Origin of the sequence: Streptomyces sp. NBC_01198 (genome assembly GCF_036010485.1) — a bacterium.
Taxonomy (GTDB): domain Bacteria; phylum Actinomycetota; class Actinomycetes; order Streptomycetales; family Streptomycetaceae; genus Actinacidiphila.
Genome location: NZ_CP108568.1, coordinates 1427964 through 1541654, shown reverse-complemented (window position 1 = coordinate 1541654; position 113691 = coordinate 1427964). Strand labels below are relative to the sequence as shown.

95 protein-coding genes and 17 pseudogenes (2 of these 112 running past the window's edge) are annotated in these 113691 nt (G+C 69.7%); 43 read left to right on the top strand and 69 right to left on the bottom strand.

The features are described from left to right. From OG702_RS06955 to OG702_RS06950, 3 genes and pseudogenes are all read right to left on the bottom strand, one after another. A protein-coding gene (locus OG702_RS06955; protein WP_327287980.1) for a LamG-like jellyroll fold domain-containing protein crosses the window boundary here: on the bottom strand, nt 1-2001 show its 5' portion. Its footprint begins 1515 nt before the window's first position; 2001 of the gene's 3516 nt are visible here — the first part of the coding sequence; it begins with the start codon at nt 1999-2001; the stop codon falls past the left edge of the window. After that, nucleotides 1973-2296, bottom strand: a pseudogene (locus OG702_RS35425) (eCIS core domain-containing protein); the annotation flags it as partial. The pseudogene OG702_RS35425 and the gene OG702_RS06955, both read right to left, overlap by 29 nt. 490 nt (nt 2297-2786) lie before the next feature. Further along, nucleotides 2787-2993: pseudogene (locus OG702_RS06950) on the bottom strand (MFS transporter); the annotation flags it as partial. Between the two features lie 235 nt (nt 2994-3228). On the opposite strand from OG702_RS06950, the pseudogene OG702_RS06945 reads away from it, so the two are divergent. Then, nucleotides 3229-3832, top strand: a pseudogene (locus tag OG702_RS06945) (IS5 family transposase); the annotation flags it as partial. 467 nt (nt 3833-4299) lie between these two features. Here OG702_RS06945 and OG702_RS06940 read toward each other — a convergent pair. The 3 genes from OG702_RS06940 to OG702_RS06930 all read right to left on the bottom strand — a co-directional run bounded on the left by OG702_RS06940 (nt 4300) and on the right by OG702_RS06930 (nt 15435). Next, complete coding sequence (locus OG702_RS06940) at nt 4300-4770, bottom strand: hypothetical protein (protein WP_327287979.1); 471 nt, start codon at nt 4768-4770, stop codon at nt 4300-4302. Between the two features lie 194 nt (nt 4771-4964). Further along, the gene (locus OG702_RS06935; RefSeq protein ID WP_327287978.1) at nt 4965-11471 is read right to left on the bottom strand and encodes an RHS repeat-associated core domain-containing protein; all 6507 of its coding nucleotides are present in this window, start codon (nt 11469-11471) and stop codon (nt 4965-4967) included. Nucleotides 11472-11655: 184 nt separating this feature from the next. Further along, nucleotides 11656-15435, bottom strand: coding sequence for a LamG domain-containing protein (locus OG702_RS06930; protein WP_327287977.1), 3780 nt, complete (start codon nt 15433-15435; stop codon nt 11656-11658). Nucleotides 15436-15919: 484 nt separating this feature from the next. Here OG702_RS06930 and OG702_RS06925 point away from each other — a divergent pair. The 4 genes and pseudogenes from OG702_RS06925 to OG702_RS06910 form a co-directional block, all read left to right on the top strand. Further along, nucleotides 15920-16000 (top strand): annotated as a pseudogene (locus OG702_RS06925) (transposase); the annotation flags it as partial. Nucleotides 16001-16242: 242 nt separating this feature from the next. Then, nucleotides 16243-16790 (top strand): annotated as a pseudogene (locus tag OG702_RS06920) (transposase); the annotation flags it as partial. 291 nt (nt 16791-17081) lie between these two features. Next, nucleotides 17082-17396 carry a trypco2 family protein gene (locus tag OG702_RS06915; protein WP_327287976.1) on the top strand — a complete coding sequence of 105 codons (315 nt, stop codon included), beginning with the start codon at nt 17082-17084 and terminating at the stop codon, nt 17394-17396. 7 nt (nt 17397-17403) lie between these two features. Continuing rightward, nucleotides 17404-22353, top strand: a complete 4950-nt coding sequence (locus tag OG702_RS06910) for a serine protease (RefSeq protein ID WP_327287975.1) — start codon at nt 17404-17406, stop codon at nt 22351-22353. Between the two features lie 31 nt (nt 22354-22384). Here the strand turns inward: OG702_RS06910 and OG702_RS06905 are convergent, their stop codons facing one another. Beyond that, nucleotides 22385-22756, bottom strand: coding sequence for a hypothetical protein (locus tag OG702_RS06905; protein ID WP_327287974.1), 372 nt, complete (start codon nt 22754-22756; stop codon nt 22385-22387). 509 nt (nt 22757-23265) lie between these two features. Next, nucleotides 23266-23373, bottom strand: a pseudogene (locus OG702_RS06900) (integrase core domain-containing protein); the annotation flags it as partial. Nucleotides 23374-23530: 157 nt separating this feature from the next. Between OG702_RS06900 and OG702_RS06895 the strand changes: the two are divergent. The 3 genes from OG702_RS06895 (at nt 23531) to OG702_RS06885 (ending at nt 25559) form a co-directional block, all read left to right on the top strand. Then, on the top strand, nt 23531-24178 hold the full coding sequence (locus OG702_RS06895) for a hypothetical protein (protein WP_327287973.1): 648 nt from the start codon (nt 23531-23533) through the stop codon (nt 24176-24178). Nucleotides 24179-24409: 231 nt separating this feature from the next. Then, entirely contained in the window at nt 24410-24820 is a 411-nt protein-coding gene (locus tag OG702_RS06890; protein ID WP_327287972.1) for a hypothetical protein, read from the top strand. Nucleotides 24821-25397: 577 nt separating this feature from the next. Continuing rightward, nucleotides 25398-25559 (top strand): hypothetical protein, encoded by a 162-nt coding sequence (locus OG702_RS06885; protein ID WP_327287971.1) that lies wholly within the window; start codon nt 25398-25400, stop codon nt 25557-25559. Between the two features lie 162 nt (nt 25560-25721). On the opposite strand, the gene OG702_RS06880 is transcribed toward OG702_RS06885, so the two are convergent. Continuing rightward, nucleotides 25722-26252 (bottom strand): MFS transporter, encoded by a 531-nt coding sequence (locus tag OG702_RS06880; RefSeq protein ID WP_327293111.1) that lies wholly within the window; start codon nt 26250-26252, stop codon nt 25722-25724. Then, a complete protein-coding gene (locus OG702_RS06875; protein ID WP_327287970.1) occupies nt 26195-26977 on the bottom strand; it encodes an MFS transporter in 783 nt (260 codons plus the stop codon). The genes OG702_RS06880 and OG702_RS06875 overlap by 58 nt, the downstream gene beginning before the upstream one ends. A gap of 100 nt (nt 26978-27077) precedes the next feature. Between OG702_RS06875 and OG702_RS06870 the strand changes: the two genes are divergently transcribed. From OG702_RS06870 to OG702_RS06855, 4 genes and pseudogenes are all read left to right on the top strand, one after another. Continuing rightward, the gene (locus OG702_RS06870; RefSeq protein WP_327287969.1) at nt 27078-27650 is read left to right on the top strand and encodes a TetR/AcrR family transcriptional regulator; all 573 of its coding nucleotides are present in this window, start codon (nt 27078-27080) and stop codon (nt 27648-27650) included. 245 nt (nt 27651-27895) lie between these two features. Continuing rightward, nucleotides 27896-28036, top strand: a pseudogene (locus OG702_RS06865) (IS5/IS1182 family transposase); the annotation flags it as partial. A gap of 88 nt (nt 28037-28124) precedes the next feature. Further along, entirely contained in the window at nt 28125-29201 is a 1077-nt protein-coding gene (locus OG702_RS06860) for an integrase core domain-containing protein (protein WP_327287968.1), read from the top strand. 98 nt (nt 29202-29299) lie between these two features. Next, nucleotides 29300-29414, top strand: a pseudogene (locus OG702_RS06855) (IS5/IS1182 family transposase); the annotation flags it as partial. Nucleotides 29415-29644: 230 nt separating this feature from the next. On the opposite strand, the gene OG702_RS06850 reads toward OG702_RS06855, so the two are convergent. From OG702_RS06850 to OG702_RS06805, 10 genes are all read right to left on the bottom strand, one after another. Continuing rightward, complete coding sequence (locus OG702_RS06850) at nt 29645-30664, bottom strand: LacI family DNA-binding transcriptional regulator (protein WP_327287967.1); 1020 nt, start codon at nt 30662-30664, stop codon at nt 29645-29647. A gap of 37 nt (nt 30665-30701) precedes the next feature. Continuing rightward, complete coding sequence (gene yicI / locus OG702_RS06845) at nt 30702-32978, bottom strand: alpha-xylosidase (protein ID WP_327287966.1); 2277 nt, start codon at nt 32976-32978, stop codon at nt 30702-30704. A gap of 82 nt (nt 32979-33060) precedes the next feature. Next, nucleotides 33061-33882, bottom strand: coding sequence for a carbohydrate ABC transporter permease (locus OG702_RS06840; protein WP_327287965.1), 822 nt, complete (start codon nt 33880-33882; stop codon nt 33061-33063). After that, nucleotides 33879-34808 (bottom strand): carbohydrate ABC transporter permease, encoded by a 930-nt coding sequence (locus OG702_RS06835; RefSeq protein WP_327287964.1) that lies wholly within the window; start codon nt 34806-34808, stop codon nt 33879-33881. The genes OG702_RS06840 and OG702_RS06835 overlap by 4 nt, the downstream gene beginning before the upstream one ends. Further along, nucleotides 34805-36100, bottom strand: a complete 1296-nt coding sequence (locus tag OG702_RS06830) for an ABC transporter substrate-binding protein (RefSeq protein WP_327287963.1) — start codon at nt 36098-36100, stop codon at nt 34805-34807. Before OG702_RS06830 ends, OG702_RS06835 begins: the two co-directional genes overlap by 4 nt. A gap of 443 nt (nt 36101-36543) precedes the next feature. Next, a complete protein-coding gene (locus tag OG702_RS06825; protein WP_327293110.1) occupies nt 36544-37197 on the bottom strand; it encodes an IS3 family transposase in 654 nt (217 codons plus the stop codon). A gap of 35 nt (nt 37198-37232) precedes the next feature. Further along, nucleotides 37233-38135 carry an IS3 family transposase gene (locus OG702_RS06820; protein WP_327287962.1) on the bottom strand — a complete coding sequence of 301 codons (903 nt, stop codon included), beginning with the start codon at nt 38133-38135 and terminating at the stop codon, nt 37233-37235. Between the two features lie 5 nt (nt 38136-38140). Then, on the bottom strand, nt 38141-38449 hold the full coding sequence (locus OG702_RS06815; RefSeq protein ID WP_327286743.1) for a transposase: 309 nt from the start codon (nt 38447-38449) through the stop codon (nt 38141-38143). Nucleotides 38450-38499: 50 nt separating this feature from the next. Next, nucleotides 38500-38691 (bottom strand): hypothetical protein, encoded by a 192-nt coding sequence (locus OG702_RS06810; RefSeq protein WP_327287961.1) that lies wholly within the window; start codon nt 38689-38691, stop codon nt 38500-38502. Continuing rightward, the gene (locus OG702_RS06805; RefSeq protein WP_327287960.1) at nt 38688-38987 is read right to left on the bottom strand and encodes a transposase; all 300 of its coding nucleotides are present in this window, start codon (nt 38985-38987) and stop codon (nt 38688-38690) included. The genes OG702_RS06810 and OG702_RS06805 overlap by 4 nt, the downstream gene beginning before the upstream one ends. Nucleotides 38988-39162: 175 nt before the next feature. On the opposite strand from OG702_RS06805, the gene OG702_RS06800 reads away from it, so the two are divergent. Further along, complete coding sequence (locus OG702_RS06800) at nt 39163-39687, top strand: ricin-type beta-trefoil lectin domain protein (protein WP_327287959.1); 525 nt, start codon at nt 39163-39165, stop codon at nt 39685-39687. A gap of 156 nt (nt 39688-39843) precedes the next feature. Here OG702_RS06800 and OG702_RS06795 read toward each other — a convergent pair whose 3' ends face one another. Continuing rightward, nucleotides 39844-40410, bottom strand: a complete 567-nt coding sequence (locus tag OG702_RS06795; RefSeq protein ID WP_327287958.1) for a TetR/AcrR family transcriptional regulator — start codon at nt 40408-40410, stop codon at nt 39844-39846. Nucleotides 40411-40488: 78 nt separating this feature from the next. On the opposite strand from OG702_RS06795, the gene OG702_RS06790 reads away from it, so the two are divergent. After that, entirely contained in the window at nt 40489-41142 is a 654-nt protein-coding gene (locus OG702_RS06790) for an NAD(P)-dependent oxidoreductase (RefSeq protein ID WP_327287957.1), read from the top strand. 252 nt (nt 41143-41394) lie between these two features. Here OG702_RS06790 and OG702_RS06785 read toward each other — a convergent pair whose 3' ends face one another. Continuing rightward, nucleotides 41395-42516 carry a S1 family peptidase gene (locus OG702_RS06785; RefSeq protein WP_327287956.1) on the bottom strand — a complete coding sequence of 374 codons (1122 nt, stop codon included), beginning with the start codon at nt 42514-42516 and terminating at the stop codon, nt 41395-41397. Nucleotides 42517-42637: 121 nt separating this feature from the next. On the opposite strand from OG702_RS06785, the pseudogene OG702_RS06780 reads away from it, so the two are divergent. Continuing rightward, nucleotides 42638-42805, top strand: a pseudogene (locus OG702_RS06780) (AraC family transcriptional regulator); the annotation flags it as partial. Nucleotides 42806-43616: 811 nt separating this feature from the next. Here the strand turns inward: OG702_RS06780 and OG702_RS06775 are convergent. Genes OG702_RS06775 through OG702_RS06760 form a run of 4 tightly spaced genes read right to left on the bottom strand, consistent with a single transcriptional unit; the run spans nt 43617 to nt 45188 of the window. Then, nucleotides 43617-43754, bottom strand: coding sequence for a hypothetical protein (locus OG702_RS06775; protein ID WP_327287955.1), 138 nt, complete (start codon nt 43752-43754; stop codon nt 43617-43619). Next, the gene (locus OG702_RS06770; RefSeq protein WP_327287954.1) at nt 43751-44128 is read right to left on the bottom strand and encodes a hypothetical protein; all 378 of its coding nucleotides are present in this window, start codon (nt 44126-44128) and stop codon (nt 43751-43753) included. The genes OG702_RS06775 and OG702_RS06770 overlap by 4 nt, the downstream gene beginning before the upstream one ends. Beyond that, a complete protein-coding gene (locus OG702_RS06765) occupies nt 44125-44586 on the bottom strand; it encodes a hypothetical protein (protein WP_327287953.1) in 462 nt (153 codons plus the stop codon). The genes OG702_RS06770 and OG702_RS06765 overlap by 4 nt, the downstream gene beginning before the upstream one ends. Before the next feature lie 8 nt (nt 44587-44594). Then, nucleotides 44595-45188: an alpha/beta hydrolase gene (locus tag OG702_RS06760; protein WP_327287952.1), complete on the bottom strand. Its 594-nt coding sequence runs from the start codon at nt 45186-45188 to the stop codon at nt 44595-44597. Nucleotides 45189-45236: 48 nt separating this feature from the next. On the opposite strand from OG702_RS06760, the gene OG702_RS06755 reads away from it, so the two are divergent. Continuing rightward, nucleotides 45237-45914: a hypothetical protein gene (locus OG702_RS06755; RefSeq protein ID WP_327287951.1), complete on the top strand. Its 678-nt coding sequence runs from the start codon at nt 45237-45239 to the stop codon at nt 45912-45914. Nucleotides 45915-46655: 741 nt separating this feature from the next. On the opposite strand, the pseudogene OG702_RS06750 reads toward OG702_RS06755, so the two are convergent. Both OG702_RS06750 and OG702_RS06745 read right to left on the bottom strand, forming a co-directional pair. Continuing rightward, nucleotides 46656-47081 (bottom strand): annotated as a pseudogene (locus OG702_RS06750) (transposase); the annotation flags it as partial. Between the two features lie 47 nt (nt 47082-47128). Continuing rightward, on the bottom strand, nt 47129-48043 hold the full coding sequence (locus tag OG702_RS06745) for an alpha/beta hydrolase (RefSeq protein ID WP_327287950.1): 915 nt from the start codon (nt 48041-48043) through the stop codon (nt 47129-47131). A gap of 108 nt (nt 48044-48151) precedes the next feature. Between OG702_RS06745 and OG702_RS06740 the strand changes: the two genes are divergently transcribed. Next, entirely contained in the window at nt 48152-48598 is a 447-nt protein-coding gene (locus tag OG702_RS06740; protein ID WP_327287949.1) for a MarR family winged helix-turn-helix transcriptional regulator, read from the top strand. Nucleotides 48599-49367: 769 nt separating this feature from the next. Here the strand turns inward: OG702_RS06740 and OG702_RS06735 are convergent. Genes OG702_RS06735 through OG702_RS06720 form a run of 4 tightly spaced genes read right to left on the bottom strand, consistent with a single transcriptional unit; the run spans nt 49368 to nt 52286 of the window. Further along, nucleotides 49368-50006 carry an NAD(P)-dependent oxidoreductase gene (locus tag OG702_RS06735; protein WP_327287948.1) on the bottom strand — a complete coding sequence of 213 codons (639 nt, stop codon included), beginning with the start codon at nt 50004-50006 and terminating at the stop codon, nt 49368-49370. Next, nucleotides 50003-50830 (bottom strand): SGNH/GDSL hydrolase family protein, encoded by an 828-nt coding sequence (locus OG702_RS06730; protein ID WP_327287947.1) that lies wholly within the window; start codon nt 50828-50830, stop codon nt 50003-50005. The genes OG702_RS06735 and OG702_RS06730 overlap by 4 nt, the downstream gene beginning before the upstream one ends. Next, on the bottom strand, nt 50827-51531 hold the full coding sequence (locus OG702_RS06725) for a hypothetical protein (RefSeq protein ID WP_327287946.1): 705 nt from the start codon (nt 51529-51531) through the stop codon (nt 50827-50829). The genes OG702_RS06730 and OG702_RS06725 overlap by 4 nt, the downstream gene beginning before the upstream one ends. Then, nucleotides 51528-52286 carry an SDR family NAD(P)-dependent oxidoreductase gene (locus OG702_RS06720; RefSeq protein WP_327287945.1) on the bottom strand — a complete coding sequence of 253 codons (759 nt, stop codon included), beginning with the start codon at nt 52284-52286 and terminating at the stop codon, nt 51528-51530. Before OG702_RS06720 ends, OG702_RS06725 begins: the two co-directional genes overlap by 4 nt. 47 nt (nt 52287-52333) lie before the next feature. Between OG702_RS06720 and OG702_RS06715 the strand changes: the two genes are divergently transcribed. Continuing rightward, the gene (locus tag OG702_RS06715; RefSeq protein ID WP_327287944.1) at nt 52334-52852 is read left to right on the top strand and encodes a MarR family winged helix-turn-helix transcriptional regulator; all 519 of its coding nucleotides are present in this window, start codon (nt 52334-52336) and stop codon (nt 52850-52852) included. Nucleotides 52853-52870: 18 nt separating this feature from the next. On the opposite strand, the gene OG702_RS35420 is transcribed toward OG702_RS06715, so the two are convergent. From OG702_RS35420 to OG702_RS06695, 6 genes and pseudogenes are all read right to left on the bottom strand, one after another. Then, complete coding sequence (locus OG702_RS35420) at nt 52871-53146, bottom strand: DDE-type integrase/transposase/recombinase (RefSeq protein WP_442814695.1); 276 nt, start codon at nt 53144-53146, stop codon at nt 52871-52873. A 109-nt stretch (nt 53147-53255) separates the two neighbouring features. Continuing rightward, nucleotides 53256-53681: an IS3 family transposase gene (locus OG702_RS35415; protein WP_442814694.1), complete on the bottom strand. Its 426-nt coding sequence runs from the start codon at nt 53679-53681 to the stop codon at nt 53256-53258. Nucleotides 53682-54189: 508 nt separating this feature from the next. Next, a pseudogene (locus OG702_RS06710) lies at nt 54190-54831 on the bottom strand (transposase); the annotation flags it as partial. A gap of 29 nt (nt 54832-54860) precedes the next feature. Continuing rightward, a pseudogene (locus OG702_RS06705) lies at nt 54861-55957 on the bottom strand (integrase core domain-containing protein). Between the two features lie 126 nt (nt 55958-56083). Further along, a pseudogene (locus OG702_RS06700) lies at nt 56084-56265 on the bottom strand (integrase core domain-containing protein); the annotation flags it as partial. A 138-nt stretch (nt 56266-56403) separates the two neighbouring features. After that, the gene (locus OG702_RS06695) at nt 56404-57258 is read right to left on the bottom strand and encodes a methyltransferase domain-containing protein (protein WP_327287943.1); all 855 of its coding nucleotides are present in this window, start codon (nt 57256-57258) and stop codon (nt 56404-56406) included. Nucleotides 57259-57298: 40 nt separating this feature from the next. Here OG702_RS06695 and pdxR point away from each other — a divergent pair, with 40 nt between their 5' ends. Beyond that, nucleotides 57299-58789: a MocR-like pyridoxine biosynthesis transcription factor PdxR gene (gene pdxR, locus OG702_RS06690; RefSeq protein ID WP_327287942.1), complete on the top strand. Its 1491-nt coding sequence runs from the start codon at nt 57299-57301 to the stop codon at nt 58787-58789. A 499-nt stretch (nt 58790-59288) separates the two neighbouring features. Here the strand turns inward: pdxR and OG702_RS06685 are convergent, their stop codons facing one another. Further along, nucleotides 59289-60284 (bottom strand): helix-turn-helix transcriptional regulator, encoded by a 996-nt coding sequence (locus OG702_RS06685; protein ID WP_327287941.1) that lies wholly within the window; start codon nt 60282-60284, stop codon nt 59289-59291. A gap of 217 nt (nt 60285-60501) precedes the next feature. Here OG702_RS06685 and OG702_RS06680 point away from each other — a divergent pair, with 217 nt between their 5' ends. Then, nucleotides 60502-61953, top strand: a complete 1452-nt coding sequence (locus tag OG702_RS06680) for an MFS transporter (RefSeq protein ID WP_327287940.1) — start codon at nt 60502-60504, stop codon at nt 61951-61953. A 23-nt stretch (nt 61954-61976) separates the two neighbouring features. On the opposite strand, the gene OG702_RS06675 is transcribed toward OG702_RS06680, so the two are convergent. Together OG702_RS06675 and OG702_RS06670 are read right to left on the bottom strand one after the other, a co-directional pair. Beyond that, nucleotides 61977-62519 carry a hypothetical protein gene (locus tag OG702_RS06675; protein WP_327287938.1) on the bottom strand — a complete coding sequence of 181 codons (543 nt, stop codon included), beginning with the start codon at nt 62517-62519 and terminating at the stop codon, nt 61977-61979. Nucleotides 62520-63050: 531 nt separating this feature from the next. Next, nucleotides 63051-64007, bottom strand: coding sequence for an NADP-dependent oxidoreductase (locus OG702_RS06670; protein WP_327287937.1), 957 nt, complete (start codon nt 64005-64007; stop codon nt 63051-63053). 77 nt (nt 64008-64084) lie between these two features. Between OG702_RS06670 and OG702_RS06665 the strand changes: the two genes are divergently transcribed. Further along, nucleotides 64085-64501 (top strand): winged helix-turn-helix transcriptional regulator, encoded by a 417-nt coding sequence (locus tag OG702_RS06665; protein ID WP_327287936.1) that lies wholly within the window; start codon nt 64085-64087, stop codon nt 64499-64501. 456 nt (nt 64502-64957) lie between these two features. On the opposite strand, the gene OG702_RS06660 is transcribed toward OG702_RS06665, so the two are convergent. Beyond that, complete coding sequence (locus OG702_RS06660) at nt 64958-65350, bottom strand: ATP-binding protein (RefSeq protein ID WP_327287935.1); 393 nt, start codon at nt 65348-65350, stop codon at nt 64958-64960. Between the two features lie 861 nt (nt 65351-66211). Here OG702_RS06660 and OG702_RS06655 point away from each other — a divergent pair. Further along, entirely contained in the window at nt 66212-66544 is a 333-nt protein-coding gene (locus OG702_RS06655) for a helix-turn-helix domain-containing protein (RefSeq protein ID WP_327287934.1), read from the top strand. Nucleotides 66545-66594: 50 nt separating this feature from the next. Here the strand turns inward: OG702_RS06655 and OG702_RS06650 are convergent. The 5 genes and pseudogenes from OG702_RS06650 to OG702_RS06615 form a co-directional block, all read right to left on the bottom strand. Then, nucleotides 66595-67733, bottom strand: a pseudogene (locus OG702_RS06650) (integrase). An 810-nt stretch (nt 67734-68543) separates the two neighbouring features. Next, complete coding sequence (locus tag OG702_RS06640) at nt 68544-68933, bottom strand: hypothetical protein (protein ID WP_327287933.1); 390 nt, start codon at nt 68931-68933, stop codon at nt 68544-68546. 887 nt (nt 68934-69820) lie between these two features. Further along, a pseudogene (locus OG702_RS06625) lies at nt 69821-71047 on the bottom strand (IS3 family transposase). 95 nt (nt 71048-71142) lie between these two features. Next, entirely contained in the window at nt 71143-72033 is an 891-nt protein-coding gene (locus OG702_RS06620; protein ID WP_327287932.1) for an alpha/beta fold hydrolase, read from the bottom strand. Between the two features lie 267 nt (nt 72034-72300). Beyond that, nucleotides 72301-72438 carry a hypothetical protein gene (locus OG702_RS06615; RefSeq protein WP_327287931.1) on the bottom strand — a complete coding sequence of 46 codons (138 nt, stop codon included), beginning with the start codon at nt 72436-72438 and terminating at the stop codon, nt 72301-72303. A gap of 322 nt (nt 72439-72760) precedes the next feature. Between OG702_RS06615 and OG702_RS06610 the strand changes: the two genes are divergently transcribed. Next, nucleotides 72761-73723: a TIGR03557 family F420-dependent LLM class oxidoreductase gene (locus OG702_RS06610; protein ID WP_327287930.1), complete on the top strand. Its 963-nt coding sequence runs from the start codon at nt 72761-72763 to the stop codon at nt 73721-73723. A gap of 351 nt (nt 73724-74074) precedes the next feature. Here the strand turns inward: OG702_RS06610 and OG702_RS06605 are convergent, their stop codons facing one another. From OG702_RS06605 to OG702_RS06590, 4 genes are read right to left on the bottom strand one after another with little or no spacing between them, the layout of a single operon-like run. Further along, nucleotides 74075-74806: a glycosyltransferase gene (locus tag OG702_RS06605; protein ID WP_327287929.1), complete on the bottom strand. Its 732-nt coding sequence runs from the start codon at nt 74804-74806 to the stop codon at nt 74075-74077. After that, nucleotides 74803-75438: a class I SAM-dependent methyltransferase gene (locus OG702_RS06600; RefSeq protein WP_327287928.1), complete on the bottom strand. Its 636-nt coding sequence runs from the start codon at nt 75436-75438 to the stop codon at nt 74803-74805. The genes OG702_RS06605 and OG702_RS06600 overlap by 4 nt, the downstream gene beginning before the upstream one ends. Further along, the gene (locus OG702_RS06595) at nt 75435-76205 is read right to left on the bottom strand and encodes a PIG-L deacetylase family protein (protein ID WP_327287927.1); all 771 of its coding nucleotides are present in this window, start codon (nt 76203-76205) and stop codon (nt 75435-75437) included. Before OG702_RS06595 ends, OG702_RS06600 begins: the two co-directional genes overlap by 4 nt. Next, complete coding sequence (locus OG702_RS06590; protein ID WP_327287926.1) at nt 76202-77266, bottom strand: acyl-CoA dehydrogenase; 1065 nt, start codon at nt 77264-77266, stop codon at nt 76202-76204. Before OG702_RS06590 ends, OG702_RS06595 begins: the two co-directional genes overlap by 4 nt. Before the next feature lie 201 nt (nt 77267-77467). Here OG702_RS06590 and OG702_RS06585 point away from each other — a divergent pair, with 201 nt between their 5' ends. Both OG702_RS06585 and OG702_RS06580 read left to right on the top strand, forming a co-directional pair. Next, the gene (locus tag OG702_RS06585; RefSeq protein ID WP_327287925.1) at nt 77468-77638 is read left to right on the top strand and encodes an alcohol dehydrogenase catalytic domain-containing protein; all 171 of its coding nucleotides are present in this window, start codon (nt 77468-77470) and stop codon (nt 77636-77638) included. Between the two features lie 86 nt (nt 77639-77724). Next, nucleotides 77725-79278 carry a CYTH and CHAD domain-containing protein gene (locus OG702_RS06580; RefSeq protein WP_327287924.1) on the top strand — a complete coding sequence of 518 codons (1554 nt, stop codon included), beginning with the start codon at nt 77725-77727 and terminating at the stop codon, nt 79276-79278. 276 nt (nt 79279-79554) lie between these two features. Here the strand turns inward: OG702_RS06580 and OG702_RS06575 are convergent, their stop codons facing one another. From OG702_RS06575 to OG702_RS06550, 6 genes are all read right to left on the bottom strand, one after another. Beyond that, entirely contained in the window at nt 79555-81372 is a 1818-nt protein-coding gene (locus tag OG702_RS06575) for a thiamine pyrophosphate-requiring protein (protein WP_327287923.1), read from the bottom strand. Nucleotides 81373-81421: 49 nt separating this feature from the next. Beyond that, nucleotides 81422-84511 carry an FAD-binding and (Fe-S)-binding domain-containing protein gene (locus OG702_RS06570; RefSeq protein ID WP_327287922.1) on the bottom strand — a complete coding sequence of 1030 codons (3090 nt, stop codon included), beginning with the start codon at nt 84509-84511 and terminating at the stop codon, nt 81422-81424. Between the two features lie 77 nt (nt 84512-84588). Beyond that, nucleotides 84589-84912, bottom strand: a complete 324-nt coding sequence (locus tag OG702_RS06565; protein WP_327287921.1) for a plasmid stabilization protein — start codon at nt 84910-84912, stop codon at nt 84589-84591. A gap of 217 nt (nt 84913-85129) precedes the next feature. Beyond that, nucleotides 85130-85789: an endonuclease gene (locus OG702_RS06560; protein ID WP_327287920.1), complete on the bottom strand. Its 660-nt coding sequence runs from the start codon at nt 85787-85789 to the stop codon at nt 85130-85132. Between the two features lie 58 nt (nt 85790-85847). After that, on the bottom strand, nt 85848-86378 hold the full coding sequence (locus tag OG702_RS06555) for an SDR family oxidoreductase (protein WP_327287919.1): 531 nt from the start codon (nt 86376-86378) through the stop codon (nt 85848-85850). Nucleotides 86379-86455: 77 nt separating this feature from the next. Continuing rightward, nucleotides 86456-86743 (bottom strand): YciI family protein, encoded by a 288-nt coding sequence (locus tag OG702_RS06550; protein ID WP_327287918.1) that lies wholly within the window; start codon nt 86741-86743, stop codon nt 86456-86458. A 71-nt stretch (nt 86744-86814) separates the two neighbouring features. On the opposite strand from OG702_RS06550, the gene OG702_RS06545 reads away from it, so the two are divergent. Further along, a complete protein-coding gene (locus OG702_RS06545; RefSeq protein WP_327287917.1) occupies nt 86815-87675 on the top strand; it encodes a LysR family transcriptional regulator in 861 nt (286 codons plus the stop codon). A 371-nt stretch (nt 87676-88046) separates the two neighbouring features. Here the strand turns inward: OG702_RS06545 and OG702_RS06540 are convergent, their stop codons facing one another. Then, nucleotides 88047-89312: an alpha/beta fold hydrolase gene (locus tag OG702_RS06540; protein ID WP_327287916.1), complete on the bottom strand. Its 1266-nt coding sequence runs from the start codon at nt 89310-89312 to the stop codon at nt 88047-88049. Between OG702_RS06540 and OG702_RS06535 the strand changes: the two genes are divergently transcribed. The 4 genes and pseudogenes from OG702_RS06535 to OG702_RS06520 form a co-directional block, all read left to right on the top strand. Further along, nucleotides 89305-89505, top strand: a complete 201-nt coding sequence (locus OG702_RS06535; protein ID WP_327287915.1) for a hypothetical protein — start codon at nt 89305-89307, stop codon at nt 89503-89505. The two genes, OG702_RS06540 and OG702_RS06535, sit on opposite strands and share 8 nt — an antisense overlap. A 396-nt stretch (nt 89506-89901) precedes the next feature. Continuing rightward, the gene (locus tag OG702_RS06530; protein WP_327287914.1) at nt 89902-90345 is read left to right on the top strand and encodes an SRPBCC family protein; all 444 of its coding nucleotides are present in this window, start codon (nt 89902-89904) and stop codon (nt 90343-90345) included. A 224-nt stretch (nt 90346-90569) separates the two neighbouring features. Next, the gene (locus OG702_RS06525; RefSeq protein WP_327287913.1) at nt 90570-91994 is read left to right on the top strand and encodes an MFS transporter; all 1425 of its coding nucleotides are present in this window, start codon (nt 90570-90572) and stop codon (nt 91992-91994) included. 109 nt (nt 91995-92103) lie between these two features. Next, nucleotides 92104-92754, top strand: a pseudogene (locus tag OG702_RS06520) (HoxN/HupN/NixA family nickel/cobalt transporter); the annotation flags it as partial. Here OG702_RS06520 and OG702_RS06515 read toward each other — a convergent pair. The 3 genes from OG702_RS06515 to OG702_RS06505 all read right to left on the bottom strand — a co-directional run bounded on the left by OG702_RS06515 (nt 92694) and on the right by OG702_RS06505 (nt 95727). After that, on the bottom strand, nt 92694-95024 hold the full coding sequence (locus OG702_RS06515) for a heavy metal translocating P-type ATPase (protein WP_327287912.1): 2331 nt from the start codon (nt 95022-95024) through the stop codon (nt 92694-92696). The pseudogene OG702_RS06520 and the gene OG702_RS06515 overlap by 61 nt on opposite strands. Next, nucleotides 95021-95218, bottom strand: coding sequence for a hypothetical protein (locus tag OG702_RS06510; RefSeq protein WP_327287911.1), 198 nt, complete (start codon nt 95216-95218; stop codon nt 95021-95023). The genes OG702_RS06515 and OG702_RS06510 overlap by 4 nt, the downstream gene beginning before the upstream one ends. 68 nt (nt 95219-95286) lie before the next feature. After that, on the bottom strand, nt 95287-95727 hold the full coding sequence (locus OG702_RS06505) for a copper chaperone PCu(A)C (RefSeq protein ID WP_327287910.1): 441 nt from the start codon (nt 95725-95727) through the stop codon (nt 95287-95289). Between the two features lie 304 nt (nt 95728-96031). Here OG702_RS06505 and OG702_RS06500 point away from each other — a divergent pair, with 304 nt between their 5' ends. From OG702_RS06500 to OG702_RS06490, 3 genes are read left to right on the top strand one after another with little or no spacing between them, the layout of a single operon-like run. Beyond that, nucleotides 96032-97072, top strand: a complete 1041-nt coding sequence (locus OG702_RS06500; protein WP_327287909.1) for an ABC transporter substrate-binding protein — start codon at nt 96032-96034, stop codon at nt 97070-97072. A 56-nt stretch (nt 97073-97128) separates the two neighbouring features. Further along, nucleotides 97129-98094 carry a FecCD family ABC transporter permease gene (locus OG702_RS06495; RefSeq protein ID WP_327293109.1) on the top strand — a complete coding sequence of 322 codons (966 nt, stop codon included), beginning with the start codon at nt 97129-97131 and terminating at the stop codon, nt 98092-98094. Further along, nucleotides 98091-98894, top strand: coding sequence for an ABC transporter ATP-binding protein (locus tag OG702_RS06490; protein WP_327287908.1), 804 nt, complete (start codon nt 98091-98093; stop codon nt 98892-98894). Before OG702_RS06495 ends, OG702_RS06490 begins: the two co-directional genes overlap by 4 nt. 64 nt (nt 98895-98958) lie before the next feature. Here OG702_RS06490 and OG702_RS06485 read toward each other — a convergent pair whose 3' ends face one another. The 3 genes from OG702_RS06485 to OG702_RS06475 all read right to left on the bottom strand — a co-directional run bounded on the left by OG702_RS06485 (nt 98959) and on the right by OG702_RS06475 (nt 101099). After that, nucleotides 98959-99174 carry a hypothetical protein gene (locus OG702_RS06485; protein ID WP_327287907.1) on the bottom strand — a complete coding sequence of 72 codons (216 nt, stop codon included), beginning with the start codon at nt 99172-99174 and terminating at the stop codon, nt 98959-98961. 317 nt (nt 99175-99491) lie between these two features. Next, nucleotides 99492-100106 carry a sigma-70 family RNA polymerase sigma factor gene (locus OG702_RS06480; protein ID WP_442814318.1) on the bottom strand — a complete coding sequence of 205 codons (615 nt, stop codon included), beginning with the start codon at nt 100104-100106 and terminating at the stop codon, nt 99492-99494. Between the two features lie 216 nt (nt 100107-100322). Further along, nucleotides 100323-101099 carry a hypothetical protein gene (locus tag OG702_RS06475; RefSeq protein ID WP_327287906.1) on the bottom strand — a complete coding sequence of 259 codons (777 nt, stop codon included), beginning with the start codon at nt 101097-101099 and terminating at the stop codon, nt 100323-100325. A gap of 562 nt (nt 101100-101661) precedes the next feature. On the opposite strand from OG702_RS06475, the pseudogene OG702_RS06470 reads away from it, so the two are divergent. Beyond that, nucleotides 101662-101883 (top strand): annotated as a pseudogene (locus OG702_RS06470) (helix-turn-helix domain-containing protein); the annotation flags it as partial. Nucleotides 101884-102019: 136 nt separating this feature from the next. On the opposite strand, the gene OG702_RS06465 reads toward OG702_RS06470, so the two are convergent. Continuing rightward, nucleotides 102020-102265: a hypothetical protein gene (locus OG702_RS06465; RefSeq protein ID WP_327287905.1), complete on the bottom strand. Its 246-nt coding sequence runs from the start codon at nt 102263-102265 to the stop codon at nt 102020-102022. Nucleotides 102266-102660: 395 nt separating this feature from the next. On the opposite strand from OG702_RS06465, the gene OG702_RS06460 reads away from it, so the two are divergent. Next, on the top strand, nt 102661-102924 hold the full coding sequence (locus OG702_RS06460) for a GlsB/YeaQ/YmgE family stress response membrane protein (RefSeq protein ID WP_327293107.1): 264 nt from the start codon (nt 102661-102663) through the stop codon (nt 102922-102924). 942 nt (nt 102925-103866) lie between these two features. Here the strand turns inward: OG702_RS06460 and OG702_RS06455 are convergent. From OG702_RS06455 to OG702_RS06445, 3 genes are read right to left on the bottom strand one after another with little or no spacing between them, the layout of a single operon-like run. After that, complete coding sequence (locus OG702_RS06455; RefSeq protein ID WP_327287904.1) at nt 103867-104082, bottom strand: hypothetical protein; 216 nt, start codon at nt 104080-104082, stop codon at nt 103867-103869. Next, nucleotides 104079-104750, bottom strand: a complete 672-nt coding sequence (locus OG702_RS06450; protein ID WP_327287903.1) for an RNA polymerase sigma factor — start codon at nt 104748-104750, stop codon at nt 104079-104081. The genes OG702_RS06455 and OG702_RS06450 overlap by 4 nt, the downstream gene beginning before the upstream one ends. Nucleotides 104751-104807: 57 nt before the next feature. Beyond that, entirely contained in the window at nt 104808-105293 is a 486-nt protein-coding gene (locus OG702_RS06445; protein ID WP_327287902.1) for a peroxiredoxin family protein, read from the bottom strand. Nucleotides 105294-105555: 262 nt separating this feature from the next. Here OG702_RS06445 and OG702_RS06440 point away from each other — a divergent pair, with 262 nt between their 5' ends. From OG702_RS06440 to OG702_RS06410, 7 genes are all read left to right on the top strand, one after another. Then, the gene (locus OG702_RS06440) at nt 105556-106314 is read left to right on the top strand and encodes an SDR family NAD(P)-dependent oxidoreductase (RefSeq protein WP_327287901.1); all 759 of its coding nucleotides are present in this window, start codon (nt 105556-105558) and stop codon (nt 106312-106314) included. Between the two features lie 143 nt (nt 106315-106457). Then, complete coding sequence (locus tag OG702_RS06435) at nt 106458-107147, top strand: TMEM175 family protein (protein WP_327287900.1); 690 nt, start codon at nt 106458-106460, stop codon at nt 107145-107147. Between the two features lie 194 nt (nt 107148-107341). Next, nucleotides 107342-108445 (top strand): lactonase family protein, encoded by a 1104-nt coding sequence (locus OG702_RS06430; RefSeq protein ID WP_327287899.1) that lies wholly within the window; start codon nt 107342-107344, stop codon nt 108443-108445. 310 nt (nt 108446-108755) lie between these two features. Further along, the gene (locus tag OG702_RS06425) at nt 108756-109925 is read left to right on the top strand and encodes a lactonase family protein (RefSeq protein WP_327287898.1); all 1170 of its coding nucleotides are present in this window, start codon (nt 108756-108758) and stop codon (nt 109923-109925) included. Nucleotides 109926-110436: 511 nt separating this feature from the next. Then, entirely contained in the window at nt 110437-110790 is a 354-nt protein-coding gene (locus tag OG702_RS35410; RefSeq protein ID WP_442814317.1) for a hypothetical protein, read from the top strand. Continuing rightward, on the top strand, nt 110777-111232 hold the full coding sequence (locus OG702_RS06415) for a CBS domain-containing protein (RefSeq protein WP_327287897.1): 456 nt from the start codon (nt 110777-110779) through the stop codon (nt 111230-111232). Before OG702_RS35410 ends, OG702_RS06415 begins: the two co-directional genes overlap by 14 nt. Beyond that, nucleotides 111229-112527, top strand: a complete 1299-nt coding sequence (locus tag OG702_RS06410; protein ID WP_327287896.1) for an ArsB/NhaD family transporter — start codon at nt 111229-111231, stop codon at nt 112525-112527. Before OG702_RS06415 ends, OG702_RS06410 begins: the two co-directional genes overlap by 4 nt. A gap of 85 nt (nt 112528-112612) precedes the next feature. Here OG702_RS06410 and OG702_RS06405 read toward each other — a convergent pair whose 3' ends face one another. Beyond that, nucleotides 112613-113122 (bottom strand): HPP family protein, encoded by a 510-nt coding sequence (locus OG702_RS06405; RefSeq protein ID WP_442814315.1) that lies wholly within the window; start codon nt 113120-113122, stop codon nt 112613-112615. 510 nt (nt 113123-113632) lie between these two features. Here OG702_RS06405 and OG702_RS06400 point away from each other — a divergent pair. Beyond that, nucleotides 113633-113691, top strand: partial view of a hypothetical protein gene (locus tag OG702_RS06400; RefSeq protein WP_327287894.1) — the beginning only. 214 nt of this gene lie beyond the right edge of the window; 59 of the gene's 273 nt are visible here — the first part of the coding sequence; the start codon lies at nt 113633-113635; its stop codon lies off the right edge, out of view.

Below are 113691 nucleotides of genomic sequence, written 5' to 3'. Positions count from 1 at the left end.
GTGGGCCGGGCTGCCGAGCCGGGCGTCGTCCTCGGCGCTCAACGCGGTCCGGTAGAAGCGGAATTCGTCGATGTCTCCGGCGAAGGGCTCGGTGACGGTGGTGCCCGGGCCGCCGCCGATCCTGATCCCGGCCGGCGCGGCCGACACGGGTGCGGACACCGCGCCCACCACGCCGCTGCCGGTGCCGGTGACGGCCTTCGGCGTGCCGGCGCCGACGGTGAGCGTGATCGCGCCGCCGCTGCGGGCGAGCGTGACGTGGTGCCAGTCGCCGTCCCCGAAGGCGACCTCGTCGGAGTGGTCGACAGCGGCCGCGTAGGCGGCCCCGCCGGAGCCCGCGACGGCGGCGTAGAGGTCGTCCTTGCCGGGCCTCGCTCGCAGCCACACCTGCTGCTTGCCGCTGCCGGAGCCGTACGACCAGAACAGCACGCGGAAAGGGTCGGTCGCGGTCGCCTTGTAGCGGAACCACAGGGAGTAGCTGAAGGCGTCAGCGCCCGGATCCAGGGCGGCGGTGTGCGGCAGGTCGGCGGCGCCGCCGGTGCCGGGGGTCAGCGAGTAGTCGAGGCTGCCGGTGCGCTGCCCTGCCCCCAGGGCGGCGGTGCCGGTCAGATAGGCGTCGGCGCCCTGGCCGGACACGTCAGGGGTGCTGCGGCCAGGCGCCGGCGCCTGGAGCGGGTCCAGGTCGGGGCGCGGGGTGATGCCGCAGGGTTTGCCCAGCGTGGACTCGGCGAGATGGGTGAAGCGGATCTCGTCGGCGGAGTAGGTCGCCCCGCCCTCGTAGAGCACACCGATCTCGTTGCTGCCGAGCAGTGCGAGGTCGGAGTAGCCGGCGCTGTGCGAACTGACCGGCGTGCCGGCCGGCTTCCAGGCGGTGCCGCATTTCGACCACAGCGTCATGTCCGTACGCCCGGCGCCCGCGGGCGCGGCCATCACCAGCTGCTCTTGGCCGTCGGCCGCCGTCGTGTGCAGCCGCAGCAACGACCCCTGGACGTCGCCCGTGGAGGGGATCGTATTGCCGCGGAAGGCGGTGACGCGCGGCACGGCGTCGCCGGCCGGGGTGTCCGCCTTGGTCTCCACCCTGGTGGACCCGCCGGAGTTGCGGGCGACGAGAGTGACACCGCCGCCCGCGGTCTCGGCGACGGCGACCTCGGCGGGACTCGACGGGGCGCTGCCCGTCGCGGAGTCGACCGCGGTGGCCGCGTGCCAGGTGCCGGAGCCGTCGGTTGCCGGGTCGAGGTAGAGGTAGCCGGCGTAGTCGGCGCCGGACGAGGTGACCTGGTGGGCGCCGACCACCAGGCGCTTGCGGTGCGCGCCTTCGGTGAGCTGGACGCCGTGGCCGGGTCCTGTGGCGAACCAGTCGGAGCCGATGGCTGCGCCCCGCAAGGTCACGGCGATCTTCTCCGGCGCGCTCCAGGTCAGCCCGTCGTCGGTGCTGAACTGGCTCCACGGGATGCGCGGCGTCGAGGAGTCGGCGGGGTTGGACGTCGACAGCAGGTATATCCGCCCGCTGGCCGCGTCCACCACCGGCGCGGCGTTGCTCCGCGTCACCGGCGATCCCGCGACGACACCGTCGGGCGGCGTCCTGCCGTACGCGCCGGCCGCGGTCGTCCCCGCGGGCACCACTTCAATCGGCCCCCAGGTGCGCCCGTCGTCGGTCGACCGCCGCACCACGATGTCGGTGTCGCCCCGGTCCCCGCACGACACTTCCTTGCGGCCCTCGGCGAAGGCCAGCAGCGACCCGGCCGCGGTACGGACCAGGGCCGGTACGCGGAAGCATCCGTAGCCGCCGGTCCCCGAGGTGAACAGGGACAGCTGTCCCGCCGTCGAGGCGCTGGCCGACGGCGCCACGCCACCTGCCGTCGCGGGGGTGCCGGCCAGTCCCGGCAGCCCGATGAGGAGGGCGGCGACCACCGCACCTGCCCGCCAGCGCCTCCGGAACCACCGCCCGGCCTCGGAGGTCGACTTCGCGCCGGATTCAAGCGGCGGGCGGGCGGGTGCAGGCATACGGATCCCCAGGGGGTATGGGATTCTTTCCGACAATTACTACGGCGGTCATAGTATCCGTGGGCCGCCCCGCGGAGGTGAACGGCTGGTCACGGAATGGCCAACGCCGGATTGCGGACCCGTGATCCCCGTGCGACACCGGCCCATGCCCTGCCCCACAAGGGCCGCCCGCGGACCGCTGGGCGGATCCAGAGTTCCGCATTCCGTGACATGCCTGCGCTGACTCGTGCGCGGTGCCGTCCGTGTGGACCCAGACGCCGCCGAAGTCCTGGCCGAGCCGGGCTTCCATGTCGTCGCGGACCTCGGGCTCCGGCGGCCGGCCGCCGGACCCCCGACCACGTCCTGGACCGGGGACTCGTCCTCCGCGATCGCCGTGGCGGCGCCATTGCCGAGGGCGCGCTGGAGTCTGAGGATGCCGCCGGCGCCCAGCGCGTCGGTGCGGCCGCCTGCAGCGGCCTTCATCAACAGCGCCTCAGGGATGCCGGTTTCCGCCTGCCGCGGTGTCAGTGCGGCGTTCCCTGACTCTGCTCATGCTCGTGCCCGCGCATCGTCTGCCTGCAGCCACCTGGCTCCGCTCCGGCCCGTCCACGTTCCCACCCGATCCCGGCCCCGGCCACCCCTCCCCGGCCACCCCTCCCCACCCTTTCGGGCAGCGCGCTGCGACGCGCTTCTACGCCGCCAGGGTGCCGCTGCGTGGCGGGCCGAGCTCCGGGGTCCGCCCGGGGCTGGAATGGGCGAGTCACGTCGAGGTCCGTGTGCCGCAGGCAAGGGCAGCACCCGATCACGGAGATCAAGGCAAAAACCGTGACGAGCTGGGGGTAGCCGCCGAGGGGGCCTGCGAGGGCGGTACCGGTGACGGGGGCGAGGGCGCCGGCGATGGTGACGGGCGCGGGGAGGAGGCCGGGCAGGCGGCCGTAATGGGTGGTGCCCCAGCGGTCGGTGATGGAGGTGGCCTTCAGGAGGGTGAGGTTGCCGCGGACCGTGCCGGCGAGTGGACAGTGCGGCGAGGCCGAGATTCACTTTGGTGCGCATAGATTTTCTCCTCTAAGCAGGATGCTGGGGCAAGCGTAAGGAAAGATCATTTGCCATGGCCATGACGAACATGGAGGTTCGCAGGGACCCCGGCTGTGGCTTCGGTTCGACACACCACGGCGGCGGGCCGCCGGCAGGCTGATGATCCCGGGGTGATGAGTGGCTCGGCCGAAGCCGTAGGAGGTCGACAACGAGTTGTGGGCGGTGATCGAGCCACTGTTGCCCAAGGTCGAGCGTCGGGCCCGAAACCCGGGGCGGACCTGATCGGCTGGTGTTCCAGGGCATCCTGTTCGTGCTGCATACCGGGATCGCTTGGGAACATCTGCCGCAGGAACGTGGCTTCGGTTCGGGTGTGACCTGCTGGCGGCGCCTGGCCGAGTGGACTGAGGCCGGTGTGTGGCCCCGGCTACACGAGGTCCTCCTCCCCAAGCTCCGCAGTGCGAACGCCCTGGACTTCTCCCGGGCGGCGGTCGACGGCTCTCACATCCAGGCCTTAATGAGGGCCCCAAGACGGGACGAAGCCGTGTTGATCGGGGCAGGGCGGGGCAGCAAGCATCACCCGATCACCGATGCCACGGGCATCCCGCTCGCCGTCACCTTGACCGGCGGCAACCGCAACGACGTCACCCAACTCATCCCGCTCCTCCAGGCCGTGCCGCCGGTGCGAGGCAGGCGGCGCCGGCCGCGCCGCCGCCCCGACGTGGTACTGGGTGATCGCGGCTACGACCACGACAAGTACCGCCGTCTCGTATGGGACCTCGGCGTGAAGCCGCTGATCGCCCGCCGCGGCACCGATCACGACAATCTCCACACCGATCTGACCGGCACCGGGGTACACGCGGGCCTGCTCCAGGTCGCCGGAATGGTCGGCGGGAGCGACTCGGCCAAGGACATCGCCGAGCACTGGGATCCGACAACTCTACCGGAGCCACTCGATCCGGCCGACCTCGCCGACACCTGCTGGGACCTCTACCTCAACCGCGACAGGTTCGAAGCCGTCGTCGCAGGTCCGGACACGTAACCACCACCATCCGCGGAGGTCGGTGCTCAAACGGGGGGCAGAGCAGGTGCATCGGCAAGCTGCCGTTGGGCGGCCAACGACCCTCGACGCCTTCGCCCTGCCGCTCGTGTCGGTGCCGGCAGGGGCTGCGGTGATCGCGGCGGGTGCCGCGGCTTACGTCATCCGCAATGCGGTGGGCCGTTGAGCCGAGGCCTCGACCTCCCGCCGCCCGCACCGGGGGGTTCGGGCGGCCGGAGGTAGGCCGCTCAGAGGTCCACGTTCATGGTCAGCGTCTTCTGCTTGCCGTTCACGGCGACCTTCACGGACAACCGCTCGTCGTGCGGCCAGTGCGGCAGGGGGATGAAGTACGCCTGCCCGCCGCCGACTTGCGGGCCCAACTTTCTGACCCGTTGGGCCGTCACCGGGTTTCCCTCCAGGGTTGAGGAGATCACGGTGCCGTGGCCGAGGCGAAAGATCAGGTACCAGCCGCCGGCCGGGTCGGACGCCGGGCCGAACAGCGGCCGCAGCTCCGGCATGTGGTCACGCTCGGCCGCGCTGGGGCCGCCGCAGGTGACCGCGATGTCGGGGAAGGGGCCGGTCTCGGCGAAGCACATTCTGGCGTCCGCGGTCTCCCAGAAGTAGTAGCCCGCCCGGCCTCCCGGTCCTGTCCTGGCCACCCCTCGGCCGTCGGGGGCGTCGTGCGGGCTGGACAGGTGACGCAGCACCTCCTGTGTCATGTCCTCCGGCGTGCGGGAGGCGGTGGGGGGTGAGCCCCCCCGCGACGGCACGGAGGCCGTCGCGGGGGGGCCCGCCGGTGCGGGGGCGCAGGCCGCCGCGCCGGCGGCGGTGGCCGCGGCGAGAACCGCGGCCACCGTCACTCGTACGGTGACATCGCGAGCGCGAAGGACCGCTCGCGTGACCGGACGTGGGGTCAACTGCACTTCGTCCCCATGCACATGGAGGCGTCGATGTCCACCGTGGTCGGGTCGATGGTGTCCGACACCTTGTTCGCCGCCCACGACGTCACGTCGAACGTCGTCCAGTTCTGGTAGGTCATCCGCCCGTCCTTGTGGTGGTAGGCAGTCCGGTAGCTGGTGAGCTTCCCGAACGGGGACAGTCCGACGATGTCTCCCTTCTTGACCGGGAAGCTGGACTCGCTGGTCCTCGTCTCGGTCTTCGTGGTCATGTCGGTGTGCGTCCAGTCGTAGTGGCCGGCGAAGCCCACCGTGGCCTCCACCTTCGCTTCTGTGATGAGGGGGATACCCACTCCACCGGTGACCTTCACCGAGGTGTTCCAGCTCCAGCCGTTGGCGAACTGCTCCGTCGCCGATTTGGCCGACGACACCGAGTACGTGAACTTCATCGTCTGACCGTCGAAGTTGGCCGGCTGGGCGTCGGCGACGATGGTGATGTCGTTGAGCCAGCCCCATCCGGTCTGCGTCGTGGAGTACCAGTCCACGTCCGGGGGAACGTCGGGGACGCTGACACCCACCGGTAGCGCGACTCCCACCGGGACGCAGCCGTCGCAGATGTGGTTGGCCGCGGGGTCGTACCCGCCGCCTTCGCTACCGCCGCCGCCACCGCCACCGCCACCGCCGCCGTGACCGCCACCGCCGCCGCCGCCACCGTGACCGCCACCGCCGCCGCCGCCGTGACCTCCGCCGCCGCCGCCGCCGGACGGCGGGATGGGGGGCAGGTTTCCGTAGGTGCCGTGGTCCCCGCTGCAATACACCGGGTAGCAGCTCTCCTGACCGCTGGGGTCACTCTTCGTGACGGGGCTGTTGTCGGCGTAGGCATAGCCATTGAGGGATTGCGGGTCTTGGGTGTCGAGGACGGGGTCGACGCTGAGGAAGTGGCCGGTGGCCGCGTCGTATTCGCGTGCCCCGACATGGGTCAGCCCGGTGTCGGGGTCGAGGGTCTTGTTGAGGAATCCCTTGTCGTCGGGCCAGGCGCTCGCGGCGGTGCCGCGCGGCGCGCCGTAAGGGGTGGAGTAGCGCTTGGTCAGGGCCTGGGTGGCGCCGTCGAGCGCGAGGCTCGCGGTGCCGTGGACGTCGCCGGCGAGCCAGCTGAGCTGCGCGACGCCGGGCTTGGTGGTGCGCTCGGCCACGGCCTGTCCGTCGGCGCCCTCGGAGTAGGTGCGCACCGCCCAGGTCGTGGTCTTGCCGCCCGAGGTCTTGGTGTGCAGTTCGGTGCTGCCGAGGTAGACGATGCTCTCCCCGTCACCCGCGGTGGCCCGCTTGATCAGCAGGTTGCCCTCGGCGTCGTAGATGTACGAGGCCGCGTCGCCGCCCTCCGCGGTGGTGGCGAGGTCGCCCTCGCTGCTCCAGGTGAGGGCCTGGCCGGCCGTTCCCGCGACCGGGCGGGCGGTGGTGTTGCCCGTGTTGTCGTAGGTGTAGGTCGGGGTGACTCCGCTGCAGCTCGAGCCGGTGGTGGTGGCGCTGAGCGCGTGCGGCCGCTTCGTGTCGGTGTAGCACGACAGCGTGGTGGCGTCACCGCTCGCCGTGTGCTGCGTCTGGGTGAGCCGCAGACCGGCGGGGTTGAAGGTGTAACTGGTGCTGTAGGCCGCGGGGCCGCCGAGCGTGGCGGTGGTCGCCGTGCCCGAGGTGCAGTCACCGGCGGCCGGGGTCCACGCGCTGGTCATGCGGCGGTAGCCGTCGTAGGAGAAGCACTGGGTGTCGGTCGTGGTGGTGCCGCCGAGCGTCGCCGGGTCGCTGATCTTGGTGACGTTGCCGGAGTCGTCGTAGGAGTAGTGGAGGTCCTGCGGCATCCAGTCGTGGGTGTCGTCGGTGACGTAGCTGCGCAGCAGCCTGCCGGTGCCCTCCTCCCATTCGTTGTCCAGGTAGGCCTGCTTGACCTGGGCGGACGGCGAGACGCCCAGCGTGAGCTGTTGCGGCTTGCCGGTCGAGGAGTAGGTGGTGTCCAGGACGTAGTGGGACGTGCCGGTGACGGCGTCGACCTGGCCGGTCGGGGTGTACGTGTAGCTGACGTCCTCGTTCGGCAGCCCGGCGATCGCGGGGGCGCTCACGTGCTGCACGGTGTTGTCGCTGTTGTACTGCGAGGTGAAGGCATAGCTGGTCTGCGCGACCTTGGAGGTCACCAGCGGGTCCTTCGGCGAGAGGTCGATCTCGCTGGCCACCGGGTTGTAGAGGTTGTCGTACTTGGTGACCTTCTGGGTGTAGGCCAGGCCGGCGACGCCGCCGTCGTAGCGGGTGGAGTCGGCCGCCTGACCGACCTCCACCGTGTCGTACGTCCACGCGGCGAGCTTGTTGGCGTCGGTCTTGCTGGTCTGCCACAGCCCGGTCTTGCGCCCGGCGTCGTCGTAGTCGTAGATCAGTGTGCGCTGGTTGGCGTTCACGCTGGTCGCGATGAGGTCGGTCGGGGTGTACGTGGTGGTGCTCGTGCCCATGTCCGGGTCGGTGTTGCTGGTCTGCCGGCCGAACAGGTCGTAGCCGTAGGACCACTTGGCGTTGTCCGGGCCGGTGACGGTGAGCTGCTTGCCGTCCCGGGCGTAGGTGTACCCGGTGCTGTCGTGCGCGGCCGCCGGCGAAGTGCCGCCGAAGGCCGTGTCGTTGTAGGACGATCCCGAGTACTCGCGGATCTCTGTGGCGCGGCCCAGCGCGTCGGTGATCGCTCGGGACGCGGTGCCGCCGGTGGCGGCGCTGGTCGCGATGGAGTCACCGGTGTAGCTGGTGGTGATGGTGTACTTGGGCACGCCGTAGATCAGCAGCTTGTCGGCCGTGGCACGGCCGGCGCCGTCGAAGGTGACCTCGTGTTGGGTGGGCGTGCCGCCGTATTCGCCGCGGTCGTAGGTGCCGGTCGGTGCCTTGGAGTCGTCGTAGGTGTCGGCGTAGGTCTCGTAGACCAGGCCGCGGTCGTCGTATCGGCTGTCGGTCAGCAGCCGGCCACCGCTGGCGGACGGGGTCTGCTGCTGGATCGGGCGCAGCAGCGCGTCGTAGATCTGGTAGCTGGTGACGCGGCTGTTGTTGGGGCCGAGCACGGAGGTCGCCACGTAGGGGGCGCTGCCGCGCGCCAGGTGGTAGGTGTAGGTGGTGTTGGCGCTTTCGCCGCCGTCCTTGTTGCGGTTGGGCTGCCAGACACCCGTCAGCCGGCCCAGCGCGTCATAGGTGGTCTCGGTCTTCTTCCCCGCCGCGTCGTAGGAGCGCAGCGGCAGGCCGCGTAGGACGTCGACGTAGGTGTCGACGATGTGGCCGAGCGGGTCGGTGACCCGGATACGGGAGAGCACCCCGTTGGCCGCCATCGTGTAACCGGTGGTCGTCGTCTTGGTGTTGGCGTCCTTGGCGCTGACGATCCGGCCGAAGCTGTCGTAGGCGGAGATCTGCGTGGCCTGCCAGCTGTTGGGCTTGCGCTGGCCGCCCGTGTCCGCGGTCGCGGGGTAGGAGGCCGCGCGTCCCGTCCAGTTGGCGTCGCCCTTGGTCGGGGTCTGGCTCGACGTCCATGTCGTCGCCGAGGTGTTGTCGTAGACGGTGCCGGTGTCGGACAGGACGTCGCCGGGGGTGGTGCTGTTGGCTGGCAGCGACAGCGAGGCGTCGCCGACCGAGCAGGGCTGGCCGACGGTCTGGGTGCGGGAGACCAGCGAGTTGATGCCGACGGCGTCATTGCGCGCGTACCAGGTGCGCACGCACGTCTCGTCGCCGGACTTCGCGGTGTCACCCGCGTGGTCCTCGCTGGTGACCATGCCGTAGGAGTCGAAGGTCTTGGCGACCGAGGTGGACCGCCACTTCCCCGACACGTTCAGGTATGCGTAGTCGTACGTCTTGGCGTCGCCCACGTAGTACGCCTCGATGTCGGCGTAGGACTTGTGCTGGGTGGACGTCACCGCCGACCAGGGGTCGTTGACCGTCGCCGACACGGGGGTGGCGCCGTTGTAGGTGACCTTCTCGCGGGTGTAGCCCTGGTATTGGTCGGAGTCGGTGACCTGGGGGATGCTCAGCCCCGGCACGGTCTGGCCGCTGACCTTCACCGAGCGGGCGGTGCCGGACTTCTGCTTGTCACCGTTCATGCCCTGCATGAACGTGGTGACGGTCTTCTCCTGGTTGCCCGTGTTGCCGCCGGTGTACTCGGTGACGGTGCGGTAGCCGCGCCAGATCGACCAGGTGCGCTCGTCCTCCGGGGTCAGCGGGCTGTCGTCGTAGTGCCAGGCGGGGTCGGCGTAGGAGTAACTGTGCACGACCGGCTCGTTGTTGCCGGCCGGGTCGGCCTCCTGGACGCTGACCACGCGGTATTTGTGGAACCAGTCGAGCGACGCGTCGGTGTTGCCGTTGATGTGCCAGTAGACCGGGTAGCACGACAGGGCGTCGTTGTCCTCGGCGGCCGGCATCTTCGAACCGCGTACGCACTCGGCGGGCGAGAACGTGACGGTCGTGATCGCACCGGTCTCCGAGGTGATGGTGGAGATCCGCGGCCTGTTCAGCGGCAGGATGTCGTCGGTGGCGTCGACCCGGTCCGGCTTCATCTTGTAGGTGAACGACACCGGGTCGAGGGCGAGCGTGCCGCCGGCCTGGCCGGTGTGCTTGACGGAGTCCAGCACCAGCGACTGGTCGGAGCTGTCGCCGATGTCGCCCGGGTCGAGGTACTTCTGGGTCAGCGCCCAGGTGTCGACCGGCGTGTAGGTGGTGCCGGTACCCGACCACACTGAGGTCTGCACCTGGTTGAGCCGCTTGCGGGTGAAGAAGGCCGGCGAGACGGCGTCGCAGTCGTCGTCGGAGGCGCCGGCCGCGCAGATCTGGTCGAACGGCACGTCCGGCCAGTTCGGCGCGGTCTTGTCGGTCAGGCTCGTGCAGTCGGCGGCGGTGCAGCGCTCGGAGTACGAGAACGCGATCTGCTGCGTGGCGGTAGCGGTGAAAAGGGTGCCCGACTTCTGGCCGTAGAGGATCTTGTTGAGGTAACCGCCGCGGGTGTACGTCGCGTCGGCGGTGGTCGCCCCGTTCTTCTTGTAGGAGTTGGTCTCCGCGGTGTACCAGTACGACTGGGCGTTGCCGCGGGTGTCCACGACGTAGTCGAGGTTCCAGCGCCAGGCCTGGTTGTAGGAGCGGTCGGCGAAGGCGGTGCCCTTGGCGAAGCCGGGCTCGCCGGAGTCGTCGCCGAAGACCGGCACCGTCCAGACGGAGTTGGTGCGCTGGGTGCCGGCGCCGCTGAGCTTGTTCAGGCCGAAGACGTATTTGGTGCCGTCGCCGGTGGTCACGGTCCAGTATTCGCCGGCGCCGTCGGTGCTGTCGCCCTGGTCGGCGTTGTCCGCGCCGGTGGAGTGCGTCACCGTCGAGGCGTCGTCATTGGCGAGCCGCCAGGTGCCGGTCTTGTCGTCCTTGACCAGCTCGGTGGACTTGCCGTTGAGCACCAGCGAGGCGTTGTCGTACTTCCAGCACAGGTCGTAGACCTCGTCGTGCCCGTCGTCGTCGCAGGAGCCGTAGTCGCGGCTGACGTAGGAGTCGCTGGTCAGCGCGAAGCCCTCGCCGACCTGCGAGCCCTGGTTGTTCGTCGAGGCGGTGCGGCCGTCGATGCTGCCGGAGTCGTACTGCAGATCGACGCTGGGCACCGCGCCGCCTGCGGTGGGCGGCACGGACATCGGGTAGGACCAGTCGAAGGAGCCGGACGACACGCCGCCGGTCCAGGTCGCCGAGGCCGACAGCTGGGTGGCGGAGTAGTTGCCGGTGCCCTTGTCGGACTCGCCGCTCTTGGCGTCGAGTGCGAGAACGGTCGGGGCCTGCGCGGACGACGACAGCGCCGTCCTCGCGGCGGGCAGCGCGGCGGAGACCGTCTGCGCGGAGATGTCGTTGGACGTCACCAGCGGGGTCTGCGTGCGGCATTCCGCCCGCTGCGGCGTGGTCAGCGCGCACGCCGGCAGGGCGACAAGGCGCAGCCGGCCCGACCAGTCGCCGCCGTAACCGGAGGCGAAGGCGGAGTAGTCGACGGCGACCTTGCCCGGCGCGCCTGCGCCCTGCGGGGCGACGGAGAACAGCACGCCGCTGACGCCGGCCGCCTGCGCCGCCGCCCGGTCGGCGACGGTCACTTTCGCGGTGCCGGCTCCCGACGCCGAGGTGCCGGCCGGCGCGCCGAGCGTCACCGGCAGCCCGCCGGCGACCGCCCGCTTGCCGAGCGGGACCGCGGCACTGCCGCCCGCCGGCCAGCTGGCGTGCTGCTGGGACAGCGCGGCCGCGGCCTGCGCGTCGTTGGCGGTGCGCTGGGCCGCGACCTGGTCGCGCTGCTTCTTCGCGCCGAGGCCGACCGTGTGCGTCGTCGTGCTGTGCGGCGCGGGCACCGCGGTCTTCCCCAGCGGCTTGCCGTGCCCCGCGGCCTGTGCCACCGGGGTCAGGCCCAGCGGCACCAGGAGCGCGACCGTCGCCGTAGCGACCAGCCCCGCCTCCCACCCTCTTCGGGTACGCGGTATGCGTACGCGTACGCCCTTGCTTGACGATCTCATCGTGGTGCCACACCTACCCCTGGACATGCCTCGCGGCAGAAACGAGCGACAGTTGTATGGATCCGCGGGACCTGTTGGTGCCCGCGGGGATCAGAACTGCTATGTAGCGGTGTGCACGGACGCGAACGTGCGTGCGGGTCCGGCGGGCCGGGTCACGGCCCGCCGGACCACAGACGGGTCGGCGTCAGTCGCCGACGACGGTGCCGATCTGGTCGGAGTCGGACATCGCGCCCGTCCAGACCCTGACCTCCTCGACACGTCCTGGCAGGTAGTGGCTCCAGGCGCCGTTAACGTACGCGTCGCCGATGGAGAACCGGTCGCTGCCGACCTGGGCGGTGTACGGCTGGGTCTCCTGGCCGTTCTCCCCGAGGTAGAGGGTCGCGGTGCCGGTGCCGTCCTGCGCGTCGTAGACGCCGGTCACCCGGACGCTGCCCTCACCATTGGAGGTGTCACCGCTGTTGCTCGAACCGATCTCGACAGCGGAGGCGGCGCCGGAGAAGGTGCCGTTCGCGTTGAGCCGGCCGAACAGCCAGCGGCTGGTGGGCACGGTGATCTCGTTGTGGTCGTCGTCCACCGCGGTGGTGCGGCCGGTGAGCTGATACCACAGGCCCCACGACGAGCCGCCGGCCGTGCGCTGCCCGGCGACCTGGGCGGTGTAGCCGTCCGGCTTGGCCAGCATCGCGGCCTGGTCGATCTGCACGCTGCTGGTGACGGTGAAGGAACCCGTCTCGTCGACCAGCGGGCCGGGCGTGGCACCTGCGTCGTTGGCGCCGTCCAGGACGATCGCACCGTCCGCGACCGAGGCGCCGTTGGAGAAGGTCAGCGGCCGGGAGTAGCCGCTGCCCGCGTCGTCGAGCACGGCGCTGCCGGTGGCCGCGGGGTCCGGCGCCCAGTAGGCGATGTTCTCCACGGCCGGCTTGCCGTTCTCGTCCAGCAGCCGGGCGTCCATCGCGATCTCGTCCGGGGTCAGCGCCCGCTGCCACGCCTCGACCTCGTCGACCCGGCCCTTCCAGTACTCTGTCCAGGCGCCCTTGCTGGGGTCGTTGTAGCGGCCGATGTCGAGCGGGCCGTCACTGGCACCCGCCTTCGCCGCGGCCGGCAGCGCCACCGGCGCGCCCTGCGGCACACCGTTGACGTACAGCGCGATCGTGCCGGCCGTCTTGTCGTACGTGGCGGCGACGTGCGTCCACACTCCGGGCACCACGTCCGTGGTGCTGTTGGCGCCGAGCCAGGTCACCGCGCCGCCGGACGGCCACGTCCACAGGAACACCCAGCGGTGGAGGGCCGGGGAGTAGCGCAGCGTGAAGCTGCTCTTGTCGCTGCTGGTCTGCGACAGGACCGTGTGGTAGTCGGTGATGTCGGAGAGGTTGACCCAGGCGGAGACGGTGAAGCTGTCCTGGGTGTTGATCACCGGACCCGAGGTGTCGGCGTAACCGGTCTGCTGGGTGCTGCTGGTGGTGTCGTTCAGCCACAGCGAGTTGTCGCCCGCGCCACGGCGGCCCAGGCTCGACCAGCCGGCGCCGGCGTTGCGCAGGGTCGCGGTGTGCCGGGAGCCCGCTGCGGTGCCGGAGTCGCCGGCGCTCACCGCGCCGCTGCCGGGAGCGGAGTCGTTGAAGTGCCAGCGGCCGACCGCGTCCGCACCTGCGTCCACCTTGAAGGCGACGACCGTGATGGCGCCCCAGCGGCCGGCGCCTGCGTTGTCCTTGGCCCGCACCTGGAGCTGCTGGGTGCCGGACAGCGACGGGGTGATCATCCGGGTGACCGTGCTGCCGGGGATCTCCGCCGACCAGCTGCCGCTGCCGAGCTTGTACTTGAACGCGCTGATCTTGCCGGCGTCGGACGGGTCGGGCGAGAAGGTGAAGGAGCCCGGGACGCCGGGACCGCCCGCCGCCGCGCAGGCGTTGGTGTCGCAGTTGGTGTACGGCCCGCCGAAGGCGACCTTCGGCATCTTCGGGGCGGTGGAGTCGATCGTGAAGTAGCACCAGCCGGTGGTGGTCACGTTGGAGTGCGAGTTGATGTGGGTGGTGCCGTTGTCCTGGTACGACCAGGTCTCGGCCGCCATCCGGTACGGCGTGTCCTCCTTGAGGGTGATCGGCGAGGGATAGGAGACGGCGGCGTTGTCACCGACGAATCCCGGCGCCGACGGCCGGATCGGCTCGGTGGTCGTCCCCCAGGCGCCGGAGGCGCTCTCTTCCTGCACGGTGAACTTCGCGCGCAGGCTGGCCGGTTCACCCGCGGGCGCGCCGCCGGAGGCGACGTGCGGGCGGGCGTAGAGCTGCGGCGTCGGGTCGGAGACGATCGCCGGGTCGGCGGGGTTGGTCTGGCAGGTGGCGCCGGAGCCCTGCAGGATACCGACCGAGGTGGGGACGGCGGGCAGGCCGACGAAGTTCACCGACAGCACCGCGTCGTCCTTGTACCGCTTCCAGGCAGAGGTGTCGCTCTCGTCGTGCGCCCGCAGCTCCAGCGTGAGCCGGGAGAACTTGCCGGCCGCGAAGTCGCGCACGGTCGGGGTCAGGTTCTCGTCCGGCTCCGCGGAGTTGTCGGAGAACTCGATGGGCGCGGCGGGCGAGTTGGGGTCACAGGTGGAGCCGCGGCCCGCGGAGAACGACCGGTCGACCATCCAGTCCAGCTCCTTGGGCCGGGAGGCCCAGGTGGTGGATGACGAGATGTTGTTCGTACGCACCAGGTCCGTGGTCCGGGCCGAGCACTGGAAGGCCCACGGGGACGTCACGCGGAAGACCGCGGAAAGGACCTGCTTGCCCTTGAGGTTGGCGCCCGAGAACTCGAAGTAGAGCTTCTGCACGTAGCCAGGTCCGCAGGGGTAGATGACGCCCCCGGAGGTCCAGCTTCCGCACTTGCCGTCGCCCTTGCCGCGCTGGGTGTTGTCGGTGGCGGTGTTGTCCCACGCGTAGTCGCTGAAGCCGTCGCTGCGCAGCAGGGTGCGCTCGGCCAGGCCGTTGTTCAGCGAGACGTCGGGGTCGATGTAGAGGGGATAGGCGGCGGGGTCCTTCTGTGCGAGCAGCGTCGCGTCGGGGGCGACCGCGAGCTTGCCGCCCGCGACGGTGACCGGCACGGTCGTGGCGCCGGCGCCGGGTGCGGGGCCGTCCTCGGCGGTGGCGGGCGGTGCGGTCAGCTCGGCCGTGGCGGTGCCGGCCGCGCCCAGGCCGGCGCGTGAGGCGGCCTTCGCCTGCGCGGCCGGGCCGGTGCCGCGCGAGTCCCACATCTGCGCGGGCGGCGCGGTGAAGACCTGCTTGCCGTCGGCGTCCACGCCACTGATGCCGCCGTTCCCCAGAGGGGTGACGGACAGCTGGTCGCTGCTGATGCGGTAGTTGATGCTCTTCAGCGCCGGGTCGGCCGCGGCCTGCGGGGTCTTGACGACCAGCAGCTCGCGGTATCCCTCCACCGACGCGGTCATCCGCAGGTCGACGCCGGGCAGGACGTCGGCGTAGACGGCGGTGTCGCCGTCGAGCTGGGGTGCGGGCAGCGTGCCGGGCCAGCTGAGCGCCATCGACCCGCCCTCGCCCGTGATCCGCACCATCGGCGCGGAACCGCCGCCGGAGAAGGTCAGGCCGACCATCGCGGCCTTCGGGCCGACCGTACCGTCGGCGTGCCTGACCAGCGTCGCGTCCGGAGCGGTCCAGCCGCCGGAGGCGGTGTGCACGCGCACCGGCACAGCGGAGATGTCCTGCGTGTACGTCACCCCGTCCGGGTTGGCGTACACGGTGTCGAACTCGGTCCTGGCCCCGGTCACCTCAACCCTCTTGCCGGCCGTCCTGGCCTGCTGCGAGGCCGTCTGGGGGCTCTTGGCCGCTCCGGCCGCGTCCTTCCCGGCCGAGTCGGTCGCTGCGGCATGCGCCCCCGCGACCGGCAGCACGGCCAGCAGACCGGCCGCCGCGACTCCGGCTACGGCCGGTCTGAGCCGGGTGAGCCAGGCACTGTCCCGGCCCCCTCTGCGTTGCTTCACGTCGTCCACCCCACCGCGATTGAACAGTAAGGAGACCATAAGATCCCGGGACCCCGCCGCCTCGTCAATAGGGAATTGGCATATCTGCTTTATTCGGCGTCCATACGCAAGTGCATTCTCAATTAAAGCTCAAATGCTCCGCTTCATTTGGTACCAAAGGTGACTGAGGTGCAGGAGAGAGCTGAGGGGCCGGACGGGGCGACTCCACGGGCCGATCCGGCATGGCGGGGACACGCCACCGCTCCGGAGCAAGTCGGCAACCGGACATCCAGTGCATTTCATGAACCGGAACCACCCATATGGTGAGCATACGGTGAGCGAGGCGTGGGTGAAGGGAATAGGCGCGTGCTGCGATGCGGCCTTTCTGACACCTGGAAAGCGGCGATCGGATCCGAAAAGGCCTCTTTCGCCAGCGGGGAGGACGGTGGCGTGATCACCGGCAGGTGATCGATGCGATCGCGTCCAAGCACCGCACGGGACGCCGTGGACGGACCTGCCCGAACGCTTCGGCTCCTGGAAGGGCGCCCACAATCGCATGCGCGAGTGGGCCGCCGACGGGACCTGGGAGAAGGTCTTCACCGCCCTGCTCGGCCGGGCCGACACCGAAGGTGGCCTCGACCGGGTCGTTGCCGCAGCCCGCAGCCCGCAGCCCGCAGCCCGCCGACCAGGCCGCCAATCGCAAACGCCGCGGCAGCCACGGCGGCAGACCCCTGGCCTTCGACCGCGACGCCTAAACAGCGCTACACCGTCGAACGCTGCATCAGCAGACTCAAGCAAGGGTTCGGCCTGGCCACCCGGTGTGACAGCATCCGCCCCACCGCAGGATCCTGCTGGGCGCCGCGGAACCGACCCCAGAGGATCCCGGCGACCTACCACCGCACCCACGGCGTCACCTACTTCCACGGCTGCTACTCCATCGGCAACGACACACTGTGGGGCGTCAATCGTCGGCACAAGGGCGCCGCGCAGTCCCTGGCCGCGCTGAAGTCGATCCGCGCTATCCGACCCGACGGCGCCCCCATCTGCGTGATCATGGACAACCTGTCCGCCCACAAGGGCACCAAGATCCGCGCCTGGGCGGAGAATCACCGCGTCGAACTGTGTTTACCCCGACCAACGCCTCCTGGGCCAACCCGATAGAGGCCCACTTCGGGCCCCTGCGACAGTTCACCCTGGCCAACTCCCACCACCCGAACCACACGGTTCAGACCCGCACACTGCAGGCATATCTACGCTGGCGTAACGCCAACCCCCGTCATCCCGACGTCCTCACAGCCCAGCGACGAGAACGCGCCCGCATCGGCAGCGAGAAGGGCATGCGCTGGGGAGGACGCCCCATTCCCGTCGCAGCATGACCCGCAACCCGGTGGACCTATGCGTCCACAGCACTAGCGGGCTCGATGGGGGCGGTGCTCGTTGTAGTGCCGTTCGTAGGTGGTGCCGTTGTGGGCGCCCGTTGGTCCATCCGGTCTTCCGCACCCGGCTGACTGCATTGTCGGCCGTGGTGTTCGCCGCCCTCCGCGGTGTGCCGGTGGTCCGCCCGGCGGGCGCTTGCCGGTGCGCCCCGATGCGTGCCCGCCGCCCGTGCCTGACGTGCCGAGTTCAGTATCATGCCCAGACGAATCGCCCCGCCTTGGAGGTGCCGCGTGATCGAACTGTCTGTACTGATAGGCCAGTTGCGGGCAGAGCTGACTCGGGCGATGGTCGAAGGGCAGGGCAGTGAGCTGCGGTTCGCTCTGGGGGAAGTGGAGCTGGAGCTCATGCTGGCCGTCGAGCGTGACGCGGGAGTGAACGGCAGAGTGCGGTTCTGGGTGGCGGAGGGCGGAGGCGAGGCGAAGGTGGCAGACAGCGCCACGCAGCGGATCCGGCTCACGTTGGAGCCGCAACTGGTGGCGGACAACGCCGAGGGCCCGCCGACCCGCTTGGTGATCTCCGGTACCGAAGAGGACGGGGAGCGCTGACGCAGGCATGTCGGGACTGCGGCCCGAGCGGGCGGCTGAGATCATCGCCAAGCAGCCCGACGGCACGGTCGTCCGCGGGTCGGGGTATCTCGTCGCCACCGGGCTGGTGCTGACGGCGGGGCATGCGGTGCGGGACGCCGTCGCCGTGAAGGTGCGGTTCGAGGCGGACCGCCCGACCGAGTTCACGGCGCCGGGGCAGGTGGTCTGGCTCAGCCGCGGCCGCAGCGACGCCGCGCTCTTGGCGCTCGACTCGGAATCAGCTGACGGCGCGCGCAGTGACGAACCGGTGCTGTTCGGGACGCTGCCCGAAGACGATGCCGAGTTGCCCGGCAGCGCGCTCGGCTTCCCCTGGTTCAAGCTGCAAAAAGACCCCGCGGACGGCTCGTGGTGGCGGGATGCGTCCCATGTGCACGGGTGGCTGCCTGCGCTGTCCAACCGTCGCGGCGGCACCCTGCAGTTCCGGGTGCCGCCGCCCGAACGGCATCCGGATCCGCTGAGATCGCCCTGGGAGGGTATGTCGGGCGCGGCCGTCTGGTCGCAGGACCGTGTCGTCGGCATCGTCATCGCGCACCATCCCCGCGAGGGGCTGGGCTCGTTGACGGTCAGCCGCGCCGACTCCTGGGGCGCAGACAGCGCCCTGGAACGGGACGGTGACAGCGCCGGCGCTGTCGACGAGCGGCGGGCCAGGGCGCTGCGGCAGGCAGGGCTGGACCGGCCTCCCGACCTGGTCGGGCCCGGCGACAGCCACCGGGTGACGGCCGGCTACCTGGCCGAGATCCGCTCCTTCGCGCCGCAACGTCTGCTCGACCGGGAGCATGAACTCGCCGAACTGGCCCGGTTTGCCGAACGGTCCGACGGCTACTGGTGGTGGCAGGCCCCACCCTGGCACGGGAAGACCGCACTGGCCGCATGGTTCGCGGCCCATCCGCCGCCGGCGGTCGCCGTGGCCGCCCACTTCGTAACGCGGCGGATCGGCGGGCACGGCGACAGCGACGGCTTCGCACGATCCATGGCGGAGCAGTTGGCGGCGATCGCCCAGGAGACAGCGGTGTTCGGTACCGCCGCAGGCGCGCCGACACGGGAGTTCCACCGTCTACTGGACGCCGCCGCACGGCGGCAGCGTCGCCACGGGCGCCGGCTATTGCTGGTCGTCGACGGACTGGACGAGGACGAGGTGGCCGGCGGACCGTACCAGCGCCCCAGCATCGCCTCGCTCCTGCCCCGGCACCTCCCGGACGGTGTGTCGGCGCTCATCACCAGCCGGTTCCTCCCCGCCCTACCGCTGGACGTGCCCGGCGACCACCCACTGCGCGCAGGTACCCCACGGGCGCTGGCCGGTTCCGCCCACGCGGGCCAGTTGCGCTCCGAAGCCGAGTACGAGCTCGGCGGACTGCTGGACCACACCGGCCCGTGCCGGGACCTGGCCGGGCTGCTGGTCGCCACCGGCGGCGGACTCGACCAGGACGAGCTGGCAGAGCTCATGGCGACCACCGCCGACCGTGTCGCGGCACTGCTGTCCGGGGATTTCGGCCGTATCCTCTCCGTGCGCGAGACCACTGTCTTCCACGACGGGATCCCCGCGCCGCGCCGGGAGCGCTTCTTCGCCCACGACACGCTGCGGGCCACCGCGCTCGAGCGGCTCGCCGCGGACCTGCCCCGCCACCGGGAGAGTGTCGCCCGGTGGGCCGCCTCGTACCGGGACCGCCACTGGCCTGACGGCACCCCACACTACCTTCTGACCGGATACGGGCAGTTGGTGCTGGCGGAGGGCGAACCGGACGCCGTCGCACGGGTCCTGGCCGACACCGCACGGCACGACCGGATGTCGGCCGTCCTGCTCGGGGACGGCCCCGCCATCGCAGAGCTCGCCGCCGCCCGCCGCCTGCTGGCGGAGCGGGCCGGGACGCTTCCCGGGACCGTGCTGCGACTGGCCACCGCGCACCACCGCCTGACGGGGCGCTCATCAGGATGGGACAACAGTGGCCTGGCCCTGCTTCGCGGCAGGCTCGGACAGGTCGGCCGAGCCCGGGTACTGGTCGAGGCGATGCCGGAAGGCCCGCCCAGGATCCGCGCGCTCGCCCGGCTGGCGGCTGCCCTTGTCGACGAACACCCCCGGCACGCGCGGGAATTGGCGCGGCACGCCGCCGACCTGATGTTCGCAAAAGTGCTGCCCGCGCTGTACCCGTCGGCCTACGTGGAAACCGCCGTGCAGATCGGCCGTACCCTGCTGCGTCTCGACGTACCCGAAGGCGTAGCCCGCCTGCACCAGGCCTTGGCTCTGGTGGCGGAAGAACAGACCACCGGATCGGACGCAAGCCAGGACAGTCCGCGGACGCGCTTGATCGGCAGCGCACTCGGCGACCTGGCCGAGGCTTTCGGTTCGGCCGGGGACGAGGACGGCGTTCGCGCTGTCTGGTCCGCGGCTCGGGGCGTCCGCCAGGGCCGATCCATAGCAGAGCGGGCCATGACCGGGGCGGTGGGCGACGGGCACGGTCGCGGGGAGTCCCTCCTGGGGCAGGCGGCGCACCAGCCGGACACCGGCCCTTCGCCGGACCCCGCCTTCCTGGCCGATCTGCGGGCCGCGCTGCCACCCGCGCTGGCCGCAGCCGGTCACACCGACGACGCCTGGCGCGCGTTGGAAGACGTGGCGCGCGGCCGGCGGGACGAGGCCCTGGCCGGCATGCGCGAAGCATTCGCCACGGCCGGCCGGACCGAGCAGGCACTGCGCGCGGCACGGGCCGTCGGCGAAGCCGCCGCCCGCCGGCAAGCCCTGCTGGGTCAGGCCCAGGCCATGCCGGACGCCACAACGGGCCTACAGGTAGTGGGGGAAGCCTGCCCGCACCCGCTGGACGGGGCGGCGTGGCCGTGCGGGGGCGCGTGCGCGGCCCTCCGCGTCCGGGCACTCGGCAAGCTCGGGCGCTGGGAGGAAGCCCGATCCGCGGTCCGGTCGGCCGAGGCCACCCCCTTCAGAACCGAGGTACGCCGACAGCTGCTCACCGCCCTCGCCCAGGCCGGCTGCTGGGCAAGGGCCGAGGAGGTGCTGGCCCGCTACCGTGCCGAGGAAGAACCCGAAGCCTGGCTCCACCCCGCGCTCACCCTGATGTGTGTCGGCGACACGGCCGGCGACCCGCGGGCCGTCCGGCTCGCCGAGGACCTGCTGGCCCTGCCGCGACCGCTCGCCCAAGAGGACAAGGTCCGGCTGGACCAGCTGGCGACGCCGGTGCTCGCCCGCCGGGGTCGCTGGACCGAACTGGCGGCCTACTACGAAAGCGAGCCGGACTCCTGGTCCCGGGACATGTCCCTGCTGGCCGGTGCCGCCCGCAGCGTGGTCGAGGACATCGCGGTAGTTCTCGAATCCCGCCCCGACCGGGTCGAGGAGGCGCTGGAGCTGTTCGCGCCCCTCTTCAGCGGCTACTCCTGGCAGGAGGCGCTCGCGTCGGCCAGTGCCGAGCGCGGACAGTGGCTCACGGCTGCCAGGATGGCCCGGGGCATCGGCGACCCGCACCGGCGGCGCACAGCTCTGACCAGGATGGCGGCGGCGATCGCCGGCACGCGGCACGAGATGGCCGCCCGGCTGGCCGACGAAGCCGAGGCCATCGTGGCGATGCCCGGCACCGGTGGCCCGGCAAGCCTCGTCGCCGGGCGGCAGCAGATACTGTTGGCCTTCGCCGAGGCGTTGGCAGAGCACCAGCCGGCCTTCGCGGCGGGAGTGGCCGAGGAGGTCGTCAGGCGGGAGCCCACGGACGGTCGCCCCGAGGCAGCCGAGACCGCCCGCCGAGCCGCGACCGTCCTGGCCCGTACCGGCAGGACCGACAGCGCGCTCGCGGCCATGGCCGGTCACCACGACCGCCGGTGGCAGGAACACGGCCTGGCCGCGCTGGTCACCGGGGCAATCTCCGCAGGCCGGCCCGACACCGCCAAGCGGCTGGTCACGGAAGCCCTTCACGCCGGGAGTTCCGCAGCCGTCCCCGAATGCATCGCCGCTCTTGCCGGAGCCGGCCTCTTCGACGACGCCCGCACCCAGGAATTGCGCAGCGAAGCGCTGGGCTGGGCCGCCGGGCAGTGGCCGGATGAGGAGATCCGCAGCCTGGTCGGTATTCTGAGGCACTGCCCGACTTCCGACGGACGTACGGCTGGCGCAGTGGCCGAGGCGATGAGGACCGCCCTCGACGACTTATCGGCGCTCTCCTCGGCGGGTTCGGGGCGCCTCCTCACCATGAGCACGCTGTGCGCGGCCGGGCTGGAACCGTTTGACCGGGCCGCCGCCGCTGATTGCGCCCGCCGTGCCCTGGCTGCCGCAATGCTCCTCCCACCTGCCTTCACCGCCCCCTCCCCCGCAAGCGACGTCGCTACCGCCACGGCCGTCCTCTGCCGTACGGGGAACCTGCGGTCCGTCACAACGGCGCTGAGGCCCCCTGCGACGCAGTCCGGCTCGGAAGCCGGTGTGGAGTACGACGACGCAGGCGACGTACGCCTGGTCCTGCTGGCCGGGGTCGCGGCCGGCACGGTCGGTGCCGCCCCGGACTGGGCCTACGCCCGTGCCCGGGAAGCGGCATGCCGGCTGAGCGGCTACCGGGGGGCGATGGGCCTGCCGCGAGGGCTGCCGCCGAACCCAGTGATCCGGACCGAACCGGTGCTCGACTGCGTGTCGGCGACCGTCCAGGCCCTTGCCGCCGTCGGCGACCTGTCGGCCGCCCGGGAGTCGCTGGACGCGATCGAGAGCCCGTCGCAACGCGAACGCGTCGCAGCAAGCGCCGCACACGCGCTGGCCACCGCTGACGCAGCGGCAGAGGCCCAGGACGACGGAATCCGTGCCGCCGCCCGCTGGTCCCTCCTGCACGTGCTGGCCGGTGACCACTGGTACGAAGCCCTCGGCCTGGTCGCGGCACAGGAACCCGACGCGCTGACCGCAGCCTTCGCTGTGCTGCCGGAAGCACCGCCAGCGCCGGCCGAGTGACCGCCTCGGCAGCGGCCTCCGGCCCGCTCGCTCACCCGGTCGGACCGTCCTCGTTGTCGAGCAGCTCGCCGTCCGGCCCGTAGACGAAGACGTGGACTCCCCAGTCGCCCGAGTGGTCGGGATAGTGGATGACGAGGGTCTGCCAGTACCGCTCCGGGTCATAGGCGAGAAGCGTGCTCGTCACCTCCCCCTGGTAGCCCGTGGCGGTACCGCCCGCACCCTTGGCGTCCGTGTAGTAGGAGGCCCACTTGATGGTGCATGTGCGGCCCAGCAGTCCCGTGAGTTCGATGGAGACCTTCATGTCGAAGTAGGCGGAATTGCGGGTGTCCCGGCCCACGTTATCGATCGCGACGATCTGCCCGGACACGGCCGGTGTCGTCGGCGTCTCGACCAGAGTGGTCACTTCCGGCGTGGTGGGCTCCGCCGACGGCGAACTCGACGAAGAGCTGTGATAAATGAAGGCAGTGATCACCGATACAAGGCCGGTTGCCACGAAGTAACCCAGGAAGTTGTTACCGCCGCCGGAGGCAGGGGTCCTGCCCGCACCGCTGCTGTCGCTCCGGCCGCCGCCGTTCCCGCCTTGTCCCGTGCCGCTCGGGCTGCCAGCCACTCGACCACCCCCAGTCATCAGCGGCCCCGCCGGTTCCGTTCTCAGGTTACAAGACTATGTGACACATGATCAGGTGAAAGGCTGCGCTTGGGCATCAGATGTGGGCCGCGGCAGCGGTCCCTTCAGGGCGTCGCAAGCCTGCCGGGGACGGGACTGCAAATCGTTCGGCCCTGTCTCACGTTTCGGTGGTGACGGAACGTAGTGATGGTCGTTGACCTGTGTGGTGGTGGATGTCAACGCCCTTGTGCAGACGATCTTTTCGGTCTGTCCGATGTGCGGGGTGTCGTCGGGGCAGGTGCCCGACTGTACGGTTCTTCGAACTCCCGTAGCGCTAGCAGCAGGTGCCGCTGGCTCCAGATCAAGGTGCGGTCAAGCAATTCGCGCCGACAGGTCTGCATCCACCGTTCCACGTCGCGGTGCCGGCGCAGGACCGTGTCCGGCCGAGCCAACAACCGCATTTCGCGCAGCACTGAGCTTGACTCTGTCGGTGATCTTGCTGTTTCCCGGTGCGCCAGCGTGACCATGGGGCATGGTCGGGTTGTTTCGTAGGCCGATGTCGTTGTCGAGGTGTCCGTTGTCGCTCTGTCCCGTTCCGGTGAGCAGGTTCCGTCTCTGACCGCGCAGGTCGCGCGGGCGAGCAATCCGGTTGGTACGACGGCGATGCGGGTGAGGGACCGGCTGGACGGGCTGTGGTGCGACGAGGACTTCGCCGGCTGGTACCCGCGCGACGGGCTGTGGGGTGTCAAAAGTCCTGCAGGTGCTCTGACCCGGCCTCGCAGCTCGTCCTGGATTCTGTATCCCCCGGGTTGGGTTCTCCTCGGCGAGGCGCGGGATGAGGGCGGTGAGTTCCTCGGAGATCTGTGGGCGTCCGATCCAGACCGGTTTCTGCTTCCGTTTGCATCGGAGCAGGCGGCGGTGCCAGGACAGGTGGGTGCCCGGGGTGACGAGGCGGTGGCGGCGCAGGTTGCTTGGGAGGTGTCGGGCGAGGGCGGACAGCACCGCGCGATCCGGCCACGTCAGGCGTGGCCGGCTGCCGAGTTGCCGACGCAACACCGCGACCTCGTGGCGCTGTACGAGGAGCTCAACGTTCGTGGCGTTCTCCGACCGCGACAGCAACACGAGCAGGCCGAGCCGCCGGACGAAGACCAGGTAGAGCACGCGCAACGCCATGCAGCCGGAGCACGTCATGATCACGTGAAATCGGGAAGAGCCTGATCAGAGGCCATGTGATCGTTTTAGCACCCCGCAGGGTAACCGGCTGGCAGTTACAGCTGGCTCGATCCGTGGGGCGTACGACGCCGAAATCGCGAACCACTGGTCGTACCGCTGAGCGCGTGATGGACTGGCTCCTCGCGGGTCGAGCCGCGCTGCCTTGGGGTTCTGACCCCCGTGGCCATTTGCACGTCCGCTTCCTGACGCGAGCCGGACTGGACGACAGGTCTGATCATGACCATCCCCCAAACACCCTACGAGAAGACCGGCAAGGGCTGCTTCTTCGTGGCGGTGGCCGTGATCGCCTTGTTCATCGTCACGCGCTGCACGATCGGGCATCATGTCGGACAGCGGAACGACGAGGAGAAAGACCGGGCGCACACCCAGTCCGTGGCGTTGGCCCGCAGCTTCGCGGCCGACCTGGCTGCGGCCAAGGGCCCGACGGTTGCCGCTCGGGCCGCCACGGCCGCAGGGCACCACAAGGAGATCGCCGTGCGTACGGTCAGGGGCCCGGCCGTCACCATCGAGATCGGCATGCAATATGGCAACTCGCTTCAGGGCGGCGACCTCAGCACCTGTTTCCGCGTGGTGCCACCGGCCGCCGGTCCGGCCGAGGTTGTTTGCCCGGTGAACCCGGCGCCGTAGCCTCTCGGAGCCTGTCCTTCCCGATTACCTCATCCGCCCTGGTGAGAGCCGATATCCGTGGTCACCGGGCTGCCGCTTCCGGGAGGGTGCCCCGGGCTCCAGCCGCGCTCGCGCACGCTGGCCGAGCCGCGCGGTTCCGCACGGAGGCCGCCGTACTGCACTGCTTCCTCGACGGCCCCGGCACCGTGTAGGACACGGCATCGGAATACGTCCGAAGCGACGCAGGAGCAGGGCTGGAAATCGGTACGGCCATCGCGTGATCATCAGAGGCTGTGCGGACTCCTGAGGATGGTGCGGTGGTCGCGGGTCATAGCAGTAGAAACTGCCCGCTGCGGGCGATGTTCGGCCAGGCTATGGCCCGCATTCACCGCTCGGGGAAACCAGACGTCCGCGCGAGCGGTGGAACAATTCCCGTATCGCCCGCAGCCCGGCACCGGGCTCGGCCCACAGGCAGGCACGTCACGGACGTTCGCTGCTCTGAACCTTGTGGCGTGGGCAGGCGGGTGGGAGTGAAGCTTCCCCGTGGACCCGGACACCTGGAGACTGGGACGTGAGGTTCCAGAGGAAGTAGAGCCAGGTGAGCAACAAGCAGGGCAAGAGGTACTCGGAGGAGTTCAAGCGGGACGCCGTGGCGTTGGCCAGCTCCTCCAGCTACAACCGCCGCCGGCTACGCAAGCACCCCGACTGGGGCTACCTGACCCCAAACGAGACCCGACAACGACACACCCTCGCCGTGTAAGAACGAGTGTCCGAGATCACAGGGGAACTTCAGAGGCGCGGAAGAACTGGAGTACCGCCAGGGGCATGGCAGGGAATGACATGGAAGATCCTTCGAGTCGGAGGTGGAGAGCACAGTGGTTCGAGACAGTCGCAGGGGCCCGCGTCACAGGCCGGTCGCCTCTCACCGGGCGAGTGGATCGGGCTGGGTCGAGCCGGGCAGAGCCGGAGTGCGGGCCTGCTGCCTGCGCGGACCGGCGAGGTACGCGGCGAGCGCGAGGAGAGCGAGAGCTCCCATGAGCGTGCACACCCCCAGCCAGCCCAGCTGGGCATAAGCGCGGATACCGAGCCAGCATCCGGCGCTGCCGCCGAGGAACGAGCAGGTCATGTACGCGGTGTTCAGCCGGCTGCGGGCCTGGGGGCGCAGCGCGAAGATGCGGGCCTGGTTCGCGACCTGGCTGCACCGCACCGCGATGTCGAGCAGCAACAGCCCGGCCACCAGGGCTGCCAGCCCGGTCCACGAGCCGCTCGCACCCCCGGCCAGGACGGCCGCCGCGGCAAATGTGGCAAGGATGCACCACAGGTTCACCCGGTCCGCGCCGTTCCGGTCCACCCACCGCCCAGCGGCCGGGGCGCAGAACATACTGGCCGCGCCGATCAACGCCAACACGCCCACCACCTGCGTGTCCAGGCCGTAGCGGGGACCGGTGACCAGCAGGGCCAGCGCGGTCCAGGCGGCACTGAAGCCACCGAAGAGGGTGGCCTGGAAGAGCGCGGAGCGCCGCAGGTCCGCTCAGTGCGCAGCATCCGCACGCTGGCTGCGAGCAGGGCGGTGTAGCGGTCTCGCACGGCCGGGGCGGCATCGGGCAAGGCGGCGTGGAGCACGATCGCCAGCAGCACGGTGAGCACGGCCGCGACCAGATACGGCGCGCGCCAGCCCAGTTGATCGCCGAGCGTGCCGCCGAAGCTGCGAGCCAGCAGGATCCCGCCGATCAGCCCGCCCTGCAGCGTCCCGATGACGGCGCCGCGCCGGTCGGCCGAGACCAGGCCCGCGGCCATGGGCAGCAGCAGCTGGGGAACCACAGTCGCCACCCCCACCACGGCACCGGCCGCGAGCAGGGCACCGGTGGCCGGGGCGAGAGCGGCAGCCAGGAGGGCCAGAGCGGTCACGGCAAGCAGCACGGTGATCAGGGGGCGGCGCGGGAGCCGGTCGCCGAGCGGGACCAGAAAGAAGATCCCGGCCGCGTACCCGAGCTGCGTCACGGTCGCCACGGTCGCGGCCGCATCCGCCGTGACACCGAAGCTGTCGGCGATGAGCGGCGCCAGGGCCTGCGGGAAGTAGACGTTCGCCACGCTGACCCCGCAGGCCAGTGCCATGACCAGCGGCAGCCGACGGGGCAGTGCCGGTGCGGAAGGCAGCGGCGGATCAGGGCAGGGCATCACAACTCCAAGCGAACGAACTAGATGGTTCGAATGATGGAGAGAGAGTTGCAGACGGCTCCGTGATCGGTCAAACGAACTGGTTCGTTACCATCGGTGCATGGCGTACGACTCGAACGCAACCAAAGAGCGGATCCTCGAGGCGGCGGCTGCGGAGTTCGCCCAGCACGGCGTGGCCGGCGCCCGCGTGGACCGCATTGCCGCACAGGCCAAGGCCAACAAGCGGGCCATCTACGAGTACTTCGGCGACAAGAACAAGCTCTTCGCCGCCGTCCTGGAACGCCTCATGGCCGACCTCGCCCAGGCCGTCCCGCCCGGCGACGAGGACCTACCCGCCTACGCCGAGCGGCTCTTCGACTACCACCGCGCCCACCCCGAAGCCCTGCGCCTGCTCATGTGGGAAGCGCTCGAACTCGGTGACCAGCCCGTCCCCGGGGAAAAGGCCCGCACCCAGCACTACGAGAACAAGGTCCGCGCCACCCAGACCGCCTCAGACGGCGAAGCCCGCGACCGGCTGTTCTTCACCCTCGGCCTGGTCGGCTGGAGCCTTGCCATGCCCCAGCTCCGCCGCATGATCCTCGGCCCCGCCCACACCCTCGAACAGCTCCGACCCGCCATCGCCGAAGCAGTCCGCGCCCTCCCCGGACACGGCGAAACCCCCCCGCAGAGCTGACGCCGCGCAGCCCGGGCTGCCACCGCCACGCCTCGCGCGCGCCGGGAAGAGTGTCCCGAGAATCCCACCACCCCTCAAAGCGCCCCTCAAGCTGCAGGAGTAGCTGGCCACCTAAGGGAGAAACGTGGCCATGAACTGAGCCTTTTCCAACCTGCGGATGCGGTGTGCAGTTGGGGTGACAACATGGCGAAGCCCCTGGTAGATGGGTTTTCGACCAAGAGAACCGTCTCCACCAGAGGCTTCGGATGCTTGTCTACCCGTCCGGCGTGGACGTGTCCAGCTCCACCCTCCGCTTCCTCGCCGAGCAACTGCGGCGGCGCCGCTGTGCGATCAGCTCCCGCTGGCGGAAGCTGAGTGCCGGCCGCCAAGCCCTCCTCGCATTCGCCCTGTCCCGCTCGGAAACACGATTCCGGGCGTGACCTGCAGGGTCTTCCTGCCGAGCGGAGTCCGTACAGCATCTGGGACGATGCCTCGATGGTGTTGTCGATCGTCACCGCGCTGGCCGGGAATCTGGTCATGGTGCCCGTCGCCGTGCTGCGCAGCCGCGTGGCCAAGGACGCGGAGGTGTTGGCGCTCCGGCACGAGAACGCGGTGCTGCGCCGTCAGATCGCGCGGGTCCACTACGAGCCAGCCGACCGGATCCGGCTGGCCACGCTCTCACGATTGGTCCCCCGCGGGCGATGGCGCGAGGTCTTCGCGGTCACACCGACCACGCCGCTGCGCTGGCACCGGGAGCTCGTCAAGCGGAAATGGACATTCGCCCAGCACCACGGTCGCCCCTCCACCGCGCCGAGCGTCAAGCGCCTCATCCTGCGCCAGGCCCGCGGGAACAGCGCCTGGGGTCATCGCCGGATACAGGGCGAACCCGCCCGCCTCGGCTTCCCGATCGCGCCCTCCACGGTCTGGGAGATCCTGCACGCTGCCGGCATCGACCCCGCCCCGCAGCGATCCGGCCCGACCTGGCACCAGTTCCTCCCCGCCCAGGCCCACGGACTCATTGCCGCCGACTTCCTGCACCTCGATACCGTTTCATGCAAGCGCCTCTACGTCCTGATCTTCATCGAGCACGGGACCCGGCGCCTCCACCTCGCCGGCATCACCGCCCATCCCACGGCCGAGTGGACCACCCAGCAGGCCAACCTCGCCATGACGCTGGGGTGCCGGATGGACTCACTGCGCTTCCTGCTCCGGGACCGCGACTCGAAGTACACCCGGTCCTTCGACGCCGTCTTCACGGCAGACGATGTGGAGATCCTGCTCAGCCCACCCCGGGCACCGAAAGCGAACGCCATCTGCGAACGAGTCGTCGGAACCCTGCGCCGTGAGATCCTCGACCGAATCCTCGTCTACAACGACGCCCACGCCCACACAGTGCCCACCGCCTACACCAGGCACTACGACCAGCACCGCCCCCACCAATCCCGGCACCAAATACCGCCAGACAGCACCGAACCGCCCACCCCGGCCACCGTCACCGACCTCAAAGCACACCGGATCCGGCGACAACCCGTCTGCAACGGCCTACTCAACCAGTATCACCACGCTGCCTGACCACCCAGCATCGCCGCAGCTCACAGGGCTGAATCGTATTTTCGAGCGGCACAGGCTCAAGTGTGCTGCTCGTGCAGCACGCGGTTGCTGCACGGCGGTTCGCCCGCATGAAGAACGGGAAGATCCTCCGCGACTGCCGCCTGAAAGGCGACGGCCTCCACCCAGGCCGTCCAGGCCGTCGCTACCATGTACAACCTCGCCATGGCAGGGTGAAACCAGCAGATCAACCAACACTGTTCCTGCCGAGAACCTCATCCACGCAGCTCACCGCCACTTCCAGCCATCACCGGGTGAGCACCGAGCGCGATCCACTTGAACGTGTTCAACGGACGGTCGGCCCAACGTGAAGTCGTTCAAAGAGGGCTGTCCTCTACCGGCGCTGCAGACCGCCGAAATGCCTGCTGACCTGTGTGGATGGCATTTTCGGCACCCACGGCGCCCCCCTACTCCTGCCGGGGGAGCGGGGGCGCGGCGGTCGTGCCCCGCGGGGTGAAGCAGACCGGCAGCACCGTGGACTCCGGCGCCTCGTGGCCCTGCAGCTTCGACATCAGCAGCCCCACCGCACGCCGGCCGATCTCGACGGAGGGGATGGACACCGACGTGATCGGGACCGGGGCGTGCTCGGCGATCTCGTCGGGGCAGATGGCGGCGACCGAGATGTCCTGCGGGATCCGCAGTCCCTGGGCCATGAGGGCTTCGATGAGCGGCTGGACGATCGGTTCGTTGTGCACCACGACGCCGGTCAGATCCGGCTGCTCCCGCACCAGCCGCTCGGCCATCGCCCGCGCCGCGATCGGGGTGTCGACACACGGCAGTACCGTCGAGCGCAGTCCGTTCCGGTCCGCGGCGGCGGTGAACCCCGCGGCCACCCGCCGGCCGAAGCCGGTCTCGCGGACGTAGACCTCCGGCGGTGATCCGACCAGCGCCACCCGGCGGTGCCCGAGCGCGGCCAGATGGTCCACGCATGCCTCGGCGGCCTGTTGGAAGTCCAGGTCGATACAGGTCAGGCCGGTTGGATCGGCGGGGAACCCGATCAGCACCGAGGGCGTGTCCAGGGTGCGCAACAGCGGCAGCCTGCGGTCGTCCAGTTCCACGTCCATGATGACGAACGCGTCCGCCATGGCGCTTCGGGCCACCCTGACGAGCCCCTCCTCACCCTCGCTCTGGGTGAGGAGGAGCACGTCGTGGTCGTGCTCCCGGGCCGCGGTGACCACCGAGGTGGCGAACTGCATCACCACCGGTACGTGGATCCCCTTGCGCAGCGGGAGCACCAGCGCGATCACCCGGGCCCGGCTGCTGGCCAGCGACCGGGCCCCGGCGTGCGGCCGGTAGCCGAGTTCGACGATGCTGCGCTCGACGCGCAGCCTCGTCTCGTCGGAGATCGGGCGCTTGCCGCTGAGCGCGTAGCTCACGGTGCTGGGGGAGACCCCGGCATGCCTGGCGACGTCAGTGATCTTGACCATGAGCTCCTTCGGTCGACGGCCCACTGTGCGACTCCCCTCACAAGCCGGACAGACCGATGGTGAGGCTACCTGTACCCGCATCGGCCCGGGCCGACGGCCCTCCCACCACTTCGACGCCCCACGGCAGTGACGGGTCGCTGCTGTCCGCCCGCAGCGCCGTGCCCTCGCGGACGACGGTGACCTCAGTCGCCGTCGAGCCGTCCGGGTGCGGGACGCGCACGGTGGTACGGGAGTCGTCCGCCGGCCGGAAGACCCGGACGGTCACGTCGTCGGCCCAGGTGCTGTCCGGGCGGTCGGTGCCCGCGCCGACCGGTACGGCGGCGCCAGGGCGGACCAGCAGCGGTACGCCGAGGTAGTCGTGCGTCTCGTGCACCCAGCGCGGACCGGTGACGGTCTCGCCGGTGGTGAAGTGGGTCCACGTGCCCTCGGGCACGTAGTAGGAGACCTCGCCGGTGGGCGAGAACACCGGTGCGACGAGCAGGTCGCCGCCCAGCATGTACTGCCGCTCCAGGTGGGCGCACGCGGGGTCGTCGGGGAACTCCAGCACCATCGCCCGCATCATCGGGACGCCCTCGGTGTGCGCCTGGTACGCCGCCTGGTAGAGGTATGGCATCAGGCTGAGCTTGAGGCGGGTGAAGTGGCGCAGCACGTCCACCGCCTCCTCGTCGAACAGCCACGGGACCCGGTAGGAGGACGAGCCGTGCAGGCGGCTGTGCGAGGAGAGCATGCCGAACGCGGTCCAGCGCTTGAACAGCCCCGCATCGGGAAGGCCCTCGAACCCGCCGATGTCATGGCTCCAGTAGCCGAAGCCGGACAGGCCGAGCGAGAGCCCGCCGCGCAGCGACTCGGCCATCGACTCCCAGGTGGACTCGCTGTCGCCGCCCCAGTGGACGGGGAACTGCTGGCCGCCGGCGGTCGCCGAGCGGGCGAACAGCACGGCGTCGCCCTTGCCGCGGTGCTTGCGCAGCACCTCGAAGACGGTCTTGTTGTAGAGGAACGTGTAGTAGTTGTGCATCCGCTCCGGGTCGGACCCGTCGAACCACTCGACGTCGGTGGGGATCCGCTCGCCGAAGTCGGTCTTGAAGCAGTCGACGCCCATCTCCAGCAGCGCTTCGAGCTTCCCGGCGTACCACGCGCATGCCTGCGCGTTGGTGAAGTCCACCAGCCCCATGCCGGGCTGCCACAGGTCCCACTGCCAGACCCCGCCGTCGGGCCGCTTCACCAGGTAGCCGGCCGCCTTGCCCTCGGCGAACAGCGGTGAGCGCTGGGCGATGTAGGGGTTGATCCACACCGAGATGTTCAGGCCGCGCTCCTTGAGTCTGCGCAGCATGCCCTCGGGGTCGGGGAACACCCGCGGGTCCCATGCGAAGTCGCACCAGTTGAACTCGCGCATCCAGAAGCAGTCGAAGTGGAAGACCGACAGCGGCAGGTCGCGCTCGGCCATCCCCTCGGTGAAGGAGGTGACCGTCTGCTCGTCGTACGAGGTGGTGAAGGACGTGGTGAGCCACAGGCCGAAGGACCAGGCCGGCGGCAGCGCGGGGCGACCGGTCAGCGCGGTGTACTTGCGCAGGATCTCCTTGGGCGAGGGCCCGTGGATGACGTAGTACTGGAGCTGCTGGCCCGCCACGCTGAACCCCACGCGGGAGACCTGCTCCGAGGCGACCTCGAAGGAGACCTTCCCCGGGTCGTCGACGAAGACGCCGTACCCCGCGTCGGTAAGGTAGAACGGGACGTTCTTGTAGGACTGCTCGCTGCTGGTGCCGCCGTCGGCGTTCCAGATGTCCACGGTCTGGCCGTTCTTGACCAGGGGGCCGAAGCGCTCGCCGAGCCCATAGACCGACGTGCCGACGCGCAGCCGCAGTTGCTCGCGGACGTAGTGGCCGCCCTCGGCCGTCTCCATGAAGCCCATGGCCTTGGCGTCGCTGCTGGTCAGCGTCCGGCCTCCGGCCCGGAAGTCCATCGTCCAGCCTTTGCGCAACCCCAAGTGCAGGCTCAGGTCCCCGCTGGTGAGGACCGCCTCGTCGGAGCCGACCGCGGCCACCGCCCCGTGCGCCGCCCCGGCCACCGCGAAGTGCGGTCCCCGGTCCTCGCCGCCGGCGAAGTGGGTGATCCGCACCCCGATGACGTCCGGCATCGGCGCGGTGCAGTCGATGGTCACCAGCGGCCCCTTGAGCAGGTCCCCCCGGTGCCGGACCGGCACGGTGGGGGCGTGGACGGTCAACGCGCCCTCGCCCACCGTGACATCGAGCACCCCGGCCGGGTACGCCGCCGACACCCCCTCGCGCAGCAGCCAGTATCCGTCGGTGAACTTCATCGTCGAGGCCTTTCACGGTGGGTGCGCCGGTGGGCGGCGGTGGTACAGGGGAGAGGGAGCGGCGGCCGGGTGCGCGAACGCGTCACTTGACCGAGCCCACGGCGATGCCGCGGGTCAACGTGCGCTGGAAGAGCAGGAAGAAGACCACCGCCGGCAGTGCGCCGAGCAGGCCGGCGGCGTTGGTCATCGTCGCGTCCATCAGCCGCTGGCCCTGCAGGACGCCGAGCGCGAGCGACACCGTCTGGTTGTCGTTCGACGGCAGCAGCACCAGGGGCAGCAGGAACTCGTTCCACGTCCAGATGAAGAAGAAGACCAGCAGGACACCGAGGGTGGAGCGGCTGACCGGCACCACGATCCGGTAGAGCACCTGCCAGCTGTTGGCGCCGTCGATCCGGGCGGCCTCGATGATCTCCTTGGGGAACGCGCCCAGGACCGAGGAGAGCAGGTAAGTGCCGAACGCCGATTGGATGACGGTGAAGACGATCACCAGGCTGAGCCGGGTGTCGTACAGGCCAGCCTGCTTGCTCAGATAGTACAGCGGATAGACCAGGGCTTCCTGTGGCAGCACGTTGGCCAGGACGAAGAAGGCCAGGATCCAGGTGCGGCCCTTGACCCTGCCGATGCCGATGGCGTACGCGTTGAGGACCGACAGCACGACGCCCAGCACCGCCACCGAACCGGAGATCACGGTGGAGTTGAGGAGCATCCGCCCGAAGTCCACCCGGTTCCAGAAGTCCTTCAGGCCGTCCAGGTAGATCCCGTGCGGCAGCGCGAGCGGGCCGTGGGTGGAGTAGTCGCCGGGCGACTTCAGCGCGTTGTTCAGCACGATCAGCAGCGGCAGCACCATGAGCACGGCCCCGACGACGATCGCTGCCAGCGCCGGGAAGCGCTTCACGGTGGTCATCGTTCGTCCTCCGCCTTGGCCTGGAAGCGCAGACCGACGACGGCCAGCGCCAGGATGATCAGCGTCATCACGGTCGCGATGGCGGATCCGTAGCCGACCTGGGTCTTCTCGAAGAACGTGGCGAACGAGAAGTAGGAGGGCACGTTGGTGGAATCGGCGGGCCCGCCCTTGGTCAGGACGTACACCGCGCCGAAGACCTTGAGCGCCGCGATGGTGCACCACAACATCACCACGTAGATCTCCGGGCGCAGTTGTGGCAGCGTCACATGCCAGAACCGCTGCCACCACGAGGTTCCGTCAAGCTCAGCGGCTTCGTGGAGGGCCGGATCGACCCGCTGCAGACCCGACATGAAGATCACGACCGGGAAGCCCAGTTGGACCCAGACCATCACGGCCATCACGCTGTAGAGCGCGAAGTTCGGATCACCGAGCCAGTCCTGCCGCAGCGAGCCCAGGCCGACCGCCTTCAGGGCCGCGTTGAGCGAGCCGCCCTCGGGGGCGAGGATCCAGCTCCAGACGATTCCGGCCACCGTGATCGGCAGCACCTGCGGGAGGTAGAAGCACGCCCGCAGCACGCTGGCCAGCTTGGACCCGAAGTGCTTGCCGACGAAGTCGAACAGCGCGGCCGCGACCACCAGCCCGACGGTGGTGGGGATCACCGACATGGCCAGGACCATGGCGAGGCTGTGCCGGAAGGACTCCCAGAACTGCGAATCCTCGAACAGCTGCCGGTAGTTGTCCAGGCCGGTCCACTTCGGCGAGCCGACCCCCTGCCAGTCGGTGAAGCTGTACCAGATGTTCATCGCGAACGGCAGCGCGATGACCGCCAGGAAGGCGAGGGCGCCCGGGACGAGGTACAGCGCGTACGTGTTGCGCGGGTGGCGCCGGCGGATCGGTGCCTGCCCGCGCTGCGAGCCGTAACTCATGACGTGGGAACACCCGCGTCATAGGCCTTCTGGAGCTGGTCGAGGACCTCGTCGGGCTTGGCGCTGCCGGTGATCAGCTTCTGCACGGCCGAGACCATCACGTCGTAGAAGCCCGGGACCGGCCAGTCGGGGTAGAAGGCGAGGCCGTCCGCGGCGGAGAGCTGGTTGAAGTTCTCGATCAGCTGCTTGGACGCCGGGTCGGTGATCGCCGAGGGGTCGGCCGCCACCGGGACGCCGCCGTTGTTCCCCAGCGTGTTCTGGATCTCCTTCTTCATCGTGATGTCGATGAAGTCGTAGGCCAGCTGTTTGTTCTTGGCGTTCTTCGGTACGACCCAGAGGTTGCCGCCCGAGCCGGGGGACATCGTTGCTCCGGGCCACAGGAAGGAGCCCCAGTTGAACTTGTTCTCCGTCTTGAAGCGCCCGTACCACCAGCTCCCCGAGAAGAAGATCGGGGCCTTGCCGTTGATGAAGGAGACGCCCGCGTCCTCGGCCTTGGTGCTGCTGGAGGTCTTGGCGATGTAGCCCTTGGAGACCCAGTCGGCGAAGGTGTCGGCCGCGTACGTCCAGGCCGGGTCGTGGAAGTCGGCCTTGCCCTTGTACAGCTCGAAGGCGTCGACCCACTTGCGGTCGGCCTTGGTCAGGGCCAGCTGGTAGAGGTACTGCTGGGCGGGGTACTCCGCTCCGGCGTTCGCCAGCGGCGTGATGCCCTTGGCCTTGAACGCGGCCAGCGCGGCGTTGAACTCGTCCGGCGTGGTGGGGACCTTGACGCCGTTCTTCTCGAAGAGGTCCTTGTTGTAGTACACCATCGTGTACTCGCCGAAGTTGGGGACGCCGTACCAATTGCCGGACCCCATCACGCCCTGGGCGTTGTACTGGCTCGTGGTCTTCACGCTCGGGCTGAGCAGCTTGTCCCAGCCGTACTTGGTGACCTGCGGGGTCAGGTCGGTCAACAGGCCCTGCTTGGCCAGCAGGCCGGCGGTCGCGTTGCCCTTGTTGTACTCCATGACGTCCGGGGCGTCGTTGGAGTTGAGGACCATCGAGGCGGTCTTCTGTATCTGTTCGAAGCCCTTCGCCTCGAACTCCACCTTGACACCGGGGTGCGTCTTCTTGAACTCGGCTATCGCCTGGTTCCAGGCGATACCCATGGCACTGTCGGGCCCCTCGTAGTGCCACAGCTTGAGTGTCTTGCCGTCGCCCTGCGATCCGCCGCCCGAGCTCCCGCAGGAGGTGAGGAGCAGGGTGCCCGTCAGGGCAAGGGCGGTCAGGGCTATCGGGCTGCGCGCCTTCAACATTGAAGGGACCTCCACCTGGGTCGGAAGGATGGCGAGATCGCATCGTCGAAGCGCTTCGACGATGCGCATCGAAGCGCTTCGACGGTGAACCATAGGAGGGTGGCAGGTTTAAGTCAACGGCCTTGACAAATCGGCCACCGAGTTCATGGCAGCGTTCCCACGGCGGCGGGGCGGCGGGGCGGCGGGGCGGCGGGGCGGTAGGTCGCGGCGGCCCGGTGGTCTTGCGGGTGCAGCGGTCCAATGTCACCGCGTGATCCGCACCGGCCGGCCGTCCGGGTCGATATGGGTTGGGCTTGATCCGCGTTGGCGGACATCCGAGATCAGGGGTTCTGCCCCGGGAGGATGTCCATCATGGAGAGCATGGGGAAGATGAAGTTCCCCCGTGATCTCGGACACTCGTTCTTACGCGGCGAGGGTGTGTCGTTGTCGGGTCTCGTTTGGGGTCAGGTAGCCCCAGTCGGGGTGCTTGCGTAGCCGGCGGCGGTTGTAGAAGGTCTCGATGTAGGAGAACACCGCGGCGCGGGCGGTGGCCCGGTCCGGGTACCGATCTCGGCCTTCAGGACTGCCCAGAAGCTCTCGGCGGCAGCGTTGTCGTAGCACGAGCCGGTGCGTCCGGTGCTCGCTCTCATGCCCGACCTGGCTATCTCGCTGCGGAATCGGGTTGAGGTGTATTCGCTGCCGCGGTCACTGTGCGCAATGCAACCGGGCTCCAGGCGGCCGCGTCCGTGGGCCATGTGCAGGGCGTCGACGACCAGGTCAGCGCGGTGGTGGTCGGCCATCGACCAGCCGACGACCTCGCGGGTGGCCAGGTCCAGCCAGCAGGCCAGGTAGAGCCAGCCCTGCCCGGTAGGCAGGTAGGTGATGTCGCCGACCAGGCGGGTTCCGGGCCGGGCCGCGGTGAAGTCACGGCCGATCAGGTCTGGTGCGGGCCGCGCCTGCTTGTCCGGGCGGGTCAGCGACCGACGGTGACGGCGGGTGATCCCGGCGATGCCTCGTTCGCGCATCAGCCGCTCGACACGCTTGCGGTTCACGCCGTGGCCCAGCCGCCGCAGCTCGGCGTGGACGCGCGGAACGCCGTAGGCGCCCCTGGAGGCCAGGTTGAAGTTCCCCCCTGATCTTGGACAGCGGATGCTTACGCTGCGGGGGTGAGGTCGTGCCGCAATCTAGCTCGGGTTTCGAGTGGGGTGAGGTACCCGAACTCGGGGTGCTTGCGGAGCCTGGTGCGGTTGTACTCGACTTCGATGAAGCAGAAGACGTCGGCTCGGGCCGCCTCACGGCTTTCCCAGACGGTGGTGCCGATCTCCGCTTTGAGCAGTCCGGAGAAACTCTCGGCTGCAGCATTATCATAGCATATGCCGGTTCGTCCCATACTCTGCCTCAGATTCAACTCCCTTATCACGGTGCGAAATTCGCCACTGGTGTACTCGCTGCCGCGGTCGGTGTGCATGATGCAGCCGGGCTGCAGGCCGCCGCGGCCGGCAGCCATGCGCAGGGCGTCGGTGACCAGTTCGGCGCGGTGGTGGTCGGCCATCGCATACCCGATCACCTCACGGGTCGCCAGGTCGATGACCGTGGCCAGGTACCACCAGCCCTCGACCGTGGGGAGATACGTGATGTCGCCCACCAGCTTCCGGCCTGGCTCGTATGCGGTGAAGTCGCGGCCGACCAGGTCCGGGGCAGGGGCTGCCTCGGTGTCCTGCTGCGTCAGGTAGCGGCGCCTGCGGCGGGTGACACCGCGAATGTCGCGCTCGCGCATGATCCGCTCGACCCTTTTCCTGTTGATCGCGAGGCCGCCCCGCCGCAGCTCCGCATGGACGCGCGGGGCGCCGTAGGCACCTCGCGAGGTGGCGTGGATCTCACGGATCCGGTCGGTCAACCCGTCTTCGGCGCACTGCCGTTCGGCGGCTGCGGGCCGTGAAGCGAGCCAGGCGTAGTAGGTGGAGCGGTGGAAGCTCAGCACTCGGCACAGCCGGGCGACGCTGTAGCCATCGGGGTTCTCCTCGGTGGCCTTCTCCGCATCGATGAAGCGGCACACAGCGCCTACTTCACGATCTCCTTCGCGAAGAAGGCCGCGGCTTTTACCAGGATGTCGTTCGCCTTCTTGGCCTCAGCCAGCTCGCGGCGCAGGCGCCGCAGCTCCTCACGTTCCTCGCTGGTCAGGGCGCCCGCCGGCCCCTCGCCCTGGTCGATTTTCGCCTGCTTGACCCAGCCACGCAACCCCTCGGGGCTCACTCCCAGTTCCCGGGCGATCTCGGTGACGTTCCGATGCGGCGACGACCGGACGAGCGCGACCGCGTCCCGCTTGAACTCGGCCGTGTACCGCTTGCTCATGTTGCTCTTGCCACTCAACTTGGACTGCTTCCTCCGGGACGAACCGTCCCAGTATCAGGCTGTCCAACTCACTGGGGGAACTTCAGGTGGACCACGGTGATCTCGTGCGCGAGCGCATCGTCGGCCCGCAGGCGCGCACGGGCTTGTTCGCCTCCGGCCCAGGCGTAGGAGGAGGAGCGGGGCACGCCGAGGATGCGGCACAGCAAGGAGACCGGATAGGAGGCCTTCTCCGCCGCGATGAACCGGTAGACCTCGCTCACCGGTCGCTCTCCCGTGCGAAGAAGGCCGTCGCTTTTTTCAGGACCTCGATGGTCCTCTGCTGTTCGAGGTTCTGCCGGCGCAGGAGACGCAACTCCTCGTGCTCGGCGCTGGTCAGCTCGCCCGGACTGCCTTCACCGCGGTCGACTTGGTCCTGCTTGACCCAAGCCCGCAAACCCTCCGGGCTAACCCCCAAGTCCCGGGCCACCTCGGTGACCGTCTTGCTGGAGGAGCGGGCCAACGCCACGGCATCCCGCTTGAACTCCTCCGAGTACCTCTTGCCCTGCTTGTTGCTCACCTGGCTCTCCTTCCTCTGGAACCTCACGTCCCAGTCTCCAGGTGTCCAGGTCCACGGGGAAGCTTCATATAGCGCCGGATCGCGGACATGGACTGCCCCCAGCTCCTCACCACCTGAACCGGATCCAGGTCCGTTGCCCCACTACCACCCTCGGGGATTGGGTATCGTCCGTACTATGAGACTCGAACTACTCAGGAAGAGTGCCGGCACCGCGGCCGCGGCCACTGCCCTGGTTGCGGGCGCCGCCGTGCTCGTACCCACGCCGGCCCAGGCCACGCCTGTCTACTGGACGTTCGAGAACACGTACGGGACCAACGGTGGAAAGTGCATCACCAGCGGCGTCCTGCACAATCCGCACGCGGACGTCTACTACTCGGCATGCGTCTCGGGAGACAAATACCAGCAATGGGACCCCCTGACCAACGGCGCCCTGCGAAACCGAGCCACCCAGCAGTGCCTGCAGGTGGACAACAGCCATGACGTCGGCAACGCCGTTTTCGCCTCGTCCTGCCCGACGGGCACCTCGGCGCCCGCCGCCCAGTCCTTCGGCTGGGGCAGCGGCGAGATCTGGACGGGTTGGGTCGACATCGACCCGGCGAAGTTCTTCTACCTGGTCATCAACGACGGCCAGGTGCGCGGCGACGACGGCGAGACGACCACCAACACCTCGTACGACCAGTGGACCGGACGTACCGTCTGAGGAGCCGGGCCCGCGGTGCCACCGTCACCGCGGGCGGACCCCGTTGCTCCCTGGTGTACGGGATCCGTAAGGAAGGGTCACCGCTCGATCCGCGCCCTGATCATGCGCCCCGCCCGCGACCAGTACGGCGGGAGCGGCCGCCGGCTTCGGTGATCGTCAGGGCGCCAGCGTGCGGATCAGGCCGGCCACGAGCTCGGCGGCAGCGGTTTCCGGGAAGTCGGGGCCGCCGGCGAAGTAGCGCAGGAAGGCCTGTTGGAAGCAGGCTCCCATCAGGAGCGCTGCTGCGGCGTCGGGGGTGCTGTCGGCCGGGACGCGGCCCAGCTTCTGCTCGCCTCGGAGGTAATCGGCCAGCATGTGGACCGGGCGCTGTGGGCCTGCGCCGTACGCCGTCAGGTTTTCCCGGGCCGCCGCCATCAGCGTGGGCTGGGCGACCATGGACGCCATCATCGGGAACCCGCTGAGGTAGAAGCGCAGCGCAGCGTGGGTCACCGCGACCAGGTTGGCCTCCACGGTTCCCTCTCCCGGGACGGCTCCGGCAGGGAACGCCGGCATCCGCTCCTGCAGGACATGCAGGAGGATCTCCTCCTTGTCGCGGAAGTGCTTGTACAGCAGAGCCTCGGAGTAACCCGCCGCGCGTGCGATCTGCTTGGTCGTGGCGTGGGCGACGCCGTTCTCCCGCATGACGGCTGCAGCCGCGTCCAGGATCCGCTCTCGCGCGTTCATGATCCCCCTTGACAGGTGAGTGAGTGCTTACCCATTCTAGGGTGAGTGAATACTTACTCACCCCTTGGGGGGCATTCCTTGAAGCTCACCGTCTTCGGCGCGACCGGTGGAACCGGCCGCCAGATCGTCCTCCAGGCCGTCGACGCCGGCCACGAGGTGACCGCCGTCGTGCGCGACGCGACCAGGCTGCCCGCCGGCCTGAGGGACCGGATCGCCGTCGTCGAGACGGACCCGGTGGACGCTGTGGACCGGGCGGACGTGACGGCGGCCGTCAGCGGGCGGGACGCCGTCATCAGTGCGATCGGCACCCGTGACCTGAAACACCCCACCCGCGTGTGCACCGATGCCGCAGGAGTCCTCACCGCGGCGATCCGATCCGCCGGTTCCCGGCCGCGGTTCGTCCTCGCGAGCAACAGCGCCATGGCTCCGGGTGCCGGCGACGATCCGTTGACCCGTTTCCTCGTCAAGCCCATCGTTCTGGCCCCCCTGTTGCGGCACATGATCGAGGACATGCGGCAGGCGGAACAGGTCGTCCGCGCCTCCGGCGTGCCCTGGACGATCGTCAGAGCCGGGCGACTCACTGACGGCCGGAGCAAAGGCGGCTACCGTTGCGGCATCGACCGCAACGTCCTGGGCGGCTTCCAGATCACCCGGGCCGACTTCGCCACCGCGATGCTGGACGCCGCCACCGACCCCGCTCAGGCCGGCCACGTAGTCTCCGTCGGCAACTGACCCGTGGAGCACCCGGCTGCGGCATCCGCCTGGAGATCCAGTGCTTCCAGGAGAGGATGAAAGTTCCTGCGGCGACTGCCTCTTCACGCCCGGGTCCAGTTGGAGGGAGCCGAACTCGGCACCCGCGTGCGGCTGGTGCAACCAGCCGAGAGGCAGGCGAGGTGGAGGCCGTGCGCGGCATTCAGCCCCCACCCTCCGACAACCCGACGACAACCCCACCTCAAGATCCAGAAGCCCGCATGAGACGACGTCCTAGTAGACTTCCAGCCCGTACCAGGCGAGGGCTGCCTTGACCGGCTGGTAGTAAGCAAGGCCATCGGTGTTGGAGCCCGACAGGATGCCGAGGGCGTCCTTGCCGACGAACAGCGGGCCGCCGCTGTCGCCGTAATCGCGGTCCATTGCGAGTACGTCGAGGCCTTTGACCTGGCCGAGGGGGAAGTTCACCGTCTGGTTCTTCGCTCCGACCAGGCCGCATCCGAAGTGGCTGGTGGCGCCGAAGGAGCACGCGGTCTCGTAGAGCTTGCTGTCGCGCGAGGCGTTGATGTCCTGGATGCCGCCGGAGGTGTTCAGGGCCACTCCGCCGTTGAAGGTGACGGTGGTGGTGTCCTTGCGCACCCAGCCGAAGTCGTGGCCGGGGAAGGCGCCTCCGGCGGTGTAGCCGAGGTATTGGTCGTTCGCGTTCTGCCAGTAGGTGTAACCGGCGTCGCGGGCTTCCACGGTGCAGTGTCCCGCGGTGAGGAAGCCCTGGATGTTCGGCTGGTTCTTCACCCGCACGCTGAAGCCCCAGGTGCAGTACCCGTGCGGGGTGTCGACGTACCAACCGCCGGCCATCGTGGTGGCGGCCGTGGATCCGATCGTGCCGGCCTCGCGGGCGATGGTGGCCGCGTCGCCGTAGGGCGCGATGGCTTCCTGGAGGGCTGTGTAATCGGCGTCGCTGACAGTGGAGTCGGCGGTCACGGCGACTTTGTTGGCCAGGACGTCGATGCCCCAGGAGGTGCCGGGGGTGGTGAAGGTGTCGTCAAGCATCGTCTGGATCGAGGAGAGGTAGGCGGTGTCGTACGTGACGAGGCGGGTCTCGGCGCCCGCGGCCCGTACCGCCGCCGCGCTTGCCTTGTCGGTGACGGCAACCGCCATCCGCCGGGAGGCGCGGTCGAGGTAGACGCCCGCGGTGTGGGTGTCGCCGAGGGCGTCGGCGACGGCCTGCGTCGCGTCGCCGCTGGGGCCCCCGGCAACGGGCACACCGTCGGTGTCTGCCGGCGACGCAGCGTGTGCCTTCGCTGCGGGCGCGACCATCAACGCGCCGGCGACCAGTGTGGCGGTGGCCAGGATCCTGCCGATCAGGGCAACCCTGGTGCCCGTTCCGCTGCCGTGCATGGTTAGTTCCTCCCCTGCCGCCGACTGTCGGCTGGCAGGGGTAGATCAGCACGTACAGATGAACTCAGTGCGATGGGATAGTGAACACCGCTACGGATGCCATAAGAACGCGGTCCTCCGCCCTCGCGTTCGCTGGCTCCAGGAAGACCTCAGCCGCGGCCTCGCCCTCGCCGACATCGCCGCCCACGCCGGAGCCAGCACCCGGACCCTCATCCGCCGATTCCGCGAACAGACAGGCAGCACCCCACTCCAGTGGCTCCACCGCCCCCGCATCCGCCAGGCCCAACACCCGCCTGCCCGCCGTCACGGGTTACGCGGCGGATTCACCCGGACCCTGTGGGTGCCGAAAATGCCATCCACACAGGTCAGCAGGCATTTCGGCGGTCTGCAGCGCTGGTAGAGGACGGCCCTCTTTGAATGTGTTCACGTTGGGCCGACCGTCCGTTGAACACGTTCAAGTGGATCGCGCTAGGTGCTCACCGGGTGATGGCTGAAAGTGGCGATGAGCTGCATGGATGAGGTTCTCGGCAGGGACAGGGGCGACCCGGGCGACGACGGTGCTGGGCGAACGTCCATTTGTGTTTGACGAGCTCCCGGTGCCAGCGCAGCAGCGTGGTCGGTGTGACCGCGAAGACCTCGCGCCATCGCCCGCGGTGGACCAATCGTGAGAGGGCGGCCAGCCGGATCCGGTCGGCTGGCTCGTAGTGGACCCGCGCGATCTGACGGCGCAGCACCGCGTTCTCGTGCCGGAGCGCCAACACCTCCGCGTCCTTGGCCACGCGGCTGCGCAGCACACACAGCAACGGGCACCACGACCAGGTTCCTGGCCAGCGCGGTGACAATCGACAGCACCATCGAGGCATCGTCCCAGATGCTGTACGGACTCTGCCCGGGAGGAAGAGCTCGCAGGTCACGCCAAGAATCGTGTTTCCGAGCGGGACACGATCCAAGGGCGAACGCCACCGCCCTCGGCGTGGCGGCCCGCTTGGTGGCAGGCACGGCAGTCCAACAGGTCGGCGAGTCGCCGGCCGAAGCGATCAGCCACCTCGTCGGCCAGGGCGCGCAGCCGCACGAGGACGCCGACGTGGCTTCCGGCAGGGCTACTTGCTGCGGAAGCAGGGCGAGTAGACGTCGAACTGGATCAGGGGGTCGCCGTACTGGAGGTTCTTCTCCCAGGTCACGTCCATCTGGATCTTCGTCGCCAGGTGGGTGGCCAGGATCTCCTGGTTCTTGCTCATGCTGGAGTCCGGGCCGTTCCTGACGATCTTCCATCCTTGCCCGGGCAGGCTCGCGGCCAGGTTGGCCATGCCCTTGCCCAGGGCGCGGTGTTGTCCTTCGAGTGCACTGTCCACATCTGGGACAGCACGCGGTCGGGGCTGTCGTCGTTGTCGTCGTCGCACGACATGTCGGTCGGGGCGCTCCGCGGCGGGAAGGCGCCCACCTGCCGGCCGGTGACGTGGGCCGTGTCCATGACGACGGCGGACTGGGTCATGACCTCGCTCCTGACGGTCACCGCGTCGCGCTCGGGCGTGCCGTCGCCCCCGCAGCCCGCGGCCAGGGCGAGGACGCCCACGACGGCCGCACCCCGCCAGGCCGCGGCGAGCCGCGTCACTGCCCGGGCTCCTTTGCGGAGACGAAGAAGCGGGAGTAGAGGGAGAAGGAGATCCGCGGGTCCCCGAGGTCCGTGTTCGGCTCGAAGGTCGCTTCGAGCTGGATGTGTGTCGCCAGGTGGGTGGCAAGGATCTCCTGGTTGCGGTTCCGGCTGGAGTCGGGACCGTTGCGCACCACGTGCCAGCCGTTCTCCGGCAGCCGTTGGGCGAGTGCGGCCATTCCCCCTTCCAACGCCGACTCGTCCACGCCGCGCAGCGACCACAGGTGCGTGACGTTGTGGAATGCGTCGGGATCCTCGCCCTGGTCCCAGGGCAGTTCCATGGGGCCGCCTTCGGACACCCTTCCCTTGACCTGCACCATGTCGAGCACGGCGCTGGACAGTTCGGAGACCTGGACTTTCACGTCCCGGGCGGAAAGCAACCGCGGTTGGTAACCGAGACGGACCGACGCGTCGTTCATTTTCCCCACTACCTCGGTGCTCCGTAGGGCGACTGGTGTGTCAGTTTAATGTTGTCGTACCGGCCGACGACGACCTCGGCCTGGTTCTTCAGGCTGACCGACGGCTTGCCGTTGTCCATGTTCCAGTACGCACTGTGGTCGTGCGCGTCCGACGCCATGATGTTGCCGCCGAACGCCGGGTCCGTCGGAATGTTCCCGCCGCCGCCCAGGCCCATGAAGCGGCCGCCGTCGCGGACGACGTGGTCGAGGCCGCCGCCGCCCTCCGCCCACATGTGGGTGGGGTCCAGGCCGAGGTCACCGGGGTGCTTGGCCTGCATGCCCGGGCTGCCGACGGCGATCACGTCGTCGACGGGCAGCGGGTCGGCGACACCTACCTGAGGCGGTCTGATCGACTCGGGTAGTGGGCATGGGTCGGTGAGGTCGATGTTGGTGGGTGAGTGAGGGGCTGGAGCGGATGTGGAGGAGTGGGTGCTGCTGCTGGATGGCGTGTGGCACCGGAGCCGAAGGGGGATGGGTGGGTTCAGTGAGCTTGCCCCTGGGCGTGGCTGGTCGTCGACCAGCTGATCATATTTCGCCTGCCGGGTGACGGGCTGAAATGGCATGGCGGATTTCAGGCGGGGAGGTCGGCGGGGTCTGCCACTGTTGAAGTCGTGACCTTCTTCGAAGCCTTCGCGACGCCGCCGCCCGCGCCTGAGCCCCGGCGGGAGCGCCGCCGCCCGTGGCATCAGCGTGACCACGTGTTGCCTGCGTCCGTGCCCGGGGATGCGCTGGTGGTCAGGACTGAGGCGGCGGCGGTGTGGGTGGGTGCGCTGCGGGCGTACCCGAACGGGTTTGCCTTCATGATGCGGGCGGTACGGCGGGAGTTGCCGGGCGGTGGCGTCCGGCAGGGGTGGCCGTTGTGGGACCTGCGGCCGGATCCGTTCCGGTCGGCAGAGGGGAACACCGGGCTGCGGCTGGGGATCCAGTACGCCGATGGGCGGCGTGCGGCGACCGGGGAGGGGATCGGCCGGTCACCGGTGGAGCCGGCCGGCCCGGAGGGCATCTGGCTGCTCGAAGGCGGCGGCTTCGGGAACGAGTTGTCCTGGCAGTCGGAGTTCTGGGTTTCGCCGCTGCCCCCGGACGGCCCGGTAACCCTCGTGAGCGTCTGGCCGGATGCCGGAGCGCCCGAGCAGCGCGCGGAACTCGACGGAGCCGCGATCCGGGCCGCCGCCGCCAGGGCGGTCGAACTCTGGCCGGAAGATGAGTACTTGGATGATCGGCCGGGCTACACGCTTGGCACGCTGGTCGTAGCGGGCCCCGATGAGGACGACGACCCGGTTACGGAGTGACGGCGACTGCTGGCGGTGCCAGGGGCGACGGTCGGACCTGCCGTGGGACCGGCGGTCGCGACCGTGATCTGAACGGATGGATTATCGGCATCCGCGGTAACAGTGTCGGTGATCCCCGGCGTCGGCGACGAGCACTTCCACCGGTGGACCTCGACGCGGTCGCGGTGCCCGTCGACACTCCGGCAGTTGACGACTCCCCGTGCGTGCTTGGTGCGGCCGAACGCTTGCGTGGGTTGTGTATTCCTGCCAACGGCGAGATGTGGCGACAAGTGCAGCCCCCGAGTCGTGGTCGAGGCGTCCTACATCGTGCCCCCGGGTGTGGCTCGAGTCGGCGTGGACGCGGCGCCACCTTCCGTCACCTCGATCCGAGTCCTACGCGCTACTTGACCGCATTTTGACAGGGTGCCCGGTCGGTCTCTCTCGTGAGTGAGGTCCTCAGCGATCGAGGGGAGCCGAGGCCGGCGGATGAGCTTTCGGCATTCGCACCGCGAACCCGTTGTATCAGCGTTTAATAACAGGCCTTGAGCGATCTGGCTCCCGGGGGAAGGGCAAAGAACGCAGCAGACGGGTGGGATCTGGCGCAGCTTGTCCATCGGGAGGTGGGGGAGCACTGGCGAGGATGGTGCGGCCGGTGTCGGTGAAGCGGGCTTGCCGACCTCCTGGCGTTGCTGAGCAGCAGTTGGTGCCGCAGAGCAAGATTCTCGATGTCCTTGTCGCGGTCCCTCATCGGCGCAGGCGCATCTGGGCGTTGACCGCCTCGGTGTCGGGAAGCTCGAAGACAGCCCCCAGCAGTGTGGCCACCCAGGGCTGGGCAGATTTCGGGACATGCGACAGCAGATTCCTCGCGTAGTGGGTGCGGCACCTCTGCCAGGAGGCACCGGGCAGGACGGCTCCGATGGCGGCCACGAGTCCGGTGTAGGCGTCGGAGACGACAAGCTGGACGCCGCCCAGACCACGGGCGGTCAGCGAGCGCAGCCAGCCGGCGCCGTCCTCGGCGGTGGCCACGTCGATGCCGAGGATCTCGCGGTGCCCGTCGGCGTTCACGCTGACGCGCACCACGGCGTGGACGTTGATGATCCGGTCCTCTTCGCGGACCTTCTGGGTGAGGGCGTCGACCCGGACGAACGCATACGGGCCGGCGTGCAGCCGGCGGTTGCGGAAGGCCGCGAGGTGCGCCTCCAACGGAGCGCGGCCATGGAGGGCGATGGTGGGCTTCAGCGAGCGGTTTCGAGGCGGTTGGGGCTCAGGTGGGTGGTGAGGAAGCGGGCGGCGCGGTCGAGGGCGACGTCCGCCTCGTCGAGGCGGCCGTAGTGGTGCTGGAAGACGTGGGGCAGGTCGGGGCCGACTTCGAGTGTGACCTCGACGTCGTCCGCGGCGGCGCGGCCGGCCAGCCGGACCGCGTCGTCGAGCAGCACCTCGTTGGCCCCGACCTGCACGAGGAGTGGGGGCAGTCCGGTGAGGTCGGCGAACAGCGGGCTGGCCAGCGGATGCGCCCGGTCGCCCGCGCGGACGTAGAGATCGACGTACGCGCGCAGATCGGCCTCGGTGAAAATGGGGTCGGCGTCGTTCTTGGAACGCATGCTTCCCCCAGCAAGGGTGAGGTCGACCCAGGGGGAGAAGAGGACCACGGCGGCCGGTTGCGCCAGCCCGTCCTCCCGGGCCGCGAGCAGCGTGGCGATGCTCAGGCCGGCGCCGGCGGAGTCGCCGGCCACGACCACGTCCCGTGGGTCGGTACCCGCCGCCAGCAGCTCGCGGTAGGCGGCGAGTCCATCGCCGACGGCCGCGGGGAAAGGGTGCTCGGGTGCCAGCCGGTAGTCCACCGATGTCGCTCGCAGACCGGCGCGGCGGGCCAGTTCACCTACCAGCCCCGCGTGGGTGTCCGGTGAGCCGATGACGTAGCCGCCGCCGTGCAGGTAGAGCAGCCGGCCGCGGCCGTGGTCTTCGGCCGCCTCCAGCTCCAGGGCCGGCCGACCGCCCAGGACTGTCCTGCGGGTGACCACACCCTCCGGTACGGGGCGGCTGACAGCTGCGGTGAAACCGCTGCGCTGCTCCTCGAGGGTGGGCGGGGTCTCGCTGCGGGGGGCGGATCGGAGCATGGTGTCCAGGGCGTCGCGCTGCTGTCGTGACATGTGGGGCCTCCATGGGTCGGGATGGGAGGATGGATTCCTGGGAATCCATCCACCTGAGCCAACCGGATTCCACGGAAGATGATTCCCAGGAATCTACTGGAGGCTGCTGTGAGCCACGTCACCCTGATCTTCACCGACCTCGTGCGCGTCGAGACTCGGCTCTACAACGCGGTGAGCGCACGGCTGCGCGCCGAACAGGGGCTGGGACTCGGGCAGTTCGAGTTCCTGGAGATCATCGATCGGGTGCCGGGGTGCCGCGTGCTCGACATCGTCGGCGAACTCGCGATCACCGTGGGGGCCGTCAGCAAGGCGGTCGACCGGCTGGTGGCCGCGGGCTGGTGCGTGCGGGTCGCACACCCCCAGGACCGCCGCTCGTCCGTCCTGCGCCTCACGCCCGAGGGTGAGAAGCAGCTGGCGGCATCCCGCCCCATTGTCGAAGGCGAACTCAGCTCACTGACCGGGGCGATTCCCCCTGACGAGCTGACCCGCATCTCCTCAACCCTCGCCACCCTCCGCGCGGCCCTCGAGGCCGGCTCCCAAGGCCAGCCGGGCTGAGGCGACATGCCCTACGAGTGGTACCCGACCCACCAGAGCCGACCGGCACTCCCCGGCACCCCGCGGCTGATATTGCGAGTTCACGTTCAGTAACCGTGGGGTGCCTCCACACGTACTAGTGAACTGGCGGACAAGACGTGCGTACTTGTACACAAGTGCGGGGGTTCGTTGCGCAGCCACATCGCGGCATGCACTTGCGCCGTGGGCCCCCGCTGCGCCCTCGACCCCAGTCGGCGCATGCGTGTTCACCTCGCTGATGGCACAGGCCGATGCACGGGACCGGGTCCGGGCAGTGTCGGCGGACCTTCACGGACGTACCCGCGCGCCAACCTGCGGCCAGGGCCCCGAGATAGGGGCACCGGCTGGTGATGCGGCGGATCGTGCCAGCGGTCGGTCCCGCGGTGAGCGGAGCGCCGAGTCACCGGCTGCGCCGGGGCAGCTTTGAAACCGCGACCATGTGACCCGGCAGGAGGCGCACTGCCGGAAACCTCCTCTGGTCCGTGCCGCAGCGGGCCCTTCCGGCGACGGACGCGGCTTGACCGTCGACTCGTGGTTTGGGAAGCGTGCTCGTTGCTGCCGGGGCCAGCCATCGAGCATCGCGGGAACACAACCGGCTCCGGATCGAGGTGCGCCACTCCCTGAGCAAGCACCAGATGGGCAGCGCCCGCCAGACCGGTCGGTCCGGTCACGTTGCTTCCGGTGCAAGATCAGCGGAGCCGGGGTCCTCGCCGGTGAGGGTGCGGGAGCACCCCTGGCCGGCCGGTGGTGTTCAGCAGGAAATCTCGACGACGGCTTTCCACGTGGCGGGGTCGTCGATGGCGGTGAGCATGTAGCCGGCGAGGTCGGCGCGTGGGACGGTTCGTGGCTTCGGCAGGTGGTCGTTGACCGCGGTGCGGTAGGTGCCGGTCGGCGGCCTGTCGTTGAGCATGGGTGGCCGCACGATGGTCCAGCGGATGTCCTGGTCGTGCAGTGCTGCCTCCATGTGCCGCATGTCGTCGTAGCCGTGCCGGTACATCCGCTGGATGACGAGCCTGGTGACGATCTTCTGGGCCAGTGGCGTGTCCGGCGCCACATCGAGGCCTGCCGAAGAGATGCAGATCAGTCGGCGGTCCGGACGTGATCCCATGGCAGCGAGGGCGTTGAGGGTGCCCCGGGAGTAGATCGTGGTGGGGTGCTTTCTGTCGGTGCTGCCCAGGCAGGAGAGCAGGGTGTCGTGTGCGGCCGCAGATTCCCGCCACGGGCCGGGCTCGAGCACGTCGCCGGCGACGAGGGTGACGCGGGAGGGGCTGTCCACCTGAATCCGGCCGGGATCACGCGCGATCACCGTCACCTCGTGTCCAGCGGCAACCGCTTGCCGGAGCAGGGCCGCCCCGGTTCCCCCCGTCGCGCCGAGGAGGAGGAGTCTCATCGGCGTGTCCCTTCGGCGAGTTCCGCAAGGACGTGGGCTGCCAGCGCTTCGTGGGTCGTGATGCCCAGGTGAAGGCCGTCGTCGGTGAAGGCGTCCGCGCCCGCGCTGGTGACGGCCGGTGCGCTGTCGATGACCGGATCGTCGTCGGCGAGGAGTGTCGCGGACAGTTCTGCGATGTCGGCGTTCGTCCAGGTGATGCCGGCGCTACGGAAGAAGGGGAAGGTGGCTACGCGTGCTTCGTCCACCGGGGTGGGTGTCAGCCATACCCAGCGGGACGTGTCGGCGGGCAGCGCGCGGGCGCGAAGCAAGGTGAGGTTGCGCAGCGTCTCGGATCGACTGACGAGAAGCTTGCCGCCTGCGGTGTCGAGTTGTTGGGAGTCGTTGTTGCCGAGCATGCAGAACATCCAGTCGGCCGATTGTCTGCGGATCGCAGGAAGGCTGGCGAGCACTTGGGTACTGGTCGCACCGGAGACGGCGAGGTTGTCGAGGCGCAGGCCCAGATCGGGCCGTTCGTTTTTGAGGAGCGTTCGGAGCAGTTCGAACCATGACAGCCGGTCGGCGGTCATGCTGTCGCCGATAGCCACCAGGTGATCGCCCGGTCGGAAGGGCAAACGGTCGAGGTGTGAGCGGACGTCCGGGGTGTCGGCGAGTCGCTTCGCGGCCAGTTCCCGTTGCCGATCGAGGAAGTCGAGGGTTGACCGGTAATTGGCCTCATCGGTTCGAAAGATCGCTGCCAGGATGTGCGCGTCGAGGTCGCGGGCGAAGGGGAGTACGCGCTCGGGGTGTTGGAATCGGAGAAGTTTCTCCAGCATCAGGTCGGTCACGGCAGGTCCTTGGCCTCGGTGCTGCGTGGATGGGCGGGGAGGAGGAATGCGGCGAGGACGATCCACGTCAGCAACGGAAATCGCACGATGGGGAGCAGGAGGGAGAGGCCCGGGAACGCCACGGTGAGGGTTGCGATCATCGCGAGGGCGGCGATGACGAGGCCGGCCCAGGCATGCCAGCGGGGAAGGAGCCTGGCCAGCAGTCCGGGAACGGCGATGCCTGCGACGAGCAGACCAGCGGGCACGATGAACCCGGGGCCGCCGGTGATGAAGGCGAGGTCGTCCAGGAGTCGGATCAACTCGGTGTGATCCAGGATCTCCGGTCGGCTGAGGCTCCAGGTGAGCAGCGCGGAGAGCGCCATCGATGCCGAGGCGAGCACGCCTCCGACGAGTCCGATGGCCGCCCCGGGTGCCCTGATGCCGAGGCGGCCGAGCTGCACCGAGACGGTGGCGGAGTAGATCGCCAACGGGAGGGACGCGGCGAACTGCAGGACTGCGGTGAGCAGCACCGGGTGGGGATTCGCTCGGAAGTAGTCGACGATCGTGGCCCCGTCGGAGTAGGGCGAAGGGTAGGTGTCACCTCCGGCCAGGAGTGTGGGGAGCACGAGGGAGGCCACGAACAGGGCGACGGTCGCGATCGCGACGAGTGGCAGCGGTGGGCCGGCCTGGCTGGGCCTCGAAGTGGCGGATGCGGTGGTCACAGCGACATTCCTCCAGTGACGTCGAGAACCGTCCCGGTGACCCACGACGAGCGGTCCGAGGCGAAAAAGACGATCGCATCGGCGACATCCGAGGGCCGGCCGATCCGTCCGAGCGGCACGTGGGCGGCTATCGCTTCGAGTTGCGGTGCCGGTACGCGGGTACGAAGAGTCGCGGTCTCGACAATCGACGGGGCGACGCAGTTCGCACGAATGCCGGACGAGGCGTATTCCTTCGCGATGTGCTCGGTGAGCATGATCACGCCGGCTTTCGCAGCGCCGTAGGCAGCGTTGGCCTGCGAGGGGCGTCGGCCGGCGGTGGAGGCCACCGTCACGATTCGCCCCTCCCCGTGTTCGAGCATCCCGGGGAGAACGGCGTGAACGGTGAGGAACACCGAGGTCAGGTCGATCTCGATCACGTCCCGCCAGCGCCCGGGGTCGAGGGATGCCGTCGGTTCAGGAGCGCCGTCGCCCCCGGCGAGGGTGACGAGGATGCCGATCGGTCCCCATTTCTTCGCCACGTCGGCGACGACCGTACCGAGATGCTCCTCGTCGCGCACGTCACCGGCATAGGCAGTGCCTGTGCCGCCGGCATGCCGGATCTGCTCGGTGAGTTCGTCGAGTGTGCGCTGGCTGCGGCCGTGGACCGCCACGCGGGCACCACGTGCGGCGAAGGTCCGGGCGACCTCGGCTCCGATGGAGCCTGTGGCACCCGTCACCAGGGCGATATGTCCGGCGAGAGAATCATTGACTGGCATGAATCATTCATAGCACAGAACGGTTGCCTCTGCGATATGGTCCCCTCATGACGGATGACCGTGAGCGTCCCGGGTACCGCGGTGCACCGCAACGCGTTGGCTTCCTCCTCGCCCAGGTGGGCGGCTACGCGGCGGCGCGGTTCGCCGAACGACTGGCGGATCTTTCCCTGCAGCCGAGCGATATCGGGATCCTGCGGCTGATCGCCCTCGAATCCGGCCTGAGTCAACGAGCCCTCGCCGACCACCTGGGTGTCGGCCCCAGTCGCGTTGTCGTGCTCATCGACGAACTCGAGAGCAGGGGCCTCGTCGCCCGGGTACGGAGCACGCGCGATCGCCGCAACCACGAACTCCAGCTCACCGACGCAGGCGACGCCGTGATGCGCCGGATGCGCGAGATCGGCTCCGCTCACGAGGATGAGATCGTCGACGTCCTCACCCCGGAGGAACGGGAAACGCTCGCCGCGCTCCTCGCCAAGGTCGCGGCCAGCCATGACCTGACCCCGAACGTGCACCCCGGCTACCGTTTCGCGGGCGACAACAGGGCAGCTGATCGACCCACGTCATGACGGCCTTGCTACCTCGCGTTATGTGAGCACCTGAGCAGTTCCACGCCAGTCACCCGTGGGACCCCAACGCCCACTACCACCGGATGATCTGCGGCCGACTGACAGACGGATCCTGAACCGGTCTGCCAGGGTGGCGAATTGCTGGCCGGTGTATTGACTCCCGCGGTCCGAGTGGAAGATCACCGGACGTATCGGGCGACGCTGCCGGCAGGCGGTCAGGGCGTCGGCGACCAGATCGGTGCGCATGTGGTCGGCGGTTTCCCAGCCGATCACGCCGCGTGAGGCGATGTCGATGACGGTGGCCGGGTAGAGCCGGCCCTCTTCGGTCGGGATGTAGGTGATGTCGCCGCATCAGCGGGCGTCAAGCCCGGTGGGGTCGGGCTGGAAGTCCCGGCCGATGAGGTCAGGGCGGGTGACCGCCCCGGGGTCGGGGGACGGTGGTCAGGTGCCGTCGTCTGCGGTGTGGGCCTGCCAGGCCGGCCGCCCGCATCAGCCGGGCGACACAGCGGCGCCCGCACGCGGCGCCGTCGCGCCGAAGAGCGGCGTGGACGCGTGGCGCACCGTAGGTTCCCCGCGACCTGGTGTGGACGGCGGTGATCTGCCCGGTCAGCTCGGCGTCGCGGACCGCGCGGGGGCCGGGCGTGCCGGTACGGCGGGCGTGGTAGGCGGCTCGGGAGACCTGAAGTAGCTCACAGGCGCGTTTGACGCTGTGACTGCGTGTTTCTCCGCCTCGATGAACGGGTGGACCGTCACCGGGTCTCCTTCGCGAAGAAAGCCGTCTTAGATTCAACCGGTCGGAGCAACAGCGCTGGTCGAGGACGGTATGCATGGCGAGACTGGGTCGGCCGGGGATGTCGGACGAGATGAAGGCCGACTTGTGGCGGCGGTGGAGAGCTGGGGAGTCGATCAGTGTCATCTCACGGCAGATCGGCAAACCTCCCGGCTCGGTGTTCACCGTCCTCAAGCACCATGGAGGGATCGCTCCAGCGCCCCGCAACGCGCGGGCCGGAAGCCTGACCGTCGGCGAGAACGCCGCGAGAAAAGTCTCGGAGGCGATGTCCTTGCCGAGCCGGCCCGCGACGTTGCGGGTGCCGATAAATCATCCGCCCAGGTCACGGCCGTTCGCCGGTCTCCTCCTGCGCCTGCTGCTGATTGGCCTCGCTGTTTCGGTTGGAGTGGGCTGAGCTGGGGTGATCGCGGTTGGACGGTGGTTGTCGCTGCTTGTCGGCTGGTGGGTGTGGCTGGGGCCCGACGCTTGGGTCGGGTGCTCCAGATTCCTCGGGTGGTGGGCGGTCAGGGACTGGTCTGTAGGTCAGATGGCTGGTCTGGGCAGGGCCGCGGGCGAATGCCGTGGTCAGCGCGTTGCGCCAGGGCCAGGTGGCGGCGATCCGCAGGTGGAGCCGTCGCCCGCCATGGGTGAGGCGGGCTGCTGCGTGCAGCAGGCGGTAGCGGAGCTTCCTGGGTTCGGCGGTGGCCAGCTCGCCGTCCAGCAGGAGGGTCTGGGTCCAGGCGGGCAGGTCGATGGCGGTCAGGGCAAGCTCCAGCCACGCTTGATTGATTGCGAAGTGGCGGGAGGGGAAGCGGCCGATACCGGTGGTCTTGCCGCAGCGGATGCGGTCCCCGACGCGGGCATGCGCCCGGTGGCGGACTTCCAGAAACTGCAGGGAGCCTCCACCATCGGGTGTGTCGGTGAGGAACGTCTGGTGACGCATGCCGGCGTCGAGGTCGAACAGCGACAACTGCGCGCCGGGGTGCGGGCGTTCGCGCCGGACGATGATCCGTGTGCCGTCGGGATGGCCTGCGAGATCGACCATGCCGGTCAGTTCGCCGACTTCGGCGCCGGCCCGCTGGGTGCCGTCCTGTTCCAGGGCGGGGTGCCAGAACCGGTCGGGCAGGGCCCGGATCGCCCGGCGGACCGGCTCGGTTATGGCGTATCCGACGGAGAAGGACGCCTGGATGCCCCGTTCTCGCAGGGCCCTGTTCTTGCCGAGAACCTCGTCCGTGCAGGTCACGTGGCATATCGATACTCGTGGAGGATGCCGGCGAGCCGGTCGCGTTTTCGTATGTCGAGGCGGTCGATGTGCTCTGGATCGGTGATCGGTGCCGGCAGGGGGTGCAGTGGTCGGGCGTTGGCGATGCCCTGGTGCGGCCGGTGCTCGTTGTAGAACTGCTCGAACTCCCGCAGTGCGTGGAGCAGGTGTCGTTGGTTCCAGATGAGGGTGCGGTCCAGGAGTTCGTGGCGACAGGTGTGTACCCACCGTTCCATGATCGAGTTCATGCGCGGTATCCGGAATCCGCTGAGCACGGCCTCGATGCCGGCGTCGGCGAGGATGGTGTCGAAAAGGGCGGGGAACTTTCCGTCGCGGTCCCGGATTAGGAACCGTGCTCGGCAGCCGGCGTCTTCGAGGTCCATGACGAGGTTCTTCGCCGTCTGCGTCACCCAGGCTGCACCGGGGTGCGGGGTTGCGCCCAGGATCCGGATGCGCCGGTTGGCGTGCTCGATCGCCGCGCATACGTACAACCGGGCTCCGGACAAGGTGACGGTCTCGAAGAAGTCACACGCCAGGAGTACGTCGGCTTGGGAGTGCAGGAAGTCTGACCACGTGCTGGACGCTCGTTCGGGTGCCGGCGGGATGCCAGCCTCGTGGAGGATTTCCCAGACCGTGGACGCGGCTACCTTCACTCCGAGTCCCGCAGTTCGCAGTGCACGCGCCGGTACCCGCAACTGGGATTCTCCCTCACCAGGCGCAGTACCAGGGCTCGGATGGAGCGGACAGTGCGGGGGCGGCCTCCGCGATTGCGCCGGGACTGGGCGGCGTCTTTGCGGGCGATGAAGTCACGGTGCCAGCGCAGGATCGTGTCCGGTCGCACCAGCAACCGCATCCGCCGCAGCGCGTCCTTCGGGAGGTCGTGCAGGAGCGCTGCCACGAACGCCCGGTCACCCGCGGTGAACTGGACTCGCTGCCCGCTCAGCTGCCGCTCCAGCACCGCGATCTGATGGCGTAGCACGAGGATCTCCGCGTCCTCGTCCCGGTCGGTCATGGGCAGGAGGCGCAGCACAGTGAACATGTTCGGCACGCCCGGGTAAGCGAGTTTCCACAGCACGAGAGATCATCATGCCGAGGTGTTCGTTATGCCCGCCAGGGTCCCGGACCAGCCTCTGCGCCCGGGAGCTCGGAGATCAGAACACAACCGCTCTGAGCAGGGCGGATGAGGTAATCGGCAAGGACAGGGCTGTTGGTCGGCGCCTGGCGGTAGTTGGTTGCGGGCTCTGTGGGGCGGTGCTCGTTGTAGTGCTGTTCGTAGGCGGCCAGGATGCGCCGGGCATGGGTCTCGTTCATGATGAGGACGTGGTCGAGGACCTCGCGGCGGATGCTGCCGATTACCCGTTCGCAGTGGGCGTTCATCCGAGGGTGTCCTTGCCGAGAACCTCATCCATGCAGCTCATCGCCACTTTCAACCGCATAGCCTGAAAACAGATCACCGAGTGGCCGTCGTTGCACCACTCCAGCAGAGGTGACCGTCCGCAGAATGAGAGCAATGGGTGACGTTCATGGACCCACGGTGGCGTCGTTGGACGGATTCACGGCGACAGCCTTGAAGAACGTGTAGTGAAAGGTCCCGTTGGCCTGTGCGGTGCGGTGCAGGTCTGTGATCCCCCGATCCCAGTGTGCCGCGGTCGTAAGCCCAGCGGTCAGTGCCTCGTCCCGGACGGATTCGACCATGGCGATGAACGTGTTGCGGGTAAAGCCGTCGACCAGTGCGGGCCGGGTCTGGTCGGCGTAGACCGTGCGGGGACGGACCACGATGTCGTCGTATCCGGCCCGAGCCAGCAGCGGTTGCAACTGCCGGCCGATCAGCGCGTTTCCCCCGACGGCTGACTGCAGTTGGACCTGGCATTCGATCACTGCTCGGGCGTACTCGCTGGCGGGATGGAACAGCGCCGAACCATGATCCCCCTCGATCACGGTGATCGTGCCCTTGGGTCGTAGCACGTGCCGCAGGGCGGCCAGCACCCGCCGGGGGTCCGAGAGATGTTCCAGGACGAAGCAGACGAAAACATGGTCGAACTGCGCGTGGGAGAAGGGGAGATCGACCAGATCAGCGTGGTACCACTCCACATTGGCCGCTGGTGCGTGGGCCGCGATACGGGCACGGGCCTGTGCTAGAGAAACAGCGGAGTGGTCGACAGCGGTGATATGCGCCCCCGGGCTGGCTTGGGCCAGGTGGACCGTCTGGGCGCCGACCCCGCAACCGATCTCCAATACCCGGCTGCCAGTCGGATAGGCCGTGCCCGCATGCACCAATGCCGCCAAAGTGTCCGCCTGGTCGCCGAGCCGAGCCGCCTCGCGTTCGGAGTACCCGTGCAGATAGCCGGCCGTCGCTCTCGCCTCAGGAGATGTCATCACTGTATCCATACGGTCACCCTGCTGCGATTATGGTCCGATGAACAGGTCCAATCGTTGCCCAACTGACCAGTCCAAAGTTTCCGGGTCCGATTTCCTGCAGCTGAACATCCACGATGCGCCGCTGGGCAGGCGATCCGACTGGCTGGCCCAGCAGCTTCGGCTCGCGATAGCGGACCGCCGCCTGCCGATCGGGAGCAAGCTGCCGGCCACCCGCGTTCTGGCCGGCGAGCTGCGGATATCCCGTGGTGTGGTCACAGAGGCGTATCAGCGACTGATAGAAGACGGACACGCGGCAGGACACGGGCGCAACGGAACGATCGTCGTTGGCGCTCCCACCGCGCCGATGGAGGCGCCCCCCACCAGGCCAGTCGCTCCTCTGCCGCCGGGTGCGTTGTTCGCCGATGTACCCGGCGCGGACATCTTCGACTCGATGCGAGCGACACCCGCCCGGATTGATCTGTCGCCCGGCATGCCCGACCTTGCCGCGTTTCCGCGATCTGCTTGGCTGCGCGCCGAGCGCTCCGCACTGGCGAGCCTCTCGGCTTCCGATCTCGGGTATGGAGACCCGCGCGGGACACCGGCCTTGCGTCACGCCATCGCCAACTGGCTCGCCCGCAACCGCGCGATCAGGGTGGATCCAAACGACATACTCATCGTCGCCGGCACCGCCCAAACACTGACTCTGCTCGGACAGGTGCTGCGTGACCACGGGATCTCCGCGGTGGCTGTGGAAGACCCGGGATCACTCGGGGCCCGCCAGCACCTGCACAACCAGGGGTTGGACACCCCGCCGGTCCCGGTCGACTCCCAAGGCGCGCGCGTCGACATCCTGCGCGACGTGGCCGCTCCGGCGGTCTTGTTGACCCCCGCGCACCAGTTCCCGACCGGAGTGGTGTCCAGCGGGGCACGGCGTCGTGAACTGATCTCCTGGGTCTCCGAGAACGACGGACTGATCATTGAGGACGACTACGACGCCGAGCACCGCTACGACCGGCCCCCGGTCCCCGCCCTGCGATCCGTACTCCCCAACCACGTCTGCTACGCCGGGAGCGTGTCCAAGCTCCTCGCCCCCGCACTGCGCATTGGCTGGGTCCTTGCACCGCCGAAGTACCGGGATGCTCTTGTCGCCGCCAAACGGTTCGCCGACCTGGGCAACGCCGCACTACCGCAGCTGGTGCTCGCCCAGCTCATGGAATCAGGCGAGATGGAGCGTCAGTTGAGGCTCCTGCGCACACGCCACCGTCGTCGCCGGGACACCATGGTCGAGGCGATCAGAACCCACCTTCCGGATGCGGAGATACACGGCGCCGCAGCGGGCCTGCACTTGATGATCACCTTCGATGCCAAGTTCGCCGACACGGACCTCGCTGCTGCTGCGCTTGCACATGGAGTGAAGGTGCAGCCACTGTCATGGCATAGCCAATACTCGCTACGCCCCGGGCTGGTCCTGGGCTACGCAGCGAGCGCGCCCACCGCTATCAGTGAAGGCGTGGCGACCCTCGGTGACGTCCTACGGCGCATGCTCTGAGCAGCGAAGGGCACGCTCGGTCGCCGGCGCCGACCAATACCAGGACTTGTTCCTGCCCACCGGCCCCCTCGCCTGCCTCCGGACGAAGCCGCCTCTCGACTACTTCCGCCACCTCCAACTCCCTGCCGGGACCGACAGTTCACGGCCGCCGCTTGGTGAGGTCGTGCGATCCGGCGGCGAGAGATCTGCATCGAGGGCGTGGCCCGGTGGCGCGACCCGGAGGACGACGTGCCCGGCCACCGTCCTGCACGACGGCAAGGACGGAGCGCTCGCCGCCCGGACAAAGAGCACGCCGGGACCTCATGCTCGCTCTGCACCCGCTCCAGTCCCCGCTCGTGCACATCCACGCGCTGCTGCTTCCGCAGGTCCTCGCCGACCGGCCTGGGCCAAAAGGTCACCGACGAGGACCGGCGCGGTCTGACCGCGCTGTTCTGGTCGAACATCAACCCGTACGGCACTTTCCGCCTTGACATGGATAAGCGGACCGACCTGCTACCAGTCACCATCTGGCGGCGTGTCGCGCGGAGGGCCTCGTACCCGCCGGGGCGTCGGAGGCGGGCTGTGCGTCCGGGGCCGCCGCCTGCCTGTCAGGGTTGCCCAGACTGGCCAGGAGGCGCAGGGCGGCTTCGGACGGGGTGCCGGGTTCGGCGCTGTAGGCGATCATGCGCTGATCGCCGCTGCCCGGTAGCGTCAGGCTCTGGAAGGTGAGCTGCATGGTGCCCACCAGAGGATGCTGCAGGTGCTTGACGCCGTCGGCGCAGGTGCGGACGGGGTGACGCGCCCACAAGGCGGCGAATTCACGGCTCTGCATGGCCAGCCGGCCTACCAGACCTCCCAGGTCGCTGTCCTGGGGGTGGCGTCCGGCGACCAGCCGCAGGGAGCCGACCGCGAGTTGGGCCTCCTCCTCCCAGTTCTGGTAGAGATCGCGGCCTTGTGGGCTGAGGAAGAGGATGTCGGTGAGGTTGGGCCGGTCGGCGGGCCGCGCCGGATCGTCGAAGCCGAGGTGGCCGGCCAGCAGGGCGTGGCCGATTCGGTTCCACGCCAGGACGTCGTTGCCGCGGTTGAGCACCACGGTGGGCACGTCGGGCATGGCACCCAGCAGGTTGCGCATTGCCGCGGTGACCCGGTCGTGCGAGCGCGGCGGGGCGGCACGGCGGGTGGTCCTGGCGGGCTGGGCGAGGTTCTTCAGGTGCGCGCGCTCATCCTCGCTGAGGCGCAGTGCGACCGCGATGGCGTCCAGTACCTGTTCGGAGGTGCCGTCTCCGCGGCCCTGCTCCAGGCGGGTGTAGTGGGTGACGCTGACCCCGGCGAGCATCGCCAGTTCCTCGCGGCGCAGACCGGCCACCCGGCGCAGGCCGGGGTAGGGGTGCAGTCCGACGTCCTGCGGGCTCAGCCGGGCCCGCCGGGTCTTGAGGAAGTCGCCGAGTTCGGAGCCGCCGCCGGCGGCCTGGGGCACCGGTCCGAAGTCGCCGGACGCTGAAGGTGTCGAGGTCATCGTCAACTCCTGGTGGCCGGAGGGAACGCGAGCAGAGCCGCTGAGTCCAGTCAACCCGCCAGAGTGGCCGGGCGTTCCCGTCGTGCGGACTTGTGCGTGGTCGTGCCATGACTACCCACGGCGTGGCACGTCACAACAGAGGTCTGGGTGGTCTGCCGGCCGGCCCGCAGGATCAGTGGTGAGGCGCCGCCACAGGCGCGGAAAGGACATCACAATCATGTCGCTGACCGAGGGCACCGGGACCGCATCGGGGATCGAGGCCGTCCGGCCGCAGCCGCTGGCCGGGCGGTTGAAGCTCGTGCTGGCCGTGCTGCTGGTCGCCCAGTTCATGCTGGCCGTGGACTTCTCGATCCTGAACGTCGCCCTGCCCGATATCGGACAGGGGCTGGGCATCTCGCTGGGCAACCTGCAGTGGATCGCCACGGCGTTCGCGCTGTGCGCGGGCGGGTTCACGCTGCTGTTCGGAAGGATCGCTGACCTGTTCGGCCGGCGCCGGCTGTTCCTGGTGGGCCTGGCCGTCCTCGGGCTTGCCTCAGTGGCCGGCGGCATGGCGACCAGCCCGACGATGCTGATCACCGCCCGCGTCTTCCAGGGATTGGCCACGGCCGCCGTCACCCCGGCCGGTCTGTCGTTGATGACGACGTCCTTCCCCGAGGGCCCGGCACGCGATCGCGCCCTGGGACTCAACGGGGCGCTGATGTCGGCCGGCTTCACCACCGGAGCGGTGCTCGGCGGCGTCCTCACCGACCTGCTGAGCTGGCGTTGGGCCTTCTTCATCAACGTGCCCGTCGCACTCGTGGTGCTGCTGATCGCCCCCTCGGTGATCAAGGAGTCCCGGCCGACCACCCGCCCGCGCCTTGACCTGCCCGGGGCCGCGCTGGTCACGCTCGGTCTGCTGGCGCTGGTGTTCGGCTTCACCCAGGCAGGCCGCGACGGCTGGGGATCGGTCACCACGCTGGGTTCGCTGGCTCTGGGAGCGGCGCTGCTCGCGCTGTTCTACGCCGTCGAGCGGCGCCAGCAGGCCCCGCTGATGCCGGTTACCGTGCTGCGCCGGCCGACGGTGGCCTGGGGGAACGCAGCGGGCCTGCTGGCCTTCCTCACTGAGACGTCCTTGGTCTTCCTGCTCACCTTGTACCTGCAGAAGGTCCTCGGGTTCTCCCCCCTCGAGGCGGGCCTGTCGTTCGGAGTGCTGGGACTGGGCACCGTGACCGGCGGTTCCTTCGCGCCGCGGATCGTCGGCAGGATCGGTACCCGCGCCGCGCTCATCGCCGGCGGCGTGGTCCAGGCGGTGGCGACCTTCGCGCTGCTCGGACTGTCCTCCTCCACCGGCGGCTCGCTCGCGCTGCTGCTGATCGCTACTTTCGTCGGCGGTGTCGGCAATATGCTGGTGATCGTCGGGTTCATGATCACCGCTACGTCCGGATTGCCCGACCACGAACAGGGTCTGGCCACCGGCCTGGCGACGATGACCCAGCAGATCGGCATCACCATGGGGACGCCGATCATGAGTGCCATCGCCACCGGGGCGATGGCCTCCTCTGCGGCCAGCGCGGTTCTGCACGGTGTGAGCGTGGCCATCGCGGTCAACGCTTCCCTGGTCCTGCTCAGCGTCGTCGTTGCCGCGGTCTGCCTGCGCTCTCCTCGCGCGGCTGCCGCCCCGGCCCGGTGAGCATCCGCCGCCCGTACCCGGTTTCAGGGCCGGGTGTGGTTTCGGAGCCGGGCCGGAAACCCGAGCCGCGGGCGGCCGTGGCCCTGGCAACGTCGCGGGTGCAGTGGGCCGCGGCCTCCCTGGCCGTGGGGGCCGGACCATTCCGCTGCGGGTGTAGCGGCCCGGCGGCTCCTGACAGCGGCCACCGCGTAGCGCCAGCCGCAAGCGACGGCGACCTCGGCGGCCGCCGCGAACGACTCACGGTCCGACTCCTTGATCAAGGGCTCGGGGCGTACGTCGATCAGCCAGACGCCACGACGGGTCACCGCGAGGTAGTCAGGCGTGTGAGACCGGCGCTTCCCGCAGGTTGCGAAGGAGATCTTGAACGGCTGCGAGACGACGTCGACCACGTCGCCGGCGAAGTCCAGGGCCAGCAGCACCCGGCTCTCCTCCAGGCTCTCCGCGCCGTGGTGCCGACCGGTGCTGGTCAGGAACTGGAGGCCAGGACGGTGACGCCGGCCCCGGCGCCAGGTGAAGTGCCGCATCGGGTCGCTCGTGAGCACCGGCTCCTGTACGAGATCGTGCACCGAGCAGGACGCATCGTCCCCGCCTGCCGGCCACGAGACCGCCCACCGTCTCGTCCAGCGGTCGCCCAGACCTGCCCGCGTCGACGTCCGTCGGCACGAAAAGGTCTTCCCAGCTGCACTGATGCGACCAGACGGACCCGGTGGCAGCGGCTTCGACTACCCTTCCCAACCCAGCACGTGTAGCCGCCATGAACTCATCGAAGCGCCACGGAGAACTTCAGGCTCCCGATCTTCGTTTCTGGTGACAGAAAGACTGCTGAATGAGCATCTGTGACAAGTCGGATGCCTCGCGTGTGACAACCAGGCTGCCTCGACCGTCCCCATTCACCAGCTCAGCCGGTCCCGCCGGTGACAACTCCTGAGCTTCGGCTCAGTGTGACTGAGCCCTTCAGTTGGCGAGTGAACGCTTGGCTCGGCGGGTTGAGTGCTTCAGTTGACGGCGCGTGTTGCGTCGATGCAGGTAGCGAGCCTGCCGCAGTACTGGCCCAGTACGGGTTTCAGCAGCGTCCAGGAGTCCACCGGCGGCTCGGATCAGGGCCCTTCGGAAGGAACCAGCATCAGTCGGCCGCGTATGCCGCCCGCCGCGAGGCGATCGTGTGCTTCGGCCGCGCGCTCAAGCGGGAGGATGTCGGCGACCCGCAGAGTCAGGTCCATGGCGGCGAGCTCAGCCAAGGCGGCCCCATCAGAACTGATCCACTGCTGATGGACCCGGATGCCGCGCAACGGGAGCGGGGCTGAACCGCCGACCACCGTGACGTAAGCGCCCCTGGTGCGGACGGCGGCCAGTGCGCGAATTCCGAGTCCTGCCGTGTCGAGCGCGCCGTCGATGCCGCCCGGCACCAGGCGCCGGACATCGGTCGCGAGGTCGGAGGCGTCACGGCTGACGATCCATTCGGCGCCGAGACTTCGAACGAACTCTTCGTCAGCGGCGCTGGCCTGGGCGAGGACGCGCAGGCCGCGTCGCGCCGCCAGTTCGACCGCGAAGCCACCAACCGCCCCGGCCGCCCCGGTGACCAGCACGGTGTCGCCCGCAGCGAGATCGAGCAGGTTGAGGGCTTGGAGGGCGGTGAGACTGTTCAACGGCAGCGTCGCGGCAGCCACAGCAGAGACACCGGGCGGAGCGGGTGCGACTGCCGCGGCGTCCAGGGCCAGGTATTCGGAGTAGGCGCCCAGCGATACGTCGAGCAGGTCGCGCAGCCCAATCACCCGCTGACCGGGCGCGAACGCCGTCACGCCCGATCCGAGCCGGTCGACCACGCCCGCGACATCCCAGCCGATGCCCGTGTACCCGCGGGCGGCCATGAGCCCGGCTTCGACGAGCGCGCCGGAACGGGTGGCCAGGTCGACGGGATTGACGGTCGCGGCCTCGACGCGGATCCGTATCTGCCCGGGGCCGGGTTCCGGGAGCGGAATTGTCACCAACTCGAGCGCCTCGGGCCCGCCGTAACCGCGGGCGACCACGGCCCTCATCTGTTTTTCAGTGATCATGTCGCACACCGTAGAGATTGCTACTCTCCGTTGGGAAGAACGCACTTCGAGGTGCCTACGGCACCGGAAGGAGGGCCATGGCCACCCGCACCGCCGCCCAGCGTCGAACCGAGGCGCGCGTCTCCTACGACGCCTACCTCGCCGAATGCCCTGCCCGGCAGCTGCTGGACCGCATCGCCGACAAGTGGGTCAGCCTCGCCGTCAACGCGCTTGCCGACGGGCCACAGCGGTACACCGACCTGCAACGCAGGCTGGCGAGCGTGAGCCAGAAAATGCTCACGCAGACTTTGCGACATCTGGAACGCGACGGGCTGGTGTCGCGGACTGTGATCCCCGCCGTCCCGGTCCGCGTCGAATACGAACTGACCGCGCTCGGCCGCTTGTTGTTGCCGGTCATGTGCGCGATCAAAGGATGGGCGGAGGAGCACATGGACGAGGTGCGCGCCGCTCGCGTCGCCTACGACGCGCGGGCTGACGGCCCGGCGGCACATTGATGCGTAGGCCGACAGCTCAAGGCTTCGCCAGCTGAAGCGCTCAGTCACACGAAGAAGAGGAAGACGACCCTGACTTCCGCCACGTCTGCGTGGAAATCATCTGCACCCCGGAAGTGGCCGACGCCATCGCGCAGCAGCACCGGAGCGCAATCGAAGAGATCCTGGAGGGCTACACCGACGACGACATCATCGACTACGGCGTCGACTGACGGCCCGAGCGAGCCGGCCGACCACGGCCGTACGACTGAGCCCCTTTCCGGCATTCGAGCTGCCGGGAAGGGGCGCTGGGGATGGTAGTGGCCGGGTCTACACCCGTGGCGGCGCGGTGATGAAAACGAGTAGCGATAGTGAATTCGAGATCCGGACCGCTTCCGCTGACGCGACCCGACTGTCGGGTGAGGGCGATCAGCAGGGTGCCCCGGATGGGTGAGCGCATCGACTGTCGCTGTTTTGGCGCTACCGGGTGAGAAGGGCGCTGGCGGTCTTGCCGCCGGTCGTATGGCTGGTGACGGTGGTGGCGCGGGCGAGGCGGTTGACCCTGGGCCAGCCGAAGCCTCCGGTGCTGCCGTTCAGGTCCGGGGTGCGCAGGCGCGGCGCCTGCGGGCTGGGGTCATCGACGGCCACCTCGATGAGGTCGGGGCGGGCGGTCGGGCGGAGGGTGTAGGTGCCGCCGCCGTGTCGTGGGGCGTTGGTGACGAGTTCGGAGACGGCCAGGACGGTTGTGTCGGCTGTTTCCGGGTCGACGGCGGGCCGACGGAGGGCTTCGAGGAAGGCCTGGGTGGTCTCGCGCGCGTGGGCAGCGGCGGTCGCGGAGCGGCTGGTCGTGGCGTCGACGCGCATCGTGTCCATCGGGGTTCCCCCTGGTACGGCTCGGCACTGCCCAGTCCTGTACCCGACTCTTGTGCCCCACCTCCTGCGTCCCTTAACCCGGCAGGGAGGCCCGATTACCTCGCCACCGGGCACGCGAAAATCTGTGACGGCCGGAGTAGACATTGGGTGGTGATGTGGTTATGGTTTCTCTCGTAGCCGAGATCAGCAAGGCCCGGCAGAGACGAACTGCCGGGCAGCAGTACCCGCAGGTGCAGTACGCAGGACGGTGCGGTGGTGGAGTTCCGAAGCCAGAGTGGTTGCCTGACGGCGACGGGGCTGACGACCGGACCGGGGGGCCCGCAGTGATCAGGGGCCGCCATGAGCAGTAACGCAGTCGCAGTTCGGTGAGTGCAGTTCGCGGTACCCAGCAGTGAGTTCAGTGAGCGGTACCTCGGTAAAGGCGTCGGCTGCGGACGCGCGTACCGGGAGGTTCGGCAGTGGGGTTCCAAGCCAGAGCAGATGCAGGACGGGCGACGGGGCTGGCTGCCGAAGAGTGGCGCTTGCTCAAGGCCACGAGCAGTTCGCATCACCGGAAGTACCCACAGTGTGCAGTGCCCGTTTGGGAGGCAGTTCATCCAGAGGGAAAGAACGGAGGAGCCGAGGCGCCATCAGGATCGCCCGGGCGGAGTGTTGAGCCCGGGTACCGCAGGACATCGATAGTGAGGTGGTCTCCGGTCAAGCAACCGCGATCCCCGCACACGCCGCCACTTCTCCCGGTGGCCGTGCGGACACAGTAGGCCGGTGCAGTACTAGGGCCGGCAGATGGTGTAGCAGTTCCTTCGGGGCCCTGGTGCCAGTACGGCACCAGGGCCCCTCCAGCGCGTTCCACAGAGAGGCAAGATGACAGCAGACGACTCGTTCAACCGGCTCGATGACGACGACTACCCCGCCTACACCATGGGCCGGGCCGCCGAGATACTCGGCACCACCCAGGGCTTCCTGCGCGCCATCGGCGAAGCCCGCCTCATCACCCCGCTGCGCTCGGCCGGCGGCCACCGCCGCTACTCCCGCTACCAGCTGCGCATCGCCGCCCGCGCCAGGGAACTCGTCGACCAGGGCACCCCGATCGAGGCCGCCTGCCGCATTGTCATCCTCGAAGACCAGCTCGAAGAAGCCCAGCGCATCAACGCCGAACACCACCGCACCGCATTCCAGCACACGGCAGGCAACTGACGGGCAGTCCGCGGCAACGCTGCTCCTGCCGAAAATGTCATCCGTGCAGGTCAGGCTGCATGTTCGTAATCGTGGAGGTGCCGCCGAGGCGGTCGCGTCGTCGGATGTCGCGGTGGTTGGTCTGCCTCGTATTCGCGGCCGGTATCGGCGGTGGTTGGAGGGGACGGGCGTTCGCGATGCCCTGATGCGGTCGGTGGGAGTTGTAGTGCTCCTCGAACTCTCGCAGGGCGTGGACCAGGTGGTGCTGGTTCCAGATCAGGGTGCGGTCCAGGAATTCCCGTCGGCAGGTCTGCACCCGCCCCCTGCCTTCGGCGGGAGGTGCCCCCTGTTCCATGATCGCGTTCATGCGCGGGGTTCGGACGCCGCTGAGTACAACCTGGATCCCCGCGTCGTTGAGGATGGTGTCGAACAGGGCGGGAAACTTCCCGTCCCGGTCGCGGATCAGGAACCTCGCCCGGCAATCGGCGTCCTCGAGGTCCATGACGAGGTTCCTCGCGGCTTGCGTCACCCATACCTGGGTCGGGTGGGCGGTGGCGCCGAGGATCCGGATCCTGCGGCTGGCGTGCTCGATCACCGCGAACACGTAGAGTGGCGCCCCGGACGGGGTGACGGTCTCGAGGAAGTCCCAGGCCGGCAGGGTGTCGGTCTGGGAGCGCAGGAAGTCTGCCCATGTGCTGGAGGCCCGGTCGGGTGCCGGGTCGATGCCGGCGTCTTGGAGGATCTCCCAGATGGTGGATGCGGCGACTTTCACGTTCAGGACGAGGAGTTCGCCGTGGATGCGGCGGTATCCCCAGTTGGGGTTCTCCCGGGCGAGCCGTAGCACCAGGAGCCTGACGGAGCGGCATGGTTCGTGGTCGTCCGGGACGCTTCGGCCTGGACATGGCGGCGTGACGACGTGCGACCAGGTCGCGGTGCCAGCGGAGCACCGTGTCCGGGCGTATCAGCAGCCGAAGTCTCCGTAGTACGTCCCAGGGCAACCGGTGGAGCAGGGCTGCCAGGAACGCTCGATCGCTCGCTGTGAACCGGGCACGCTCGTCACCGAGTTGACGTTCGAGCACCATGATTCGAGCACCATGAGCTCATGCCGCAGCGCGAGGATCCCCTTATCTCGCTCCCGATCGCTCATGGAGAGCAGGCGCAGCATCGCGAGCGCGTTCGTCACGGTCAGATAGGCCAGTCGAAGCAGCACAGTTGATCGTCATTCCCTGGCACCACCTTGCAGGCCACGGCGCCGCCCCTACCCGGACATGCCGCATCGCGCACACACCCTCCCACCAGGGTGGATGGGGTTATCGGCAGGGGCAGGGGCAGGGGCAGGGGCAGGGTCGGAGGCGGTACGAGGCCCTTGCTGTAGCCGTCGACACGGTACGTGGTGAAGTAGGTGCTGGCGGCGCTGGACGGCACCTTGGAATGGCCCGCCGGAGACCGCCGCATTGCGGGTCGCGACGTCCTGCGCACCTACTTCGGCAACCGGCCCGCAGACCGACTGCCACGCCGTATATGCACCAACATCCCGGTTACCGTGACCTCTGCGGACACCGTGAAGAGGTCCGCCACCGAGCCCGGGTTCCCGAGGTTGAGCCGGTGGACGATCTCGACGACCAGCCGCTCACAAGCCCGCTCTGCATCCCGGACGAAGACGTCCCCGCCAAGGCCGCATCCGAAGCGCGGGCCTTCGGCGCCGGCCCGGGGGGCGCCCTCGACGAGCTGGTGCGCGGCCTGCTCGGCAAGTTGGCCGACTGGCGGCAGTCGATCGGCGAGCTGGGCCGCGCGCTTACGACGGCAACGGAAGGCCGACCGCTACCCGGCTGGTCCACCGACGCCGGCCGCACCGAGGACATCGGGTGGCGCCAGGTCCGCACCACGCTGCTCGAGGCCGTCGCAGGCCACCACCACGCTCACCTGCTCGCCGCCATCGTCGAGCTCGGCGGTGAGCTGGAGCTCCCAGCTACCCGTAACGGGCGCTTCGGGGGCGCGGTCATCCCAGAAGGCCGCGCGGTCAGCGCCGGCCGCCGCCGATGCGGCGGTCGTCGGCCAGTGCGGTCAGCGGGCCGAACTCGCGGGCAAGCTGGTTCCACGTCAGGGCCTCGCCACAGCGGGCCGGGAACTCCTTCGGGTTGAACTCGGGCATGGTCCAGGTGCCAGTGCCCCGGTCCCGCAGCCACAGGTCCCCGTCACCGTCGATCACAGTCGGCGGGACCGGTACGGGCTCGGCCTGATCAGTGGGCTCCCAGGTGACCCGGCCCGGGTGGGAAACGCGGCGCAGCTCGGTGGTGGCCAGCCGCGCGGCCAAGTCACGGGTGGACTCTTCGGCGTCCTTGACCGACGCGAGTCGGAATGCGTCGTCGAGTACGGGCAGGGCTGGATTCTTGCTGCGCTTTGAACTCATACGCTGACTACCTCCGGTGGGGGGCGTCACATCCGTTATGGCACCCCGTAGAGGAACACGGTATCCGAGGCGGGAGCCCGGCCGGCTACGACCACTGTCCAGGTGGAGGCGCTGGCACATCGGGCGGTGGGGCTAGGCGGTGAGCTTTGTCCTGGACGTGGCTGGCAGGGCCAGGCTGGTTGTTTCAGCTCACCAGAACAGAGCGGTTAAGCCACTGCTACCGCCGGTGAACCGGCCCGGACCGCCGAGGCCGGGCAGCACACTGCGCGGGTGACCACGACCCCCCGCCTGAACCGGGTTCAGAAACCTCCACGCTCAGACCCCGACGCCAGCGCGTGCGTCCAAACCCTCCCGACCTGGCCCCGGCCGCCCACTGGGTTCAAGAAACAGCCGTTCGGCAACCCGTCACGACGTGGGACGGGTCCTCGCAACGGGCGAAGGCGTACATCGGACCCGCCCACAAGAAGGGCACCAAGCCCCGCCGACTGGATAAATGACAAGCACAGAACCTGTGTCAGAACCCGTTCTTGTGAACAGAGCCAGCGTCCGCGATCCGCGGGTTGTGGCACCCCCTGTGGGTGCGAATCGGGCCGGGCTGGGACCAGCCTCAGGAACTCCTCACGGATCGGGTCGATGATGGACGCGGGCACGACGGACACGAACCCCCCAGGTGGTCACATAGCGTTGACGACTCCATGATCATCAAAGCCGTCTCCGTCGTGCCGCCCTCTCCGTCCTTGCCCACGCCTACTGGCCGACGCTCTCAATGATGAAGCGGTGGTTGGCCTCGTTGGCTTCGTCCTGAAACGACGGGTTGGCCAGGTCGGGGAAGATGTCTGCTTGGTCGACCAAGGGGCCCTTGAACCGCTCCGGGTCTGGTGGAGACTCTAGATCTTGACTGTGACCTGGTGTTTCTTGTCGGTCAGGTGGTAGTTGCCTTCGAATTCTGCGGGCGGGATGTGGCCTGTTTCACCGTGCAGGCGGTGGTGGTTGTACCAGTCGACCCACTCGGCGGTGGCCAGTTCGACGTCGGACGGAGCTCTCCATGGCCGGCGGGGCTTGATCAGCTCGGTCTTGAACAAGCCGATCGTGGATTCCATCAGGGCGTTGTCGTATGCGTCGCCGACGGATCCGATGGAGGCCGCGATGCCCTCTCGCTGAAGATGTTCAGCGAGGGCGAAAGAGGTGTATTGCGACCCGGCATAGCTGTGGTGCACCAACTGGCCCGGCTGGTGGCGGTTGCCTTCTCGGTCGCGCTGCCACAGGCCCATCTCCACTGTGGCCAGGACGAGTTCGGTGTGTTTGGTGGTGGCCGCGGACCAGCCGACGATGCGGCGGAAGAAAGTGTCGACGACGAAGGCGACATAGACCGTGCCGGCCCACGCCGCGACATGGGTGAAGTCCGCGACCCAGGTCCGCTTCGGAGCCTTGGCGACGAAGTCGCGATCGACCAGGTCCGGGGCCCGCTCGGCCGCCCGGTCCTGGACAGTGGTGACGATCTTCTTCCCGCGGACCGCGCCGGTGATGCCGAGCTGGCGCATCAGCCGCTCGACCGTGCAGCGGGCGACCTGGTGGCCCTGCCGGCGCAGGTGGTGCAAGATATTGCGGGCCCCGTACACGCGGTAGTTGGCCTCGAACACCTCCTGGACCAGGGCTTTCAGCTCCGTGTCGCGCACGGTTCGGGCCGAGGGCGGGCGGGCCCTGGCGGCGTAGTAGGTGATGCCGTGCCCGGTGAGCACGGTGCAGATAGGCTCGACGCCGCCGAAGCGGTCCCGGTGCTCGTTGATGAAGGTCGCGAGCGAAGATGTGGCCGGTCGAGCTCGGCCGCGAAGAAAGCCGACTTAGATGATCTCGTTCGCCCGCTTGAGCTCGGCGACTTCCTTCTTCAGGGCTCTGACCTGGGCTGATTCTTCCGTTGTCGTCCCGGGCCGGGTTCCGGAGTCGATCTGGTCGCGCCGGACCCACTGGCGCACTGTCTCGGCCGTGCCGATGCCGAGCTTGGTCGCGACGGCCTTCATCGCGGCCCACTCGGTCTCATAGTCGGGGCGTACCTCGGCGACCATGCGCACCGCACGACGCCGCAGCTCAGCGGGATAGGGGGAGGGACGTGCCATGACTCGATCCTCTCAAAGAATCGAGCCTCCACCGAACCCGGAACGGTTCAGGCGTCCGCCGGCGGGGATCCGCGGGGGAGGGGGCCGGTTGCGGGTCACCCCGCGGATCCGGTTGGAATGGTCGGAGCGGGTCGAAGGAAGTCAGTGAGGGCGGCGGCCAGGGCTTCGGGGGCCTGCTCGGCGACATGGTGGCCGGAGTCGATGCCGTGCCCGCGGACGTCGGTGGCCCACCGGCGCCAGATGCTGAGGGGATCGCCGTAGAGATCTTCCAGGTCGTCCCGCAGGGACCACAGGGCGAGCGTCGGGCAGGTGACGCGCCTGCCGGCTTCCCGGTCGCACTCCTCGTGCTGCCGGTCGACGCTGAGGCCGGCGCGGTAGTCCTCGAGCATCGCCCGCACCACGTCGGGGTTGCGGGTGGCTTCCCGCCATTCGCGGTGGTTCTCCCGGCCCATGGCCTCGGGATCGCCGCGGTACCAGCTGTCGGGGTCGGCGGTGATGACCCGCTCGGGGATGTCCGGCTGGGCGAAGAAGAACCAGTGCCACCATTGCGTGGCGAATTCCGCGGTGATCCGCGACAGGTGCTCCGTCAACGGGAGACAGTCCAGGAACGCCACCCGGGAGACCGTGTCAGGGTGGTCCAGCGTGAGCCGCAGCGCCACGGCGCCGCCGCGGTCGTGCCCCACGAGCGCGAACCGGTGGTATCCGAGGTGGCGCATGACAGCCACCACGTCCCCGGCGACCGCACGCTTGGAGTAGCCCGCGTGGTCGGCGGTGAACCGCGGTCCTCTGGAACGCCCGTAGCCCCGCAGATCCGGGCAGACCACGGTGTGACCTGCTGCCACGAGCCGCGGGGCGACCCGGTGCCATGTCGCCGACGTGCGGGGATGACCGTGCAGCAGCACCACCGGCGGACCGTCTCCGCCGAAGCGGACGAAGACCGACGCGTCACCGACGTCGACCTGCTCCTCTTCGAACCCGTCGAACACCCTGGCCTCCTCGTGGCTCCTACACGCACCGGCTGGTCAGCTGCGCGGTATCGGATCTCCCTGCCCTGGCGGGCCACGGTCATGCCCTCCGTGATGTACATCCGCTGCGGCGCCACGCCAGTGTCCAGCGGGGCGGCAACCTCGCCCTCGGAGAGGCGCCGGGGACCCTCGACCGTTCGTGGATGGGTCGTGTCTCCGACGGTCAGGGCGGCGGCTCCGGGCCGCGGGTGCGGCGCAGCCGTTCGTGGACCAGACTGTGCTGGGCTGTCAGTTCGCTGTGGCGCAGCCGCTGGCGTCAGCAGCGATCCGGTCCCCTTCGAGCACGGTGACGGAGCGGCCCGACGCGGCAAGCTCCCATGCGGAGTAGCGGCACGCGATGCGGCCGCCGATCACGGCGACATCCACCGTGACGTCGTCGGTCAGCGGGGCGAAGCGGGTGGAGCCGACTCCGCCGGCTGTGACGACGACTGCTCGCCTGCTTGGATCCGGGCGTCGTGGTCCTCTGCCTGGTACTCGCCGTGCAGAGCTGACACCGTCCGGGCCCGTCGGCCGTGATCTTGTGCCGGGAGCCTGTGCACCTGCGTACAGCTGCATTTCGAGGGCATCCGGACAGCCTGCTCGCCTCCTCGCCCCGTCGGCAGTGGCCGGGGCCCACCACAGCTCCGGTGTTGTCGCCCCCCGCCACAGCTCGGCCAGGACCGGAACATGACTACAGACAGGGACTTCCGTGACCCGCTTCGGCTACTTCCTCTCCTCGGAGGAGTTCGCTCCGCGTGACCTTCTCGACCAGGCCCGGATGGCGGAGGAGGCAGGCTTCCAGGCGCTCGCCATCTCGGACCACTTCCATCCCTGGAACGACGAGCAGGGGGAGGGCTCCTTCGTCTGGTCGATGATCGGTGCTCTCTCCCAGGTGACGTCGCTGCCGATCACCACCTTGGTGACCTGCCCTACCGTCCGGATGCACCCGGCGCTCAACGCGCAGGCGGCGGCCACCGCCGCGGTGCTCACCGGGGGAGGGTTCCGGTTCGGGGTGGGCAGCGGTGAGGCGCTCAACGAGCACATCCTCGGTGACGACTGGCCCGATGCGGACGTGCGGCTGGAGATGCTGGAAGAGGCGGTGGATGTGGTCAGGAAGCTGTTCACCGGTGAACGAGTCTCGCACCGCGGCACCCACTACACGGTGGAGAACGCGCGCCTGTACACCGTCCCGGAGGAGCCGGTGCCGGTGTACGTCTCCGGCTTCGGGCCGCGCGCCGCGGACCTTGCCGGACGGATCGGCGACGGATTCGTGACGATGCAGCCCGACGCGTCGATCGTGGAGCGGTTCCGCAAGGCCGGCGGCGGCGACAAGCCGGTCCTCGGCGGCCTGAAGGTGTGCTGGGACACCGACCGGCAGCGCGCGGTGAAGACCGTGCACCGACTCTGGCCCAATGAGCAGCTGCCCGGCGAGCTGGCGCAGCTCCTGCCCACCCCCGAGCACTTCCAGCAGGCGAGCACCCTGGTCACCGAGGAGATGATCGCGGACGCGGTGGTCTGCGGCGACGACACCCGCGAGCACGTCGACGCCGTCGCCGCCTACGCGAACGCCGGCTTCGACGAGGTGTACGTCAATCAGATCGGCTCGGACCAGCGGCAGTTCTTCGACTTCTACCGCACCGAGATCCTGCCCCGCCTCACCACCGGCTCCTGACGAACTCCGAGCGCGGCCCCCGCCGACTACTGACACCCCGTCGCGGTGGAGCATGTCACCGCGCCATCCTGGGCCAGCCGCGTTGGGTCCTGGGGACCTCGCAAAACAAGCCTAAGAGGTTTGTAAGTCTTTGATTCGTTCTGTGTTCGCCGGATGACATGGGTGAGGGCAGAACCCCCTGGCGCCCGGTACGGCGTCTGTTGACCGCCTGGACCTCCAGGAAGGTGCCGCCCGGGCCCTGGCCGACGTTCTTCGCGCACAGATCGACGACCTGCAGGCACGGCAGGGAAGGCACGTCACGTGCGGCATCCGCCGAGGGCCGAGAACCCCGAGGCGGGGGTCGACGAGCGTTCAGCTCGCCGATTCCTCGTCTGCGGCCGGAGGCGGGCCGCTGAGCAGTGCGGCCATGTGGTTCGCGAAACCGGCTCGTGCGCGGCCGTGTGGCCGGGCGGACGTGACGACGGGCGATACCGCGGAGCGCAGCACCCGGTGGCCCCGGCTCTCCAGCGCCGCGACCAGCGCCCGGTCCTCACCGACGTCCAGCGGGAGGAAGCCGCCGATGTCACAGTAGGCGCGGGCGGTGAGGCCCAGATTGGCGCCATGTACGTGAGGATGCTGCCATGGGGCCCCATCACGCGGGCGGGTCGCCTCGTAGTCGGCCTGGTGGCGCCGGGCCACCGCGGCCGTGGTCCGGACGGTCACGGTTCCGACCACGGCTTCCCACCCTTCGGCCGCGCTCTGCGCGTGGTGGACCAGCCACTGCGGGGGGACCTCGCTGTCGGCGTCGGTCGCCGCGATCCATGTCTCACTGTCCGGGGTGCCCAACTCCCGCAGTGCGCGTTCGGTACCGATGGCCCGTGCCTTCCCCGGGTTGGGCCCGTGCGCCGGCACCACGAGCGCCCCGGCTTGGCGGGCGATGTCCGCGGTGCGGTCCCGGCAGGCGTCGGCGACGACCACCGTCAGCACGTGTACGCCCGCCAGCTGGGGCTGCCCCGCCGCGATGGACACCGCCGCGAGGCAGGTGGGAAGAAGCTCCTCCTCGTTGTGGGCGGGGATGACGACGGCCGCGGCGCGGAACCTCACACCAGGCCCCCGTGCTCGGCCGGCGTCGGCGCAGGCGTGCCGTCGTGGAGATCGCGCCCGTGGACCTGCAGGACGAAGTCCGGCTCACGGTGGTCGGCGAGCAACCGGAGGCCGGGTACGGAGGCGAGGCGGTCGGCGACGCCGGTGCCGGTGGCCAGGTGTTCCGCCACCGGGCGGTCCCAGTGCACGGTCACCAGCGTGCCGCCGGGCTCGAGGGCACCGAGAGCGCGGTCCAGCAGCCGATCGGTGGTGCCGCCGTCGAGGTAGTAGAGGATCTCGGACAGGACGATAAGGTCGAAGGTGCCGTCCGGCCACTCCTCGGGCACGGTGAGCTGCCGTACCGTGACGTGGTCCAGCTCCGCCGTGCGTTTCCGTGCCGTCGCGACGGCGGAGGCCACCCGGTCGCCCGCCAGCAGCTCGTCGCAGCGGCCGGCCAGTCGCCGGGTCAGCTCGCCCACGGAGCAGGCCGGCTCGAACGCCCGGCGATAGCGCGGCAGTGGGAGTGCCGCCACTGTGAGGGCGTATTTGCGCTCCTCGTACCAGCGCTCCGCCAGGTGCCAGGGGTCGTCGGCCCGCTCATACATGGTCTCGAAGTACCTGGCCGGTGTTCCTGTCCGCTCGGTGCGGGTCATTCGAAAACCACTTCGGCATCGCGCAGATGATGGGCGAGTTCCTCCGGCGGCAGGATCGCGGCGTCCTGCGGCTCCGGGCCCAGCGGTTCGATCTGGCTGACGAATCGCTGCGCGGCGGAGCGCTTCGCTGCCGCCTCGGCCGGCGTCAGATCGACACGCAGGGCCGAGGACCAGGGGATCCGCGGATCATCCGGCCGGGCCCAGTGCCACATCCACACCGGATACATCAGGCACCGCACCTCGGCCTCACGTGCGGCCGTCAACGCGGCCCGCCCCGCCGCCTCGTGGTCGCCGTGGAGGTCGCCGATCCACGGGGCCAGGCACAGCTCGGCGCCCCTCAGCACGTCACTCAAGGCCGTCGCCACAGTGTCCTCGTGGAAGGCGACCTCGGTGTCCGGCACCTTCAGTCGCACGATGTCGGCCGAGTTCGCGCCCAGAGCGGCCAAGGCGGCGCGGAGTTCCGATGCGCGCCGCCGCGCCAGGTCCGAGCTGGTGAGGGCTCCGCTCTCCGGGTGCGAGCGTTCCCCGTCGGTGATCGACACGACTGTGACGGCCACTCCCGCGGCGGCGAAACGGGCCACCATGCCGCCGGCCCCGAGCACCTCGTCGTCCGGATGGGCCGCGACCACCACGACTCGTCCGCGGTGGGGGAGTTCGGCCTCCGGCAGCTTACCGATCCCGTCCCAGGCCAGCCATCGTCCTTCGTCGGTGCCCGGCGCCTGGATGGGGTTGGCGTATGAGGGCGGCCGGCGGGTCTCTTCGGTCACGACTGCTCCTTGTCGGCGATCAGGCGGCCGAGCGCGGCGAGATCGCGTTCGCCATGGTGCTGGCGGATGTAAACGGACAGGTCGGCTGCGTTGCGGGCGTGCCGCTCGTCATGGCACAGCGGCCCCGCGCCGGTGGCCCTGCCCACATGGGTCAGGACGTCCGCGCAGACGGACTCCACGAAGGCCCGGGCCCGAAGGCTGCGCTTCTCGGCCGTACCGGCGATGTCCTCGGGGTCGAGATCGATCTCGTCGGCCGCCTGCCGCAGTACGGCGTCGGCGGCGTGCAGGCGGATGTCCACCGCCCCGAGGTGGGCGTCGGTGAGCGGGTCGGGGCCGCGTTCGGCGGCCTGCCCCATCAGGGTGTTCGCGACGGCTCGGGCACCGCCGTACCAGCATGCCGCCACGCCGATTCCGCCGTGCTGGAAACCGGGGCGGGTCAGATAGGCCTCCACGCCACCGACCGGCTCGGCGGTCACGCGGTCGAAGCGCACGTCAGGGGTGTCGCTGCCGGCCATGCCCAACGCCTGCCAGGAGCCTTCGACCGGGCGGCAGCCACTCCCGGGCTGGTCGTGCCTCGCCGCAACTTCGACGGCGAACAGACAGCGGCCGTCCTCGGTGTTCGCCGTCACCAGCGCGTGGGTGCAGCTGTGCGCGCCCGAGCAGTAGGCCTTGAGGCCGCTCAGTTCCCATCCGCCGCCGGTCAGGGTCGCGGTGACTCCCGCGCCCGGGGGCTCCGCGGCCCACACTCCCCAGCGTTCGCCTGGCTGCGGCGCCGGCGCGCCCAGTTCGTCGAGGATCGCGGCGGCGTCCACGTGCCCCTCGAAAAGGCGGGCCGCGCACAGATCCCGCTCCGCCGCCGAGCTGAGCGTGGCGAACCGCTCGGCGGTGCGTCCCGAGCCGGGCAGCGGGCAGTCCAGGGCGCCGGACGACAGATCGGCCACCCATCGTGAGAAGAGTTCGGCACTCTCCCGCTGTGCGGCGGCCGCCGAGAATCCTTCGGCACCCTCGGTCCGAGGCGCAGGCGGGGCGACGGTGTCGGTCTGCGGTGTCCGGTGGGGCATCAGGCGCACTCCTTTACGGCGCGGGTGGCATCTGCGCGCTCCCATCCTCTTTCGCGACGGCGGCGCACGCATCCGGGTGCCCGGCCTCCAGCCCGGCAATCGCCACGGCCGGCCACCCGGCGTTTACGGGACCCCTCGACGGAAACGCGTCGGTCAGCGGCATCTTCGTGCCACCGCTCCAGGACCGAGGGAGTGCTCGTTGTGAAAGCTGTCGTCTGGCACTCGATCGGGGACATCCGCCTCGACGACGTACCCGAGCCGAAGATCCAGGGGGAACACGACGCGATCGTGCGGGTCTCCACCTCGGCGATCTGCGGTACGGACCTGCATTTCGTGCGGGGCGCCGACACCGGCCGCCCCGCGGCCGCCTGAACGGCGGGCGGGTGCGTCACACCGTTGCCGGGCGCGGACGGCCGTACGGGGTGAATGCCGGGGACCAGGTCGGGCAGCCGACCGTTATGACGACTGCCCACTCCGAACGCGAGGCGACGTTCGAGGGAACCGGGCTCTTCGACCCGCAGGACCTGCGGCGGCTGGCCGCGGTGGACCGGGTACGTGAGGAACCGCCCGAGGAACTCGACGCCATCTACTACGACACCTCCGACCTGCGACTGCTCACCCACGGGGTCACCCTGCGCCGCCGCAGCGGCGGACACGACGCCGGCTGGCACGTGAAGCTCCCGACCGACACCTCCGCACGGCTGGAGGTCCACGCCCCTCTGAAGGCGCGCAAGGCCGGCGCGGTACCCGGCGAACTGCTCGACAGGACCGCGGCGTACGCGCGCGGCCGGCCGTTGGTGCCCGTCGCGCACCTGCGCACCCATCGCAGGCGGCACGTGCTGCTCGACGAGCACGAGCGCCGCCTCGCCGAGGTGGCCCAGGACGAGGTCGCCGCGCAGACACTCGATCCGCGCGCGAAGGACCGGGCCGGCGGCGAGGGCGGCACCCGGATCACCCAGTGGGCGGAGATCGAGGTCGAGCTGATCGACGGCACCCCCGCCCTGCTGGCCGCCGTAACCCGCCGCCTCGACGCCACCGGCTGGCATCCCGCCACCGTCTCCCGCAAGCTCGACCGTGCCCTGGCCGACGAACTCGCCGCTGTCGGTGCCGCCGGGCCCGAGCCCGCGGCCCGGCGGATGACGGCCGGGTCGATGGGGGAGGCGGTGATGGACCGGCTCGGCACGCAGGTCTCCGCTCTCCTGCGGGCCGACGCGGGAACGCGCACCGACGCACCCGACGCGCTCCACCGGATGCGCTCCGCGGCCCGACGCCTCCGCAACATCCTGCGTGCCGGGCAGCGGGTGCTGGACCGGTCGCGCACCGACCCCGTCTCCCGCGAACTGCACTGGCTGACAGGCGTGCTGGCGGACGCCCGAGACCACGAGGTGCTGGCCCGGCGGCTTCCCGCGCAGGCGTCCCGGCTACGGCGGGAGGACCCCGACCCCGACGTTCGCGCCGCCGCCCAAGGGCTCGCCCGCCGACTGCGCAAGCAGGAGGACGCCCGGCACACCGCGGCCTGGCGCACGGCCGTCGAAACCCTCGGTTCGGCACGCTACTTCGCCCTGCTCGATGACTTCGACGACCTGCTTGCCGACCCCCCGCTGCGTGGCAAGGCGCGCGAGCCCGCCAAGAAGCTGCTGCGCAAGGCGGCCGAAGCCGACCGCCGGCGCCTCACCCGCCGCCTGGCCGCCGCCGAGCAGGCAGGCGAAGGGCCGGAGCGCGAACGGGCCCTGCACCAGGTGCGCAAAGCGTCCCGGCGCGCCCGGCACACCGCCGAGACCGCACTGCCCTACGGCGGCAAGCGCGCCCGCACTCTGCGCAAGCGCACCAAGCAGCTCCAGCAGGTGCTGGGCGACCACCAGGACGCCGCTGTCGCCCGCCGCGCACTGGCATCCCTGGCCGACGAGGCCCACCAGGCGGGCGCGGACACCTTCGGCTACGGGCTCCTCCACGCGCTCCAGGCAGCGAACATGGCCGATGCCGCACGCAGACTCCCCACCTGCGCTCACTGAGCCCTCGCCCCCACGCGTCGCCCACCTCGCCTGACGGGCGCCGCGGCCGCTGATTCCGAGCGTGGCCAGGCCGGCGCAGACCTCGTGCCGGACTCGGTTTCGGCGTCCCAGGTCAGGGTGCCGTCCGCCTCCGGCGAGTCGGTGGGCACCGCGTAGGCGCGGTCTCGACGGCGTCCACCGCCGGGTCGGCGCCCGGGCGGGGCGGCCCGGGCGCCGGCTGGTCCTGCGGCACGTCCAGCCGGCCGGCGTTGTGCACCGTTCGGTGGCGCACGGGGTTCAGTCCTCGGCCCCGGGGCGGTCGTCGCGGTGGTGGCGGCCGGGCAGCATCTCCTGCACCTTGGCCTTCAGGCCTTGGCGGACCATGCCGGCGCGGTCGCTGTCGCCGTGCAGGATCGAGGAGGCGGCGGCTTCGATCTGGTCCCAGCTCGCGTGCGGAGGGATCGGCGGGACGGCCGGGTCGGTGCGGAAGTCGATGACGAACGGCCGATCGGCGGCCAGCGCCCGCTGCCAGGCGTCCAGAACTTCTTCCGGCTTCTCGACGCGCACGCCGCCGAGGCCGAGGGAGCGGGCGAAGTCCGCGTAGGCCACGTCGGGGAGGGACTGGGAGGGCAGGAACTGCGGGGCGCCGCCCATGGCCCGCATCTCCCAGGTGACCTGGTTGAGGTCCTGGTTGTTCAGTACGGCGACGATCAGCCGGGGGTCCGTCCAGTCCTGCCAGTACTTGGCGGCGGTGATGAGTTCGGCCATGCCGTTCATCTGCATGGCGCCGTCACCGACCAGGGCGATGGCCGGGCGGTCGGGGTGGGCGAACTTGGCGCCGATGGCGTAGGGGACGCCGGGCCCCATGGTGGCCAGCGTGCCGGACAGCGAGCCGCGCATGTCGCCGCGCATCCGCAGGTGGCGGGCGTACCAGTTCGCCGACGAGCCGGAGTCCGCGGACAGCATGACGTCGGGGGGCAGCAGGTCGTCGAGGGCGTGGACGACGTGTTCGGGGTTGACCGGGTCGGCGTCGACGGCGGCCCGCCGCTGCATGACCTCCCACCAGCGGGCGGTGTTCTTCTCCACCGTCTTCCGCCACGCGCCGTGCTCCTTGCGTTCCAGGTGCGGCAGCAGCGCCCGCAGGGTCTCCTGCGCGTCGCCGACGAGGTTGACCTCGAAGGGGTAGCGCAGCCCGACCATGAAGGGGTCGATGTCGATCTGGACGGCGCGGGCGTGCCCGAAGTCGGGGAGGAACTGGGTGTAGGGGAAGCTGGAGCCGATCACCAGCAGGGTGTCGCAGTCCCGCATCAACTCGTAGGACGGGCGGGTGCCGAGCAGGCCGATCGACCCGGTGACGTAGGGGAGTTCGTCGGACAGGACGTCCTTGCCGAGCAGCGCCTTGGCGACGCCGGCGCCGAGCAGGTCGGCGGCCTGCTCGACCTCCCTGCGCGCGCCGCGCGCGCCCTGGCCGACCAGGATCGCGACCTTCTCGCCCGCGTTGAGCAGCTCGGCGGCCTGCTGGAGGTCCGGTGCGGCCGGGACGGGGGCGTAGGAGGACATGCCGAGACTGGAGGGCACCATCTTGAAGTCGTGGGTGGGCGGGGAGTAGTCCAGTTCCTGGACGTCGGCGGGGATGATCACCGCGGTGACGGTGCGTTTGGCGTAGGCGGTGCGGATCGCCCGGTCCAGGACGTTCGGCAGCTGCTCGGGGACGGTGACCATCTCGCAGAAGTCGGCCGCGACGTCCTTGTACAGGCTCAGCAGGTCGACCTCCTGCTGGTAGCTGCCGCCCATCGCGCTGCGGTTGGTCTGGCCGACGATGGCGACGACCGGGACGTGGTCGAGCTTGGCGTCGTACAGGCCGTTGAGCAGGTGGATCGCCCCGGGGCCCGACGTGGCGGCGCAGACGCCGACCTTGCCGGAGAACTTGGCGTAGCCGACGGCCTGGAAGGCGGCCATCTCCTCGTGCCTGGCCTGGATGAACCGCGGTTTGTTCTCGGCGCGGCCCCACGCGGCCAGCAGGCCGTTGATGCCGTCGCCGGCGTAGGCGAAGACGTGCTCGACGTCCCATTCGCGCAGGCGCTGGAGTACGTGGTCGGAGACCTTGATCGACACGGTGGTTCTTCCTCTCTTTGCGGCAGGCACGAGTTCGGCGGGGTGGCGGTCACCGGCGCCGGCGGCGCGTCAGGGCGTAGGCGGCTCCCACGGCGGCCCCGGCGACGGCCAGCGCCGCGGTGCCGGTCGCGATACGGGCCGCGGCACGCGTGGGCGCGGCGGGTCTGGCGGCCGCCTTCTCGGGACGGTCGGCGGGCGGCGGCCCGTCCAGCGCCATTGCCAGCGCCTCGGCCAGGTGCAGGGCGCTCCGGCCCGTGCCACCCTGCTCGATCTGGGTGCGGCAGCTGAATCCGTCGGCCAGCACCAGGGCGCCGGGCGCGGTGTCCCGTACCGCAGGCAGCACACCCGACTCCGCGATCTTCATGGACAGTTCGTGGTGCCCGGCTTCGAAGCCGAAGTTCCCGGCCAGCCCGCAGCAGCCCTCGTCCAGGACGTCCGCGTCGATACCCGCGCGGCGCATCAGCTCGCGGTCGGCGTCGAACCTCGTCACGGCATGCTGGTGGCAGTGGGTCTGCACGGTGGCGGCCCGGGCGAGCGTCGGCGGCCGCCATCCGGCGGGAGCGCGGTGCAGCAACAGCTCGGAAAAGGTGAGGAACTGCCCCGCGAGCCGCTTGGCGTCTTCGTCGTCCGGCATCAGCTCGGGGGCGTCGGCGCGGAAGACGGCGGTGCACGACGGCTCCAGGCCGACGACCGGGGTGCCGGCCGCGATCCACGGCCGCAGCACGGCGAGCGTCCGGCGGAGCACCCGTTGCGCGATGTCGAGTTGGCCGGTGGAGATCCAGGTCAGTCCACAGCACACCGCCTCGGTGGGGACGTACACCCGGAAGCCGGCGTCCTCCATCACGCGGACCGCCGATCTGGCGACCGAGGGGTGGAAGTAGGTGATGAAGGTGTCGGGCCACAGCACGACCGCCCGAGGGTCGCCGGGCTCCGGCGGGGGCGTGGCCCGGGCCTGCCACCACTGGACGAAGGACTCCTCGGCGAACAGTGGCGCGTCCCGGTCCGCGACCCCGGCCAGGCGCTTGCCGATCCGGGCCACGCCGGGTGCGCGCAACAGCGTGTTCACCAGTCCGGGGGCGATCCGCGAGGCGCGCGCCCAGAGCGGCAGCCAGCCGAGCGCGTAGTGCGCCGCGGGCCGCAGCCGCCCCTGGTAGTGGTGGGAGAGGAACTCCGCCCTGTACGTGGACATGTCGACGCCGACCGGACAGTCGGACTTGCAGCCCTTGCACGCAAGGCACAGGTCGAGCGCGTCGCGGACCTCGGTGGAGCGCCAGCCGTCGGTGACGGGGGAGTCGCGGTGGCCGCCGATCATCTCGAAGAGCAGCCGGGCACGGCCGCGGGTGGAGTGCTCCTCCTCGCCGGTCGCCCGGTAGGAAGGGCACATCACCCCGCCCTCGTGGCTGCGGCAGTTGCCGATCCCGACGCAGCGCACCACGGCCTGGTTGAAGGAGTGGCCGTCGTCGGGGTAGCCGAAGCGGGCGTCGGAGTCGTCACGCGGCCGCCACAGCGGGCCGAGGCGCAACTGCTCGTCCACCGGACGGGGGTGCACGACCTTGCCGGGGTTCATCCGGCCGTCGGGGTCGAAGAGCGCCTTGAGTTCGCCGAAGGCTCCCACGAGACGGTCGCCGAACATCTTCGGCAGCAGCTCGCCGCGTGCCTGGCCGTCGCCGTGCTCGCCGGACAGCGAGCCCCCGTAGGAGGCGACCAGGTCGGCGGCCTTGCTGAGGAAGGCGCGGAAGGCGGCCACACCCTCGGCGGTGCGCAGGCCGAAGGGGATGCGGGTGTGCACGCATCCCTGCCCGAAGTGGCCGTAGAGCGTGGGATGGTCGTAGCCGAACTCGACGAAGAGCTGCTTCAGGTCGCGCAGGTAGTCCCCGAGCCGGTCCGGCGGCACCGCCGAGTCCTCCCAGCCCTCCCACGTCTCCCGGCCGTCGGGCGGACGCGCGGTGACGCCGAGTCCCGCCTCCCTGGCCTTGAGCATCCGCTGCTCGCGTTCCGGGTCGTCGGAGAACGTGACACTCGCGTCGTCCTCGCTCCGCCCGAGGGCGGCCAGCAGCTCGCGCGCCCGCCGTTCGACGCCGGCCCTGTCGTCGCCGGCGAACTGGACGAACAACCAGCTGCCGCCCTCGGGAAAGGAGCCCAGCGACTCCAGGTGCGTGTGCTCCTCGCGCATGAGCTGGACCATGCGGTCGTCGAGCGCCTCGAGCTGCGCCGGGTCGCTGTGTTCCAGGATCCGCGGGACGTCGTCGGCGGCAGCGCAGATGTCGGGGTATCCCAGGACAAGGATCGCCTGCACGGCCGGCACCGGGACCAGGTCCAGCTCGGCGTGCAGCACGGTGACCAGGGTGCCCTCGCTGCCGGTCAGCGCCCGGGCCACGTGGAAGCCGTTCTCCGGCAGCAGGTCGTCCAGGTTGTAGCCGGACACCCGCCGCGGGATCTTCGGGAAGCCCTGGCGGATGTCGGCCAGGTAGTGGTCGGCCAGCGCGCGCATCCCCGAGTAGAGCTCCGCACGCAGGCCGCCGGCCGCCACGATCGTGTCGTACTCCTCCGGCGAGGTGCGGCCGGCCCACATCCGGACACCGCCGTAGGTCAGCACATCGAGGCGGCGGACGTTGTCCGCGGTCTTGCCGTACGCCTGGGCGGAGGCGCCGCAGGAGTTGTTGCCGATCATGCCACCGAGGGTGCAGTGGCTGTGCGTGGCCGGCTTCGGCCCGAACATCAGGCCGTGCGGGGCGAGTTGCCGGTTCAGCTCATCCAGGACGATGCCGGGTTCCACCACGCAGGTGCGGGCCTCGGGGTCGACCGAGACCAGGGCGTGGCAGTGCTTCGTCCAGTCGATGACGACCGCGGTGTTGGTGCACTGGCCGCCCAGGCTGGTGCCGCCGCCGCGGGAGAGCACGGGCGCCCCGAACCGCGCACACACCGCCACCGCGGCCGCCCCCGCATCGACGGAGCGGGGGACGACGACGCCGATCGGGACCTGCCGGTAGTTCGAGCCGTCGGTGGCGTAGGCCCCGCGGCTGCCGGCGTCGAAGCGCACCTCGCCGTCCACCTCGGCGCGCAGCTCCTCCTCAAGGGCCGCGACGTCGATGGTGCGGCTCCCGTCCGCGACGCCTTCCGCACCTGAGCTCCCGGTCATGCGTTCCCTTCCCGAGCGGCTTTCCGCCCGGCTTCCGCGGGCAGCCAGGGCGGTCCGCCGGGGGGACGTCCGTGCCTTCAGTGCCCGAGCGCCTTGCTGAGCTGGGCCTTCGTCATGGTCGATCGGCCCTTGACGTCCCGCTGCCGGGCCTCGTTGTAGAGCTGGTCCTTCGTGGGGCCCTGCGAACCGGTGTGGGAGCGCTGCCCGCCGCGCTTCGACGACGACATGTCGCGGGTGGAGGTGCGGCTCGCGGTGCGGGACTCGCCCGAACGGGCCCGCTCCTTGTTCACCGTGCGCGCCGCGATCTCCTCCGCGCGCTTCTCGGACTCGCCGCGGTCCCTGGCGCTGTCCTTGATGTGCTCGTACTGCCGTTCCCGCTTGGCACTCGATCCCCTGGGCATGGCATCCACCTCTCCGGTCGTCGGCCGGCTCACCTGCGCGGGCCTGCTCGCTCGGCTGATGCGCGACCTCGCGGGCGCAGTACCGGACCCGGCAGGGCGTCCGAGAGGCCGTCGCCGTCCGCATGCCCGGGCCGTCCCGGATTACGCACCCGATGCTCACGGGCGGACGCCCGCCGGCCCTCCGAGCGCCGTACCGTCGGAGGCCGGCGTGGCGGCTTCAGGCCGCGCGGGCCGCTTCGCGGACGGCGGCCGGAGCTTTCTTGTCGACGGCTACGCGGACCAGGGCGGATGCCAGGACCGCGGGCTGCGCGCCGGCCGCCAGGCGGAGCAGGGCCCCGGGGGCGGTCGGCAGATCCAGGGCCTCGGCACCTTGGAGGGCCTTGCCGTCGATGAACGGGGCTGCCTGCGGCCATACGGCCTGGGCCTCGCGCAGGAAGATGTCGGCCCCGGCAGGCCCGAGGCCGGGGAACTCCTGGAGGGACCGCCGGATCTCTTCGGTGTACCCGCCGGCCTGGTCGCGCAATTTCCGCAGGTCGCCGCCGTATCGCTCGATGGCCAGCTTCGCGCCGTCGCCGAGCTGGGTGGCGGTGCGTTCGTCGTAGCGCCGGTAGCCGCCGCGGCCCAGCGCGTCGACCCGCTGCTGCCAGGTGGCCTCGGCCATCCGCCGCGGGTCCCGCATCCCTGCCTCGGCCAGCTCCTTCGCCGCCGCGACGGCGAGGTCCGCCCGGACGCGGGCACTGAGCAGGCAGGCGAGGACCAGCAGGCGATAGAGGGGCTGAGGGGTGTCCTTCAAGCGGATGCCGGCCTCTGCCGTATAGGTGCGGCCGTAGCCGTCCAGCAGCGCGTGCATCACATCCCGCCGGGTGGTGGCGGCCATCCCGATCTCCCTCCTGTGAGGTTGTCGTGTCAGGGCGAGGTGACAAGTGCCTTCCGAGTCAGAGGATCGGCTTGCCGCCGGTGACCGCGACGCGTGCGCCGGAGACGTAGGAGGCCTCGTCGGATGCCAGCAGGACGTAGACGGGGGCGACCTCGGCAGGCTGGCCCGGGCGTTCCAGCGGGACGTTGGAGCCGAATGTCTCGACGTGCTCGGCCGGCATGGTGGCCGGGATGAGCGGCGTCCAGATCGGCCCCGGGGCCACGCTGTTGGCGCGGATACCCCGGTCGGCGAGCAGTTGTGCCAGGCTGGCGGTCATGTTGGCGATGGCGGCTTTGGTGGCGGCGTAGGGCAGCAGCGTCGGGGACGGCTGGTCGCTGTTGGCCGAGGACGATCCGATGATCGACGACCCGGGGCCCATGTGCGGGACCGCCGCCTTGGCCAGGTGGAAGAACGCGCTGAGGTTCAGCGCCAGCGTGTGGTCCCACTCCTCGTCGGGGATCTCCTCCAGGGAGGTCCTGGTCATCTGGTAGGCGGCATTGCTCACCAGGACATCGACCCGCCCGAAGGCCTCCACGGCCTCGGCGACCACGGCCAGGCACTGGGACGCCGTGACGGCACCTACACACAGGGAAGCCGGGAGGTTCAAAAAGAGCAACGACTCCGGAGCTACAGGCCCTGCTGGCCTGAGGGATCGCTCAGTGGCCAGGTGGGCTCGAATTCAATGATTTCGACGGTCGCCGCGCCGCTTGTCACGAAGGGATCCGAGGCCACGGCGGCCTCAACCGTGGCGCGGTCGCCCTCGGCGATCACCAGGCCGCCCGTTCGTGGCACCCGGCGGCCGGCCAGCCGCACCAGCCCACGGGCGAACACGCCCTCGGGGTTGGTGTAGTGCCGATCCTTGAGCTCGTCGATCCGCTCCAGCGGCACTTGGTAGTCAAACAGAATGAGGAACATGGTCCCACGCTTGCAGATCGCCCGGCGGTCCCGCCAAGACCGAACCCCCGCAAGGCCATAGGATTGCTCCTATGGCCTTGAGGGAGGAGCTCTCCGGGATCGAGTTCAGGCACCTGCGCTACTTCGCCGCAGTGGCGGACGCAGGGACCGTCACCGCGGCGGCCCGCCGTCTGCGAATCGCCCAACCGAGCCTCAGTCAACAGATCCGTGCGCTCGAACGCCGCGTAGGTGTTCCGCTGTTCGACCGCAGCCCGAAGGGGATGGCGTTGACCGAGGCCGGCTGGACGTTGTTGGCGGCCGGACGCCGGGCCGAGGAAGAACTGAGGACCTCCCTCGCGGACATCCGTGGCGCCGTGCCGACCGTCCGCGTCGGCGTCTGCGCCGGCGTTCCGCAGTCCGTCCTCGCGGCCGCCGAGCAACTCCTCACCCGAGAGCGTCCGCTGCAACCCGCCTACCAATCCCTCGAGTCACATCGGCAGGCGGAGCTGCTGTCGAGCGGCCGACTAGACTTCGGCATCCTGCGCCCACCGATCGACGACCAACGCCTGGTCATGCGCATCCTGAGCGACGAACCGCTCGGCGTGGTCCTCAGTTGCGACCATCCGCTCGCCGCACACACCGAACTCACCTGGTCCGACCTGGCCCAACAGGGCCTGCTCTGGTTCCCGCACACACGCGCCCCGGACTACGCCGCCACTGTTCTGACCGAGCTGGCAACCAACGGCTGGCGGCCGGCCACCGTCCCGGCCGAGCCCAACCACACCCTCTTCCGCCACGCCCTGCTGGGAGGCGACCACCTCGTCGCCCTGCGACCGCGGGCCGCCGTGGCCGCGGACACCGCCCTTGCCTGGCTCCCGGTCGGCCCCAACCCACCCAGGGAACGGCTCGTCCTCGCGGCGGCCGCAGCCCCGTGGACCCGACTCCTGGGCTGAGCTGGGACACGCGCCTTCGGCCACAGCCTTCGCCACCCGCGCGCATGCGCTCCAGGAAGGTCTGCGCCGGCGGGACCGACCGGGTGGGTGCCGAAAATGCCATCGACACAGGTCAGCAGGCATTTCGGCGGTCTGCAGCGCTGGTACAGGACGGCCCTCTTTGAACGTGTTCACGTTGGGCCGACCGTCCGTTGAACATGTTCAAGTGGATCGCGCTCGGTACTCGCCCGGGGATGGCTGAAAGTGGCGATGAGCTGCATGGATGAGGTTCTCGGCAGGGACAGGGTCGGGCGCGACGCCGGAACACCACGCGGTTGCAACTCACCCGCCCTGGCACGATGCGGCATTCCGCTGATCCGCGGAATGGATCTCTACGACTGCTCGTGCATGAGAGCGAGAAGACGTTCCAAGACGGCCCCGTTGCTGATGCGGAGGCCATCGTGCTGGTACTCGGTGGTAACCCAGGGCTTCAGACCGCGGATGACCTCAGTCGTGCCTAGCGACAGTTCACGGTCGACGTACATGTCGTCGTGGTAAATGGCGGCAACGGACGGAACGGTGTTGCCGTGGAGGCGCTTGATATCGTAAAGGGCGGGCCAGCTAGGGCGCTCGGCTATGAGATGGGCGGCCTGGCGGAATGGCCGCAACAGCGGGTCGGTATCGAACATCCAGGGGTAGATCATCTCCCCGGTGAACAGAATGGGCGTGTCCGAGTCGAGCGCGGCTGCGGCGTCGAAGGCGGGGAACTCGCTCCGGACTCGGTGGGCGGACCAACGGGTGGCTCCCGCTCCTTGGGCGTAGGTGGCCTCGTGGAGCAGGTAGTACAGCGGTCCGCCGGCAACGCTGGCCAGTTCGCGGTCGATGCGGAGCAAGAATGCGTCCGACGGTTGGGTACCCCCGGTGAAGGGGTCTTCGAGAAGTTGGTGCAGTCGGAGGCTTCCGTCGGTGCCGCCGAGTATGTTGCCCAGGGATTGGAAGGCTTCGACGGTCAGAAGTCTACCGCTCGGCAGGATCACCCGGTGGTCGCGCAAGTAACGGACAATGTACCGGACTTGGTCCACGTCGTCTGGGAATCGATCGTAGTGCTCGGCATTGTTGATGGTGACCCGGGGATACAGGGCACGGTAAACCTGGTCCGGGGTCGCGCCCAGGCCGGGCAGTCCTCCGGTGATGAACACCTCGGCGAGACCGTGCGGAGCAAAGGACAGGTAAGTGGTTGCGCAGAGGCCGCCGAAGCTCTGGCCCAGGACGCTCCACGGCCGGTTCCCAACGATTGCCCTGCGGATCATCTCGGCATCCCGCACGATCGCGTCCGCACGGAAGTGCGACAGGTAGTTCGCTTGCGCGCCGGGATCCCGGATCTGGGCCAGAAGACGCCGGTCGACAGGAGTGGAGCGTCCGGTGCCGCGCTGATCCAGCATGAGCACGCGGTATTCCTGCAGGGCGCGGTTCAGCCAGCCTTCACCACCGTTTAGGCGAGGGGCTTCCGATCCAGGGCCGCCGCCCAGGAACAACAACCACGGGAGATCACGGTCGGCCTTCCCCGCGGCGCGTATCTCACGTGCGTACAGCTGGATCCGGCCGGCATCGGGCCGGCCATGGTCGAGGGGAACATTGAAGGTGTGGTCGATGTGCATCGTGCCGATTCCACAGGGTGTCATCATGACGTCATCCTTGGGCATTCACTCTTCGACGGTGGAAGGGTTTTTCGGGCGAGGCGAGCTCTCGGTGGCCTTCGCCATCGGCACTACCGAGCTGATCGGTTTCCCGCACGACAAGCTCGACTTGACCGATGCGGTCACCTGCGGATGTCCCGGCCGGACTCTGTAGGGAGTTGACTCTTGCTGGGGTCCCGATCGCCGGGGCGCCAGGGTCCGCGGCTGCCAGTTACGTTGCGCGGCCGCAGGCTGCCGACCACCGGCAGAGAGCCTGCGGACATGGCGACGGCGGCGAACACGGGGTCGAGCCATCCGGCGGCCGTCGGCGGGACCCGGGCCGGCGGTGCCGTCGCGCGACCAAGGTTACGCAACTCAAAGGTTGCATGTTTCCGAGTCGTCTGGTTACAGTGACGTGCAACCAAACATTGCACGAGGTGGCAAGCGTGGAATCGGGAACGATCGAGCGGGAGATCCACTTCGACGCCTCGCCGGACCCGCCGGGACGATCCGGCGAGGCAAGGACAGGCGTAATGAGACCAAGAGACAGCAGTGGACAGGGAGTACGGAGATGGTGGACATCCTTCACCGCATCGGCGTCGAGCAGTCCTCGCCGGAGCGGGTGTACGAAGCACTCACCACACTGGACGGCTTGGCCGGCTGGTGGACCGAGAAGGCGTCCGGGTCCACCGACCTCGACGGCGTGATCGAATTCCGGTTTCGGCCGGGTGGGTTCGACATGAAGGTCATCGAGCTCGATCCGGGCCGGCTCGTCCGCTGGGAGGTCGTCGGCGGCCCGGAGGAGTGGATCGGCACCACCGTGCGGTGGGAGCTGCGGCAGGAAGGCGACTACACGATCGTGCTGTTCAAGCACGAAGGGTGGCGTGAGCCGGTCGAGTTCATGAACCACTGCAGCACCAAGTGGGCCACCTTCCTGCTGAGCCTCAAGGAGCTCGTGGAGACCGGCGAAGGTGCCCCGGATCCACGGGACGTGAAGATCAGCGACTGGCACTGACGCGATGGCTCAAGTGTCCTGATCACGAGCGCTGTTGACGCGGGCCAGTGTTCGACAACTGGCCCGCGTTTCGGGACCGCAGCGTCGGGAGCCTGCGTCGCGGTCGCTATTCACGACGACCATGTGAAGCCGGTGTTCATCCGGGACGGAACTCCGGCAAAAATTCGGTCGTCCCAGGCCGGGAAATTCCCCCATGAAGTCCTCTTTCGAATATGGCTGGACATATGACCACCGGAACAACCTCGCCCACGCATTTCAGCAGCAGGCAGCGACTTATTCTCTTCGTTCTGCTCGGTGCCGGGTTCATGCTCTCCGTCGATTTCTCCATCCTGAACGTCGCATTGCCGAAAGTCGGTGCCGGGGTCGGGCTCGGACTGAGCGGACTTCCCTGGATCACCTCCGCCTACGCCTTGCCCGCAGCCGGTCTTACTCTCCTGTTCGGCCGGGTCGCCGATCTCTATGGTCGGCGCACCATCTTCCTGTCCGGTATAGCCTTGCTGATCGTCGCCTCGCTGATCGGCGGGTTCGCCCAGAACTCGGAACTGCTGCTCACCGGACGAGTACTGCAGGGCCTGTCCACCGCGCTGGCCGCGCCGGCCGCGCTGTCGCTGCTCACCACCTCCTTCGCCGAGGGCCCGGTCCGGGACCGCGTCCTCGGTCTCAACGGCGCACTGCTGTCGGCCGGCTTCACGATCGGCGCGCTGGTCGGCGGCACCCTGGTCAGCCTGCTGAGCTGGCGGGCCGCGTTCTTCATCAACGTCCCGGTCGCCGTGGCCATCCTGGTACTCACTCCCGGCCTGATCACCGAGAGCGTGCTGCCGCAGCGGGTGAAGCTGGACCTGCCCGGAGCGGTCACCGTCACCGGCGGTCTGCTGGCGGTGATCTACTCGATCATCGAGAAGACCATTCCGGTGGCCATCGTCGGCGTCGTGCTGTTGGCCGTCTTCTGGGTGATCGAGCTGCGCTCGTCCGCGCCCCTGGCCCCGCTGCACATTCTCAAGCGGCCGACGGTCAAGTGGGGCAACTACGCGGGGCTCGTGATCTTCTCCATGGAGACTGCGATGATCTTCCTGATGACGATCTACCTGCAGAATGTCCTGGACTTCTCGCCGCTGATCACGGGTCTGATCTTCGGTGTCCCCGGCCTGGCAGCGGTGGCCGCCGGGGTGCTCGCAGGCCGCTTGATCGGGCGCCACGGCAGCCGAAAGATCCTGGCCCTGGGCATGGGGGTGCAGAGCCTGGCAACCGTCCCGCTGCTGTTCGTCGGCGACCACCGGATCGCACTGGTGATCGTGATCCCCGCCCTGTTCGTCGGGTTCTTCGGCCACGTGCCCGCCATCGTGTCGTACACCGTGACCGGGACCTCGGGCCTGCCGAACGAGGAGCAGGGCCTGGCGGGTGGTCTGACCTCGATGACCCAGCAGGTTGCCATCACCATCGGTATCCCGGTATTGAGCGCAATCGCCGCAACCCAGAGCGGGGAGCTGACCGGTATTCACCTCGCGCTGGGCGTCGACGTCGCGGTCACGCTTGTCAGCGTGGCCTTCATCTGGATCGGGCTACGCTCCAGAGGCGCGGTCGACCCGATGATGGTATCCGTGAACACGTCCAGGGAATCCGAGGCCGAACTGGCGGCCACGCCGGACTGAACCGATGCGCGTCCCGCGCCGGCCCGGGTGAGGCGAGCGGCCCGGCGTGACGTCGGGGGCTGCGCAACCTTGCTGATCCGGAGCGGCTGGATCGGTCGCAGAACTACAGATCCTGGCCCTGCACGTGGTCGCTTTCGGCGTGCTGATCGTGCTGGTGGTGCCCGACCGCTACCGCGTCGAGTCCGAGGCGTTCGGCCTCGGACTGGACGCGACCGCCTACACCCTGGGGATGTGGCACGCCTTCGACGCCGACCACATCGGCGCCATGGACAACACGGCCCGCAAGCTGATGGCCGACGGCAAGCACCCGGTATCGGTCGGTTTCTGGTTCGCCCTGGGCCATTTCAGTGTGGTGGTCGCCCGGGCCGCGCTGGCGGCAGGCTGCGCCCGGCTGGCCGGAACGCTGATTAATGACGATTCCGGCACGCACCGGATGCTCGGCGTGATCGGCGAGAGTGTCTCGGGGACGTTCCTCTACGTGATCGCCGCGCTCAACCTGGTGGCCCTGCTGGGATCCTGGGCGTCTTCTCAGCGACGCGGGCCGCTACCTACGACGAGGCCGCGAGCTGGTCGGTGTTCTGCACGACAAGCTCGACCTGACCGACGCGGTCACCGGTCGGGTGGTGCCGGGCCGGACCTGGACAGCGTCGGCTATGTCATTGTCGGGCTGTTCGTGGTGGTGTGGGCGGCGGCGCTGTCCTACTGGCGGCTGGCGAAGGTCGAGGAGCGCTGGTCGGTCCGCGCCGCCGGGGGCAGTTGACGCCCACCGCGGGTCCGGCCGGCCGGCCGCAGGGTCTGCGGTTGCCAGGAGCGCAGCCGCAGGCTGTTGCCGACCACCAGCAGGGAGCTGGCGGACATCGCGAGAGCGGCGAGCATGGGGTCCAGCCAGCCGGTGGCGGCCAGCGGCAGGGTCGCCAGGTTGTAGGCGAAGGCCCAGGTGAGGTTGACGCGGATGGTGGCCAGGGTGCGGCGGGCCAGGCGTACGGCGTCGGCGACGGCGTGGATGTCGGCGCGCACCAGGGTGACGTCGGAGGCGGCTGCTGCGGCGTCGGTGCTGCCGCCCATGGCGATGCCGAGGTCGGCCCGTGCCAGGGCTGCGGCGTCGTTGACGCCGTCGCCGAGGACGGCCACCCGGCGTCCCTGGGTTCGCAGTTCGCTGACGAGGTCCGCTTTGCCTCCGGGCGTGCAGCGGGCATGGACGTCGGTGATGCCGAGCGCGGCGGCGACCGCGCGGGCGGGGGCCTCGCGGTCGCCGGTGGCCAGCACCGGCTTGACACCGAGGCGGCGCAGATGGTCCACGGCACGGTAGCTGCCCGGCCGGATCAGGTCGCCGAGTTCGATGACCGCTTGCGGGTGGCCGTCGACGGTGACCTGGACGCAGGTGTGCGCGGCGGCCTCCGCCGCGGTGACAGCGTCGGCGAGGACGCCTTCCAGGCTCTCGTCGGGGGAGGCGATCACGACGCGGCGCCCTTCGATCAGGCCCGTGACGCCGACGCCGGCGGTGGCGCGGAAGTCGGTCACGGCCGGGAGCGGTTCACCGGGGCCGGCGGGGGAGGAGTGCGTGGCGTGGGCGGTGATCGCCCGGCCCAGCGGGTGCTCGGATCCCTGCTCGACCGAGCCGGCCAGGCGCAGTACATCGCCGGCGGGTAGCGCGTCGGGGCGGGTGGTGATCCGGGTGACGGACATGTGGCCGGTGGTCAGGGTGCCGGTCTTGTCCAGGACGACGGTGTCGATGTCGCGCAGCGACTCCAGGGCTTGGGGTCCGCTGACCAGGATGCCCAGTTGTGCGCCGCGTCCGGTGGCGGCCAGCAGGGCGGTGGGGGTGGCCAGGCCCAGCGCGCAGGGGCAGGCAACGACGAGGACGGCGACGGCCGTGGTGACCGCCGATTCGGTGTCGGCGCCCGCGCCGAGCCAGAAGCCCAGCACGGTCACGGCCACCGCGAGGACGGCCGGCACGAAGACGCCCGCGACGGTGTCGGCGAGGCGTTGGACGCGGGCCTTGACCGCCTGGGCCTCAGTCACCATGCGGGTGATGGCCGCGAGTTGAGTGTCGGCGCCGACGGCGGTGGCCCGGACCAGGAGCAGCCCGCCGGCGTTGACGGCGCCGCCCACCACCGGGGACCCGGGGCCGACCTCGACCGGTTCGCTCTCCCCGGTGACCAGTGACTGGTCCAGGGCCGAGGCGCCTTCGACCACCTGGCCGTCGGTGGCGACGCGTCCCCCGGGCCGCACCGTGAAGTCCTGCCCGACCTGCAACCCGGCCGCGGGGATGAGGCGTTCCCGGCCTTCGTCGTCTCGTACGGTCACGTCTTTGACGGTCAGTTCGGCAAGGGCGCGCAGTCCGGAGCCGGTGGCGCGGCGGGCGCGGGTCTCCAGCAGCCGCCCGGCCAGGACGGACAGCGGTACACCGACGGCCCCTTCGAGGTAGACATGGGTGCCGTGGTGGTCGGAGAAGAGCAGGGAGAACGGCATCCGGTAGTCGACGCCGCCTGCCCCGCCCAGGAACAGGGCGTAGGTGGACCAGGCCAGCGACGCGGTCACGCCGAGGGAGACCAGGGTGTCCATGGTGGCCGCGGCATGGCGCAGTCCGCGCAGGGCGCGGGCGTGGAACGGCCAGGAGCCCCACGTCGCCACCGGCACCGCCAGGCCGAAACAGACCCACTGCCAGCAGGTGAACTGCCAGGCCGGCACCATCGACAGGGCCAGCACCGGCATCGCGAGGACGGCGACGACCAGCAGCCGCCACCGATCCGCCCGCTCGGCGTCCTGCGGATCGTCATCGGTGCCGTCTTCCGGTGGCGTGATCGGCGCTGCACCGTAGCCGGCGGCTTCCACAGCCGCGACGAGGTCCTCGGCGGTCAGGGCGGCCGGGTGGCTGATCCGGGCGGTCCCGGTGGCCAGGTTGACCGTCGCGGTCACCCCTTCGAGGCGGGCGAGGCGTTTCTCGACCCGGCTCACGCACGCGGCGCAGGTCATACCGGTGACTTTCAGGTCCGTTGTCGAGGCGAGGGCCTGCTGGACGCCGCTCATCCCATGCCGCCCATGCCGCTGCCGTGGCCGTTCTTCTCGACTCCGCCGCGCACCGGGTGCAGGTGCGGATTGACTGGTCCTGCCAGCGCACCGGCGGCGTAGGCGGCGGTGAACATCAGCGCCAGCAGAAGGACGAATCCGCTGAGGAAAGCGGACGGCGGGAGCTGCCGGGCGGCAGCAGCGGGGGTACTCACGGGCACAGCGACTCCACGGGACGAAAGGGCAGGGCAACGGGGGCGGCGTCGGGGGCCGCAGGCGGGGGTCAGGAGCCGGGGCGGACGACCATGGCCAGCACGCGTACCATCCCGCTGGCGGCGAACCGCAGGTCGAGCGCGATCTGCTGGCCGACTCGCAGAGCGGGGGGATCGGGGACCATCACGTCCACCCCGCCGGGTATGAGGGAGACCGTGCCGCCCGCGGGCACGACCACACCCGGCGCCGGTTCCATGTGCCCGGCACCCTCGGCCACGACGGTCCGGCTCAGGACAGCGCGGCGCAGCTGTGGCGAGCTGACCGACACCAGCGTGTCAGGTGACCGGCCGGTGTTGCGGATCACGAAGAACGCCGCTGTCGCGTCCGGGTTGCTCGGCACCACCACCCGCGCGCCGGTCACACTGATCCGGGCCGGCGGCGCCCCGGCCGCCCCGGCGGCGGTGTACGCGGTCAGCCCGAGCAGCACGATCAGGCAGGCGCCCAAGGGCACGGCGGCGCCCCGGGCGAGGACTGCGAGAGGTGGCCTGGTGCGGCGGCCGGTCTGAGGAAGCGGCGCTGTGCCCGGAGCAGCAGTCGCTCCGGGTCCCTGTTCGTGGTTCACACCTCAGTAGTCGGACCGGTGGCCAGGTCAGTTCCCGCCGGTTGCCTGTCCACCGGGCGCGCTGCCTTTCGCTGTCGTGCAAATCCCTGCGCCCAGCCTCCAAGTCCAAGTGGCGCACGGTTTGCGGGAACCCCGCCGTATCACCGTCCGACTACTGGGCCAGAAGCCCTCACCCCGCACCCGGGAGTTACGTATGCCGAAGAGACGAACCGCCGCCACGGCCCTGGCCGGAACGCTCCTTGTGGTGTCCCTCTCTGCATGCGGCGGTTCCTCCGGCGACACCGGGGGCGTCGACGACGCCCCCTCGGCGGCACCGCACTCCGGCTATCCGGTGACCGTCACCAACTGCGGGCAGACCGAGACGTTCACCAAGGCCCCCAGCCGGGTCGTGGTCATGAACGGTGCCTCGGTCGCGGAGGTCTCCACGCTCCTGGCCCTCGGCCTCGGGGACCGGGTCGTCGCCAACGAGCAGACCTACGGTATGTCCGAGGTCCCCGGCCGCGCCCAGGCCATCAAGGCCCTGCCCACCGGCGGCATCAAGCTCAACGACGCCTACGACATCCCCCGCGAAGCGATGATCGGCCTGCGGCCGGACTTCGTGCTGTCCCTGACGTCCTACGGATTCGAGGCGAAGAACGGCTTCGCCACCCGCGAGCAGCTCAAGACAGCAGGCGCGAACAGCTACATCTCCCCACAGGGCTGCGACGACGAACCCTCCAAGATGACCCTGGCCGACAGCTACACCCTGCTGCGCGACATGGGCAAGGTCTTCAACGTCAGCGACCGCGCGGAGAAGCTTATCGCCGCCTCCCAGAAGAACATCGCCGCGGTGTCCTCGAAGGTGCAGGGCGCGAAGAAGCCGAAGGTGATGGTGCTCTTCTCCAACATGGCCATGGGCAGCAACGCCTTCAGCGCGGTCGTCGCCAACGGCATCGTCAACGACATCCTCGCCACCGCCGGCGGCACCAACGCCTTCGCCTCGGCATCCAGGACCACCTTCGCCGACCTGAGCAAGGAGAAGGTCGCCGCCACCGACGTCGACGCCCTCGTCGTCATCAGCTACAACGACCCCGACCCGGCGGCCTACGCCAAACAGCTTCTCAAGGAGTTCCCCCAGTGGCCGGCCGCGAAGACCAACACCTACACGGTGCTGTCCGACTCCATGTACCTCGGCCCCAGCAACGACCTGGCCGTCGCGAAGATCGCCAAGATGCTCCACCCCGACCGGTTCTGAAACGCCTGCACTACCCCGTCGCCCTTCTCGGACTCACGGTCGTGCTGATCGCCGTCATGATGGTCGCGGTCAGCATCGGCGCGGTCACCATCCCGCTGAGCGACGTGTGGCGGATCATCATCCACCATCTGACCGGCCGTGGCGCGTCCGGTGACCCGGCGCTGGACCAGATCGTGTGGAACTTCCGGGCCCCCCGGGTGGTGCTGGCCGCCCTGGTCGGAGCAGGACTGGCCGTGTCAGGTGCCGTCTTGCAGACGGTGGTGTCCAACCCGCTGGCCGATCCCACCGTGCTCGGCTTCTCCTCCGGAGCCTCTCTCGGCGCCGTTGTGGTCATCACCGCGGGCGGCGCCGCGGTCGGCGGGCTCGGGGTGTCGGCGGCGGCGTTTCTCGGTGCGCTCGCGGCCGGTGTCCTGGTCTTCGCTCTCGGCCAGCGCCGTGGCCGACTGGCCCCGACCCGGCTGGTACTGGCCGGAGTCGCCGTCGGCTATGTCTTCCTGTCCGCGACCAGCTTCATCCAGCTGCGGGCCACACCGACCGAGTCGCGGACGGTGATGTTCTGGATGCTCGGCAGTGTCGCCGGCGCCCAGTGGAGCCAACTTCCCACCGTCACTGCCGTCGTGCTCGGCACCACCGCGGTCCTGGCGCTGTTCGGGCGACGCTTGAACGTCCTGCTTGCCGGGGAAGAGTCGGCCACTGCCCTCGGCGTCGACGTCAACCGGCTCCGGGCCGTTCTCCTGGTGCTGTCCTCGCTGCTGACCGGAACCGTCATCGCGGTGGCCGGCGGCGTCGGCTTCGTCGGTCTGATGATCCCGCATATCGTCCGCCTCACCACCGGCGCCCACCACCGCAGGCTCCTGCCGCTGACCGCACTGCTGGGAGCCGTCTACCTGGTCCTGGTCGACCTGCTCTCCCGCACCCTGGACCGGCCCAACGAACTGCCGCTGGGCATCCTTACCGCCCTGCTCGGCGCCCCCTTCTTCCTGTGGCTGCTGCGCCACAACAAGGGTCTGGACTCCGCATGAAACTCACTGTGGACCAGCTCCGCATCACCCTGGACCACCACCCGATCCTTCGCGACGTCACCCTGGAAGCCGGCCAGGGCGACGTCGTCGGGCTCGTCGGCCCCAACGGCAGCGGCAAATCCACCCTGCTCAGGGCCGTCTACCGCTCGCTGCGCCCGGCTGGCGGAGTGGTCCGCGTCGGCGGCGACGATGTGTGGGCACTATCCGCCCGTGCCGCGGGCCGCCGCACCGCCGCCGTCCTCCAGGACGCCACCGGCAACACCACAGGACTAACCGTCACCGAGATCGTCGCCCTGGGGCGCTCCCCCCACCACGGCCTGCTCGGACGCGACGGCGCCGAGGACCACCAGGCTGTCGAGGAGGCCCTGGACCGCTGTGGGGTGCGGCCCTTCGCCGAGCGGGAGTACGCCACCTTGTCCGGCGGCGAACGCCAGCGCGTCCTGCTCGCCCGCGCCCTGGCCCAGCGCCCGCAGCTCCTCGTCCTGGACGAACTGACCAACCACCTGGACATCCGCGCCCGCTTCGAACTGCTCGACCTCATCCGGACCACCGGAACCACCACCCTGGCCGCCCTGCACGACCTCGACCTGGCCGCCCGGCTCTGCGACTACCTCGTCGTCCTGCACGAAGGCGCCGTCGTCACCGCGGGCCCGGTCCTGGACGTCCTCACCCCCGACACCCTGCGCGAGGTGTTCGGCGTGCAGGCCAGCACCGAACAGCACGCCGACGGCGTCATCCGCATCACCTACGCCGCCCAGCCCCTGGCCGGTGGCAGGCCCGCCCAGCCGATCGACCGGTGAGCGGGCCCACCACCGGCAGCACGTCCGCGTGCGTACCGGTGTGACGGCCGTTCGCGGACGCTGATCAGGCGACCGCCACCGCGTCGAGCTTCCCGGCCTTCGCCTCCTCCACCAGATCGGCGAACTGGTCGGCGCTCATCTCCACGCGCTGCCCGAAGTCGTCGGTGATCACCACGCGGCGCTCGGCCGGCGCGGCCGGGTCGACGAAGAGCTGCGGGCAGCCGCAGTCGCACTTGCCGCAGAACGTCGCCAGCGGTTCCAGCTTGCTGAGGTCGGTCATCGTTCCTCCACCCGTGAGGGGGCCGTCGGTACCGGGCTGGGCGGTGGTCCGGTCGGACCGCGCCGTCTCGGCTCGTGAGCGAAATACCCGCGCCCACCCGGCGGCACGCGGACGGCCCGAACCGCACCGAAGCGCGACCAGGGCGGGCCGCGCGCCCCTGTGCCCCTCGCGCACCGACCGACCGGGCGGCCACCGGAACCCGCCCATGACCCGATACGACCAATGAAGAAGGGGATGCGTTCGCGCCCGGTCAACCGCACTGCGGCACCGCCCGACGGCGGGGCGGTCCCACCGACCACCCCGCCCCAGGTGAGCCGTCAGCCGGTCAGGGGCAGCACTTCCCGTTCCGCGGCCCGCAGCATCACACCGATGTCCTCGCGGGCCCGCGCCACCCGCGAGCGGACGGTGCCGACCGGGCATCCGGCCCGCACCGCGGCCTCGGCGTAAGGCATTCCGAGGAGCTGGGTGAGGACGAACGCCTCCCGGCGGCCGGTCTCAAGAGTGCGCAGCAGGTCAACTAGCGCCACACCCTCATCGAAGCCGGGCACGCCATCGGGCTGGCTGCGTTCGGCGGCGTCCAGCCAGTCCGCCGCGCCGGCCAACCGCGGCCGGGCGGCGTCGTAGCGGTAGCGGTCCACGACCACCCTGCGGGCGATCGACAACAACCAGGTACGGGCACTGGAGCGCCCGGCAAAGCCCGGCAGACTGACCAGGGCACGCAGGAACGTCTCCTGCGCCAGGTCCTCCGCCCCGGCCACGTCAGCTGTCAGATGCGCGACGAACCGGCGGACGTCGCCGTGCGTGGCACGCACGAACCGTTCGAGGGCGTCGCGGTCGCCGTTCCCAGCGGCCAGTGCCCAGGCCGTCACCTGGGAGTCATTGCGTGCGACCGGCAGCCGGTCGCCCCGGTATTTCCGGGCAGGGGCCATCATGAAGGTCCTTCGCTTCCGCGGGACCGCCGGATTCGACGTGACACGCGGCGGTCCCGCCGGTGAACGGCTTCCGGGCATGCGGGCTCAACCCCCTGGCACGGGGGTTCGCCAACACTCAGGCCGTACGGAAGCCGACGGGTCAGTGAGCCCGGCGCGCGGTCAACAGCGCGCGCCGGTGCCGCGCCCATCAGCCGGATGACCGGAAACGGGCGCCTGTCAGCAACTGAACGGACTCAGCGGCGGGCCCCGGCGGATGACACTGTGCCGCAGCGCCCAGTGCCCGAGTCGTGCTGCTGGCGCGGCAACGGCACGGGTGCGCGGCGCTTTACGCGGCCTTGGGGCGGCGAACGCAAAGAGCGCTCGCCGCAGCGGGGCCGCCAAGAAGGTGGCCAGTGCCCGGCCCAGCCGGTACACGGCGGCCTCACCGCGCCACAGCCACAGCCCGCACACCAGTGCGGCCAGCGTGTGCGCCAGCAGCATGCCCGTCGACCACTCGTGCGAACCCATGCCCATGCCCGGATGCGCCACCGCCGACGAACCCGAGGCAGCCGTGCCTCCGTACAGGGCGGGGTCCATGCCGGGCACGCCCGGCATGGCGGCCGGGCCGGTCGTAGGGATGCCGGTGCCGTGCACCATCTGCGAGAGCATGAACACGACATGCAGGGCGAGTTGGGTCACGACGGTCGAGCCGGTGACCACCAGGGCGCCGCGCTCGCGTCCCGTCAGCCACCACGCGCCGGCGGTCACGCCGGCCAACGCGTACCCCACCGCCCAAGCCGGCATCGGTGAGCCGGACATCATCGCGTGCCCGAGCGCGCTCGTCACCACGCACACGCCCGCGAAGACCGCGGAACGCGCCAGACGGAACCCGGGCCCGGACCTCATCCCGCCATGGTGCCAGCCCGTTGCCACAACAGCTTCAACGGCGAGGAATTTCCCGCGGTGCGAGGTGACCGCATGCCGCGGCGAGGCCGTCCCTTGCTGCCGGATCACACTTGCCCGTGTGCGCGACTGCCTTCTCGCAGCCGCATCCGCCGCCTGGGCCACTGAGGCCATGGGACGCGCACGCACCGGCAGAAGACCAGACCGTGAGTGGGCGTTTGGTTCTTTGTTGTCCGTTTCATTTGGGGTCGGTTGTCTCGCCAGGTGGGTGTGTTCTCCGTGGTGAGTCGGCGGGTCATGAGGTTGATGGCTGCGATGTGTTGCGGGCGGCCTGGGTGGTCCATGGGCCGGTGGGGTTGCCGGTGACGCCGAGCAGGTGGGCACGTCGGCTGCCGTGTTCGAGCAGGACCAGGGCGTATATGCGTGTGAGGTTGATGTGTCGACGTGCAGGAAGTCGACGGCGACGATGTGCTCGGCCTGGGCGGTGAGGAACTGCTTCCAGCTCCGTCCGGTACGGCGAGGGGCGGGGTCGATGCCGGCCTGGTCGAGGATGTTCCACACAGTGAGCCTTTTCCAACCTGCCATAGTAGCTGCGCACTTGGGGTGACAACGAGGTGAAGCCCCTGGTAGATGGGTTTTCGACCAAGAGAACCGTGTCCACCAGAGGCTTCGCATGCTTGTCTACCCGTCCGGCGTGGACGTGTCCAGTTCCGCTCTTCGCTTTGCAGATCAGTTGCGGCGGCACCGCCGTGCCATCAACTCCCGCTGGCGACGGCTGACCGCCGGCCGCCAAGCCCTTCTCACCCTCGCCCACCTGCGCGTCGGACACACCTACGCCCAGCTCGCCAGCGGGTTCGGCGTGGGGACCACGACGGCATACCGCTATGTCGCCGAAGGCCCGCTGGACTGGCATATGGCCAGGTCGGCGGGCCTTTAACGTTGTCGGCAGCGGTTTCCATGTGACGTCGCGTCAGGGTCCTGGGGACCAACTGGGGACCACGGGCGTGAAAAATCAGCAGGTCAGCGTGTTTTCAGCCCGATTCAAGATCATTCTTGCGGGACGCCCGATTGTCGGTTTCCTGGAAACCTCGGAGTGTTCGCCCCTGGTTCGGCGGGGGTGGGGGCAGGCCGGGCTTCGTGGTGAAGTGGGTGCTGAGGGTGTCGCCGGCGCGGACGACGGCTTGCAGGTGGGGGCGGAGGTAGCGCTGGGTGGTGTGCAGGGAGCCGTGTCCGGCGATCAACCGCAGGACGTGCAGGGGGACTCCGGCGTCCGCCATCCATGTCAGCACCTGGGCTGGTGCAAGACGGCGGCCCTTGTAAGGGGAGCTCCCTCAGCACGGGCAAGGGGAACGGGGCTCCGCTCTCACCTGCCGGACACGGTCGCCCGCAGCCGTGCCGTTGCCGCTCATCGCCGCGCACTTCCCTACCGCGGCCGTGCGGCCGTGTCGGTCCTTCTCCGCTCGCCTGCGCCAAGGGAGCTCGGACGCGGCACATACGACTTGCGCCTTGCCCGCATGACCGGATCCACTCCACGCCGCCGGGCCGCCGCCTTTGAGCCTGCCCCGGCGACGCCTCGCCTCAGAGCCTCGAAGGCGAACGGACGTTTGAAGAACGAGATGCGGTTCAGAAGGTGATCGACAAGAACATGACAGCCCAAAAGAGGAGCACGACCGTGGGTATCATCGCGTGGATCATCATCGGACTGCTGGCCGGGGCCATCGCCAAGGCGCTCATGCCGGGCCGGGACCCGGGCGGCATCATCATCACCATGCTCATCGGCGTGGCCGGCGGTCTGCTGGGCGGCTGGCTCGGCAAGGTGATCTTCCACGTCCACTCGATCAACGGCTTCTTCCACCTGTCGACCTGGATCGCCGCGATCGTCGGATCCATGATTCTGCTGGCGCTCTACCGTGTCGTCACCGGTCGACGCGCCTGAACGGATCGTTTGCGCAGTGGCGTTTCTCCCACTCCTGATGCCCGGAGTGGGAGAACCGTCGCTTTCGTGGTCGGTGGTTGCCCGGTTGGCCTGGGGATCGCACCCTGGCCTCGAACGGTGCACGGCGCAAAGCCGCGAGCATCCGGCTGGCTGGAGGGCATCGCCGCGGCTAGGAGGGCAGATACCGGCAGTCGTTGATCGCCGGGGGAGGCCGAGGCGGCATTCCAACGACGCTTCCCCCGCCCCCGCAGCTACCGCCACCAGGCCGCTGACCAGGACATACGGAGCACCCTCACTGGAGTATTAGGTAGGCGGAGTGCGAGCAGCGCATCGACCTGCGAGCGTTCCAGGCGCGCTCACGGTTCGGAGTAGGGCATTCTGGTGGCCTGTTGTTCGCCTTCTGGCGCGTGAGGCCGGTCGCCGTAGAGACCTTGGTCGAGGGTCCCGCCGCCGGGGCGCGGTCTGGGCTGTGTGAGGGGGTGGCAAGTTGCGCCTGGCCAATGTTGGCAGGGCTCTGTTCATGGCCGTATGGATCGATGCCCTGAACGCCTGGGAGAGCGGCATCCACGCGCGAGGTCTGGTGATCGGGGGAGCCGGTACGTTCGTCTTCGGGCTTCTGATGTTCGAGGGTTTCGAGTGGCGGGACCGCCGTCGAGAGACCAGCCTGTCGGGTCCGCCACCGCCACTGCCCCCGGTTGGCTCAAGGTCCGGCCGGACCAGCAGCGTTGGCGGCAACGACACGACGGCGGACGGCTAACGAACTCGTGCACGGTAAGGCCCCGCCTACACGCCAGGGCCGAGGAGGCCGAGACGTCTGCGGTCAGGCGGGTACCAGTGTCAGCCGATGGAGGCGACGCCCGCTCCGACGGCAACGAACAGCCAGCCGGTGGCCTTCTCCCGCCGACGTCGGAAGGCCGGCCGGTCCGCCGGCTACTGCTTCGGTCAGTTGGCCACCGCCGCCAGCAGCCCCTCGAAGTCCTGGGCGCAGGGCCCGCAGGCGCGCAAGTGGGCAGCCATACCCGGGTAGCGCGCCTGCGCTCCCTCACCGGCTGCCACCAGGTCGACGTAGATGTGCAGCATCTCCATGGCCTGGTCGCAGCCCACGTCGCGGGGATCGGTGTGCAGGAAATGCTCGATCCGCGCCGCTGACTCGTTCACGTGTCCTCTGCCTTCCGGCCCAGGTGCCCATTGGCGACGAGTTGGGCCCGCACCTTACGCCGCGCGTCGAAGACGGTCTTGTAGATCGCGTTGCGGTTGGTGTTCCATCGCACCACCAGGGCATCCAGAGGTATCCCCTCAAGCACGACGGCGACGAAGACCTGACGCTGGTGCTCGGTGAGCACGTCGTCCACCGCCTGCCGAAATGCGCGTACCAGCTCACGCCACTGCGACTCGTCGGCCGGGTCCAGCCCGAGTCGGTCGGGCAGCTGGCCCCAGTCCTCCGCGGCCAGCGCCTCGGTCGGTCGGCGCCAGAAATGGCGACCCATCTTGGAGGAGACCTCCAGGATCACGAAGCGGTAGGCCCAGGTGGTGAAGCGGCTGTCCCCCCGGAAGTCGGCAAGCTTGCGGGTGACGGCGAGCAGAGCGTCGGCGGCGGCCTGGTGAGCTAGATCGTCCAGCTCCGGGCCGGTGATCCGGGCGTCGGAGGCCCGGCGGTGCAGCTCGCTCCTGGCAATGCGAAGCAGTACGGCGTGCAGCCGCTCGAAGGCCTCCTCACGCGTCCGGGCGGACGCGTCGCCCAGCGACGCCACCCACGCGGCGGACTCCGGGTCGAGGCCCGACACCGCGGTGGTGGTACCGCCGCCTTCGAGGTCCCTGTGTCCCATGGCGGCAACCGTAACAGCGGGCCCGTCCGCTGATTGCCGGAGGATCCACCGTCTCGCCTACTGCTCGGCGTGCTCCTTCACATAGCGGACCAGCCCGGCAACGTCCTCGGGTACGAGACTGCCGATGGCGCCGTTGGAGTAGACGGCCACGACGACCCGGCCCTGCGGGTCGAGCAGGAAGCCGGTCGTCTGCAGGTATTCGGGCTCGGGGTTGACGAACGCCCCGGTCAGATCCGCGACGGCCCGGGCGTCGGCGCTGTGGCCCACGGGGAAGGTCAATTTGAACCTGTCCACCAGGGCTGAGGTGGTTGCCTCGTCGTCCACGGAGAGCGCGACGACCTTCACGCCGAGCTCGTCCAAGGTGCCCTGGGCGCGCCGGAAGGCCAGGAGTTGTGCCTTGCAGTACGGGCACCACGAGCCGCGGTAGAAGAGCACGACGCCGAAGTGTCCTTCCAGCAGATCGGGCAGAGCTGCCGTTGAGCCACCGGGAAATGTGACGGTCAGGGCCGGGAAGGTGTCTCCGGGGTGCAGCAGGTCGGGCATCACAGGTCTCCTGTCGTTCGGGTCGAGCGCGCGGCCGGATCGGGTCCGCAGAAGGTCAGCGGCAGGAGGCGGATCGCGTCTTACCAGGCGCGCTCAGATTCGCCCCGGCGGCCGGACCGGGAGGCCCGAGCGGGCTCAGGCCGTCGTCGAAGGCGCACCCCAGCACGACAGCCCCGTCCGACAGTGAGCCGGTAAGACCCCGGTCCCGGTCGACGCTCACGAATGAGCGGTATTGCTGTCCATGCGGGTGAACGGAGTGATCATGCGTCTCGAAGGACGTACGGCCGTGGTGACCGGAGCCGGTCGGGGGATCGGCCGCGCCATAGCGCTGGGCCTGGCAGACCTCGGCGCGGTGTCGGTGCTGGTGGCCCGATCGGCGGACGAGCTGGAGCAGACGATCGAGCTGGTGCGCGGACGCGGCGGGCGGGCGGTCGCTGTTCCCGCCGATCTCGGTTCCCCGGGCGCGGTGGCCGAAGTCGTCAGCCGGGCCGAGGCGGCGCTGGGTCCGATCGACGTCCTCGTGAACAACGCCGCCACCGTGCAGCCGCTCGCGCCGAGCACACAGGTGGGCACCGCGGCATGGAACGCGGCGTTCCAGCTCAACGTGACCGTGCCCGCGACCCTCGCGTTCGCGCTGCTGCCGGGCATGCTCGCGCGCGGCTGGGGTCGGGTTGTCAACGTCTCGAGCGGCATCGCGGCCAACCCAGGATTCATGATCGGCGGCAACTCCTACGCCGCGACCAAGGCCGCACTCGAAGCCCACACCGTCAACCTGGCCGCCGAACTCGACGGCAGCGGGGTCACCGCCAACGTCTACCGTCCCGGCTCCGTCGACACCGCCATGCAGGCGTGGATCAGGGACAACGGCAAGGACCGCCTGGGGGACGCCACCCACCAGAACTTCCTCCGCAACCACGAGCGGGGCGCCCTCATCAGCCCCGAGGACTCCGCCGCCGTACTCCTGCGGCGGCTGACCGGCCCCGACAACGGTCGGATCTGGGACGTCCGGGACTGCACCTGAGCGCCGTCAGGCGCCAGCGGATGCGAGCCGTAGGCAGCACCAGCGCACGGGTCGAGAACCCGCACGGCACCGGGCGCGAGAGTCTGTGGGGAAACGCTGTCCGGTTGCGCGGGTGGGAGCGTGCGGTGCCAGAGGCTGGGGTGATGACACAACCTGTTCACGCACCGGGTGGGCCAGAGGGCAGGGCCACGTCGTTCGGCGCGCAGCGCGACCCCTCCCGGGTGCTCGCGTTCAGCGACGGTGTGATCGCCATCTCCATCACGTTGCTGGTCCTGGAGATCCGGCCGCCGCGGGACACCCGCCACCTGCTGGAGGGCCTTGGCAGGCTCTGGCCGTCCTACCTGGCCTACATCCTCACCTTCCTGCTGATCGGGCAGGTGTGGGCCAACCACCACATCATGTTCGACCATATCCGCAGCGCGGACCGGGTGGTGCTCTTCCTGAACACCCTGGTCCTGATGGACATCGCGTTCCTGCCGTTCGCCGCCTCTGTGCTGGCCGAGGCGTTCCGGGACGGACACGGGCAGCGCACGGCGGTCGTCCTGCACGGGGCGGCCTTCGAACTCCTGGCCGTGCTGTTCAACACGATCTGGTGGTGGGTCCGCCGCGACCGCTGGCTGCTCAACGACACCATCGACGACGCCGGGGTGACAGCCGTCACCCGGCGCTTCCGGCTCGCCCTTGTCTGGCTCGCCGCCGGAACCGCGCTCGGTGCTGTGATTCCGGTGCTCGGCCTGGCCTCCATCGGTGCCTTCATCGTCTACTACTGGCTTCCCGTCGCCGGCGAGATCTCCGAGGCGAAACGCCGGCGCCGGCGCGGACACCGCGCGTGAGCGCCCATGTCCGGCGGCCGCCTTGCGGAAACGAGCGCAGGTGGCGGTGACGCCGGTCGGCGGTCGGCGGCGCGAGCGCGGCCGGCGTAAGGGTTGCGTTATGTAAGAGGGAGGCCCCGGCAGGCAGCAGACGAGGTGATGGGGAACGGCGCCCGCCGCCGACTCCCCGGATCCGCCTTCCGAAAGGGACGATCATGACCTCCACCGCATTCCGCGCCGCGGGCCTCCTGACCGCGGCCCTCGCCTCCGCCGTGGTCTTCGCCGGCCCGGCCAGCGCGCACTCCCCGCACGGCGGCTCGACGGTGTTCGTCCAGACCGACAACCTCCAGGGCAACTCCGTCGTCGCCTACGACCAGTCCGCCGACGGCTCGCTCGTCCAGGCGGGTAGGTATCCCACCGGCGGCCTCGGCGGCCAGCAGCCCGGCACCGGCCCTGACCACCTGGCCTCCCAGGGCGCGCTGACCTACGACCGCGCGCACCACCTGCTGTTCGCGGTGAACGCGGGCAGCGACACCCTGACCGTCTTCTCGGTGGACGGCGACCGTCTCATCCGGCGTCAGACCCTCTCCTGCGGCGGCAGCTTCCCGGTCAGCGTGGCCGTCCACGGCAGTGCCGTCTACGTCCTGAACGCCGATGGCGGCGGCTCCGTCCAGGGCTACCTGAGCGTCGGGGGCCTGCTGGTCAAGGTGCCGTCCTGGCACCGCGGGCTCGGCCTCCCCTCGGGCACCACCCCCGGCCAGGTGGGCGTCACCCCCGACGGCGGCAAGCTCGTCGTCACCACCAAGAGCGGCAACAGCATCGACGTCTTCCCGCTGGGCCTGCTCGGCCCCGCCGCCAAGCCCGTGGTGACCAGCACCCCCGGGCAGGGGCCGTTCGGCTTCACCTTCGACGCCGCCGGCCGGGTGGTCGTCACCGAGAGCGCCACCAACTCCGTGGCCACCTTCACCCTCGACCGCGACGCCAAGCTCACCAAGGTCTCCGAGGCCCCCACCGGCCAGGCCGCCACCTGCTGGGTGATCGGCTCCGGCGACCACTTCTACGCCTCCAACGCCGGCAGCGGCACCCTCACCGGCCTGCGCGAGGACCAGCACGGCTCACTCACGGGCATCGGCAACACCGCCACCGCGGCGGGCACGGTCGACGCGGCGGTCACCTCCGACGGGAAGTTCCTCCACGCCCAGACCGGTGCCGGCGGCGGCATCGACAGCTTCCGGATCAACTCCGACGGCTCCCTGACCAGGACCGGCACCGTGACGGTGCCGAACGCCGCCGGCGGCGAGGGCATCGTCGCCCCCTGACCCCCCGACCCCCCGACCCCCCGACCCCCCGACCCCCCGACCCCCTCGGCAGGGCCGGGGCGGGCGGAACCGCACGTTGGAGGTCATGAATGAAAGGGGGCGCCGCAGTGAAGCGGCGCCCCCTTGCCGAGGACACCGCATGCGGATCCGCCGTTCGACGGAGCGGCTCGCCCGAACGGCGGTTCCCGGGCCTGTCGGTCGACGGAGATGGACGTCGCCTCCCTGATCCTGACGACCGAACGGCGCATCGCCCGGACGAGTCGGGCGGCGACCGAACACTTCCGCCTATCCGCCGGCCCGAAGGGGAACGATGAAGCGCGTGCCCACGCTGTCCCATACCGCCAAGACCGCCGTCGCAGTGGCGGCCTCCATGGCCGCATTCGCCATTCCGGCCGCGTCCGCGAACGCCTCGCCGGCCCCGCGAACCGGCGGATCCGAGGCCGGCCCCCGCGGCCCGGTGTTCGTCCAGACCGACAACACCGCCGGCAACGAGATCGTCGCCTACCGCCGGGCCACCGACGGCTCCCTCGACCAGCAGGGCACCTTCCCCACCGGAGGCAACGGAGGCATCCTCGACGGCTCGGTCGTCGACCACCTCGCCTCCCAGCACTCCCTCACCTACGACTGCGACCACCACCTGCTCTTCGCGGTCAACGCGGGCAGCAACACCGTCACCGTGTTCTCCGTCGACGGCGACCGGCTCCACCGCGAGCAGGTCATCACCTCCGGCGGGAACTTCCCGGTCAGCGTCACCGTCCACAAGGACCGGGTCTACGTCCTCAACGCCCGTGACGGCGGCTCCATCCAGGGCTACCGGATCGCCAAGGACAAGCGGCTGCAGCGCGTCGCCGGCTGGAACCGCAAGCTCCACCTCGACACCACGACCGCACCGGAATTCACCCACACCCCCGCCCAGGTGTCCTTCACCCCGGACGGAACCCAGCTCGTGGTCACCACGAAACTGGGTGGCAGCAGCATCGAGGTCTTCGGCCTCAGCCCCGCCGGGGCCCCCGCGGCCCACCCCACGGTCACCACCGAAGAGGGCAAGCAGCCCTTCGGCTTCACCTTCGACGGGCAGGGCCGCCTGGTCATCACCGACGGCGTCAACAACAGCGTCCTGACCTTCCGGCTCCAGCGCGACGGCAGGATCGTCCAGCTCGACGACGCTCCCACCGGCCAGCAGGCCACCTGCTGGGTCGTCCGCGCCGGCGGGCACTTCTACGCCTCCAACGCCGGCAGCAACACCCTGTCCGGATTCCGGCAGACCCGCCGCGCGTCCCTGGAGCCGCTGGGCAACACCCCGACCGGAACCGGCACCGTTGACGCGGCCGTCACCCCTGACGACCACTTCCTCTACGTCCAGACCGGCGGGGTCGGCGCGGTCGACGCCTTCCGCATCGGCGCCGACGGATCACTCACCCCCGCGGGTACCGTCACCGTGCCCAACGCGGTCGGTGGCGAGGGAATCGTCGCCCTCTGACACGAGCGGACGTTAGAACCCGTGGTGCCGTCCCCGGCACCACGGTCCAAAAGGGGCTTCGCGGGTCGGCGTCCCCCCGCGTTGTGCAGCGCTGAGAGGCGTCATCGAGTCCCCTGAACCTCGGCAAGATCGCTTGTGGGCCCTGTAAGTTGTCCTGTGGTGTGCCGGGAAGCCTGGTCGGCGATATGGGAGAACTCTCTTCGCTGACAGGTGGCGTTTGTGTTGGTGCTCATAGCCGTCTTCGGGGCGGCGTTGCTGGTGGCGGTGCTTCTGTATCGGCCCCTGCAGCGGAATCGTGGCAACCACCGCGGACCTGGCCTTGTCCACGGTGCTTTTCACCGATGGCATGCATGTCTCCCTCCCCTCATTGAGGTCCGCCTGGCGGAACCCGGTGCGGGCCTTGGGGGTGGGGATGCCGCTGGCGACCGGCGTGATTCTGTACGCGACCTGCTAGCTCACTCACGCCAACCCCTATCTGGCGGCGTTCTCCGCCGGGGCGGTCCTGGCATCGGTGTCGCCGGAGTCGAAAGCGGCCTTCGAGCCGCTGGGCGAGTCCCTGGCCGAGCTGAGCAAGTTCGCCGCGCTGCTGGTCTTCCGATCCCTGCTCACACCCAGCCTGTTCGGCGATCTGCCGGTCGGCGGCTACGTAGCGGTGGTCCTTGCGATTGTGCTGATACGTCCGGCGTCGCTGCGGGTCTCACCGGCCGGTACAAGCATCAACCAGCGCGAGAAGCTCACCGCCGACGCGGCTGAGCCGGAGACGGACGCCGGCGGTGACGGTCTGGACGTGGGTGAGACTTCCGGGGAGGCCCGGGTGTCGATGCCCGCCGCCCGCAGGGAGGAGACCGGCGATGCACGCTCGTGAACTCGCCACCGAGTATCCCACGGTGACCTTGGACAGTGACGCCCTGGAGGCGGCTCGGATGCTGGCCGTCCAAAGGCTGCCAGGGGTTCTGGTGGTCGACGCGGACGGCGGACCGTACGCGGTGCTGCCCGCCTCCCGGCTCGTGAAGCTGCTGGTGCCCGCCTACGTCATCGAGGACCCCGCGCTCGCCGCGGTGATCGACGAGCAGCGCGCCGACCGGCTCTGCCAGGCCCTGTCGGGCCGGACCGTGGCCGAATCCCTGCCGCGGGAACGGACGAAGCCCCCGGTCGCCGACGCCGACGACACCGCGCTGGAGGTGGCCGCGCTGATGGCCCGCGAACGCAGCCCCTTGGTCGCGGTCGTGGACCGCCGTGACGGTGACCGTCTGCTGGGCGTCATCACCGCCTCCCACCCGCTGGACCGACTTCTTGAGGTGACATGAACGACTGGCACGCCTGGGCGGCCGTGGCCGTCTTCGCCGGCACCTACACCCTGATCATCAGCGAGAAGGTGCACCGCGTCGCGGCCGCCCTTGGCGGGGCAGGCCTGATGCTGCTGATCGGCGCCACCGACGACACCTCCGCGTTCTACTCGGTGGACTCCGGTATCGACTGGAACGTCATCTTCCTGCTCATGGGCATGATGGTGATCGTCGGAGTGCTGAAACGCACCGGACTGTTCGAGTACCTGGCGATCTGGGCGGTGAAGAAGGCCCGGGCCCGACCCTTCCGGGTCATGGTGATGCTCATCGTCATCACCGCGATCGCCTCGGCCCTGCTCGACAACGTCACCACTGTCCTGCTGGTCGCCCCCGTGACGCTGCTGGTCTGCGAACGCCTGGCGCTGCCCGCGGCGCCGTTCCTGATCGCGGAAGTGTTCGCCTCCAACATCGGCGGCACAGCCACCCTGGTCGGCGACCCGCCGAACATCATCATCGGCAGCCGGGCCGGCCTGACCTTCAACGACTTCCTGGTCCATCTCGCCCCGCTGGCCGCGGTCCTCGTCCTGGTCCTGATAGCCCTGGCCCGGATCATGTTCCGGGCCTCCTTCGTCTACGACCCCGAGCGTGCGGCGCAGATCATGGCGCTGGACGAACGCGAAGCCATCCGCGATCCCCGCATGCTCGTCCAAGGCCTGACCGTCCTGGCTCTGGTCATCGCCGGGTTCGTGCTGCACCCCGTGCTGGACTTCGCCCCGAGTATCGTCGCCCTGCTCGGCGCGGGCCTGCTCGTCGCGATCTCCGCGGCCGACACCAACGAAGTCCTCGCCGAAGTCGAGTGGCCCACGCTGGCGTTCTTCGCCGGACTGTTCGTCATGATCGGCGGCCTCATCGAGACCGGCGTCATCAGCCGAGTCTCCGACGCTCTCGCCGGCGCGGTCGGCGACAGGGAACTCGGTGGGTCCATGCTGATGCTCGGCGCGTCCGGGGTGCTGTCCGGCGTCATCGACAACATCCCCTACGTCGCCACCATGGCTCCAGTCACCGCCGACCTCGTCCACCACGTCGGCGGGGACACCGACCACGTCATGTGGTGGGCTCTTACCGCAGGAGCCGACCTCGGCGGCAACGCCACCGCCATCGGTGCCTCCGCCAACGTCGTCGTCCTCGGCATCGCCGAACGAGCCCGCCAGCCCATCTCCTTCTGGCAGTTCACCCGCTACGGCCTGATCGTCACCGCAGCCACCATCGCCGTCTCGGCGCTCTACCTGTGGCTGCGCTACTTCGCCCTCGCGTGAAGTGCGGTACCCGTCCGCTGCTTCGTGTTGCCAACCCCGACGACCGTCTCGGCGGCCTGGTCCAGGCAGAACAGCACGCTGGCGCCTACTCATCTCGATCCTGCCCAGTGGCCGTGGCCGAGACACGCGACAAGAGGGTGGCTGCGGCAATGATCAGTGCGATACCCGTAAGCATGCCGTACAGAGGCGGCCCGGGGCGGGCCACTCCTGAAGCAATGAGCAACGCGGTTGACGCTGCCGGCGGATGGTGGGCGTTGAGGAGAACAAGCACGAGGAGCGTGAGCCCGACCGCCAGAGCCTGGGCGCCGATCTGCCGCCAGGTGTCGTGCTGCTGTTCGATGATCGACGGATGCCGCCAGAGTCCGAAAACCGCCAGGCACGCCAATCCGCAGACGGTGGCACCGGCATGGCCGAGAACGGAACGGCGGATCTGGGCGGCTTCCGTCTGCGGATGAGCCAGCAGAAGATATGCCGTCGGACCAAGCGTCGTGGTCAAGAGCATCCAACCCACGGCCTGGCCGACAGCGCCCACTCCGACGAGCAGGGAGGCGGACAGGACAAGCAGCCGTACCCCCGTCCGCAGCCTGGGACTCACTCCGATTCCTTCCCGCCGCGCTGGCGTCGCCGGAGACTTTCCCTTCCCGGGGTGAAAACGGCCCACCGAGGGGGTGCGACGGTTCCCGCGTGCGTCCCGGCTGTCATGGGGGATGTGTGCTCACTCCTCGCATATGGCCCGTGCCGCCTGCCGGGTCCCATTTAAACCATGGTGCGGCCCTGGCCGGCCGGTGAATCGCCGCCGCGTTCAGTCCCATCGACGATGACGCCATTCCACGCACGGCGGCCGATGGCCACGGCCTCGGCGGAAGGGCCCTCGTCATCACGGCGCTGTCCTCCTGGCAGGCGCGCCGCCGCGATAGGGCGCTGATCATCCCGTTTCCTACGGAGTCGCCTCTCGTTGGCTTCGGAAGTCGTCGAATGCCCAGGGGACTGCCCGCGACTTGACCAGGCGCGGAAGGCCTCGTCGATGAATTCTCCCGAGAAGCCGCAAGCGCGACCCGGCGCCACACGGACCCGCTCGGCCCCGGGGGCCGGTCCGCGCCGGTCCGTGCTCTTCTTCGCCTTCGCCTTCGCGGTGATCGCCGACCCCGTCTCGTCCGTCGCCTA

What these genes read in the sequence shown, in the direction of transcription:
- OG702_RS06940 (WP_327287979.1), bottom strand. Translation starts at nt 4,770, where the DNA reads ATGACACAGGAGGTGCTGCGTCACCTGTCCAGCCCGCACGACGCCCCC.
- OG702_RS06935 (WP_327287978.1), bottom strand. Translation starts at nt 11,471, where the DNA reads ATGAGATCGTCAAGCAAGGGCGTACGCGTACGCATACCGCGTACCCGA.
- OG702_RS06910 (WP_327287975.1), top strand. Translation starts at nt 17,404, where the DNA reads ATGTCGGGACTGCGGCCCGAGCGGGCGGCTGAGATCATCGCCAAGCAG.
- OG702_RS06890 (WP_327287972.1), top strand. Translation starts at nt 24,410, where the DNA reads ATGACCATCCCCCAAACACCCTACGAGAAGACCGGCAAGGGCTGCTTC.
- OG702_RS06875 (WP_327287970.1), bottom strand. Translation starts at nt 26,977, where the DNA reads ATGCCCTGCCCTGATCCGCCGCTGCCTTCCGCACCGGCACTGCCCCGT.
- OG702_RS06870 (WP_327287969.1), top strand. Translation starts at nt 27,078, where the DNA reads ATGGCGTACGACTCGAACGCAACCAAAGAGCGGATCCTCGAGGCGGCG.
- OG702_RS06860 (WP_327287968.1), top strand. Translation starts at nt 28,125, where the DNA reads ATGGTGTTGTCGATCGTCACCGCGCTGGCCGGGAATCTGGTCATGGTG.
- OG702_RS06850 (WP_327287967.1), bottom strand. Translation starts at nt 30,664, where the DNA reads ATGGTCAAGATCACTGACGTCGCCAGGCATGCCGGGGTCTCCCCCAGC.
- yicI (WP_327287966.1), bottom strand. Translation starts at nt 32,978, where the DNA reads ATGAAGTTCACCGACGGATACTGGCTGCTGCGCGAGGGGGTGTCGGCG.
- OG702_RS06840 (WP_327287965.1), bottom strand. Translation starts at nt 33,882, where the DNA reads ATGACCACCGTGAAGCGCTTCCCGGCGCTGGCAGCGATCGTCGTCGGG.
- OG702_RS06835 (WP_327287964.1), bottom strand. Translation starts at nt 34,808, where the DNA reads ATGAGTTACGGCTCGCAGCGCGGGCAGGCACCGATCCGCCGGCGCCAC.
- OG702_RS06830 (WP_327287963.1), bottom strand. Translation starts at nt 36,100, where the DNA reads ATGTTGAAGGCGCGCAGCCCGATAGCCCTGACCGCCCTTGCCCTGACG.
- OG702_RS06800 (WP_327287959.1), top strand. Translation starts at nt 39,163, where the DNA reads ATGAGACTCGAACTACTCAGGAAGAGTGCCGGCACCGCGGCCGCGGCC.
- OG702_RS06795 (WP_327287958.1), bottom strand. Translation starts at nt 40,410, where the DNA reads ATGAACGCGCGAGAGCGGATCCTGGACGCGGCTGCAGCCGTCATGCGG.
- OG702_RS06785 (WP_327287956.1), bottom strand. Translation starts at nt 42,516, where the DNA reads ATGCACGGCAGCGGAACGGGCACCAGGGTTGCCCTGATCGGCAGGATC.
- OG702_RS06775 (WP_327287955.1), bottom strand. Translation starts at nt 43,754, where the DNA reads ATGAGCAAGAACCAGGAGATCCTGGCCACCCACCTGGCGACGAAGATC.
- OG702_RS06765 (WP_327287953.1), bottom strand. Translation starts at nt 44,586, where the DNA reads ATGAACGACGCGTCGGTCCGTCTCGGTTACCAACCGCGGTTGCTTTCC.
- OG702_RS06760 (WP_327287952.1), bottom strand. Translation starts at nt 45,188, where the DNA reads ATGCCATTTCAGCCCGTCACCCGGCAGGCGAAATATGATCAGCTGGTC.
- OG702_RS06745 (WP_327287950.1), bottom strand. Translation starts at nt 48,043, where the DNA reads ATGTCACGACAGCAGCGCGACGCCCTGGACACCATGCTCCGATCCGCC.
- OG702_RS06735 (WP_327287948.1), bottom strand. Translation starts at nt 50,006, where the DNA reads ATGAGACTCCTCCTCCTCGGCGCGACGGGGGGAACCGGGGCGGCCCTG.
- OG702_RS06720 (WP_327287945.1), bottom strand. Translation starts at nt 52,286, where the DNA reads ATGCCAGTCAATGATTCTCTCGCCGGACATATCGCCCTGGTGACGGGT.
- OG702_RS06715 (WP_327287944.1), top strand. Translation starts at nt 52,334, where the DNA reads ATGACGGATGACCGTGAGCGTCCCGGGTACCGCGGTGCACCGCAACGC.
- OG702_RS35415 (WP_442814694.1), bottom strand. Translation starts at nt 53,681, where the DNA reads ATGCATACCGTCCTCGACCAGCGCTGTTGCTCCGACCGGTTGAATCTA.
- OG702_RS06695 (WP_327287943.1), bottom strand. Translation starts at nt 57,258, where the DNA reads ATGACATCTCCTGAGGCGAGAGCGACGGCCGGCTATCTGCACGGGTAC.
- pdxR (WP_327287942.1), top strand. Translation starts at nt 57,299, where the DNA reads ATGAACAGGTCCAATCGTTGCCCAACTGACCAGTCCAAAGTTTCCGGG.
- OG702_RS06685 (WP_327287941.1), bottom strand. Translation starts at nt 60,284, where the DNA reads ATGACCTCGACACCTTCAGCGTCCGGCGACTTCGGACCGGTGCCCCAG.
- OG702_RS06680 (WP_327287940.1), top strand. Translation starts at nt 60,502, where the DNA reads ATGTCGCTGACCGAGGGCACCGGGACCGCATCGGGGATCGAGGCCGTC.
- OG702_RS06670 (WP_327287937.1), bottom strand. Translation starts at nt 64,007, where the DNA reads ATGATCACTGAAAAACAGATGAGGGCCGTGGTCGCCCGCGGTTACGGC.
- OG702_RS06665 (WP_327287936.1), top strand. Translation starts at nt 64,085, where the DNA reads ATGGCCACCCGCACCGCCGCCCAGCGTCGAACCGAGGCGCGCGTCTCC.
- OG702_RS06660 (WP_327287935.1), bottom strand. Translation starts at nt 65,350, where the DNA reads ATGGACACGATGCGCGTCGACGCCACGACCAGCCGCTCCGCGACCGCC.
- OG702_RS06655 (WP_327287934.1), top strand. Translation starts at nt 66,212, where the DNA reads ATGACAGCAGACGACTCGTTCAACCGGCTCGATGACGACGACTACCCC.
- OG702_RS06640 (WP_327287933.1), bottom strand. Translation starts at nt 68,933, where the DNA reads ATGAGTTCAAAGCGCAGCAAGAATCCAGCCCTGCCCGTACTCGACGAC.
- OG702_RS06600 (WP_327287928.1), bottom strand. Translation starts at nt 75,438, where the DNA reads ATGACCCGCACCGAGCGGACAGGAACACCGGCCAGGTACTTCGAGACC.
- OG702_RS06590 (WP_327287926.1), bottom strand. Translation starts at nt 77,266, where the DNA reads ATGCCCCACCGGACACCGCAGACCGACACCGTCGCCCCGCCTGCGCCT.
- OG702_RS06580 (WP_327287924.1), top strand. Translation starts at nt 77,725, where the DNA reads ATGACGACTGCCCACTCCGAACGCGAGGCGACGTTCGAGGGAACCGGG.
- OG702_RS06570 (WP_327287922.1), bottom strand. Translation starts at nt 84,511, where the DNA reads ATGACCGGGAGCTCAGGTGCGGAAGGCGTCGCGGACGGGAGCCGCACC.
- OG702_RS06565 (WP_327287921.1), bottom strand. Translation starts at nt 84,912, where the DNA reads ATGCCCAGGGGATCGAGTGCCAAGCGGGAACGGCAGTACGAGCACATC.
- OG702_RS06560 (WP_327287920.1), bottom strand. Translation starts at nt 85,789, where the DNA reads ATGGCCGCCACCACCCGGCGGGATGTGATGCACGCGCTGCTGGACGGC.
- OG702_RS06550 (WP_327287918.1), bottom strand. Translation starts at nt 86,743, where the DNA reads ATGTTCCTCATTCTGTTTGACTACCAAGTGCCGCTGGAGCGGATCGAC.
- OG702_RS06545 (WP_327287917.1), top strand. Translation starts at nt 86,815, where the DNA reads ATGGCCTTGAGGGAGGAGCTCTCCGGGATCGAGTTCAGGCACCTGCGC.
- OG702_RS06535 (WP_327287915.1), top strand. Translation starts at nt 89,305, where the DNA reads ATGTGCATCGTGCCGATTCCACAGGGTGTCATCATGACGTCATCCTTG.
- OG702_RS06540 (WP_327287916.1), bottom strand. Translation starts at nt 89,312, where the DNA reads ATGCACATCGACCACACCTTCAATGTTCCCCTCGACCATGGCCGGCCC.
- OG702_RS06530 (WP_327287914.1), top strand. Translation starts at nt 89,902, where the DNA reads ATGGTGGACATCCTTCACCGCATCGGCGTCGAGCAGTCCTCGCCGGAG.
- OG702_RS06525 (WP_327287913.1), top strand. Translation starts at nt 90,570, where the DNA reads ATGACCACCGGAACAACCTCGCCCACGCATTTCAGCAGCAGGCAGCGA.
- OG702_RS06515 (WP_327287912.1), bottom strand. Translation starts at nt 95,024, where the DNA reads ATGAGCGGCGTCCAGCAGGCCCTCGCCTCGACAACGGACCTGAAAGTC.
- OG702_RS06500 (WP_327287909.1), top strand. Translation starts at nt 96,032, where the DNA reads ATGCCGAAGAGACGAACCGCCGCCACGGCCCTGGCCGGAACGCTCCTT.
- OG702_RS06495 (WP_327293109.1), top strand. Translation starts at nt 97,129, where the DNA reads ATGATGGTCGCGGTCAGCATCGGCGCGGTCACCATCCCGCTGAGCGAC.
- OG702_RS06490 (WP_327287908.1), top strand. Translation starts at nt 98,091, where the DNA reads ATGAAACTCACTGTGGACCAGCTCCGCATCACCCTGGACCACCACCCG.
- OG702_RS06485 (WP_327287907.1), bottom strand. Translation starts at nt 99,174, where the DNA reads ATGACCGACCTCAGCAAGCTGGAACCGCTGGCGACGTTCTGCGGCAAG.
- OG702_RS06480 (WP_442814318.1), bottom strand. Translation starts at nt 100,106, where the DNA reads ATGATGGCCCCTGCCCGGAAATACCGGGGCGACCGGCTGCCGGTCGCA.
- OG702_RS06465 (WP_327287905.1), bottom strand. Translation starts at nt 102,265, where the DNA reads ATGGCGGACGCCGGAGTCCCCCTGCACGTCCTGCGGTTGATCGCCGGA.
- OG702_RS06450 (WP_327287903.1), bottom strand. Translation starts at nt 104,750, where the DNA reads ATGGGACACAGGGACCTCGAAGGCGGCGGTACCACCACCGCGGTGTCG.
- OG702_RS06445 (WP_327287902.1), bottom strand. Translation starts at nt 105,293, where the DNA reads ATGCCCGACCTGCTGCACCCCGGAGACACCTTCCCGGCCCTGACCGTC.
- OG702_RS06440 (WP_327287901.1), top strand. Translation starts at nt 105,556, where the DNA reads ATGCGTCTCGAAGGACGTACGGCCGTGGTGACCGGAGCCGGTCGGGGG.
- OG702_RS06435 (WP_327287900.1), top strand. Translation starts at nt 106,458, where the DNA reads ATGACACAACCTGTTCACGCACCGGGTGGGCCAGAGGGCAGGGCCACG.
- OG702_RS06430 (WP_327287899.1), top strand. Translation starts at nt 107,342, where the DNA reads ATGACCTCCACCGCATTCCGCGCCGCGGGCCTCCTGACCGCGGCCCTC.
- OG702_RS06425 (WP_327287898.1), top strand. Translation starts at nt 108,756, where the DNA reads ATGAAGCGCGTGCCCACGCTGTCCCATACCGCCAAGACCGCCGTCGCA.
- OG702_RS06415 (WP_327287897.1), top strand. Translation starts at nt 110,777, where the DNA reads ATGCACGCTCGTGAACTCGCCACCGAGTATCCCACGGTGACCTTGGAC.
- OG702_RS06410 (WP_327287896.1), top strand. Translation starts at nt 111,229, where the DNA reads ATGAACGACTGGCACGCCTGGGCGGCCGTGGCCGTCTTCGCCGGCACC.